74 protein-coding genes, 1 tRNA gene and 2 rRNA genes (1 of these 77 only partly in view) are annotated in these 115343 nt (G+C 71.3%); 42 read left to right on the forward strand and 35 right to left on the reverse strand.

The window, feature by feature from the left end:
* From WMF42_RS12340 to WMF42_RS12350, 3 genes are all read left to right on the forward strand, one after another.
* A 23S ribosomal RNA gene (locus WMF42_RS12340) occupies window positions 1–479 on the forward strand (it extends 2531 nt beyond the left edge of the window).
* 128 nt (window positions 480–607) lie between these two features.
* Window positions 608–724: ribosomal RNA gene (gene rrf, locus WMF42_RS12345) — 5S ribosomal RNA — on the forward strand.
* A 484-nt stretch (window positions 725–1208) separates the two neighbouring features.
* Window positions 1209–3332: a biosynthetic peptidoglycan transglycosylase gene (locus WMF42_RS12350; RefSeq protein ID WP_437691999.1), complete on the forward strand. Its 2124-nt coding sequence runs from the start codon at window positions 1209–1211 to the stop codon at window positions 3330–3332.
* A gap of 139 nt (window positions 3333–3471) precedes the next feature.
* Here WMF42_RS12350 and WMF42_RS12355 read toward each other — a convergent pair whose 3' ends face one another.
* The 3 genes from WMF42_RS12355 to WMF42_RS12365 all read right to left on the reverse strand — a co-directional run bounded on the left by WMF42_RS12355 (window position 3472) and on the right by WMF42_RS12365 (window position 5500).
* On the reverse strand, window positions 3472–3921 hold the full coding sequence (locus WMF42_RS12355; RefSeq protein WP_061612982.1) for a nucleoside deaminase: 450 nt from the start codon (window positions 3919–3921) through the stop codon (window positions 3472–3474).
* Between the two features lie 104 nt (window positions 3922–4025).
* Window positions 4026–4099: transfer RNA gene (locus WMF42_RS12360), tRNA-Arg, on the reverse strand.
* 822 nt (window positions 4100–4921) lie between these two features.
* Window positions 4922–5500, reverse strand: a complete 579-nt coding sequence (locus WMF42_RS12365; protein ID WP_437692001.1) for a hypothetical protein — start codon at window positions 5498–5500, stop codon at window positions 4922–4924.
* A 160-nt stretch (window positions 5501–5660) separates the two neighbouring features.
* Here WMF42_RS12365 and WMF42_RS12370 point away from each other — a divergent pair, with 160 nt between their 5' ends.
* The 5 genes from WMF42_RS12370 to WMF42_RS12390 all read left to right on the forward strand — a co-directional run bounded on the left by WMF42_RS12370 (window position 5661) and on the right by WMF42_RS12390 (window position 13368).
* Entirely contained in the window at window positions 5661–6431 is a 771-nt protein-coding gene (locus WMF42_RS12370) for a redoxin domain-containing protein (protein ID WP_267888160.1), read from the forward strand.
* A gap of 38 nt (window positions 6432–6469) precedes the next feature.
* Window positions 6470–7873 carry a VWA domain-containing protein gene (locus WMF42_RS12375; RefSeq protein WP_061612979.1) on the forward strand — a complete coding sequence of 468 codons (1404 nt, stop codon included), beginning with the start codon at window positions 6470–6472 and terminating at the stop codon, window positions 7871–7873.
* A gap of 16 nt (window positions 7874–7889) precedes the next feature.
* Entirely contained in the window at window positions 7890–9422 is a 1533-nt protein-coding gene (locus tag WMF42_RS12380) for an acyl-CoA carboxylase subunit beta (RefSeq protein WP_437692004.1), read from the forward strand.
* 96 nt (window positions 9423–9518) lie between these two features.
* On the forward strand, window positions 9519–11954 hold the full coding sequence (locus WMF42_RS12385; protein ID WP_437692006.1) for a S8 family serine peptidase: 2436 nt from the start codon (window positions 9519–9521) through the stop codon (window positions 11952–11954).
* A gap of 187 nt (window positions 11955–12141) precedes the next feature.
* Complete coding sequence (locus WMF42_RS12390; RefSeq protein WP_437692007.1) at window positions 12142–13368, forward strand: pyridoxal phosphate-dependent aminotransferase; 1227 nt, start codon at window positions 12142–12144, stop codon at window positions 13366–13368.
* Here WMF42_RS12390 and WMF42_RS12395 read toward each other — a convergent pair.
* From WMF42_RS12395 to WMF42_RS12420, 6 genes are all read right to left on the reverse strand, one after another.
* Complete coding sequence (locus WMF42_RS12395) at window positions 13355–14797, reverse strand: L,D-transpeptidase (protein WP_437692009.1); 1443 nt, start codon at window positions 14795–14797, stop codon at window positions 13355–13357. The genes WMF42_RS12390 and WMF42_RS12395 overlap by 14 nt on opposite strands.
* Before the next feature lie 304 nt (window positions 14798–15101).
* Window positions 15102–15260, reverse strand: coding sequence for a hypothetical protein (locus tag WMF42_RS12400; protein WP_155798983.1), 159 nt, complete (start codon window positions 15258–15260; stop codon window positions 15102–15104).
* Window positions 15261–15305: 45 nt separating this feature from the next.
* The gene (locus WMF42_RS12405; RefSeq protein ID WP_233562506.1) at window positions 15306–15932 is read right to left on the reverse strand and encodes an AgmX/PglI C-terminal domain-containing protein; all 627 of its coding nucleotides are present in this window, start codon (window positions 15930–15932) and stop codon (window positions 15306–15308) included.
* A gap of 195 nt (window positions 15933–16127) precedes the next feature.
* On the reverse strand, window positions 16128–16964 hold the full coding sequence (locus WMF42_RS12410; RefSeq protein WP_199694261.1) for a metallophosphoesterase family protein: 837 nt from the start codon (window positions 16962–16964) through the stop codon (window positions 16128–16130).
* A gap of 291 nt (window positions 16965–17255) precedes the next feature.
* The gene (locus WMF42_RS12415; protein ID WP_437692012.1) at window positions 17256–19412 is read right to left on the reverse strand and encodes a DUF1565 domain-containing protein; all 2157 of its coding nucleotides are present in this window, start codon (window positions 19410–19412) and stop codon (window positions 17256–17258) included.
* Between the two features lie 84 nt (window positions 19413–19496).
* Window positions 19497–21191: a hypothetical protein gene (locus tag WMF42_RS12420; protein ID WP_437692014.1), complete on the reverse strand. Its 1695-nt coding sequence runs from the start codon at window positions 21189–21191 to the stop codon at window positions 19497–19499.
* 253 nt (window positions 21192–21444) lie between these two features.
* On the opposite strand from WMF42_RS12420, the gene WMF42_RS12425 reads away from it, so the two are divergent.
* Window positions 21445–21816, forward strand: a complete 372-nt coding sequence (locus tag WMF42_RS12425; protein WP_233562507.1) for a hypothetical protein — start codon at window positions 21445–21447, stop codon at window positions 21814–21816.
* An 88-nt stretch (window positions 21817–21904) separates the two neighbouring features.
* Here WMF42_RS12425 and WMF42_RS12430 read toward each other — a convergent pair whose 3' ends face one another.
* Both WMF42_RS12430 and WMF42_RS12435 read right to left on the reverse strand, forming a co-directional pair.
* Complete coding sequence (locus WMF42_RS12430; RefSeq protein WP_233562508.1) at window positions 21905–22417, reverse strand: hypothetical protein; 513 nt, start codon at window positions 22415–22417, stop codon at window positions 21905–21907.
* Between the two features lie 155 nt (window positions 22418–22572).
* Entirely contained in the window at window positions 22573–23304 is a 732-nt protein-coding gene (locus WMF42_RS12435; protein ID WP_061612312.1) for a hypothetical protein, read from the reverse strand.
* A gap of 112 nt (window positions 23305–23416) precedes the next feature.
* Between WMF42_RS12435 and WMF42_RS12440 the strand changes: the two genes are divergently transcribed.
* From WMF42_RS12440 to WMF42_RS12450, 3 genes are all read left to right on the forward strand, one after another.
* On the forward strand, window positions 23417–24409 hold the full coding sequence (locus WMF42_RS12440) for a 3-oxoacyl-ACP synthase III family protein (RefSeq protein WP_437692017.1): 993 nt from the start codon (window positions 23417–23419) through the stop codon (window positions 24407–24409).
* Window positions 24410–24586: 177 nt separating this feature from the next.
* Window positions 24587–28804, forward strand: a complete 4218-nt coding sequence (locus tag WMF42_RS12445; protein ID WP_437692019.1) for a TOMM system kinase/cyclase fusion protein — start codon at window positions 24587–24589, stop codon at window positions 28802–28804.
* Between the two features lie 88 nt (window positions 28805–28892).
* Window positions 28893–29366 carry a BMA_0021/BMA_0022 family TOMM bacteriocin gene (locus WMF42_RS12450; RefSeq protein ID WP_061606442.1) on the forward strand — a complete coding sequence of 158 codons (474 nt, stop codon included), beginning with the start codon at window positions 28893–28895 and terminating at the stop codon, window positions 29364–29366.
* 1 nt (window position 29367) lies between these two features.
* Here WMF42_RS12450 and WMF42_RS12455 read toward each other — a convergent pair whose 3' ends face one another.
* Together WMF42_RS12455 and WMF42_RS12460 are read right to left on the reverse strand one after the other, a co-directional pair.
* Entirely contained in the window at window positions 29368–30528 is a 1161-nt protein-coding gene (locus WMF42_RS12455) for an amidohydrolase family protein (protein WP_437692021.1), read from the reverse strand.
* 38 nt (window positions 30529–30566) lie between these two features.
* Entirely contained in the window at window positions 30567–32795 is a 2229-nt protein-coding gene (locus tag WMF42_RS12460) for a TOMM precursor leader peptide-binding protein (RefSeq protein WP_437692023.1), read from the reverse strand.
* 123 nt (window positions 32796–32918) lie between these two features.
* On the opposite strand from WMF42_RS12460, the gene WMF42_RS12465 reads away from it, so the two are divergent.
* The 10 genes from WMF42_RS12465 (at window position 32919) to WMF42_RS12510 (ending at window position 52140) form a co-directional block, all read left to right on the forward strand.
* Window positions 32919–34118 carry a hypothetical protein gene (locus WMF42_RS12465; protein WP_437692025.1) on the forward strand — a complete coding sequence of 400 codons (1200 nt, stop codon included), beginning with the start codon at window positions 32919–32921 and terminating at the stop codon, window positions 34116–34118.
* Window positions 34119–34140: 22 nt separating this feature from the next.
* Window positions 34141–35520 (forward strand): hypothetical protein, encoded by a 1380-nt coding sequence (locus WMF42_RS12470; protein ID WP_437692027.1) that lies wholly within the window; start codon window positions 34141–34143, stop codon window positions 35518–35520.
* Window positions 35517–36899, forward strand: a complete 1383-nt coding sequence (locus WMF42_RS12475; protein WP_437692029.1) for a hypothetical protein — start codon at window positions 35517–35519, stop codon at window positions 36897–36899. Before WMF42_RS12470 ends, WMF42_RS12475 begins: the two co-directional genes overlap by 4 nt.
* Complete coding sequence (locus WMF42_RS12480) at window positions 36896–38620, forward strand: CHAT domain-containing protein (RefSeq protein WP_437692030.1); 1725 nt, start codon at window positions 36896–36898, stop codon at window positions 38618–38620. The genes WMF42_RS12475 and WMF42_RS12480 overlap by 4 nt, the downstream gene beginning before the upstream one ends.
* The gene (locus WMF42_RS12485; RefSeq protein ID WP_437692032.1) at window positions 38617–39795 is read left to right on the forward strand and encodes a hypothetical protein; all 1179 of its coding nucleotides are present in this window, start codon (window positions 38617–38619) and stop codon (window positions 39793–39795) included. Before WMF42_RS12480 ends, WMF42_RS12485 begins: the two co-directional genes overlap by 4 nt.
* A 55-nt stretch (window positions 39796–39850) precedes the next feature.
* A complete protein-coding gene (locus WMF42_RS12490; RefSeq protein ID WP_437692034.1) occupies window positions 39851–43975 on the forward strand; it encodes a TOMM system kinase/cyclase fusion protein in 4125 nt (1374 codons plus the stop codon).
* A gap of 66 nt (window positions 43976–44041) precedes the next feature.
* Complete coding sequence (locus WMF42_RS12495; protein WP_437692036.1) at window positions 44042–46222, forward strand: glycoside hydrolase family 3 N-terminal domain-containing protein; 2181 nt, start codon at window positions 44042–44044, stop codon at window positions 46220–46222.
* Between the two features lie 301 nt (window positions 46223–46523).
* Window positions 46524–50465 carry a DUF2169 domain-containing protein gene (locus WMF42_RS12500; protein WP_437692038.1) on the forward strand — a complete coding sequence of 1314 codons (3942 nt, stop codon included), beginning with the start codon at window positions 46524–46526 and terminating at the stop codon, window positions 50463–50465.
* An 18-nt stretch (window positions 50466–50483) separates the two neighbouring features.
* Window positions 50484–50930, forward strand: a complete 447-nt coding sequence (locus tag WMF42_RS12505; protein WP_437692040.1) for a hypothetical protein — start codon at window positions 50484–50486, stop codon at window positions 50928–50930.
* A gap of 31 nt (window positions 50931–50961) precedes the next feature.
* Complete coding sequence (locus WMF42_RS12510; protein WP_437692042.1) at window positions 50962–52140, forward strand: cytochrome P450; 1179 nt, start codon at window positions 50962–50964, stop codon at window positions 52138–52140.
* Window positions 52141–52181: 41 nt separating this feature from the next.
* Here the strand turns inward: WMF42_RS12510 and WMF42_RS12515 are convergent, their stop codons facing one another.
* Window positions 52182–54482, reverse strand: a complete 2301-nt coding sequence (locus WMF42_RS12515) for a prolyl oligopeptidase family serine peptidase (protein ID WP_437692044.1) — start codon at window positions 54480–54482, stop codon at window positions 52182–52184.
* A gap of 426 nt (window positions 54483–54908) precedes the next feature.
* On the opposite strand from WMF42_RS12515, the gene WMF42_RS12520 reads away from it, so the two are divergent.
* The 4 genes from WMF42_RS12520 to WMF42_RS12535 all read left to right on the forward strand — a co-directional run bounded on the left by WMF42_RS12520 (window position 54909) and on the right by WMF42_RS12535 (window position 58480).
* A complete protein-coding gene (locus WMF42_RS12520; RefSeq protein WP_437692046.1) occupies window positions 54909–56144 on the forward strand; it encodes a hypothetical protein in 1236 nt (411 codons plus the stop codon).
* A complete protein-coding gene (locus WMF42_RS12525; protein WP_437692047.1) occupies window positions 56141–56416 on the forward strand; it encodes a hypothetical protein in 276 nt (91 codons plus the stop codon). The genes WMF42_RS12520 and WMF42_RS12525 overlap by 4 nt, the downstream gene beginning before the upstream one ends.
* Window positions 56417–56690: 274 nt before the next feature.
* Entirely contained in the window at window positions 56691–57449 is a 759-nt protein-coding gene (locus WMF42_RS12530; RefSeq protein ID WP_061606025.1) for an SDR family NAD(P)-dependent oxidoreductase, read from the forward strand.
* Window positions 57450–57484: 35 nt separating this feature from the next.
* The gene (locus tag WMF42_RS12535; protein WP_061606026.1) at window positions 57485–58480 is read left to right on the forward strand and encodes an aldo/keto reductase; all 996 of its coding nucleotides are present in this window, start codon (window positions 57485–57487) and stop codon (window positions 58478–58480) included.
* A 25-nt stretch (window positions 58481–58505) separates the two neighbouring features.
* Here WMF42_RS12535 and WMF42_RS12540 read toward each other — a convergent pair whose 3' ends face one another.
* From WMF42_RS12540 to WMF42_RS12550, 3 genes are read right to left on the reverse strand one after another with little or no spacing between them, the layout of a single operon-like run.
* Window positions 58506–58916 (reverse strand): PAAR-like domain-containing protein, encoded by a 411-nt coding sequence (locus tag WMF42_RS12540; protein ID WP_233561068.1) that lies wholly within the window; start codon window positions 58914–58916, stop codon window positions 58506–58508.
* 28 nt (window positions 58917–58944) lie between these two features.
* Complete coding sequence (locus tag WMF42_RS12545; RefSeq protein ID WP_061606027.1) at window positions 58945–59820, reverse strand: DUF3540 domain-containing protein; 876 nt, start codon at window positions 59818–59820, stop codon at window positions 58945–58947.
* The gene (locus WMF42_RS12550) at window positions 59817–61754 is read right to left on the reverse strand and encodes a pentapeptide repeat-containing protein (RefSeq protein WP_437692050.1); all 1938 of its coding nucleotides are present in this window, start codon (window positions 61752–61754) and stop codon (window positions 59817–59819) included. Before WMF42_RS12550 ends, WMF42_RS12545 begins: the two co-directional genes overlap by 4 nt.
* A gap of 130 nt (window positions 61755–61884) precedes the next feature.
* Here WMF42_RS12550 and WMF42_RS12555 point away from each other — a divergent pair, with 130 nt between their 5' ends.
* Window positions 61885–63597, forward strand: a complete 1713-nt coding sequence (locus WMF42_RS12555) for a hypothetical protein (RefSeq protein ID WP_437692052.1) — start codon at window positions 61885–61887, stop codon at window positions 63595–63597.
* Between the two features lie 126 nt (window positions 63598–63723).
* On the opposite strand, the gene tssI is transcribed toward WMF42_RS12555, so the two are convergent.
* Both tssI and WMF42_RS12565 read right to left on the reverse strand, forming a co-directional pair.
* On the reverse strand, window positions 63724–66690 hold the full coding sequence (gene tssI, locus WMF42_RS12560; protein ID WP_437692054.1) for a type VI secretion system tip protein TssI/VgrG: 2967 nt from the start codon (window positions 66688–66690) through the stop codon (window positions 63724–63726).
* Window positions 66691–66839: 149 nt separating this feature from the next.
* A complete protein-coding gene (locus WMF42_RS12565; protein WP_437692056.1) occupies window positions 66840–67337 on the reverse strand; it encodes a sigma factor-like helix-turn-helix DNA-binding protein in 498 nt (165 codons plus the stop codon).
* A 149-nt stretch (window positions 67338–67486) separates the two neighbouring features.
* Here WMF42_RS12565 and WMF42_RS12570 point away from each other — a divergent pair, with 149 nt between their 5' ends.
* Window positions 67487–69256 carry a hypothetical protein gene (locus tag WMF42_RS12570; RefSeq protein ID WP_437692058.1) on the forward strand — a complete coding sequence of 590 codons (1770 nt, stop codon included), beginning with the start codon at window positions 67487–67489 and terminating at the stop codon, window positions 69254–69256.
* 313 nt (window positions 69257–69569) lie between these two features.
* Window positions 69570–71345: a hypothetical protein gene (locus WMF42_RS12575; protein ID WP_437692060.1), complete on the forward strand. Its 1776-nt coding sequence runs from the start codon at window positions 69570–69572 to the stop codon at window positions 71343–71345.
* A 12-nt stretch (window positions 71346–71357) separates the two neighbouring features.
* Here WMF42_RS12575 and WMF42_RS12580 read toward each other — a convergent pair whose 3' ends face one another.
* The 3 genes from WMF42_RS12580 to WMF42_RS12590 all read right to left on the reverse strand — a co-directional run bounded on the left by WMF42_RS12580 (window position 71358) and on the right by WMF42_RS12590 (window position 77867).
* On the reverse strand, window positions 71358–74294 hold the full coding sequence (locus WMF42_RS12580; RefSeq protein WP_437692061.1) for a type VI secretion system Vgr family protein: 2937 nt from the start codon (window positions 74292–74294) through the stop codon (window positions 71358–71360).
* Window positions 74295–74470: 176 nt separating this feature from the next.
* On the reverse strand, window positions 74471–75838 hold the full coding sequence (locus WMF42_RS12585) for an RNA polymerase sigma factor RpoD/SigA (RefSeq protein ID WP_437692063.1): 1368 nt from the start codon (window positions 75836–75838) through the stop codon (window positions 74471–74473).
* A gap of 367 nt (window positions 75839–76205) precedes the next feature.
* Window positions 76206–77867, reverse strand: a complete 1662-nt coding sequence (locus tag WMF42_RS12590; protein WP_437692065.1) for a ribonuclease J — start codon at window positions 77865–77867, stop codon at window positions 76206–76208.
* A gap of 333 nt (window positions 77868–78200) precedes the next feature.
* On the opposite strand from WMF42_RS12590, the gene WMF42_RS12595 reads away from it, so the two are divergent.
* On the forward strand, window positions 78201–83147 hold the full coding sequence (locus tag WMF42_RS12595) for an AAA family ATPase (RefSeq protein ID WP_437692067.1): 4947 nt from the start codon (window positions 78201–78203) through the stop codon (window positions 83145–83147).
* Between the two features lie 51 nt (window positions 83148–83198).
* Here the strand turns inward: WMF42_RS12595 and WMF42_RS12600 are convergent, their stop codons facing one another.
* The gene (locus WMF42_RS12600; RefSeq protein ID WP_437692069.1) at window positions 83199–86006 is read right to left on the reverse strand and encodes a beta-propeller fold lactonase family protein; all 2808 of its coding nucleotides are present in this window, start codon (window positions 86004–86006) and stop codon (window positions 83199–83201) included.
* 536 nt (window positions 86007–86542) lie between these two features.
* Here WMF42_RS12600 and WMF42_RS12605 point away from each other — a divergent pair.
* On the forward strand, window positions 86543–86920 hold the full coding sequence (locus WMF42_RS12605) for a hypothetical protein (protein ID WP_061610159.1): 378 nt from the start codon (window positions 86543–86545) through the stop codon (window positions 86918–86920).
* Window positions 86921–87557: 637 nt separating this feature from the next.
* On the opposite strand, the gene WMF42_RS12610 is transcribed toward WMF42_RS12605, so the two are convergent.
* Complete coding sequence (locus WMF42_RS12610; RefSeq protein WP_061610158.1) at window positions 87558–87851, reverse strand: hypothetical protein; 294 nt, start codon at window positions 87849–87851, stop codon at window positions 87558–87560.
* A 503-nt stretch (window positions 87852–88354) separates the two neighbouring features.
* On the opposite strand from WMF42_RS12610, the gene WMF42_RS12615 reads away from it, so the two are divergent.
* The 3 genes from WMF42_RS12615 (at window position 88355) to WMF42_RS12625 (ending at window position 91833) form a co-directional block, all read left to right on the forward strand.
* Complete coding sequence (locus tag WMF42_RS12615) at window positions 88355–89956, forward strand: YifB family Mg chelatase-like AAA ATPase (protein ID WP_437692072.1); 1602 nt, start codon at window positions 88355–88357, stop codon at window positions 89954–89956.
* A 168-nt stretch (window positions 89957–90124) separates the two neighbouring features.
* Window positions 90125–91153, forward strand: coding sequence for a recombinase RecA (recA, locus tag WMF42_RS12620; RefSeq protein ID WP_081426354.1), 1029 nt, complete (start codon window positions 90125–90127; stop codon window positions 91151–91153).
* 203 nt (window positions 91154–91356) lie between these two features.
* Window positions 91357–91833, forward strand: a complete 477-nt coding sequence (locus tag WMF42_RS12625; RefSeq protein WP_061607328.1) for a single-stranded DNA-binding protein — start codon at window positions 91357–91359, stop codon at window positions 91831–91833.
* Between the two features lie 223 nt (window positions 91834–92056).
* On the opposite strand, the gene WMF42_RS12630 is transcribed toward WMF42_RS12625, so the two are convergent.
* The 5 genes from WMF42_RS12630 to WMF42_RS12650 all read right to left on the reverse strand — a co-directional run bounded on the left by WMF42_RS12630 (window position 92057) and on the right by WMF42_RS12650 (window position 99918).
* Window positions 92057–93328, reverse strand: a complete 1272-nt coding sequence (locus WMF42_RS12630; protein WP_437694264.1) for a purine-cytosine permease family protein — start codon at window positions 93326–93328, stop codon at window positions 92057–92059.
* 89 nt (window positions 93329–93417) lie between these two features.
* A complete protein-coding gene (locus WMF42_RS12635) occupies window positions 93418–94515 on the reverse strand; it encodes a DUF917 domain-containing protein (protein WP_434047046.1) in 1098 nt (365 codons plus the stop codon).
* 10 nt (window positions 94516–94525) lie between these two features.
* Entirely contained in the window at window positions 94526–96067 is a 1542-nt protein-coding gene (locus tag WMF42_RS12640; RefSeq protein ID WP_437692075.1) for a hydantoinase/oxoprolinase N-terminal domain-containing protein, read from the reverse strand.
* Window positions 96068–96097: 30 nt separating this feature from the next.
* On the reverse strand, window positions 96098–97819 hold the full coding sequence (locus WMF42_RS12645) for a hydantoinase B/oxoprolinase family protein (RefSeq protein ID WP_437692077.1): 1722 nt from the start codon (window positions 97817–97819) through the stop codon (window positions 96098–96100).
* Between the two features lie 35 nt (window positions 97820–97854).
* Window positions 97855–99918, reverse strand: coding sequence for a hydantoinase/oxoprolinase family protein (locus WMF42_RS12650; RefSeq protein WP_437692079.1), 2064 nt, complete (start codon window positions 99916–99918; stop codon window positions 97855–97857).
* Between the two features lie 368 nt (window positions 99919–100286).
* Between WMF42_RS12650 and WMF42_RS12655 the strand changes: the two genes are divergently transcribed.
* From WMF42_RS12655 to WMF42_RS12675, 5 genes are all read left to right on the forward strand, one after another.
* A complete protein-coding gene (locus WMF42_RS12655) occupies window positions 100287–100415 on the forward strand; it encodes a hypothetical protein (RefSeq protein WP_434047050.1) in 129 nt (42 codons plus the stop codon).
* A complete protein-coding gene (locus WMF42_RS12660) occupies window positions 100412–100855 on the forward strand; it encodes a hypothetical protein (protein WP_437692081.1) in 444 nt (147 codons plus the stop codon). The genes WMF42_RS12655 and WMF42_RS12660 overlap by 4 nt, the downstream gene beginning before the upstream one ends.
* A 100-nt stretch (window positions 100856–100955) precedes the next feature.
* Window positions 100956–101171, forward strand: a complete 216-nt coding sequence (locus WMF42_RS12665; protein ID WP_437694266.1) for a hypothetical protein — start codon at window positions 100956–100958, stop codon at window positions 101169–101171.
* 295 nt (window positions 101172–101466) lie between these two features.
* Window positions 101467–101943 carry a single-stranded DNA-binding protein gene (locus WMF42_RS12670; protein ID WP_061607328.1) on the forward strand — a complete coding sequence of 159 codons (477 nt, stop codon included), beginning with the start codon at window positions 101467–101469 and terminating at the stop codon, window positions 101941–101943.
* A 583-nt stretch (window positions 101944–102526) separates the two neighbouring features.
* Window positions 102527–103228 carry a hypothetical protein gene (locus WMF42_RS12675; protein WP_437692083.1) on the forward strand — a complete coding sequence of 234 codons (702 nt, stop codon included), beginning with the start codon at window positions 102527–102529 and terminating at the stop codon, window positions 103226–103228.
* 284 nt (window positions 103229–103512) lie between these two features.
* Here the strand turns inward: WMF42_RS12675 and WMF42_RS12680 are convergent, their stop codons facing one another.
* A complete protein-coding gene (locus tag WMF42_RS12680) occupies window positions 103513–103926 on the reverse strand; it encodes a hypothetical protein (protein WP_437692085.1) in 414 nt (137 codons plus the stop codon).
* Window positions 103927–104429: 503 nt separating this feature from the next.
* Between WMF42_RS12680 and WMF42_RS12685 the strand changes: the two genes are divergently transcribed.
* Window positions 104430–105227 carry a hypothetical protein gene (locus WMF42_RS12685; protein WP_437692087.1) on the forward strand — a complete coding sequence of 266 codons (798 nt, stop codon included), beginning with the start codon at window positions 104430–104432 and terminating at the stop codon, window positions 105225–105227.
* A 99-nt stretch (window positions 105228–105326) separates the two neighbouring features.
* Here the strand turns inward: WMF42_RS12685 and WMF42_RS12690 are convergent, their stop codons facing one another.
* Entirely contained in the window at window positions 105327–106343 is a 1017-nt protein-coding gene (locus tag WMF42_RS12690; RefSeq protein ID WP_437692089.1) for a hypothetical protein, read from the reverse strand.
* A 65-nt stretch (window positions 106344–106408) separates the two neighbouring features.
* Window positions 106409–106852 (reverse strand): PA2169 family four-helix-bundle protein, encoded by a 444-nt coding sequence (locus WMF42_RS12695; protein ID WP_061607331.1) that lies wholly within the window; start codon window positions 106850–106852, stop codon window positions 106409–106411.
* A 293-nt stretch (window positions 106853–107145) separates the two neighbouring features.
* Here WMF42_RS12695 and WMF42_RS12700 point away from each other — a divergent pair, with 293 nt between their 5' ends.
* A complete protein-coding gene (locus tag WMF42_RS12700) occupies window positions 107146–107412 on the forward strand; it encodes a hypothetical protein (RefSeq protein WP_061607332.1) in 267 nt (88 codons plus the stop codon).
* Between the two features lie 192 nt (window positions 107413–107604).
* Here the strand turns inward: WMF42_RS12700 and WMF42_RS12705 are convergent, their stop codons facing one another.
* Entirely contained in the window at window positions 107605–109410 is a 1806-nt protein-coding gene (locus WMF42_RS12705) for a metallophosphoesterase (RefSeq protein ID WP_437692091.1), read from the reverse strand.
* 101 nt (window positions 109411–109511) lie between these two features.
* On the opposite strand from WMF42_RS12705, the gene WMF42_RS12710 reads away from it, so the two are divergent.
* A complete protein-coding gene (locus WMF42_RS12710; RefSeq protein ID WP_061607334.1) occupies window positions 109512–109922 on the forward strand; it encodes a VOC family protein in 411 nt (136 codons plus the stop codon).
* 24 nt (window positions 109923–109946) lie between these two features.
* On the opposite strand, the gene mfd is transcribed toward WMF42_RS12710, so the two are convergent.
* Window positions 109947–113732 (reverse strand): transcription-repair coupling factor, encoded by a 3786-nt coding sequence (gene mfd, locus WMF42_RS12715; protein ID WP_233561312.1) that lies wholly within the window; start codon window positions 113730–113732, stop codon window positions 109947–109949.
* Window positions 113733–114230: 498 nt separating this feature from the next.
* Entirely contained in the window at window positions 114231–115154 is a 924-nt protein-coding gene (locus tag WMF42_RS12720; protein WP_437692094.1) for a transposase, read from the reverse strand.
* Between the last annotated feature and the right edge of the window lie 189 nt (window positions 115155–115343).

Raw genomic sequence — 115343 nt, forward strand, 5'->3', positions numbered from 1 at the left:
CATCGGATAAAAGGTACTCTGGGGATAACAGGCTGATCGCGCCTGAGAGTTCATATCGGCGGCGCGGTTTGGCACCTCGATGTCGGCCCATCGCATCCTGGGGCTGGAGCAGGTCCCAAGGGTTCGGCTGTTCGCCGATTAAAGCGGTACGCGAGCTGGGTTTAAAACGTCGTGAGACAGTTTGGTCCCTATCTGCCGTGGGCGTAGGACACTTGAGAGGAGCTGCCCATAGTACGAGAGGACCTGGGTGGACGTACCTCTGGTGTTCCGGTTGTCCTGCCAAGGGCATAGCCGGGTAGCCATGTACGGAACGGATAACCGCTGAAAGCATCTAAGCGGGAAGCCGGCCTCAAGACCAGGTGTCCCGGACCGCAAGGTCCCTAAAGACCCCTCGTAGACCACGAGGTTGATAGGCCGGGTGTGGAAGCCGAGCAATCGGAGGAGCTAACCGGTACTAATAGGTCGTGCGGCTTGACCATACTTCTAAGGCAAACATCGAAGCGTCGCGCCCGGAGTTCGGGTGACGAGCAGCGTGACACAGCTGGCCCAGCGTAGAGCATCGCGAGAAGCGAGCTCCGCGGGTTCCGATTGGACGCACCCACAAGTTTCCGGTGGTGATATCGAGAAGGCTACACCCGATCCCATACCGAACTCGGAAGTTAAGCTTCTTGGAGCCGATGGTACTGCCAGGGCAACCTGGTGGGAGAGTAGGACGCCGCCGGGATTTTCTTTCGACCTGCGCACAGGCATCGCCGTGCGCAGGTTTTTTTTTGTCTTCTCGCAGCCGTTCCGCGTTCTAGCCGCAGGCCGGGCGCGAACCGCCTACGGCGGTCGCCGGCGGCATGAGGCGCGCTCTGAACCGCACGACTCCGCCGTGAAGAGCGGCCCTCCCCGCGCTGGCCGAGGAATACCCTCCGCGGCGGTCTATCATCTGATTTCTCCCGGCGGCCGAGCGTTGCTACCCTAGGGGAACCTTGGGACCCAAGCGCTGGAAACTCGCCGCGGGCGTCGGTGGTGCCCTCGGCTGCGGGCTCATCGTGGGGTTTGCGCCCTTTGTGCGCTACCGCGCGGAGCAGGCTGCTGGTGGATATGGGGCATCGCTCGCGATCGAGCAGGTTCGGCCCACGTGGAGCGGCGTTTCGCTCAAAGGGGTGGACGTCCGGCTGCGTGGCGCTCCGAGCATTTTGATCCGCCTGGAAGAGGTGGACGTGTCCCTCGGGCTCGCGGAGCGTCGGGTGGCCATGCGCGGGGGAACCATCTCGGCCGTCGGCCCGCGCGACGCGATCCTTCACGAGCTGGAGACGTGGCGCGCTGGGCTGCCCGCGGGTCGCCCCGGTACCGCCTCGACAGGCGGCGGGAGCACCGAGCTGGAGGGGCTAAGGCTCGTCTGGAGCGACCGGGGCGAGGCGCCCACCGAGAGCCTGTCCGCGGCCGGAGTGCGCCTGTCGCGCGCCGAAGGGCGAACGGCCATCTCCGCCCGGGAAGCGATGCTGTCCCTCGGACGTGCGGCGTTCTCGGTCCGCGAGGGCCGGCTGGTGCTCGTCCGGGAGCAGGCGCGGTATCAGGTCAACGAGCTGTCGGCTGCGGCCATCGACGCCGAGGTCGCGCTTCCGGCGATCGAGCCCGAAAAGCAGGTGGCGCCCGAGCGCGGCGGCAGCACCCGGCCGGCACAGGTCACGAGAGCAGCGGACGACGCCGCCGGGGACGACGCGGGCCAGAACCGCGGGGCTGTGATCCGAGAAGCCCTCCTGCGAACGGCCCGCGGGGTCGACCTGGCGCTCGGTGACGAGGCCAAGGTGGACGTGGCAGGGGTGACCGCGCGGCTCAAGCGCGACGTCGACATGCTCAACCTGGGGCCCGGAAGCCTCGCGGTGCGGCGGGAGGCAGGCGCCCTCGTGGTGGAGCTCTCGCCTGGAGAGGCGGCGATCCCGGAGGTCGGCGCTGACGCCCAGCAGGCGCTCACGTTCCGGCTCCGCGTGCCGATCAGCGACGCGAAGGAGGTCCCGCAGGAGATCGTCGCGGACGTGCAGGGAGGACCCATCTGGCTGTCGACCCTCGGCGTCCACGAGGGCGACATGGGGCTGTTCGATGTGACGCGCACCTCGATCGTCAGCCGCGCGCGGGTGGTCCTGTCGGCGGACGGCCAGACGCTGGGCATCGACGGTGAGGGGAGGTTGAAGAACCTCTCCCTGCGGAGCACGGCCCTGGCCGACGAGCCCATCGCCGGCCTGGATCTGGCGTGGCGGGCAAAGGCAAACGGCAAGCTTGATGGGTCGAAGATCACCGCAGAGGACGCCGAGATCGACCTCGGCGCGCTGAGGTTGATCGCGCGGGGCGAGTACGAGCGCGCCGGCGCTTCACATCGGATCCGCGGCAGCTTCGAGGTCCCCCTCACGGCCTGCCAGTCGATGCTGGACTCGGCGCCGAAAGGGGTCGTGGCGAAGCTCCACGGAATGCGGCTCGCCGGCTCGTTCGGGATCGAAGGGAAGCTCCGCTTCGATACCGCCAGCCTGGACAGGACATTCTCGCTCGACTGGGGCATCTCCAACACCTGCCGCGTGACCGAGATGCCGCCGGAGCTGAGCGTCGACCGCTTCAAGCGCGCGTTCAAGCGCTTGGTCTATGGGCCCGGTCGCCAGCGCGTGGAGATCCAGTCCGGGCCGGGGACCGCCGAGTGGGTCCCCTACGAAGATATCTCTCGCTTCATGGAGGTCGCCGTGCTGACCACGGAGGATGGCGGCTTCCATCGACACCACGGGTTCGACGAGGAGGCCATCAAGAACTCGATCCGCGAGAACCTCCGCAAGAAGAGGTTCGTGCGGGGGGCGAGCACGGTCAGCATGCAGCTCGCCAAGAACCTCTACCTCGAGCGGACCAAGAGCGTGGCGCGCAAGCTCCAGGAAACCCTGCTCACGATGTACCTCGAGCAGGAGCTGACCAAGGAGCAGATCATGGAGCTCTACCTGAACGTGGTGGAGTTCGGGCCGCTGGTCTACGGCATCGGCGCTGCCGCGCGGCACTACTTCAACGCGTCGGCCGCGCAGCTCTCGCTCGGACAGGCGCTCTACATTGCGTCCATCCTGCCGAACCCGAACGTGCAGCACTTCGGCGCGAACGGCGAGGTGACGCCTGCGTGGAGCGGGTACCTGCGTAAGCTCATGCAGATAGCGCACAGGCGTCATCGGATCTCCGACGAGGAGCTCGAGAAGGGGCTGCAGGAGACCGTCGTGCGAGGCTCGCCAGCGCCTCACCTGGCGCCGCGGCAGCCCGCCGGGGAAGGCAGCGAGGAGAGGCCGGAAGACGAGCTGGGCGACGCCTGGACAGGGCCATGACCCGCGCCGTGCGCGGAACGGGCCCGGTCGCTCTCCAGGCGTGCGGCGCTCCGTCGTGCCGGGCATGCGACGAGCTACGCCTGGAATCGGCGATGCCCGACCGCCAGCCCTCTGCCTTCGGACCGCGCGGACCTGGCGGTCAGCGCTTGAGCGCAGCGGCCCGGAGCTTCGCGAAGAAGGAGCGAAGCAGGCCGGCGCACTCGTCCGCGAGCACGCCCGACGTGACAGCGAAGCGATGGTTGAGCCGATTGTCACGGCCGATCGTGAAGAGCGTATCCACCGCTCCCGCCTTCGGATCCGGGCAACCGTAGACAAGCCGCGCAATCCTGGCATTCACGAGCGCGCCCGCGCACATGGGGCACGGCTCCAGCGTCGCGTAGACCGTCGCTCCCTCGAGCCGCCACCGGCCAAGCTGCCTGGCCGCTGCCCGGAGCGCGTCCACCTCGGCGTGCCCGGTCGGATCCTGATCGATCTCGCGCCGGTTTCGGCCGCGCGCCAGCACAGCCCCGCTCGCATCGACGATCAGCGCGCCCACCGGGACGTCACCGGACGCTGCCGCAGCCTCGGCCTCCGCGATCGCCTCGCGCATCCGCAGCTCGTCGACGTCGTCCTCCGCTCGTACGGCGGCGGAGAGGAGCACCTCTGCTCCGTCATCCATTGCAGGTCTCGGGAACTGTCACACAACCGATCAGGCGCGCCCAGGAAGATTCGAACTTCCGACCCCCGGCTTCGTAGGCCGATGCTCTATCCAGCTGAGCTATGGGCGCTCTGGTAAAGGCAAGCAACAAGACGTGGCTACGCCACCGCACTCTCGCGTCGCGCTCAGTTGCGCGAAGTGAGTGCCGGCGTTTATACGCCCCCGAGCGCGCTGTCAAAGGAAAAGTGATGGGCCGGAAGCGGGCCCGCTCCGGCGTGCGGCTTCCGGGGACGAACGCGGCCCCGTTTCTCGCTGCTCCCGGCCGCCGGGCACCTCGCCTCCAGGGAGCTGAGGATGAGCCGGGTGGCTGAGAGCTTGCCCGCTGATCCGACCCGGTGAGGCCGGGCGAGCGAGCTGCGCAGTGCTCTGAGCCGCTGCCCATCGAGCCGACCGGCCGGGGCAGCGCTGGACAAAAACATGGCGCGCGGCGATTCCATCGAGGAATGGCCGCGCGCTTTCAAACGCTCTCGAACGGCAAGGCAAAGATCGAGTGAGGCGAGAAGCGGAGCGCAGACCAAGCTGAAGGAACGGAAGCAATCGTAAGCCAAGCAGCAGCCGAGCTATCGACGAGGCGAGATAAGCGCCAGCGAACGACCAAGCACAAGCGAACGAGGCCCTCAGGAGGTGAGGAAGACCGCGCGACGCTGCAGCCCACAGCGAAGAGCGCGGCCAATTCCGCCTTGAGCAGCCTCTGTGCCATTTCGTCGCGTCGTCCGCGGCGCACTTCCCGGCGCGCGACATCCGGCGGAATCATGACGTTTCGCAACGGTTTCTTCAGGGGTTACGAGCTCCAGAGCGGTCCAGGCTCGGGCAACGATGTCGCGTCGGAATCCGTGCTTCGCAATGTTTGCAGACCAAGGCCAGCAATGCCGCTGGCCTGCGACGCGGTGCGCTATCGCGGGCCGCCAAAGAGGTGATCGTGCGGGGCGTCAGCGTGGCAACGCTTGCAGAGCGGTAAGGCGCCGCGGTGCGTGGATGTGCCTTGAGGCGTCAGGATGACGTACTCCCAGTCGCCGCCGTCGGGGTCGTAGCCGGCTGGCCGCTTCACCATGGCCAGGAGCGTCACGGGCTCTGTCGAGCCTGCCGGGTAATGGAGCTCGACCACGGCGGCGCCGGGCAGGAGGACGTGATCCGGGCCAAGCACCGGGTACGGGGAGGCGGCCGCGTTGATCCGCACCTCCCCTTCCAGCTCGCCGGTGAAGTGCTGGGAGCGAGCTCGGTCGGTGGCGCGCTTGAAGCTCGCGAGCTGCGGGGCGAGCTCCCAGGCGGCGGGCTCCGCGGCGGGGGATGCGGCGGGCGCTGCGGCCGGCGCGCGCGGCTCGGCGATGGGGCTGGAGCCGCCCTCGATCCACGCCGTCGTCTCCGCGGCATGGCCTGGCGGGCGAGGCGGCGGCGCACAGCCGAGCGGCAAGGGCGCCCACCCCGAGGGGGACCGCGCCGCGGTCGCGAGCACGGCCGACGTCAGAGACACGGCTGCGAGCGCGCTGCGTGCAGAGAGGCGGGGTCGAGACCGGGACCGCACCGGTCGAGATGCTACACTGCCCAGGATGCACCTGGCCTCTTCCAGGCGAGGCCGCGCGTGGCGCGCCCTCTTCGCTGCAACGCTGGTCGCGCTGTCAGGCGCCGCGCTGATGGGAGGAGCCTCACATGCGGCAGCCGAGGAAGCGTCTCGCCGCGCCTGGCTGGGCGTGGAGCTGGAGCCCGGTCCGGCCGGAGGGGTGGTCGCGAAGCACGTGATCACCAGCTCGCCGGCGGCCAAGGCGGGCATCGTGGACGGGGACCATGTCGTCGCGGCAGATGGCGTCCCGCTCGAGGACCCGAAGCAGCTCGTCGCGCGGGTCGCCCTCGCGGGGCCGGGCAACGTGGTGAACCTCCGGATCCGGCGCGGCGGCCGAGAGCGGGACGTCGTGCCGACGCTCGTGCCGTTCCCCGGGCACGATCAGATCCTGCGCCTCGACAAGATCGGCACCTTCGCGCCGGTGTGGAAGTCGCTCACCACCGTCGCGGGGACCGTCCCGGCCAACGTCGGGGCCCTGCGTGGAAACGTGGTGCTGCTCGATTTCTGGGCGACCTGGTGCGCGCCGTGCCGCCTGATGGCCCCGCAGCTCTCGAAGTGGCACGCGACGTACGCCGCGCAGGGGCTGCGGGTCGTCGGCGTGACGAGCGACAACGTCGGCGTCGCGACGAAGACCGCGCAGGCCCTCTCGATGCGCTACGCGGTGGCGTCGGACGCCTCGGAGTCGACCTCCGCGGCGTACGGCGTCAAGGCGCTCCCCACGATGTTCGTGATCGACAAGAAGGGCGTCATTCGCGAGGTGCTGGTCGGGTACGACCCGTCGCGGCACGCCGAGGTCGAGAAGCTCCTTCAGGCGCTGCTCGCGGAGCCCGCGCCGTCGCCGTGACGGCCGCGGGGTCGCGGCCGTCCTCCGGGTAACCCGCCATGCTGCTCTCCATCGACGAGTTCCTGTGGGCGCTGCGGCGCGACGGATTCGCCGTGTCCACGGCGCAGGCGATCGACGTCGCGCGCGCCTGCGAGCTGGTCGGGTTCGGCAGCCGGGCGGCGCTGCGGGACGCCATCGGCGCGGTGGTCGTCGACCGCGCGGCCGACCTCCGCCGGTATCACGCCTCGTTCGACCGCTTCTTCTCGCCCGAGGGCGCGCACGTCGGGGACCTCTGGGCGCGCCTGCGGGAGCGCGGGTTCTCGGAGGGCGAGCTGTCGGCCCTCCGCGATCTGCTGAACGCCGCGGCGGAGCGCAGCGGCGTCTCCGGCGACGCGATCGGCTTCCAGGCGCTCGCCGGGACCGCGGGGGAGCTCGAGCGCGCGCTCCAGTCGGCCGGGATCGCGCGCGTGCTCGCGCCGATGACGAGCTCGCTCCAGGTCGGGTTCTTCGCGCAGCGGGTGATGGACCAGCTCGGGGTGCCGGCCGTCGCGAGCGCGCTGCGGCGGATCCGGAGCGCGCTCGAGGAGGCGCTCGGCGAAGAGCGGGGAAGGGCGCTCGCAGAGGCGCTCGGCGCGGAGATGGAGCGGATGCGGCACCGCGTGCGCGAGCACGTGACGCTGGCGCTGCGGCGCTTCGACGGCGACGAGCGCGCGACCCCGGGCCGCATGGATGTGCCGTTCGCCTCGCTCGGCGAAGGCGAGATGGAGGAGGTGCGCCGCGCCGTCCGGGCGCTGTCCGAGCGGCTCCGCGGCGCCGAGCGGGTCAGGCGGCGCCGCGCGCGGCGGGGCAGGATCGATCCCCACCGGACCCTGCGGCGCAGCCTCCAGACGGGCGGGGTGCCGTTCCACCCGGCGCGGCGGGCGCGCCGGCGCGACAAGCCGCGCCTCATGGTCCTGTGCGACGTGTCGGACTCGGTCCGCGTCGCCGCGCGGTTCATGCTCGAGTTCGTCTGCGCGGCGCAGGAGCTCTTCGATAGGACACGGTCGTTCGTCTTCGTGAGTGAGCTCGCGGAGACGACCGAGCTCTTCGCCGCGCTGCCGACGAGCTCGGCGCTCGAGCGGATCCAGCGCGGCGAGGTGGTGAGCCGCGCGCACAATTCGAACTACGGGCGCGTCCTCAGCGCCTTCGAGGAGCGCCACGGACGTGAGGTCGACAGGCGGGTGACCCTGGTGATTTTGGGCGACGGCCGCACGAACTACTTCGCGGACCAGGCGGAGGTCGTCAGGAGGCTCCGCGACCGGGCGCGGGCGCTGCTCTGGCTCTGCCCCGAGGGGCCCGGCGCCTGGGGTACGGGGGACAGCGCGATGCTGCGCTACGCCGCGGCGTCGACCAAGGTGCTGGTGGCCCGGACCGCGCGGGAGCTCGAAACGGCGGCGCGGGAGGTGGTCGCCCGGCGCGCTTAGGGCTATGGGTCGCGCCATGTCGCTCGATCAGAAGCTGCGGGAGCTCACGGCGCGCATCGAGAAGGGGGGCGCGCAGAAGTACCACGACAAGAACGCGGAGCAGGGCAAGCTGTTCGCGCGGCAGCGCGTCGCGCTGCTCCTCGACGAAGGGAGCTTCATCGAGGACGCGGCGCTCGCCAACGCGATGGATCCCGAGCTGCCGGCCGACGGCGTCATCACGGGCACCGGGACGATGGGCGGGCGCCCCGTGTGCGTGATGGCGAACGACTCGACCGTGAAGGCCGGCTCGTGGGGGCGCCGCACCGTCGAGAAGATCCTGCGCGTGCAGGAGACCGCGCGGCGCCTCCGGTGCCCGCTGCTCTACCTCGTCGACTCGGCGGGCGCGCGGATCACCGACCAGATCGAGATGTTCCCCGGGCGGCGCGGCGCGGGCCGGATCTTCTACAACCAGGTCGAGCTGAGCGGCCTGGTGCCGCAGATATGCCTGCTGTTCGGCCCGTCGGCCGCAGGCGGCGCGTACATCCCGGCGTTCTGCGACGTCGTGTGCATGGTCGAGAGCAACGCGAGCATGTACCTGGGCTCGCCGCGCATGGCGGAGATGGTGATCGGCGAGAAGGTCACGCTCGAGGAGCTCGGCGGCGCGCGCATGCACTGCTCGGTCTCGGGGTGCGGGGACGTGCTCGTGAAGACCGAGGAGGAGGCGATCGCGTTCGCGAAGCGCTACCTCGCGCTCATGCCCCAGAGCTCCGCGGAGGCTCCATGGCGCGTCGAGCCGCGGCCGGAGAAGGCGGGGCAGCGGCCGCTCGAGGACGTCATCCCCGCCGACGAGAACAAGCCGTTCGACATCATGGCCGTCATCGACGCCATCATCGACGAGGGCAGCTTCGTCGAGATCAAGAAGCTCTACGCGAGGGAGATCATCACGGGGCTCGCGCGCATCGAGGGGCGCGCGGTCGGGATCGTCGCGAACCAGCCGAAATACAAGGGCGGCGTGCTGTTCGTGGACTCGGCCGACAAGGCGGCGCGGTTCATCTGGCTCTGCGACGCCTTCAACATCCCGCTCCTGTACCTCGCGGACGTGCCCGGCTTCATGATCGGGACCGTCGTGGAGCGGCAAGGGATCATCCGGGCCGGCGCGAAGATGATCGCCGCGGTGAGCGAGGCGAGCGTGCCGAAGCTGTCCGTCATCGTGCGCAAGGCGTACGGCGCCGGCCTCTACGCGATGTGCGGGCCGGCGTTCGCGCCGGACGAGTGCATCGCGCTGCCGTCGGCGTCCATCGCCGTCATGGGGCCGAGCGCCGCGGTGAACGCCGTTTACTACAACAAGATCCAGGCGATCCCGGCGGGGCCAGAGCGTGAGGCGCTCGTCCAGAACCTGCGCGACGAGTACCGGGCCGACGTCGACCTGGAGAAGCTCGCGAGCGAGCTCGTGATCGACGCGGTCATCCCGACGGCAAGCCTCCGCCGCGAGGTGGCGCGCCGCTTCGAGCGGTACGCCGGCAAGGTCGAGGAGCGGCCGCGCAAGAAGCACCTCGTGCCGCCTGTGTGAGCGGCGCGCAGCGCGTGGGCGGGCGGCGTTGCGCGCGCGGCAAGGACGGCGTGCTCGGCGGCGCGGCCGCGCGTGAAGGTGATGTAGACTCGCCCCGTGCTCGCCCGCAGACTTCCGCTCTCCCTCGCGCTGCTCGGCCTCGCTCTCGCGGCGGGTGAAGCGCGCGCCGACGCCCCGGCCCCGGCGATGGCGCGCCTGCTGCGACCGCGCGCGGGGCGGCATCCGCTCGCCGATCCGCGCGGGCGCATCCCCGTGCTGGTGCCGCTGCCTGCGGGCGCCGACGCGCGGTCGCTCGGGCTGCTCCCGGTCGCGCCGGGCTTCGGGACCGTCCGGCTCGCGCCCGGCAACGTCGGCGCCTTCTCCGCCGCGCATCCGGAGCTCGCATTGCTCACGGGGCCGCCGCGGCGACCGCTCCTGGATCGGTCCAAGGTGTGGATCCGGGTCGAGCAGTACCGGCGGGCCACCGGCGCCGATGGCAAGGGGGTGGTCGTCGGCGTCGTCGACACCGGTATCGACGTGACCCACCCGGATTTCCGGGACGAGAACGGCAAGACGCGGATCCGATGGATGCTGCAGGCCGGAAGCCCCAGAGGGCTGCACGCGTCGCTCGAGCAGACCTACGGGTGCGATGACCCGGACCAGTCGCCGTGCGCGATCGTCTCCGACGTGGACATCGACGCCCTGCTCACGAAGGGCGAGCCGGGGCTCCTCCGCGACATCACGGGGCACGGCACGCACGTCGCCTCCATCGCGGCGGGCAACGGCGGGCCGATGGTGGCGGAGCGGCCGCGGTACGTCGGGGTAGCGCCAGCGGCCACGCTGATCGTCGCGGCGCCGTCGCGACCGGGCGAGGGCTTCGACGATCCGGACATCCTCAAGGCGGTGCAGTTCATCTTCGACCGCGCCGATGAGCTGAACATGCCGGCGGTCGTCAACCTGAGCGTGGGGAGCGACTTCGGGCCCCACGACGGGACGAGCCCGCTCGAGGCCGGGCTCGCCGCGATGGTCGGCAGCGCGCACCCCGGGCGGGCGATCGTTGTCGCGGCCGGCAACAGCGGCGCGCTGTACGAGGTCGACGGCGCAGGACCGATGGGGATCCACACGGAGGCGCACGTCTCGCCGCACGCGGAGACGCGGGTGCCCATCCGAACGCCGAGCGCGTCGAGCGGGCAAGGATACGTGTGGATCACCTTCCGGCCTGGCGACGAGGTGTCGGTCGGCCTCGAGGGACCGGGCGGCGAGGCGTGGATCGGCCTGGTCGATCCCGGGCATGACGCGGGTTACACGGGCGACGACGGCGAGACGACCGGCGCCGTGATCAACCGGCTCGCGAACGGGAAGTCGCCCATCACCGCGGACACGAACAGCGCGGTCGTGGCGTTCAGCGGGGCGTGGAAGGCCGGCGAGTTCGCCATCCGTCTGAAGGGCCGCGGGGACGCGCAGCTCTGGGTGACGGGGCTCGGCGACGTCTCGCCGTCGCACGACCTCGGGCTCCTGTTCACGCGCGGCATCAAGCAGGGCACGATCAACGTGCCCGCGAGCCACCCTGGCCTGCTCGCCGTGGGGTGCACCATCAACCGCGTCCGCTGGAAGCCGCAGGGGACCAGCGACAGCGTGCTCCTCATGAACCTCGACGGCGAGGCGATCCACGAGGACAGCGCCTGCTATTTCAGCGCGGCCGGCCCCACGCCGTTCGGCGTGGCCAAGCCCGAGATCAGCGCGCCAGGCGGCCTCGTCGCGGCGGCCATGGGGAGCGGGGTGGACCCGCGCGAAGGGCACGGAGGGCTGTTCGACATGCCCGGGTGCCCCGACGACGTGCCCTGCTTCGTCGTCGACGACTTCCACGCGATCGCCTCGGGCTCATCGATGTCCGCGCCGCAGGTCGCGGGCGCGATCGCGCTCCTCTTCCAGATCGACCCGAACCTGAGCCAGGCCGAGGTCACGGAGGTGCTCCAGGCGGGCGCGCGGTATCCGAAGGGCGACGTGCCGCTCGACGCGCAGCTCGGTCCTGGCGTGCTCGATCTCGAGGGCGCGCGCCTGGCGCTGCAGGAGGCCGGGGCGAGGGGCAACGAGCCGGCGTTCGACCGGAGCTGGTACGTGCTGTCGAGCGCTTACGCCAGACCCGACCCGTCATGGCCGGTCTGGGGGACGATCGAGATGCGGCGCCCGGACGGCTCGCCGCTGGGGGGCGGCGACGGGAAGCTCACTGTCTCGCTCCGCGGCGGGGTGATGCACACGCCGCTGCGGCAGGTGCGCCGCGGGCTGTGGCAGTTCGCTGTCGCCGCGCCCCGCGGCTCGGGCGGATCCACGCTGACGGTCGACGTGCTCTACGACGGCGTCTCGCTCGGCGCGCGCGAGCTCCCGGTCGGGAGCGACGTGTGGATGGCCAACGGGGAGCTCGGGGCGGCGAGCGGCGCGTGCTCCTGCGCCGCGGCCGGCTCGGATCGCGGGCTCCCGTCGAGCCGGGTGGCGTGCGGCCTCGCGGGCGCCCTCGCCGCGGCCATCGCCGCGCGCCGGCGCGGCCGCGGCTGAGCGCCGCCGCGGCCGAGCCGCGCCGGTGCCCGGCGACCGAGGTCGTCGTCGCGGCTTCACGTCCGGCTGCCATGCGGCGCCGTCCGTGTCACCGTGGCCGGGCGGCGGGGCGGGGTAGACCACGACGGCGATGCAACAGGACGCGATGGAGAAACGGGTAAGCTCAGATCGACCTCCCACGGCAGAGATGGACGCGGGGCGCGCGAGCGCGCCGAGGCCGCTCCGGTTCGCGGCGCGCACCGGCTGGGATCTCTCGGAGAACCGGCTCGCGTCCGTGCTCGCCGAGGCCCGCCGTGCAGGGCGCGCGCTCGTCGACTTCACCGAGTCGAACCCGACGCGCTGCGGGATCGCCGAGACAGCTCCGCTCATCGCGCTCCTGGGCGAGCCGCGCGGCGCGAGGTACGCGCCGCTGCCGCTCGGCGATCCCGCCGCGCGCGCCGCGGTGTCGCGCTACTACAAGGAACGGGGCCTCGACGTGGAGCCGGCCAGCGTCGTGCTGACCGCCAGCACGAGCGAGGCGTACGGCTGGCTGCTCAAGCTGCTCGCCGAGCGCGGTGACGACGTGCTCGTTCCCGTGCCGTCCTACCCTTTGCTCGAGTACCTCGCCTGCCTCGAGGACGTCGCCCTCACGCCGTACCCGCTCGTCAGGGAAGAAGGGTGGCGCATCGACCTCGGCGCGCTGGAGCGCGCCGCCGGCGAACGGACGCGCGCGGTGGTGCTCGTCCACCCGAACAACCCCACCGGCACGTTCGTGCGCCGCGACGACGCCGCGGCGCTCGAGGCGATCTCCAGCGAGCGCGGCCTCGCGCTGATCGTCGACGAGGTCTTCGGCGACTACGCGCACGGAGAGCCCGCCCCGGACCGCCTGCCGAGCTTCGCAGGCCGGCGGCAGGCGCTGACGTTCGTCCTGAGCGGGCTCTCCAAGGTGATGGCGCTGCCGCAGCTCAAGCTCGGCTGGATCGCTGTCTCGGGGCCGCCGGAGCTCGCCGCGGCGGCGGTGGAGCGGATCGAGATGATCGCCGACACGTACCTCTCGGTCGGCACGCCGGTGCAGCTCGCCCTGCCGGAGATCCTCGCCGCGCGCGCGCCCGTGCAGCGCGCGATCCTGTCGCGCGTGCAGGCGAACCTCGCGGCGCTCGACGCCGCGATCGCAGCGCGCGCAGGGGGCGCGGTCCGGCGGCTCCCGATCGACGGCGGCTGGTACGCGACGCTGGAGGTCCCGCGCGTCCACGACGAGGACGGCTGGGTCGAGCTCCTCGTGCGCGACGAGGGGATCATCGTCCACCCCGGCTACTTCTTCGACATGCCGCGCGACGGCTTCCTCGTGGCCAGCCTGCTGATCGAGCCGGCCGCGTTCGCGGAAGCCGCGCTGCGGCTCGTGGACCGGATCGCGCGCGCGATCAGCGGTGGATGAGGACCACCGTGGAGCGGCCGGCGTCGCGGGAGGCCCGCAGGCCGTGCCAGCCGTCGGGCACCGGCGGGTCGGTCCAGGCGAACATCTGCTTCGCGTCGATCGGGGAGAGGTTCACGCAGCCGCCGCTCTTCAGCTCGCCCCAGGCGTCGTGCCAGTACGCGCCGTGCAGCGCGTGGGGGCCGTGGAAGTTCTGCACGAACTGCACCTCGGAGTGGACGATGTTGTCGTTCGAGCTCGACACCATCATCGCCGTCACGAACTTCCCGTCGATGCGGAAGCGCCCCGTCGGCGTCGCCGCGGTCTCGATGGCGGGGATGCCCTTCCTCGGGACGCCGCCGCGCCCAGGCGAGATCAGCGTCGCGAAGACCGGGGTGAGCTCCTCGTAGGCGACGAACCAGCCGCCGAGCACGCTCACATCGATCCACTTGCGCGGCGCCGCGGAAGGATCGTTCTCGCCATCGAGCGGCGAGCGCTTCGCCGCCTCGATCACCACGGCGTCGTCCTCGAGCACGTAGATGCCGGGCTCCTGCGTCTCGAGGTACCGCTCGCCGTCCTCGACCTCGGCGCGACCGGTGAGCCCGACCGAGGCGAGACGCGCGAAGGACGCGCCGGTCGGCTCGAAGCGGTCGCCGGCGCCCCGCTGGTACTTCGGTCGATCGGCCTTGCGGAAGAACGCGAGCGGGAGCGAGCGCCCGTCCTTCAGCCATACTCCCTGGAAGCTCGAGCGCGGGTAGGGCTTCAGCCGATCCTTCGGCATGTATGCCTGATCCGAGGTCACCACCCAGGTCCGATCCTGCGCGTCGAACACCTGGGTGAACGCCACCGTCGAGCCGTTCACGATCCGGTCGCGCCCCTCGCGCACGAGGTCGCCGAACGGAAAGAGCGCGGGGGGCGCGACGCCCGCCGGCTTCAGATCGACCCCCACGAGGGCCTCGTCGATCTCCCGGATGGCGTCATCGCTCGAGCCCTCGGCCGCGCGCACCTTCGCGATGTTCGCGAGGTGCTCCGCGAGGTCCCACTCGGCGCGCCGCTGCTCCTTCGCGCTCGGGAGGGCGCGGTACCGTGGGGCGCCGGTCGACTCGGCGTAGCTGTACGGCCACGGGGAGTCGGTCCGCGGTGCGTGCGGCCGCAGCGCGGCCACGACCGGATCGTTCGGATCGATCGTCGCGGCGGCGCCCGCGCAGACGTAGCCCCGCGGCTCGACGGCGTACCACGCGTCGCACCCCTCGCCGGGCGTCCGCGCGGCCTCGACGCTGCCGCCGCGCAGCGCGACGGAGCCGCCGAGCCCGAGGTAGCCGCTCCAGCCCCGCGTCGGGTACGGTCCGGGGTTGATCCAGGCAAACCGCGCCTTCGAGTAGATGCGCGCGCCCTCCTGCGCGACAGCAGACGGCGCCGCCGCGGCCTCCGAGGGGGCCTTGTCGACGTGCACGGCGGGCTCGACCCCCTCGGCGCGGGCAGCGTCCGCTTCGGATGGGGCGCGTGGCGCCTCTGCTTCCGAAGGCGCGCGCGGAGCGCTCGACTCGGCGGGCTGCTGGGGGGCCTCGAGCGGCTGCGGTGAGCCCGCGGCGGGGCTCTCTTCGGAGCAAGCGGCGGCGCTCGCCGATGCGATCGCGCACGCCAGGGTCGCGAGGAGCAAGGAGGACGGTGAGCTACCCATGCAAGCAGGGAAGACTACTTGCCGGGACCCACGGCGGACAAGCGAACGACGCCGGAGCGGACGCCCGGCTCGCGCCTTACAGCCTGCCGAGCACGGCCACCACGAGCAGGATGACCCCGACGAGCGCTGCGGTGATCATCAGGAACCTCGTCAGCCGCGGCCTCAGCCACCTCCACAGGACGAGGCGAGCCACCTTCCACAAGAGCACCAGGATCTGCCGGAGTACCTTGCCCACGTCGAGAGCGTAGCGCAGTCCCGCGACGCGCGCCCCCGGCGCGCGTCAGTCGATGTCCACGCTCACCTTCGAGGCGTAGCTGCCAGGGGAGGGGAAGGTGACCTCGCGAAGCGCGCCGGCGACACACTCGGCGGCCTCCTCGCCGCGTTCGTCGGCGCTGGAGACGCCCACGCTGAGCGGCTTGCCGTCGGTGTCGATGTAGAGCGTGGCCTTGAGCTGGCTCGCGCCCGCCTGGCTGCGGCAGGACTCGAGCGCCGGCCGCGCCTTCTTGTATGGCGTCCCGAGCTGGTCGGGCGTCCACGGCACGGGCGGGCGCTCGTCGCTGCTCGGCTCGAAGGTGAAGCTGTTCTCCGCGAGGCCCTCCCCGCCGACCGGCCTCGGCCACCGCGTCGCCTTCAGGACCTTGAGCATGCACGCCTCGGTCTCACGGTCGCCCAGCGTCGAGTCCTTCACGAACGCCCAGCGCGCGGCGCCGTCCTCGGTCACGCGGACCTTGAAGCGGATCTCGCCGCCGAGATAGGGGATGCGCTGGACGCCCTTCTCGTAGCAGCGCGAGAGCCGAGGCGAGACGCGCTGGAACGCCGCCTGCACCTTCTCCTCGTTCATCCCGCCGATCTCGGACCGCGAGTTCATCGACGGGCGCGACTCGGTGACAGGCTCGGCGTCCAGCATCTCCGGCGTCGCGGGGGCGGGCTCGGCGCCGCCACAGCCGAGAACGGACGCGAGCGACGAAACAGCAAGGAGGGTGGGGGATCCCCTGAGAAGGCGAGTGAATTTCATGATCCGACGGCGACTCTATACGAGCCTCGTCTCCGGCGAAAAGAGGGCGCTGCGGGGCGCGCGCCTGTCCAGTGCCTGTGAGAGATTCTACGCCATCGCCATCGCCGACGCGCCGCTCCAGACGCTGGTCCGCTCTGAAAGCAGGCGCCCGTGGCGCGCTCGGTAGAGGCGCAGCGGGGAGGGGCCGTCCACGAGCGCCTGAGCGCAGAAGATGCGAGGGGGCGCGCCGGAGCGCACGGGCACGTCACTTTCACGGTGTGTATGGCCGTGGATCACGTGGAGGTGATCGTGCTCGCGGAGGAGCGCCATGAGCTCCGCGCCGTTGATGAGCCCATCCAGCCATTGCATCGCGCCGATGGGATGGCGGAGCGGCGGGTGGTGCTGGGCGAGCACGAGCGCGCTGCCCGAGCGCCGCGTCTCGGCGGCCAGCGAGGCGACCTGCGAGAGCTCGTGCGCCGCGATCGCGCCCGCCGAGCGGGTCACCGGCTGCGTCATGGCCGTCGACACCGCGGCGACGACGGCCCCCGGGAGGGCGACGGTCGTCCCTGGCCCGCTCGTCGCCGCGAAGGGACGGAGACAGCCGAGCAGGGCGCGCCCCCAGGCGTCGTCTCCCGTATATGCGTCGTGATTGCCGGGCACCAGCGTGACGCGCGACGGGTCCCAGCCGCTCTCCGCCAGCGCCGCGGCGAGCACCTCGAACTGCGCGGCAGTCCCGTCTTCCGTGAGATCGCCGGTGAGCACCAGGTGGTCGGCCCCGCTCCGCCGCGCCTCGACAAGCGCGGTCAGCGCGCGACGGCGGCGTTGCGCGGCGTCGATCGGGCGGCCGAAGCTCAGGTAGCGAAGCCGCCACCGCTCGGCGCCCCGGCGCCGATCGTGATCCGCCTCGAGGAGATGAAAGTCCGTGAGGTGCGCGATCGTTGTCATCCACATCATCGTGACATGCGAGCCACGTCGTTCCCGCGACATCGACGCAAGCTCTCGGCGACGCGATCCGCCCCTCCGAGAGGCGCCTCGAGCCGCGACGTCTCCCCGAAGATCGCGGCCGGACACCCGTCCTCCCTGCGCGGCGAGGAGACGCGCCATGACGCCCCGAGGCCACGCGCGCGACGCGCTCGTGACAGGGCAACTGGCGCCCTCCCGACTGCGCCCTGCGCGGCCCTCCGGGACTGACGTCCATCACGTGACGCGCCGGGCCTCTCCGGTGGCGTGGGCTCGCTACGGCGCGGGCGAAGCGCTCCCGGGGACGGGGAGATCGCCCGCGTCGACGTGGTCGCTCTCCTCGTTGTCTTCGAAGGTGTTGTCCTGAGCCACCGTCGGCGCGCGCGCGCCCTGCACGACCAGGCCGAACCGGTTGCCGGTGGAGCGGGAGCTCGCGAGCGCGCCGTCGCTGTCGTCGAAGAGCAGCCCGGCGCGCGCGCAGCCCTCCACCTGCACCGAGCTCACCTGCGCCGTCGAGCGCAGGACCAGGAGGCCGTCCCCCATGTCCGGCACCGACTCCAGCTGACCCTCGTCCAGGGTGGAGAGCGTTCCGCCCTCGACGCCCCGGACGAGCGTCTCCTCCACCCGGGCCGGCGAGGACAGCAGCAGAACGCCCGACGCGCGGCTCTCCAGCACCGCCGATCGCTGGATGACGATGCCCGCCGCCCCGCCGCTCAGCAGGCCGACGCCGCCCGTGCCGTCGCGCTCCTCCGGCCGCGTGCGCTCGATGAGGCTTCCCTCGAGCTCGAGATCGGCGCCGTGGGAGGCCGCCACGCCGGCGACGTGGGCCCCCAGGACATAGGTCGACGCCAGCGTGGCGCGCGCGCCCTGCACGAGCACGCCGGCGGCGCGATCCCGATGGATCGGGCTCGCGCGCGTGCCCTCGACCACCACGCCCGAGGCCGAGAGCTCCCCGCCCGAGACGAGCACGCCGACGTCGCCGGCGCCGCGCACGAGGCTCGAGGACAGCGAGAGCGCTCCGCCCCGCTGCTCGACAGCGATCCCGAGGCGGTCGTGCTCCGCGGCCGCGCCCTGGAAGAGGCTGCTGGACGCGTCGACCTTCGTGCCCGCGTCGGTGATGAGGAGCTGCGCGTCGCACGCGCCCGACAGCACGCTGGCGGCGAGCGACGCGAGGGCGCCCTGCTCCACGACAACGGCGCCGGACCCCGGGACCCCCGCGGCGGGGGCCGCGATGAGGCTGCGCGAGGCCACGAGCGACGCGCCGGCGCCCGTCACCAGCAGGCCGGTGCGGTGATCGACCAGGGCGCTCGCCTCGAGCGTGAGCAGACCCGCCTCGAGGAGCACGCCGACACCGTCGCTCGTCCCCGCCTGCGGGGCCGCGGCCTCCAGCAGGTTGCCGTCCGCGACCACCTCCTGCGCCTCGGAGCCGATCCGCAGGTTGACCGTGCCGCCGATCAGCGCGTTGTCGGCGAGCTGCGCCCGCGCCCCCGAGAGGACGAGCACGTTCGTCCAGGGGTCGCCGTCGACCCCGCCCGTCCGCGCGACCAGGCTGCGGGACATGTCGAGGCTCGCGCCCGGCTGCGCGACAACGACGCCGCTGCCGCTCGCGCCCGTGACGCGCACGTCGCGCACCGCCACCGTCGCCGCCTGGACGAGCAGCCCGATCGAGGGGCTGACAACGCTCACGCCGCGGACGCCGGCGCCCGTGACGTCGTGGAACCAGACCGCGCTGACGTTGCCGCTCGCGTCGCTCTGCTCGCCCCGGAGGGAGACCCTGGAGGCGCACCGCCCGACGATCTCGATCGGCTCCGTGACCTCGACCGGCTCATCATAGTCGCCCTCGGCCAGGATGATGCGCCCGCCCGCCTCCACCGCCGCCAGCGCGTCGGCGATCGTCGCGAACGGCCGCTCCCGCGACCCGGCGCCGTCCCCACCGCCGTACCCGGGATCGACATGGATATCGCCGGGCACCTCGATGACTTGGCCCCACGGCCCCTCGCCGCAGCCGTCCGGCCCGTCGATGGAAACACACCCCTCCTGCGGGAGCGCGAACGTCCCTTCCGGGCACCGGGCCATCGTCGGATGACAGCCCCCGTCCTCCACGAACTCCGCCGCACAGCCGGGGATCCCGACCTCGATGCAGCCCTGATTGTGCTGCGGGATTGTCCCGGGCGAGCAGCGCTCGGGCGCGGGACGACAGAGGCCGTCGTCCGCGATGAAGTCGCTGACACAGCCCTGAATTCCCACCGTGATACAGGCGCTCGGGCCGACGAGCTCCCCCGGCAGACACGTGAGCTCGCCCTCGTCCGGAAGCTCGCTGTACGGCGGGAGCTCGGTGCTCTCGCAGCCGGGGAGCGAGGCGGCGAACAGGCAGGCTGGGAGAGAAGAGGAGAGACGCCGGAGCGTCGAGAGTCCAAGCTTCGCGCGCGACACCTGGAGAACGTAGCAGATCGCTCCTCGCGCATGCCGGCAACGCGCGCTTTTCCTCGTCGTTCATCGCCGCTCGAGGCCGGACATTCAGAGGCGTGACCCGGACAGCCGCACGTCGGCGCGCGCCCAGGCGCGCTCGAAGCGCGCGTGTGCGGCGTCTGCCTCCTCTTCCCTGCCCTGTGCGCGCAGGCTCTGCTCGAGCCCGCAGAGCGACCAGCCGTTGTCCGGGTTCCGCCGCAGGTCCTCCCGGTAGACCGCCTCGGCGTCGCGCGGGCGACCGGCCTTGAGGAGCGCCGCGCCGAGCGTGTGCCGGACCGGCTCGGGCCAGTCCGGCGGCTCGAAATAGCGCAGTGTGTCCTCGACGCGCGCGGCCGCCTCCAGCATGCCGATGGCGGCGCCTGTCTCGCCGCGCTCCGACGCGATCTGGCTCTCCAGCACGAGCGCGGCGATCTCGAGCAGGTCCTTCGCGCTGTTCATGCCGATCGTCACGTCGCCGGCGCCCTCGGACGACATCGCCCGGAGCGCCGCCGCCTCGCGCGCGGCGTCGTCGGGGCGCCCCCTGGACGCGAGCGCCCGGCCGCGCGCGTAGCGCCAGATCCCCGTCGTGTAACGCTGCTCGGGCGGCGGCGCCGGCTCCGCGAGGATCTCGTCCCACCGGCCGAACCGGACGAGCGCGAACAGCGGCGCGGGCCGGAACATCTCGAGCGTCGGCATGTGCTGCACATGCTGGTCGGGCACCTCGGCGACGAGCTCGCGGGCGGCGCGCAGCGCGACGGCGCCGCGCCCCTCCATGCCCGCGGAGACCGAGAGGAAGTGGAGGTTGTGAGGGAAGTACATCATCGGATAGACGCCCTCCGGGCGCCGCGCGCGGATGTACCGGCGATCGACCGCGGCGGCGCGCTCGTTCGCGTCGGAGGCGTCCGCGTAGCGACCGACGCGAAAGAAGATGTGCGACGGCATGTGCACGAGGTGCCCGGCGCCCGGGGCGAGGCCGGCGAGCCGCTCGGCGCTCGGCAGCGCCCGCTCCGGCGCGGGCGACGCCTCGAGCGCGTGGATGAGATAGTGATTCGCGCCCGTGTGCTCGGGATCGCGCTGGAGCACGCGCTCGAGCGTGAGGACGATCTCCTCGGTCCCGGGCTGCGGCCGGCCGTCGAGCGTCCAGAGATCCCACGGGCGCAGGTCCATGAGCGCCTCGGCGAAGAGGACGCTGGCGTCGAGGTCGTCGGGGTAGCGGCGGGCGAGCTCGCGCATCGCGCCCGCATACGCGCGATCGAGGGCGCCGCGGTCGCCGCCCGGCGCGGCGGCGTGGCGCGTCGCCAGCGCCTCGATGTACGCGCGCTCGCGCTCGCTCACGGACGCGGCGAGCGCGCGCGCCTCCTCGATGGCCTCGAAGGCGGCCCGCTCCCGCGCGGGAGCGGCCGGCAGGTTGATGTTGGGGCCGAGCGTGAGCGCGACGCCCCAGCGGGCCATCGCGAGGCCGGGATCGAGGCGCGCGGCCTCCTGAAACGCCCTCTTCGCCTCGTCGTGGTTGAACGCGTAGACGAGCCTCAGCCCCTGATCGAAGTAGCGTTGCGCGATCTGCGATGAGGTCGTCACGGGGTGACGCAGAGAGCCGATGTCCCCGAACAGGGGGAGGGCCTCGGCGTCGGGCGCCCCCGGGGTCTCAAGGCCGGGAGGCGGCTCCGCTCCGGGCGAGGAGGGGCGCGGCTCCGCGCCGCACGCGGCGAGGGCGGCGCAGGCCCAGAGAAGGGGCAGGGTCATGAGCGCGGGTCGAGCTGTCATGGGCACCTCGCTGGAGCTCGGAACCGCGAGCTCCGACGGTCCAACATCCCCTCGCGGGGTCGCTTTGCCTCGGGCACCAGCCTCCGGCGTGAGCGCGGAGGTCGAGCCGAGCGAGGGCCATGCACGCGCGGTTCCCGCCGAGCGGGAAGACAGCGCACAGAAGGCGCGGGGTGCGCCCAGGCTGCTCGTAGCGCAGGCGCCGCCGGCGCGTTGCTCGATGGACGGACGGCGTGATTTGCGGCAACCTCGAAGCATGACGACGTGCAGGGATGAAGCTCGCCGCTGGGTTCACCGCTACGCGATCGGCGGGGCCGCGTTCGCCGCGCTTCCGCTCCCGATCTCCACCTCCGCCGGGCTCGTCGCGATCGAGACCCACATGATGTCGATGGTCGGCCAGATCTACGGCGAGACCGTGGGATCCGTGGCGACGACCGCCGCCGGCGGGAGCTTCGCGATCCTCGGGAAGGGACTCAAATTCCTCGCCACGCGGGCGGTCGGCTTCGTCCCCGTGATCGGGCCGGCCATCAAGATGACGATCGCCGGGCTCACCATCGAGGCGATCGGCCACGGCATCGTGGGGCACTTCGAGCGGAAGTACCCGGGCAAGACCTTCCAGAAGCCGTGAGCCTCCAGCGCGCGGACGAGGCGCGCTGGCGCGTCGTCGCGGCGCGCGCCGCCAGGCCGACGGCGCGCGCTCTCGAGGGGCGTCGGCGCTAGCAGCCGCTGCAGGCGACGGGGCAGGTCCCGTTCACCGGATCCTGACAGCTCACGCTCGGCGCGTCCGCGCTGGTGCCGTAGTCGCAGCAGATCGTGCTGCCGATGCAGCACGCCCCCTCGCCGCAGCAGATGCCCTCTTCGCAGCCGAACCCCTCGGAGCACGGGTCCTTGCACTCGCCCTGGATGCAGGTCCGGTCCGGAGCGCAGGTCGTGCCGCACTCGCCGCAGTTGTGCGGATCGTTGGCCAGGTTCACGCAGGTCGGGCCACAGCACGAGAGCCCGGCCTCGCACGTGCACGCCACGCCGCCAGCGCCCCCCTCGCCGCTGGAGCTGGTGGTCGTGACGACGCTGGTGGTCGTCCCGGGCTCCCCGCCCGCGCCCCCGCCGGCAGCGCTCGTCGTGGTGACGTAGGTCGGCAGAAGGTCCACGGTGCCCGGATCCGCTTCACACCCAGCGACGGCGAACCATGCAGCCAGCGACACCAACGCGATCACCCGATGACAGGGCATGAGCACCTCCAAACCAAGCATGACACTACCACGGAGGGTCACGGCCACACGAGGGGCATGGAGCGCGACGCGTCGCGTGCAGCGGGCGTCATCGCAGAGCCCGCTGCGCGCAGCGCGACGGCCCGCGCCAGCAGGGGCGCGCGGCGCATGCCACATCAGGGTGTGATGAGCTTGCAGTCGGACAAGACCCCCGTGTACCAGTCATCCGCCCTGTCGAGCCATGCGCCCTCGCTGGACCAGCGGATGCCCGGCCTCTTCATCTTGCCTTCGACGGTGTAGGTGCACTTCACCGCGAACCGCGCGGACGGCAGCTTGCCAGTGAGGGCGGGCTCGCTCCAGAGGCCGGCGCCGAGGAACTGCACGCGATCGGTCGTGGTGTAAGGGCGGAGCAGCTTCTTGTCGTCCGCATCGCCCTTCGACCAGCCCTTGGTCGGCGACTCGAACGCGCAGTGGCGCCCGCTGATCTCCTCGGAGGACCAGCAGGCGAGATCCTTGATGTCCGAGGACACGAGGGTGACCTCGACCTGGGCCTTGTCCCCGGGCTTCCACTTGGGCCCGGCGGTACCCGGCGCGGGCTCGCGCCCGAAATAGGCGAACGCCGCGGCCAGGCCGCCAATGATGATCAGGAACAGGATCATGCTCTTGCCGAGCGACCCGCCCTGCGGCTGCGCGGCCGCGCGGGGCCGCGCGCCGGCCTTCTTGCCCGCCGGGCGCCTGGCGGCTCCGGCCTGCTTCGCCGGCCGCGAAGCCTTGGCGGGCGCCGCTGCGTCCTCACGGGAAGCGGCCCGGCTCCCGCCGTCCTCCTCCGTCGGGGTGTCCTGCGCGCCAGCCTCGTCGGCCGGCGCGTCGTCGTCGAGGCGGTCCTTGTCTTCGGAGCTCGTAGCCATCGCGGCGCTTTATGTACCGGAGCGCGCCCCCGACTCAAGCATTCCGTGGACCGAACGGCGGCAGGCGATCGCCCGTCTCAACGCGCAGCCCTTGTTGTAGGCTGCGCTCCCAATGACGTCCGATGCCAGAAATCCCCGCGCGTGCCTCCTCGGGACAGGCCGCGCCCTGCCCGCCGCCCAGGAGAATGCAGCGCCGAGCGACGCGCCGCCGGCGGACGGCGCCCCGAGCGAGGCGAGCGCGGGCCGCGGGCGGCGCCGCGCCGCGGCCGGCGAGACGACGAGCGACCTGGCGGCGAGGGCGGCGAGGGCGGCCCTCGACGCGGCCGGCCTCGGGCCGCGCGACCTCGGGATGATCATCCTCGCCACATCGAGCGGCGACGCGCCGATGCCCGCGACGGCCGTGTACGTGCAGCAGAAGCTCGGCGCGGAGCTCATCCCGTCGTTCGACCTCTCCGCCTCGCTGACGGGCTTCCTCTACGGGCTCTCGGTGGCGAACCAGTTCGTCACGGCGGGGACCCTGCGGCACGTCCTCGTGATCGGCGCGGACCTGCTCTCGCGCCGCGTGGATCCGCGCGACCGCGCCGCGGCCGCGCTCTTCGGCGACGGCGCCGGCGCAGTCGTTGTCGGGCCGGCGGCCGGCGACGGGCGCGGGATCCTGAGCGTCAGCCTCCGCGCCGACGGGAAGAAGGCCGACGTGCTCCAGGTGCCCGGCGGCGGCTCGGCGGAGCCGCTCACCCAGGAGCGGCTCGCCGACAGGCGGCACGCGCTGCGCGTGAACCACGCCGAGCTGCGGCGCGCCGTCGAGGAGCGCCTCGGCGTGCAGGCGCTCGCGGCGATCGAGGCCGCGGGGCTCACGCCGGCGGATCTCGACTGGGTGATCCCGCACCACGCCGACGCCCACCTCGCCGGGCTCCTCGCCGAGCGCCTCGGGTGCCCGACGCAGCGCGTGTTCGGCGCGCTCGACGCGGCCGGCGCCAGCGCCGGGTCGGTCGCCATGGCGCTCGACGAGGGGCTCCGCGACGGCCGCATCCAGCCCGGGCACCGCGTGCTGCTGTGCGCGCTCGGCGGCGGCCTCACGTGGGGCGGCGCGGTCGTCCGCGTGTAAGCCGGCGACGCGTCGCCAGCTCATCACGAGCGCGCGGCGACATTACAAAGCGACGATGAGCCGTGCGCTTCGCCGCGGGCGCGTCGGGTCGGCCCTGGAGCCCGGATCGAGCTCCTCGGCGAGGCGACCGGCCGCCCGGAGGCGCCGCGGGTCGCGCCGCCGACGCTGGGGGGCACGATGAGCGCCGAGGCCGTCGCTCCAGAGAGCGTGCTCCAGGGTCGCTACGAGATCCTCTCCCTGCTGTGCAAGGAAGACCTCGCCGCGATCTACGAGGGACGGCAGCTCGCCACCGGGCAGCCGGTCGCCATCAAGGTCCTGCGCCTGGGCCGGGACGGCGGCTCTGCGGGCGCGGCGCGGCGGCGCGGCGCGCGGTTCCGGCGGGAGATGCGCTTCTGCGCGCAGCTCCACCACCCCAACATCGTGCCGCTCATCGACTCGGGGCAGACGGACGCGGGGCAGCTCTACGCCGTCTTCGAGCTCGTGGCAGGGCAGCGCCTGGCCGAGCTGCTGGCGGCCGAGGGCGCGCTGGAGCCGCGCGAGGCGCGGCACCTCATGCTGCAGGTCCTCGACGCGCTGAGCTGCGCGCACGGCCGGGGCGTGGTGCACGGGGATCTGCGGCCGGGCGCCGTCATGATCGTCCCCACGGGGGCGCAGCGGAGCGCGCTGGTGCTCGACTTCGGCATCGGCGCGGCCGCCGCGGGCGCGCGGGAGGGCGGGGACGAGCCGCCCGCCGGGGTCGAGGCGCTCTACGCGGCGCCAGAGCAGCGCCGCGGGTTCCCGCCGACGGCGCGATCGGATCTGTATGCCTGGGGGCTCGTGTTCCTCGAGTGCCTCACCGGCAGGCCCGCGGCGACGGGCGCTGCGGCGCCGGTCGGGGCGCTGCGGCCGGCGCACCCCCCGCCGGTACGGATCCCGCCGGCGCTCCTCGGGCACCCGCTCGGGGGGCTCCTGCGGCGGACGATCCTCGAAGACCTCGGGGCGCGCTCGGTGACGGCCGAGAGCCTGCTGCGCGAGCTCGAGGCCTGCAGCGCCGACGAGCTGCGCCGCGAGGACCTGATCCGGCCCGCCGCGCCGCTCCGCCCGGACGACGCAGGAGCAGCGACGGAGCCCGCTCGGAGCGAGATCGAGGCGACAGCGGAGGTGCCGTGGTCGTCGTGGGCCGCGGCGCCGCGGGTGCCCGGATCGTCGCTCGCTGGCGCGACGGGCGAGGACGCGGCGTGGCCCGGGACGCTCGTGCCGCCGGCGGAGCTCGACGCGACGGCGGCGCGCCCGAAGGAGGCCGAGCGGCGGCCGCTCACGGCTGTGTGCTGCGTCGTGAGCGCCACGGGGCCGGGGATCGCGGCGATGGATGTCGAGGAGGTCGACGAGCTCTTCGGCGAGATGCAGGAGCTCTGCGCCGATGTCGCGCGCCGGCACCGCGGGCGCCTCGCGGGCGCGCTCGGCGACCAGGTGCTGCTGCACTTCGGCCTGCCGGTGGCCCAGGAGGACGACGCCCGGCGCGCCGCGCGCGCGGCGCTGGAGATCGCGGCGAGGATGCGCGTGCGGAGCGCCCGCCTGGACGCGGGGCGCGGGGTGGCGCTCGACGTCCGCGCGGGCATCCACACAGGCGTCGTGGTCGCGCGCGAGGGGCCGCAGCGCATCCAGCACCTCGGGACGACGCTGCAGACAGCGGCGCGGCTCGGCGCGCTCGCGGCCCCGGGCGCCGTCGTGGCCAGCGGCGATACGCACCAGCTCCTCCGCGGCGCCTTCGCGCTCGAGGAGACCGAGCTGCGGGTGAGCCTCGGGAGCGCGCGCCCGGTCCCTGTCTACCGGGTGCGCGAGGAGCTCCCCCGCGAGGCGCCGGAGCGGCCCGGCCCTGGCGAAGCGGCGGCGCCGATGTTCGGCAGGGAGCAGGAGCTCGACCTCCTGATCCAGCGCTGGGGGCAGATCCGCAAGGGCGCGGGGCAGAGCGTGCTCGTGACGGGCGGGCCGGGGATCGGCAAGTCGCGGCTCGCGCTGGAGCTCTTCCGCAGGCTGAGCCCGGAGCCGCGCGACTGGCTGGAGTGTCGCTGCGTGAACGACCGCCGGCACAGCGCGCTCCACCCGATCGTCGATCTGCTCGAGCGGCACCTGGAGCCGGACGTCGGCGACACCTCGCGGAGCAGGCTGGATCGGCTCGAGGGGCTCCTCTCGAGGTATCCGTTCGATCTGGCGGACGCGGTGCCGGTGCTCGCGGCGCTGTTATCCATCCCGCTCGGGGAGCGCTACGCCCCGCTCACGGACCCGCCTCCGCGACAGAAGGAGCGGACATTTGCGACGTTGCTGTCCCTGCTGTTCGAGAAGGCGGAGAAGCGTCCCGTGCTGCTCGTGGTGGAGGATCTGCACTGGGCCGATCCCGCGACGATCGAGTGGCTTGGCGCGCTCGTCTCGGAGATCTCGTCGGCCCGGGTGCTGGCGCTGATGACGGCGCGGCCGGAGTTCGTGCCGCCCTGGCCGACGTCGGGGACGCTCCAGATCCAGCTCGGCCGCCTGGAGCGCGCGCACGTGGAGGCGATGGCCGCGGGGATCGGGGGCGGGAGGGCGCTGCCCGGCGCGGTGGTGGAGCAGATCGTGCGCCGGGCCGACGGCGTGCCGCTCTTCGTCGAGGAGCTGACGCGGATGGTGCTGGAGTCGGGGGCGCTGCGGGGGGAGGGCGATCGCTACGTCGCGGCAGAGGCGCTGTCGGAGATCGCCATTCCCACGACGTTGCGAGGGCTGCTCATGGCCCGCCTCGACCGGCTGGGGCGGGCCAAGGAGACAGCGCAGGTCGCGGCGGTGCTCGGCCGGGAGTTCAGCGAGGAGGTGCTCGGCGCGGTGAGCCCGCTCGGGGAGGAGGCGGTGAGGGAGGATGTCGAGAAGCTGATCGCGGCGGATCTGCTTCACACAAGGCACAGGGCGCGGAGCGTGGCGTACATGTTCAGGCACGCGCTGCTCCGGGACGCGGCGTACGAGTCGCTGCCGCGGCGCACGCGGAAGCAGGCGCACGCGCGGAGCGCGAGGGCGATCGAGGAGCGCTTTCCGGAGATCGCCGAGGCGCGTCCGGAGCTCCTGGCGTGGCACCACGCGTCCGCGGGGCAGATGCGGCAGGCGATCGCGTATGCGGAGCGCGCGGCCGAGCGCGCGCTCCAGCGGCCGGCCGGGCGCGCCGACGAGACGGAGGCCGTCACGCATGTCCACAGCGCGCTGGGCTGGCTGTCGGCGCTCCCGGACGACAGGGAGCGGGCCATGACCGAGCTGCGGCTCAACAACCTGCTCATCCTGGCGCTGCTGGACCGACGAGGATACATGGCCCCGGAGCTCGTCGCGGCAGTGAGGCGCTGCGAGGAGCTGAACGAGTCGCTGGGAGAGAGCCCGCTGACGACGGCGACGCTGGGGGCGATGTTCGTTTACCACCACGTGCGCAGCCCCCGCCGCGAGGCGCGGGCCGTGGCGGAGCGGCTCGTCGTGACGGCAGAGCGATCCGGGGATACAGGTCAGCTCGTCTGGTCGCTGCCTTTGCTTGGACAATGCCTGTGGATCGAGGGAAAGCTCCCGGAAGCTCGTGCGCACCTCGAGCGCGTCCTCGCGCTGTATAACCCCGAGGCGCACGGCGGACAGGTGTTCGTCTACGGATTGGATGCAAGGGTCTACGCCGAGATCACGCTCTCGGTCGTGCTCTGCCTGATGGGCTACCCGAGAGAGGCGCTCGCGTGCGGGGAGGCTGCTGCGGCGTGGGCTCATCGACTGCAGCACTTCACCAGCGTCGGGATGGCGCAGCTCTACAGGCTCATGGTTTACCACGGTTGCCGGATGCGCGCGGATCTCGCCGAGGAAAGCCGTGAGCTCGCGGCGCTCGTGGACCGGGAGAGGCTCTGGTTCAAGGACTATTGCTGGACTTTTTGCTGCTGGGCGGAGAGAGATATGGAGCGGCTGACGGAGCACGTGGACGCGCTCCGCAGCACCGGCCTCCTTCTGGGCATGACGTACTACCCGTCCCTAGAGGCGGAGCTGATGGCCGAGCGCGCGGAGCACGGTGCGGCCATCGAACGGCTCGATGACTGTTTGCGTACCGCCGAGCGGATGGGGGAGGTGTACTACGTTCCTGAGCTCTACCGCCTCAAGGCCGCCTCCGTGCTGGCCTGCGACCGGCGCGCGCCAGAAGGCGAGGCGTGCCTGCGCCAGGCGATCGTGCACGCCCGCGCGCAGGGGGCACGGCTGCCCGAGCTCCGCTCGGCGCTCGCGCTCTGCCGCACGCTGCTGGAGCAACGCAGGGACGACGAGGCGCTCGTGCTGCTGAGCGAGCTCGATCGCTGGCCAGCCGAGTACGCCGGGATGCCCGAGCTCGCGGAGGCCCGGGGGCTGCTTCGAGCGCACGCCGGTGATCCCCGCCGCGCGTGATGCGGCGAGACCGAGCCTTACGGCGCCGCGACCGCAGCTCCATGGAGTACGGGTGGGCGCCATGGCGACGCCCGAGAAGAGAGGCGTCATGTTCAAGGACGAATTTGCGGCGCGCGAGCTCCATGCGCCGGAATGTGAAGGTACCTACGAAGAGCCTCGTCGCACCTCCCTCCTCGACCCCGGGGAGCGCGCGCCTGCGCGCGAGGGGGCATCGCTGGCGGACAGGCTGCAAGCGTTCGAGTCTGCCTGCCTGCGCGCTATCGCTCTGGCGTGGGAAGACCGGGCGAAGCTCGAACTGCTGAGGAGCGATCCAAGGCGGTTCTTCAGGGCGTTCTGTGACTATGAGCTTCCGCAGAACCTCGATCTGAACATCCGCGAGTCGCCGCAAGCGCCCCCGGCGGAGGGCGGCGGCGCCTGGGGCTGGGACAGCCGGCACGGAAGATGGAACCTGCCAAAGGCTGAGATCACGCTCTACCTTCCACCACCGCCGGATCTGGCCGAGCGGGCTGTCGCGCTGGCCGAGCTCGGTGATCCTGACAAGCTGCCGCCAATCTGCTGCTGACTCAGCCGTCGATCCCGTAAAATCGAGCAGGGTTGTCCCAGAGCAGCTTGCGAACGACCTCGCCCGGCAGCCTGCCGCGGAGCGCGAGCGCCTGCCCCACCATGCCGGCGTCGTGGTCCAGGTGCGGGTAGTCGGTGCCGAAGAGCAGGTTGTCCTCTCCGATGCGCGGGACGACCTCGGCCAGGTACGGCTCGTCGGGCTCGAGACCGACGAAGCACTGACGGCGGAAGTACGCGGACGGCGCTCGCCGTACGTGCGGCTCGACCTCGCCGGCCAGGTGGCGGTACTCGACCTCGTCGAGGCGCCAGAGCCAGTAGGGCAGCCAGCCGCAGCCGGCCTCCAGAAAGGCGACCCGCAGGCCCGGGTGGCGCTCGAGCACGCCGCCCTCGATCAAGGCGAGCAGCGCCATCATCTGCTCCATCGGGTGCGAGCACGCGTGCAGGGCGAAGCGGGTGTGGAAGCGATCCGCGCCGGCCGCCGGCAGGTAGGCGTGCGTGCCCTCGTGTACCGCCACAGCGATGGAGCGCCGCTCGCACTCCGACCAGAAGGGCTCGTAGGCGGGATCGCCCAGCGTCCGGCCGCCGACCGGGTTGGGCCGGATCACGACAGCCCCGAAGCCGAGCGCCGCCGCCCGCGCGAGCTCGATCACCATCGCGCCTGGATCATGAAGGCTCATCAGGCCGACGCCCCGGAGCCGGGCGGGATCGTGAGCGCAGAAGTCCCGCAACCACCCATTGTAAGCCCGCGCGAACGCCGTCCCGAGCGGAGGATCCAGCGGGGACAGGCCCACCAGGTAGAGCCCGACCGTGGGATACAGAAAGGCCACGTCGATGCCCTCCCGGTCCATGTCCTCGATCTGCGCCTCGGGCCGCTCGATCGGGCTGCCCTGGCGGTGCCGCCGGCTGGCCGCCTGGGCGAGCTCGCGAGAGGCCCGCGCGCTCAGCCGGCGAAAGAGAGGGCGCCCGTCCACCACCGGCTGCGGCGGGAGCGGCAGCCATCCGCCCGGGCCTGCACACGCCACGCGATCCGCCAGATCGCCCTCGCCGACGTACGCGTAGCGCGGCGCGTGAGCGCGATGCTCGGGATCCATGTAGGTGCGCCAGAGATCGAGCGGCTCGATCACATGGCGATCCGCGTCGAGAATGCGGTGCCCGTCGCGCATGCGCGCTCCTTTCTCTCTCGTCTCCTCGTGCCCCGCCGTCACAGGACGAGGGGCACCGGGTTGAGATCCTCCTCCCGCGTCGGCCGGGGCAGCCAGCCCAGGCGGACCGGGACGTCGTACAGGCGCCCTGGGCCGAAGCGAGGCCAGATGTGCCGCAGCCCGGGGACAACCACCTTCACCGCCGAGAGCCCTGTGTCAGGGCGCGTCTGGTCGAGCACCACCGTCTCCAGCCCGGCGCAGGCGGCGCGCTCGACGCACGCGCGGACATCGTCGCGGAGATCGTCGCTCGGCGCGCTCTCGTAATCGACGCGCCGCCGCGGCGAGGCCCCCTCGGCCGGCTGCACGTACGACACGTCGCCGGAGACGACCTCCTGCCACGCGGCGCGCGCGCGATCGCGCGGATCGAAGAGCTGGTTCAGCTCCGTCAGCGCCCGCTGCACCCCGAGCCGGGCCTCGAGGTGGCAGCCGAAGCCCAGCGTGAGCCGGCCCGTGTCCGCCGCCCGCGCCACAGCGATGAACGCCGGGATGCGCAGGTCGGTCGTGGCGTCCAGCACCCAGAGGCGCCGGCCGAGCGAGCGATAGTGCGCCGCCAGCGCCTCGAAATAGGGCTCCTCGAAGCTGCGCAGATCGACCGCGGGCCGCGCCGCGCGGTTGTACCACCAGAGCGCGACCGCATCCCGCTCCACGAGCTCCAGGAAGCCTTGCAGGATCGCCTCCTCGAGGCAGTTGCCCGCCGCGTAGCCGCTCGGGCTCAGCGAGGCGAACCGCTCTTCCGGGGGCACCGGGACGTGGAGATAACAGGAGGCGGCCGGCAGGAAGCGCCGCTCGTCGCGCGTCAGCGACCACGCCGGCGCCCAGTCGATCGCCGCGTCCTCGTCGAAGGGGAGCGGGACGGCCCGGCGCGGGTCCTCCGCGGCGGCGCTCGCGGCCCGCCGGCCGCGGTACTGCGCCTCGCTGAAGTTCTGCAGATCGTGCGGATGGATCGCGGCGGCCCCGAGCTCGGCGCGCCGCGCGCGGATCAGCGGCTCGTCGCCCTGGAAGACGGCGCTGTGACGCTCGACCGCCTCGCCCAGCGCGGCGGCGCGCGCCTGCGCGGGCGTCCTGCCCTTGCCGCCGCTCGCGCGGTGGAAGTCGTCGAACGAGGGCGAGCCCGCCGCGGGACAGACGCGGTACGTGGCCCCGTACACCGGCCGGAGCGGGTGATCGCGCCCTTCCACGGGCCCGAGGCTGGCGACGATGCCGCTGATCGGGCTGACCAGGTGCAGGGCGCGCGCCAGGGTCTCTTCAGGAGAGGCGATCCGGTGCCCGCCGTCGTCCGTGAACCGCTTCGGACGCCGCTCGAGCCGCACAGGCGCGGCCGCGCGCGCCCGCGCGCCCTCCGGATCGCCGCAGGCGGGGCACTGGGGGCGCCGCGCCACGACGTGCTCCGCGGTCCGCGCGGCGGCGAGGTCGAGCGAGATCAGCCGGTCGTCGAGAAGGCCGGCCCCGCCGGCGGCGATCCACCGGGCCACGAGGACGGCCGTCAGGTCGAGCGCCGCGGCGCGGCCGGCGGGCAGGCCCACGAGGGGCGGTAGCAGCGGCCCGGCGAGGCCGAGGCGCCGCTCCAGGTAGGCCTCGACAGGGCGGTTGTGCCGCAGGCGGTGCGCCAGGCACGCCCAGCAAGGCCCCGCGCCGGGCCGGAACACGGGCCCGATCCAGGGCTCCACCCCGCCGGGCTTGACAGGCACCCAGCGCACCGCCTCGCGGAGCGCGCGCCGGTTCCACGCGTCGAGCTCGGCGGCCAGGTAGTCGCCGGTCAGCACGACGACCAGCGCGGGCTCGTCCCCCACCGCGACGCCCGCCGCCGAGAGCGCGCCGCAGAGCGCGTCGCGGAGCGGGCCGGCGAGCGCGCCGGGCGCGCGCGGATCGTCTCCCCCGACCGCGATCACCGAGACAGGCGCCGCGGCCAGCCGCTCGGCCGCGCGCCCGGCGCGCTCGCCGAGCGCCTGCCAGAACCCCGCGCGCTCCGGCGCGGGCGCGGGCTCGTCGAGGTAGCCGCGTTCCTCCAGCCGGCCCAGCGCATAGCGGACCTCGGCGGCGGACGCCGCGCCGGAGAGCGCCGCGACGAGCTCGGCCTCGGTCCGGCGCCCGTCGAGCAGCGGCCCGAGGAGGCGGTAGACCCGACCGCGGAGCATGAACCGCTCCCGCTCGCCGACGAGGAAGACGGTCTCGTCGTCGGCGGGCTCGACGCGCAGGTGGTGCTTTATCGCGAGGCACCTGTCCCCCATGAACGACCCCCCTGCGCGGGAGCTCTAGCACGCGGACCCCAGGCCCGCGCCGCGGCTGCCCCGGATCGGCGCGCCCGCCCGGCGCGCGCTCGCGGCCGCGCGCCCGCGCTACAGCCCGACGAGGTGACGTGGTCCGGCGTCGCGCCGATCGCGGGGCGCGGCACGCCGTCCGAGGTGCGCTCATCCAACCACCTCATGGCGGCACCAGGGCCAGCAAAGCCGTTCAGAGGAGCCATCCGGACCTCGGTGTCGACGTCGACGGACGGGCTCGTCGCCGGGCAGGAATTCTCCGTCTTCGTCACGGTGCAGAACCCGTTCGAGGCGCCGCTCGCGCTGCGCCGCGTGAGCACCGCGCTGCCCGCCGAGCTCGTCGACGTCGACAGGCGATGGACGGAGCAGCGGATCCGCCAGCTCGAGGACCGGCTCGCCGACCTCGAGGGCGCCGCGCATGCGTTCGCGCCGGGCCGCGACTCCCTCGGCGCGCGCCTGCGCCGCGCCGTCGGGCGGCTGCTGCGACGTCGCGCGCCCGGGCCCGCCGCCGCGCCGGGCGCGCCCGCGATCGCGCGCGATCTCCGGGGCGCGGGGGGCGCGGCGGCCCTCGCGGCGCTCGAGAGGCCCGCCGACAGCGGCGCCGGCTTCCGCGGCCACGCGCGGGCGGCCCGCGCGTGGGACGGCGACGACGACGAGGTGGATCCGAGCGCCGCGACCCCGGGGCCCTTCGGCGACGACGCCGGCGCCTTCCGCAGCGCCCTCCGGTCGCTGCGGTCGCCGGACCCCCCTGCGGTGCTCCAGGCCGGGAACTCGACGGCGCGGAGCTTCACCGTGCGATCGCGGCGCGCGCTGTGGTTCCGCGCCGCCTCGTACCGGCTGCTCATCGAGGTCGAGTACGAGATCGACGGCGCGAGCAACCTCGACACGATCGAGCACGTCCTCAAGGTGAGCGCGTCGCTCGGGAGCATGATCTGCGGCGCCGTCGCCGGCGGCGTCGGGGGCTGGTTCGCCGCGCGGGGCGGCGGCGCGCCGCTCGACGCGGAGGCCGGCGTCAGCCTGGCCGTGTCGCTCGTCCTTGTCGCCATGGCGGTCGTCCTGCTCGCGCGGAAGAAGGACGTGCAGCCCGTCCTCGCGATCGAGGACTTCTGGGGCGGCGTCGCCGTCGGGTTCCTGATCGCCTACGCGGGCCCCTCGCTCTTCGCGGGCCTCTTCGGCCTGCCCGGGCGGGCGCCGCCCGCGCCGAGCGCGCTCATCCTCGCGGCGCTGCCGCCAAGCTCGTGCGCGATCGGGAGCGCGGCGGCGCAGGCTTTACATCGAGCCCCGCGCCGTTAAGCAGATCGGGAGGGGAGGGGCCGTGTCCACGCTGCGTGCAAGGGCGACCGCCGAGCTCCAGCGCCGCATCGACGTACTCCCGCGCGACGTCGAGCGGTTCGAGGCGGCCGCCGCGGAGAACGCGCGCGGCTTCGGGATCCACGCGAGCCAGGTGCTCGCGCTGAAGATCCTCATGGACGAGCTGATCCAGCGCCAGCGCTGGATCATCGAGCAGCTCGGCGCAGATCTGTCCGACGCCGATTACGCGGACGGCTTCGGCAAGCTCCTCGTCGAGATCGCGGGCGCGCACGGGGTGTGGGGCGTCTTCTCGCAGACGCTCGCGCAGCGGGAGCAGCCGGCGCTCGCCCCCTCGCTCGACGCGGCCGATCTCGTGGCCGCCGACTGTTACCAGACGTGCATGAACCGGGCGCGCAACTGGGGGCTCATCCCGCGCGAGGGGATGCGCGAGCCGCCGCTGGTCTGCCTGGAGGCGCACTACGGGCCCGTCGCCGTGAGCCGCCAGAACCCGCTGCGCGTCCTCCGCAGCTCGCTCCGGAGCTACCGCGATCTCCGGCTGCCCATCCCGATCGTCCTCCTGCCGGCCGATCAGACCGAGTGCGCGTGGCTCCTGTCCGCGCTCTGCCACGAGGTAGGCCACAACGTCGATCAGGATCTCGCGCTCTCGAGCGAGCTGGCGCGGGCGCTGCTCCTCGACACGGACGGGAAGATCCCGTCGGAGCGACAGGCGATCTGGTTCGGCTGGACCCGGGAGATCCTCGCCGACGCGATCGGCGTCCTGCTCGGCAACGCGGGCCTGGCGCTGGCGCTCGCGTCGTTCCTCCTCGTCGTCGCGCCCGGGAGCCAGCAAGGGGAGCTCGACAGGCTCGATCCTCACCCGCACCCGATGGTCCGCGTCCCGCTGCTCGCCGCGCTCCTGCGGCGGCTCGGGGTCGCGCCGCTCGACGAGGCGGCCGACAGGCTGGATCGGGAGTGGCGGGCGCTGCGCGCGCCGGCGTGGGTCGCGCCGTTCCTCGACGACCTCGGCGCGATCGCGGGGACGTTCCTGGAGAAGAAGCTCGACGCGCTCGGCGGCCGCGCGCTCGTCGAGCTCCACCCGGACGCCGCGGCCGACGTGCGGCGCGCGGCCCCGCTCGCGCGCTTCCTCGCGAGCGGGGCGCTCCGCCCGGCCCCGGACAAGCCGTCCTATTTCCCCTACCGCCTCGTGCCGGTCGCGGCGCAGCTCGCTGTCGCCTCGGAGCCGCCGCCGGCCGATCTCTGCGCCGTCCAGCGGCGGGCGATGGAGTTCTTCGCGGCGATCCCGCGGCCGCCGATGCTGGCGGGCGCGGCGTCGCTGTCCCCGCAGCGCGCGTCGAGCTACGCGCGGCTCGCGCGATCGGTCGACTTCACCGGAGACGGCGCATGACCCCGGGATCGACCGCGCCGCCCTCTCGGTACCACGAGATCCTCGTCCGCGTCGCGCCGCTCTGCCCCGCGGGGAGGCCCCCGCCGCGGGCGACCGGCGGCCGCGTGTGCCGGCGCTACCACGCGTGGATCTACACGAAGCTCGCGCTCGCCTCCCTGGAGCTCGGCGACCCCGGCGCGGCCGATCCGGGCGGCGCGCCGCCGCCGCCCGAGGTGGCGGGGCTGCCGCTCATCGGCCACGAGGAGATCGCCGTCCACTGGCTGAGCTACGCCGAGTACCTGAGCAGCTTCTACGGCGGCGAGGAGGCCCTGCTCGAGCTGCGGCGCCGCGTCGCCGGGTCGATCTCCCGCGGCCTCCGGGGCATCTTGCGGCTCCGGCCGCGCGCGCCCCAGCGGCTGCGCATCTGGTGGTCGCCCGGGTCGCCCGAGCTCGAGGACCTGCCCTGGGAGATCCTCTTCCTCGGCGAGCGCCGCCCGCCCTGCCTCTCGCTCGTGCGGGGCGATCCGGGGAGGGTCGTGCCGCCGCTCCCGCTGCGGCCAGACCAGCCGCTGCGCGTCGCCGTCGTCGACCCGACAGGCGGCGCGCCCGCCGCGCTCGCCGACGCGCTGGAGGACCTCGGCCCCGGGATCGAGGTCGCCTGGATCGAGGAGGACGACGCGCGCAAGGCGCTCGCCGCGGCGATCCGCGCGGGCTTCGAGGTGCTCCACGTGGTGGCCGACGGCGCGGCGCCGCTCGGCCTCGAGGGCCTCCTCGAGTTCTCGGGGGACGAGGAGGACACGCTCTCGCCCCTGGAGCTCTCCGCCATGCTGCGCGGGTCGAACGTCACGATCCTCTCGCTCACCCCGCCGGAGATCCCCCGCGTCGGCCACGGCGGCATGCCCACCGTGCACCACGCCTTCGCGCGCTTCTGCCACGACAGCGGCGGCTGCCCGACGATCGCCGCGCAGCTCGGCCCCATGCACCCCCGCGTGTCCCGCGAGTTCTGGCGCGCTTTCTACCAGCGGCTCGCGGCGGCGCTCGACGTGGAGGACGCGATGATGAGCGCGTCGCAGCGCCCCCTGATGACGCCCGTCGTCCTGTTCCTCCGGCACCGCTTCGGCCGGCAGTTCACCCGGTACGACGACGACTCGCGGCGCTCCCCCGCGTGGCCGACGTCCGGCGCGGGGCAGACCCCCGCCGGGGACGTGCCGCTCACGCCAGCGCAGGTGACCGCCGATCTCTCGTGCTCCCGCGATCTGCTCGACGCGGCCAGGACGCTGGAGGCGCGCTACGCGTCGCTCGGGTTCGAGTTCCCCGGCAAGGAGCTCATCGAGCGCGAGAGCCAGCGGCAGGCAGGCCTCGACGAGGCGCTCGAGCAATCGCTGTCCGAGGAGACATGAGGAGCCCTGAGTTCGTGGTGGACATCGAGCCGGGCGGGGGCTCGCGCCTGCGGCTGTGCGTCCACGCGCGCAACCTCGCGCCGGTCGAGGACGAGCTGGATCGACCCTTTCCGAGCCTCCCGCCCGCGGAGCTCGACGAGCTGCGGAGCGGCTACGGGTCGGAGCAGATGACCGAGTCCATGGCCGATCTGGTCACCGGCTGGCTCCTCCAGAACGACCTCCGCGGCCACCTGGGCACGGCGGTGAACGCGGCGACCCAGCCCTTCCGGATCGTCTTCCGGACGCACCCGGCGGTGCTCCCGCACCTGAGCGACGTCCCCTTCGAGCTGCTCAAGCTCGGCGCCGACCCGCTCGCGCTGCACCCCTGGGTGCGGGGGATCGTCCACACGCAGAAGCGCCACCGCGCGGCGGCCACGCCGCGGACGATGCGCTGGGGGTGGCCCTTCCGCGTGCTGATCGTCCGCACGAACCCGAAGGACCTCGGCGGGTGCGTGCCGCCCGCGCTGCCCCTGCGCGATCGCGTCCTCGCGATCGCGGGCGCGTGCGGGCTCGCCGACGTGGTGGAGGTCGCCGTGCTGACCAGCGAGGACGGCGCGGGCGGGCCCGTCACCTACGACGCCCTCCGCGCCGAGCTGCGCAACGCGAGCTATAACCTCCTCGTTTACCTCGGCCACGGCGACCTGCAGGACGTCGCGTTCGAGGGGTTCCCCCCGATCGGCGTCCTCCTGTTCGAGCTCGACGGCAGCGAGTTCGCCAACCCGATCCGCGCCGACCAGATCCGGAGCGAGTTCATGAACCGCCCGGTGCCGGTCGTTGTGCTCGCGGGCTGCCTGACGGCGGGGAGCGACGTGGTGCGCGAGCGGCTCCCGCAGTGGATGCGCGGCAGCCAGAGCGTGGCGCACGCGCTCATCCACGGCGAGTCCGGCGTCCAGTGCGCGATCGGGATGCGCCACCGGCTGGAGACGACGGACGCCGAGCGCTTCCTCCAGGCGTTCGTCCTCAGTCTGCTCAAGCAGAGCCCGGGCGACGTCGAGCGGGCCGTGCGGGCGGGGCGCGAGGAGATGTTCGCGCAGAAGCCCTATCCGCCGAGCTGGTCGGCGCCCGTCCTCTTCCGCGCGCCCGGCGTCGAGCCGCTGTTCGACTTCCTGTGCACCGCGCCGACCGCCTACGATCCGCTCGACGAGCACGATCAGGAGCTGCGCGAGAAGGTCTGGAAGAAGCTGAGCGAGCTGCCCGCCTCGCTGCCCCCGGAGACCCGGCAGTTCTCGAGCTTCCTGCTCGACACAGTGGAGTCGGCGTTCCTCGACCGCCGGCGGCAGCGGGGCGCCTCCCTGGTGTGGCCCACGCGGGTCGAGGCGAAGCCCGGCGACACCGTCCAGGTGTCCGTGCAGCACATGGGCTCGCTCACCGTGTCGCGCCTGGAAGGCCGCCTGTCGTTCGCCGAGGCGATCGTGCCGCGCGCCGCCCGGCCGGGGGCGGCGCTCAAGGCCGCCGGGCTGCGCGCGTACTTCGCGCTCGATCAGCCGGGCGAGGTGCGGTTCTTCGCGTCCTGCCCCGCCGGAGAGCCGGTGACGCTCGGCGCCGGCCCGCTGTTCGAGGCCGATCTGACGCTGCCCGGCGTGTTCCCCGCCGTCTACGAGCTACGGGTTGACGCCCTCGCGTCCGACCCGAGACTGTTCTTGTGTGGATGGAATAATACAGTTGTGGTGTCTTTGCCATGAGGCCGCGCTGCGCAGAGGTCGACAGGGGAGCGACAGGGCCGGAGGGCCCTCGGCCACCGCTGCTCGAGGCGCACCCGGAGCTGCTGGCGCTCGTCGACCGGTCCGCGACCTTCCGCCGCGTCGAGGAGCGCTATCGCATCGAGCTCGACGGCCGGACGCACTACCTGGTGCGGGGAGACACGCTCGGCTCGCGCGAGGATCTGCTCGTCGACGCGCTCGCCCGCGGCGCCGCGCCCGAGGGCGCCGACCCGCTGAGCCGCGCGCTCTTCCTTGAATTGCCCGGGCACCTCCAGGAGGTGATCCGCGGCGCGACGCGGTCCGATCCTGAACAACCACCCAGGGGCCACGGCGCCTCTGGCCGAGGAGACATCGCCATGGCCATCACCGATCCGGTCACCGCACAGAAGGTCGAGGAGCTCAAGACGAGGCTCCCGACGTTCGAGCTCGATGGGAAGCCCATGTATGTCGCGGAGGGCGACCTCCTGCTGGACGAGGGGCAGCTCGCCGACTACGTGCCCCGCGCCGCCAACGTCGAGCCGCCGAACGTGCCCGCCGGCCCCGAGGGAGAGGGGCTGATCGGCATCCTGCAAGACGGCAAGCTGGTGCGCTGGCCTCCCGGGTTCGTGATCACGTATTGCGTGCTCAGGTCGACCTTCCGGGACGAGCGCGAGTACGCGACGGCGCGCGCCAACATGCTGGCGGCCACGCGCGACTGGGAAGCGACGTGCGGCGTCTCGTTCCGCCATGTCGCCGAGCTCGACGGGAGCGGCGGCCGCCCCGCAGAGGTCGTGTTCCCGGTGCGGCTCTTCAACGCGGGCGGGCGGTTCATCGCCGCTGCCTTCTTCCCGCACGAGCCGGCCCCGAGGCGGCAGGTCCTCATCGATCCTTCGTATTTCTCTCCCTCGCTCGGGTTCGACCCCGTCGGCGTGCTCCGGCACGAGCTGGGCCACGTCCTCGGCTTCCGCCACGAGCACATCCGGAGCGGCGCCCCGCCCGTCTGCCCGAGGGAGGACGCGTCGCAGACGATCGATCTCACGGCCTACGATCCCCGGTCGGTGATGCACTACTACTGCGGCGAGGTGGGGAGCCGCGATCTCGCGATCACCGAGCTCGACGTGCAGGGGTCGCAGCGGGTGTACGGCATGCCGCTCTCGAGCTTCCGGATGGTCGCCTGAAGGCCGAGGCGCGCGCCGGCGCAGCGTCGCCAGCTCCAGCCACCCGGAGTGCGCCATGAGCAGCCGCGGTGAGGACAAGTTGATCCGAGACGCCCGCCTCCAGGGGGACTACGAGGTCCTGTCCAGGATCGGCGCCGGGGGGTTCGGCGCCGTGTTCCAGGCGCGCCAGGTCGCGACGGGCCAGCTGGTCGCGGTCAAGGTCCTGAAGCCCTGCGGCCGCGAGGGGGCGGCCCCGAAGCGCGCCGCGCGCTTCCAGCGGGAGATGCGGCTGTGCGCGCGCCTGCACCACACGAACATCGTCCGCCTCATCGACTCCGGGCGCACGGACGATGGGCAGATCTACCTGGTGTTCGAGTTCGTCCCGGGAAAGAACCTCAAGGACGTCCTGCGCGAGGAGGGGGCGCTCGATCCGCGGGAGGCGCGCCACCTCATGCTGCAGGTGCTCGACGCGCTCTCGGCCGCGCACGCCCAGGGGATCACGCACCGGGACCTGAAGCCGTCCAACATCATGATCATGCCCACCGGGGCGCGGCGGAACGCGCTCGTGCTCGACTTCGGGATCGGCGCGATCGCCGAGGACGTCGAGGCCGCGGGCGAGCTCACCCTGACGGGCGACGACGAGCTGCTGGGGACCCCGGCGTACGCGGCGCCCGAGCAGCTCCAGGGGCGCGTCGCGACGCCGCGCGCCGACCTCTTCGCGTGGGGGCTCGTCTTCCTGGAGTGCATCACGGGACAGCCGCTCTTCTCCGGGCGGCGGGTGGCCGAGGTGGTGTCCATGCAGCTCGATCCCGAGCCGATCCCCGTGCCCGCCGCGCTGCTCCGCCACCCCGTCGGCAGGCTCCTGTCGCGCGCGCTCACCAAGGAGGTCGAGGCGCGCCAGGTGACCGCCGAGGGCCTGCTGAGGGAGCTCGAGGCGTGCGACCTGAGCGACCTCCCGCGGGGGCTGCGCGCCGGGCCGGAGCCCGGGCCAGGCGACGCGGCCCGCCCGGGGCCGGCGGCGGCGGCGGCCGCGCACGGGGACCGCCGCGCGCCGCCCTCGCCGCCGCACCTCCAGGGCGAGGGATCGGGGCAGCGCCGGCTGCTCACGGCGGTGTGCTGCTCGCTGCAGGTGTCGGCGCCCGAGCGGGGCCGCTGCGACGTCGAGGAGCGGGACGAGCTGCTCCGCGCGCAGCAGGAGATATGCTTCGAGGTCGCCCGGCGCTTCCAGGGGACCGTCGCCGGCGCGCTCGGCGAGCGGGTGCTCCTCTGCTTCGGCCACCCGGTCGCGGGCGAGGACGACGCCGAGCGCGCGGCGCGCGCGGCGCTGGAGATCGCGGCGAGGATCGGCGAGCTGGGCCACCTCCTCGAGGCCGGGCGGCGGCTCGGCCCGCGGGTCAGGATCGGCGCGCACACGGGGCTCGTGATCGTCCCCGAGGGCGGCGACGCGAGCGCCGGCGGCTCGGGGGCCTGCGTGGGGACGACGGCGAGCGTCGCCGCGCACCTGAGCGGGCTCGCGCAGCCGGGGGCGGTCCTCCTCAGCGGGGACACGCGCCGCCTGCTCCGCGACCGGTTCGTGACGGAGCCGCTGGGGGCCTGCCAGCTCGACGGCGGCGCCGGGCAGGTCGAGGTCCACCGCGTCGCGGCCGAGCGCCCGTCGATCGAGCCGCGCGTCGCGGCGCTGCCGATGGTCGGGCGGACGCACGAGCTCGCGCTGCTCTCGCAGCGCTGGCGCCGCGCCAGGGAGGGCCTCGGGCAGAGCGTGCTCATCACCGGGCCGCCGGGGATCGGCAAGTCGCGCCTGGCGGCGGAGCTCTACCGCGAGATCCGCGGGGAGCCGCACTTCTGGATCGAGTGCCGCTGCGCGGCCGAGAACCGCAGCAGCGCGCTCCGGCCGGTGATCGAGGCGCTCGAGCAGCTCGCCGACATCGACGAGCGCCAGACGCCCGAGGAGAAGGCCGGCAAGCTGCGGGCGCTGCTCGCGGCGTACGGCTTCCGGCTGGGCGACGCGATGCCGCTGCTCGCGTCGCTGCTCTCGACCCCGGCGGGGGACGACCCCGCGCCGCTCGACCTGGCCCCGCAGCGCCGGAAGAAGCTGACGCTGGGCGCGCTCGTCTCGCTGCTGATCGAGATGGGGGAGCGGCGGCCGGTGCTGTTCCTGATCGAGGATCTCCAGTGGGCGGACCCGACGACGCTCGAGCTCCTGACGCGGCTCCTGCCCGAGGTGGCGGCGGCCCGCGTCTGCGTGCTGCTCACGGCGCGGCCCGAGCTCTCACCGCCGTGGCCGCTGGCGGGTACGCTGCAGATCCAGCTCTGCGCCCTGGAGAGCGGCCAGGTCGCGGCGATGATCGCCGGCATCGCCGCGGGGAAGGAGCTGCCGCCCCGGGTCGTCGAGCGGGTGATCGAGCAGGCCGAGGGCGTGCCGCTCTTCGTCGAGGAGCTCGCGCGCGCGGCGATCGAGTCGGGCGCCCCGGTGGACGAGCGCGCGGCGCGGGGGCCGCTGCTGCCCGAGCGCCCGCCGTGCGCGCTGGCCATCCCGACGCCGCTCCGGGCGTCGCTCACGGCGCGCCTGGACCGGCTGGGGCGCGCGCGGGAGACGGCGCAGCTCGCCTCGGCGCTGGGGCGCGAGTTCAGCGCGAAGGTGCTGGTCGAGATCAGCGCGCTCGACGAGGCCGCTGTCCAGGAGGATCTCGACAGGCTCGTCGCCGCGGACATCCTGTTCCTGAGGCGTCGGGCGCGGCAGTCGACCTACGTCTTCCGGCACGTCCTGCTCCGGGACGCGGCGTACGAGTCGCTGCCGAGGCGGGCGCGCCAGCGCGCGCACGCGCGCATCGCGCGGGCGCTGGAGGCGCGCTTCCCCGAGATCGCCGCGGAGCGGCCGGGGCTCCTCGCGATGCACCACGCGATGGCGGAGCAGAAGCGGGAGGCGATCGCCTACGGCCGGGCGGCGGCGCGCGCCGCGCTCCGCCGGTCGATGAACGCGGAGGCGATCGCGGCGGCGCTCGAGGCGATCTCCTGGCTGGACGCCCTCGAGGAGCCGCGCGAGCGCGCTGATGCGGAGCTCGATCTCCACCAGATCACGATCGCCGCCGTGGCGTCGATCCGGAGCTTCGCCGCGGAGGAGGTCGACTCGGCGGTGCGGCGCTCGCAGCAGCTCATCGAGCGCGTCGGCGACGGGTCGCGCGCCCTCGCGATGCTGTGGGCGTGGGTCAACCACCGCTGGAAGCGGGGCGACGCCGAGCAGGCGTACGCGCTGGCGCAGCAGTACGTGGCCCTCAGCGAGCGCGCCGGCGACGCGCAGCACGCGATGGCGGCGCACCTGGTGCTGGGGCGGTCGCTCCTGATCGCCGCGCGGCTCGACGAGGCGCAGGCCGCCCTGGAGCGGGCCCTCGCGCTGCACGACCCGGAGCAGCACCGCGGGTCGGCGCTCGTGTTCGGCGTCGATCTCGCGGTCGGCGCCCAGGTCGCGCTCGGGGCGGTCCTCTGGTCGAAGGGGTACCTGGAGCGCTCGGCGGCGTGCCTGAGGAGCGCCGACGAGGCCGCCCTGGCGCTGCAGGACGCGGGCACGATCTGCCAGCAGCTCGTCCACGCGGCCATGGTGCATCACTGCCGGCGCGACAGCGGCGCGATCGCGAGCGCGGCGCAGCGGCTCCTCGGGCTCGCGGAGCCCCTCGGGCTGACGCAGTGGCTGACGTTCGGCGGGCTCTTGCGGGCGTGGCTCGAGCGGGACGTGGAGGGCGCGGATCGGCTGCTCGCGGACATGAGCGCGGCCGGCATGGGGCAGCCCTACCCGCGCTGGAGCTCGCTCGCCGCGGAGTCGGAGATGGATCTCGGCCGCTTCGACGCGGCGCTGGCGCGGCTCGACCGGTGCCTCCTCGCGGCGGGGGTGGTCCAGGAGCGCCGCTACGTCGCGGAGCTCCACCGCCTGAAGGGCGACTGCCTGCGCTGCCTGGGGGACCAGCGCGCGTCCGAGCGCAGCTACCGCGAGGCGGTCGAGCTCGCGCGGGGCCAGGGCGCGCGGTCGCTCGAGCTGCGCGCGTCGCTCCACCTCGCGCGGCTGCTCGAGGGCGAGGGGCGGTACGGCGAGGTCCACGACGCGCTGGCGCGCGCGCTCCGCGGGTTCCCCGAGGGGCGCGGGTGGAGCGAGCTCGCCGCGGCCGAGGCGATGATGCGCGAGGCGGCGATCAAGCTCGCGGCCGCGTGAGGGGGAGTCGAGCGCGCGTGGCGCGGACCTGTTATCGTGCGCGCCCCACCCCGCTCAGGAGAACTCATGAACGACGCTCCCCTCTACAGAGATGCCAAGCAGCCCGTGGACAGGCGGGTGGAAGACCTCCTGAGTCGGATGACCCTGGACGAGAAGGTGGGGCAGCTCATGCAGCTCGACGCCCAGGGAGATCTCGAGGACGCGATCGGGCGCATGAAGGTCGGCAGTCTGCTGCACTGCAACGGCAAGGACGCGGACGCGGCGATACGGCGCGCGCTGGGCACGCGGCTCGGCATTCCGGTGCTGATGGCCGACGACGGGATTCACGGCCATTCCTTCTGGGCGGGCGCCACGATCTTCCCCACGCAGCTCGGCATGGCGTGCAGCTGGGATCCGGGGCTGCTGGAGCGGGTCGCGCGGGTGACCGCGATCGAGATGCGGGCGACCGGGCTCAAGTGGACGTTCTCTCCTGTCCTGTGCCTCACGCGCGATCTTCGCTGGGGCAGGGTGGGGGAGACCTTCGGCGAGGATCCCTACGTGATCGGCGAGCTCGCCTGCGCGATGGTCAAGGGCTATCAGGGCAAGGGCCTCGACGATCCGGACGCGGTGCTGGCCACGGCCAAGCATTACGCGGGGTATTCGGAGACGCTGGGTGGCCGCGACGCCTCGGAGGCGAACATCTCGCGCCGTTACCTGCGCTCGTATTTCTTGCCGCCCTTCGAGCGGGCCGCGCAGAGCGGCTGCATGGCGTTCATGACGGGATATCAGTCGATGGACGGGATCCCGGCCACCGCGAACCGCTGGCTCCTCACCGAGGTGCTCAAGGAGGAGTGGGGCTTCAAGGGCATCGTCGTGACCGACTGGAACAACGTGGCCAACCTGGTGCTCGATCAGAAGGTCTGCAAGGACATGGCCGAGGCGGCCGCGGTGGCGGTCCGCAGCGGCAACGATCTGATGATGGCGACCCCGCAGTTCCACGAGGGGGCCCAGGAGGCGGTGCGCCGCGGGCTCCTGGCCGAGCCGGAGATCGACGCGGTGGTGCGGCGCGTCCTCTCGCTCAAGTTCTCGCTGGGGCTCTTCGAGGACCCCGGGTACAGCAGCGAGCAGCGGATCAGGGAGGTCATCGGGTGCGCGGCCCACCGGGATCTCAACCTGGAGGTGGCGCGGGCGTCGCTGGTGCTGCTCAAGAACGACGGCCTCTTGCCGCTCGTGGCCGGCGCGGCGCCGCTCCGGCGGATCGCGGTGATCGGCCCCAACGCGGACGACCCGATCGCCCAGCTCGGGGACTGGTCGCTCGGGTCGGGCCAGATGAGCGGCGGCAACGGTCCTCAGCACCCGCGCTCGAGCATCGTCACGATCGTGGACGGGATACGGGAGCTCGCGCCCGCGGGGTGCGAGGTGGTCCACGCCGCGGGCTGCTCGGTGGTCAGCGAGGACGAGTCGGGCATCGCGGCGGCGGTCGAGCTGGCGCGGGGCGCGGACGTGGTGGTCCTCGTCGTCGGCGATCGGATCGAGTTCATCGGCGAGACGAAGAGCACGGCGACGCTCGAGCTGATGGGCGGGCAGCGGGCCCTGGCGGACGCGATAGCCCGGACGGGGGTGCCCACGGTCGTCGTCCTCGTCAACAGCAAGCCGCTGGTCCTGCCGCGCTCGGTGCTCGGCGCGGCGGCCCTCTTCGAGGCGTTCAACCCGGGGATGATGGGCGGGCGGGCGGTGGCCGAGGCGATCTTCGGGCAGCTCAACCCTTCTGGCAAGCTGACGATCTCGTTTCCCTATCACGTGGGCCAGCAGCCTGTGTTCTACAACCAGGCCCGCGGCCAGCACGGGAGCCGCTACGCCGACCTCACGCAGGAGCCGGCGTTCGCCTTCGGCTTCGGCCTGAGCTACACGCGCTTTGCGTACGCCGACCTGAAGGTCCTGACGCCCAGCGTGGCGCGGGACGGCACGGCCTCCTTCGAGGTGACGGTCACCAACACTGGCGGACGCGAGGGCGTCGAGATCGTCCAGCTCTACATCGAGGATCTCGTGACCTCGTCCACGTGGGCGCTGAAGGAGCTCAAGGCGTTCCGCCGCCTGACCCTCGCCGCCGGCGAGGCGCGCACGGTGCGCTTCGACGTCCCCGCCTCGGAGCTCTCGCTGCTCGACGCCGAGGGGCGCCGCGTGGTGGAGCCGGGGGATTTCCGCGTCCACATCGGCGCGTCGTCCCGGCCCGAGGACCTGGTGAGCGCCGGCTTCGCGGTGGCGTGAAGGCGAGGGACCTCGCACCGGGTCGCCCGGGTTCTTCTCTCGATCATGAGAGAATGAACCACAGAGGCACAGAGGGCACAGAGGAAGAGAAGAGCGAAAGAATAGACCACAGAGGTACAGAGGAAGAGAAGAGAGAATAAGCCACAGAGGCACAGAGGGCACAGAGGGAGAGAAGAGAGGGATATGTAGATCCTTCTCTGTCTCTCTTTCTCTTCTCTCTCCCTCTGTGCCCTCTGTGCCTCTGTGGTTCAAATTCTTCTCCCATCACGGAACCAGCCTCGGCTAGGGTGGCGCGCCGCCCATGCAGCTCATCTCCCTGTGCCCCCTCGCAGCGTCGACGTTGCTCTGGCGAACGGCGAACGGCCCGTGTGTCACCGTCGCGGTGAAGGCGACCTTCCAGCTCGCGCCCGACGACGTCGCCGCGCTGGCCGCGCCGCTGCCGCTCTTTCACGACGTCTTCCACGAGCAGAACGCGGGCCGGAGCCTCTATGTCGCCTCGGACGCCGTGCCGCACAAACCGCGCGCCGACGTCCTGCTCACCGGCAGCGCGTACGCCCCGCTGGGCCAGCACGTGAGCCACCGGTGGGTGCGCCTCGCGGTCTTCGACGCGCAAGGGCAGGTGCCCACGGTCGACAAGCGGCTCCAGGTCGTGGGCGAGCGGCAGCGCGATCCGGCGACCGGCCAGGCGCCGGCGCCGGCCCCGTTCTCCCGGCTGCCCGTGCGCTACGAGCTCGCCTTCGGCGGCGCCCGCTGCCCTGAGAACCCCGTCGGCAGGGGGACCGACCCCGCCGACCTCCGGCTGCCGAGCCTCCTGAACCCCGCCGCGCCGGACACCCCCGAGGGCTTCGGGCCCCTCTCGAGCGCCTGGCCGCAGCGGCGGCGCGCGCTCGGCGCGTGGGATCCAGCGAAGCTCCTGCTGCCCGTGCCAGAGCTCCCGACCGCCATGGACTGGGGCTACTTCAACGCGGCCCCGCGCGACCAGCAGATACCCTACCTCCGAGGGGACGAGTGGATCCTGCTCGAAGGCCTCCACCCCACGGCCGCTCAGGTGCGCTCTCGCCTGCCCGGGCTGAGGGCCCGCGTGCTCCTCCGCGCGCCGCGCCTCGTCGACCCCGCCGGCGTCGAGCTCACCGTCCGCTGCGACACGCTCTGGATCGACGCCGACGCGCTCCGGTGCACCCTGACGTGGCGCGCGTCCCTGGCCGTCGCCGAGCGCGCCCTGGAGATCGTCGAGCGCGGCACCCTCCTGGTGACGCTCGCGCCCCCCGGCGAGCGCGTGGCGTGGCCCGCGCCCGAGCCTGCCGCCGCGGCGGCGCCGCCGGTGGGCGCGACGACGGCGCCGCTGCCGGAGGGCGTGAGGCCGCCCGCCGCCGCGCGGCCGTCGCTCCCGATCCCCGAGCCGGATCCGTCGGCCGCCCGCGGCATGAGCGCCGAGGAGTGGGCCGCGCGCGGCGCGGGCGCGGAGCCGGGTCCCCCGTCGCTCGACCTGACGCAGACGCGCCCCCTCGATCCCGCGGCGTTCGCCGAGGCGCTCCAGGCGTTCGACCCGGCGCCGCCCGGCGCCGCCGCCCTGGAGGCCGCCGGGGCGCGACCCGGCCCGACGGAGGCACCGGGAGGCGCGGGCGCGCCCTCCAGAGCGACGCCCGGCGCCGCGGAGGCGGCCGGCGCCCCGGCGTCGCGGGCGCCCGGGCAGCCTGCGGTGCTCGTCGACACGCGCGAGTTCAACCTGCAGGACGTGCTGCGCGGCGCTCGCCAGGAGGACGCGCCGTTCCCGCTCGCGCCGCCGGGGACCGCGGCGCAGGCCGAGGGCGCGCGGGCCCCGGCCGAGGTCTCGCTCGAGGCCCTCCGGCAGGCCTTCCCCGCGATGGCCGCGCACATCGCGGCGCACGGCGGCGCCCCGCTGCCCACGGCCACGCTCCCGCTGCCGGAGCCGGAGCCGTCGAAGCCGACCAGCGAGGATCTCGCCGGCTCGCCCGACCTGCCGCCGCCCGCGAGGACCACCGAGCACGTCCCGATCCTGAACCTCACCCCGTTCGCCGCGTTCACCGTCCCGTGGCAAGCCCGGCCGCCGAGGGACTCGCTCACCGTCGTCGTCAAGGGCACCTTCGACCTCGTGCCAGGCGCGCCGGCGGCGATCGCGGCCGACCAGGAGCTCCCCGGAGGCGACGTCCACGTCGACGACGACCCCGAGAAGAGCCTCCGCTACCCGTCCGATTTCGCGATCTTCAAGCCGAAGGCCGACGTCCTCCTGGTCGGGCACGCGCACAGCGCCGGCGACGCCGCGGCGCTCGTCCGGCTGCGCCTCGGCGACGCGCTCGATCGCTCCGTCGCGGCCATCGGCCCGCGCCGCTGGGACGCGCTCGGCGCGCCCACCGCGCCCGAGCCGTGGGACCGCATCCCGCTCCGCTTCGAGAGCGCCTTCGGCGGCGCCGGGTACGGCGCGAACCCCGTGGGGACCGGGCACGGCGCGCGGGCAGGCGGCGCGCTGCCGTCGCTCGAGCAGCCGGACAGGTTGATCCGCTCGTCGGGCGACAGGCCGTCTCCCGCGTGCTTCGCGCCGATCGCGGCGACATGGAGCGATCGACTCAGGAAGATCGGCTCCTACGGCGAACGCTGGAGGAAGACGCGCTGGCCGTTCTTTCCCGACGACTTCGACTGGACGTTCTTCAACGCCGCCCCCGCCGAGCAGCAGATCGCCTATCCGCGGGGAGACGAGGCCTTCGAGCTCTGGTCCGTGCGCCCGGAGGGGGAGGTCGTCCGCGGGCGGCTGCCCGAGCTGCGCGTGCGCGTGTTCAAGCAGGCCACGGAGAAGGCCGGCGGCGGGTTCTCCGAGGTGCCGATGCGGCTCGACACCGTGTGGTTCGACGCCGACGCGCTCCGGCTCGTGCTTGTCTGGCGGGGCCTGCTCGACGTCGCCGACGAGGACGCCTCCGAGATCGCGTCGCTGTTCGTCCTGAGCGAGCCGATCGCGAAGGGCGGCGCGAAGGGCGAGCCGACGGCGAAGGGCGACGCGCGGGCGCGCTTCTTCGCGGAGCTGGCGGCGCGCGAGGCGGCCGAGGCGCCGGCGGCGGGCGAGGAGGGGGCGGCGAACGACACGACGGCCGAGGAGGGCGACTCGGCCCTCGACGCGCGCATCGCCGAGGCGCTCGCCCAGGCGCGCGCGCGGCGGCGCGCCGCTGTCGCGGGCGGCGCGGCCGCGACAGCGGCGGTCGCCGGGGCCGCCGCGGCGGAGGCCGCCGCGGAGCCGGCGGCGACGGCAGCGCAGGGGGAAGGCGACGCCCCGCCGGGCGAGGCAGCGCCCGGCGCTCCGGTGGAGGCGCCGCCGCCTGCCGGACGCGACGCGATCCTCGAGCTCCTCCGCCTGGGCGAGCCGCTCGCCGGCGTCGACCTGACCGGCGTCGACCTGTCCGGCGCGGACCTCGCCGGCGCCGACCTTGGCGGCGTCCTCCTGAAGCGGGCGAACCTCCGGGGCGCCCGCCTGGACGGCGCGCGGCTCGTCGAGGCCGTCCTCGCCGAGGCCGACGGCGAGGGCGCCAGCTTCGAGGGCGCCGACCTCACCCGGGCCGACCTCACCGGCGCCAACCTCAAGGCCGCGCGCCTCGCCGGCGCCGTCCTCGAGCTCGCCGCGGCAGGGGCGGCGCGCTGCGAGGGCGCCGCGTTCGAGGGGGTCCGGGCGCCCGGCGCCAGCTTCGCCGGGGCCACGCTCACGGGGGCCTGCTTCGACCGCGCGGACCTCACCGGCGCCGAGATGATGCAGGCCGCCCTCGACGGGGCGAGCTTCCGCGACGCGACGCTGGACGACGTGAAAATTTACGGTGCGACGGGAACGCGCGTCACCTTCGACGGGGCCTCGATCGCCGACCTCCGCGCCGACGACGTGGTGCTCCGGAGCGGCTCGTTCCGCCGCGCGAGCGGCCCGGGCTCCGTGTGGGAGGGCGCCGACCTCACCGGGGCCGTCTTCTCGGGCGCGGCGCTCCGGGAGGCGAGCTTCACCCGGGCGACGGTCGACGAGGCCACCTTCGACGGCGCCGACCTTGTCGACGGCCGCTTCCGCAAGGCGCGGCTCCGCGGCGCGCGCCTGCGGCAGGCCAACCTGATGCGCGCCGCCTTCGACGGCGCCGACCTCGAGGGGGCCGACCTGCGCGGCGCCAACCTGTACCAGGCCGAGACATGGAAGGCGCGCACCGCCGGGTCGCGCCTCGCGGAAGCCTTCCTGGCGGGGACCAAGCTGGAGGAGCGATGAGCGGCGCCGACATGCTGAATGTCCTTCTCCGCCTCTCCCCGCTCCGCCCCTCCGTCCGCGTCGAGGTCCTCCGGCGGAGCGACTTCACCGACCCGCCCGTTCGGGTTCGTCGCGATCACCGAGGCGCTCGCGCACTACCGGATCTTCGACCCGGGGCGCCGGGGCGCGGAGGAGGACGAGGCGGTGCGCGCGGCGTTCCTCCAGCTCGCCAGCGAGAGCGACTTCCGCGTCGACGAGGAGACGGGCCTCTTCTTCGTCAACATCTTCATGACCGAGGACACGCTGCGCCGCTATACGCCGCGCTACTTCGACCGTCCGGCCGCGAAGCGCTACGCCGCTGTCAACCCCGGCTTCCGCACGAACGGCTGTTACGCCGGCTTCTGGTTCCGCTTCACGCGCGGCAACCTCCTCGCCATGACCCGCGCGATCGTGACGAGGCAATTCCGCGCGGCCGCCGCCCGTTGATCCGCCGCCAACGCCTCGATAGCGTCTCGCGATGGACGACAGCGAGCCTCTCTCCATCCTCGACTTCTCCGTGACTCAGCCGCATGCGCAGTGGGCGAGGGCCAGGGCGGAGGTCCCGGTCCAGCGCTTCGACGCCTCGTCGATCAACCCCGCGCCCACGTTCCTCGTCTCCCGGTACGAGGACGCCGAGCGGGTGCTGCGCGACGCCGAGACGTTCTCGAGCGCGATCAACAACGAGGTCGTCGGCAAGTACATGGGCGAGTTCATGCTGGGCATGGACGGCAAGGAGCACCGCCAGTACCGCAACCTGGTGGCGCACGCGTTCCGCGCCTCCGTTCTCGAGCGGTGGGACGACGCGCTGGTGCGGCCCACCCTTCACGCGCTCCTCGACGGCATCGCGCCCGCCGGGCGCGCCGAGCTCATGCGCGATGTCGTCCTCAAGTACCCTGTTCAGGTCATCTGCGGCATCGTCGGCGTGCCGCTCCGGGATCAGGAGCAGTTCGCGCGCTGGTCCGAGGACGTCGTCCAGGGCCCGCTGAACCCGCCGCGGGGACTCGCCTCGTCGCAGGCGATGCGGCGCTACCTCGCCCGCATCATCGAGGCCCGACGGCGCGAGCCCGCGGGCGATCTCATCAGCGAGCTCCTGTCCGCCGAGATCGACGGCCAGCGCCTCACCGAGGAGAAGATCTACGGCCTGCTCCTCCTGCTGCTGCCCGCCGGCGCGGAGACGACGTTCCGGGCGCTGGGCAACGCGCTCGCCGCGCTGCTCGCCCGCCCGGCCCTGATGGCGCAGGTGGTCGCCGATCGGTCGCTGGTCCCCGCCGTCGTCGAGGAGACGCTGCGCTGGGAGACGAGCGTCACCCTTGTCTCCCGCGTGGCCACGCGAGACGCCGAGATCGCGGGGTGCCCGATCCCCGGCGGCGCGGTCCTCCACGTCGTCACGGGCTCGGCCGGCCGCGACGAGGCCCGCTACGAGGCGGCCGACGCCTTCCGCCTCGACAGGCCGCCGCAGCCGCACCTCGCGTTCGGCACCGGCCCGCACCAGTGCCTCGGACTGCACCTCGCGCGCCTCGAGATGCGCGTCGGGCTCAACGCGATCTTCGATCGGCTCCCGGACCTGCGCCTCGACCCGGACGCGCCGGCGCCGGAGATCGCGGGGTTCGCGTTCCGCGGCCCCGCGGCGCTCCACGTCCTGTTCGGCCCTTCCTGACGCCTCGAGCGCCACGCTCGAGGCGTCAGGAGGGCGCTTCGCTACTGGCTCTCGAAGACGCGGTAGAGGTACGTCGTGTCCAGCGCCTGGAGGAACGAATAGGTCTCGGGATCGGCCGAGCCTGCGTGTCCGCCCTTCTCACCCTCGTAGAAATAGAAGGGGATGTTCATCTCCTTCAGGCGCGCGGCCATCTTGCGCGCGTGCGCGGGGTGGACCCGATCGTCGGTGGTGGTCGTCGTGAACAGGATCGGCGGGTACGCCACGCCGGCCTCGATGTTGTGGTACGGCGAGTAGGCCCGGATGATCTCGGCCATCTCGGGATCTTCGGGGTCGCCGTACTCGCCCATCCAGCTCGCCCCTGCGCCGATCTCGTGATAGCGCAGCATGTCGAGCAGCGGGACCTGGCACGAGACGGCGCCGAAGAGATCGGGCCGCTGCATCGCGACGGCGCCGACAAGGAGGCCGCCGTTGCTCCCGCCCTGGATCGCCAGGTGCGCGGGGGAGGTGACGCCCTTCTCGATGAGGTCCTCGGCGATGGCGATGAAGTCGTCGTACGACCGCTGCTTGTTCTCGAGGAGCGCGGCCTGGTGCCACGCCGGCCCGAACTCCCCGCCGCCCCGGATGTTGGCGACCACGTAGACGCCGCCCTTCTCGAGCCAGTGCTTGCCCGTGAGCCCCAGGTAGAAGGGCGACAGCGCGTACTCGAACCCGCCATAGCCGTAGAGCAGCGTGGGGTTCTTGCCGTCGGCCGCCGCCGCCCTGGGCTTGACGATGAAATACGGCACCTTGGTGCCGTCCTTGCTCGTCGCTGTGTCCTGCGAGACCTCGAACGGCGACGCGTCGAACAGCGCGGGCGACGCGCTGAGCTCCGTCACGTCGTACGAGTCGCCCTCGGGCCTCACCTGGTACACCGTGGTGGGCTGAAGGAAGCTCCGGAACGTGACATACGCGTCATCCATGCGCGGATCCGCGGTGACCTCGGCGGTCCCGAGCGGCGGGATCGGGATCGGCTTCGAGGTCCACGCGCCCTCCGCGTACGTGAACGAGAGGATCTCGGAGGCGACGTCGTGGAGCTGGGTGACGAGGATGCCTTCCCTCGATTTCGCGAGCCCGACGAACGCGCTCCGCTCGTCGGGCGCGTACACGAGCTCCGCTGTCGCCTCGGCGTCGTCCGGCGCGACGGACGCCAGCGAGCCGGACTTCAGCGTCGTGCCGGGGACGGTCCAGTCCGAGGCGAGCCGGATCAGCAGCTTGCCCTGGAAGAGATCCCAGAGCGTGGCGTCCTGGGGCACCTCGATCTTCACCGGCACATCGTCGCTCCCCAGCACGTAGTTGTCCGCGTGATAGAAGTCGACGTAGCTCGTGATGATCATGAGGCTCGACCCGTCCACGTCGTGGACGCTCCCGCCGGCGGAGAGGACTGTCTCCTTCCCCGACTCGAAGACGAGCTTCGCCTCGGAGAGCGGGGTGCCCCGGCGCCAGATCTTCACCCGCCGCGGGTAGCCCGAGGTCGTGAGCGAGTCCTCGTCGGCGCCGTGCGCGATGAGCAGGGTATCCTCGTCGCTCCACGCGACATAGGACTTCGCCTCGGGGAGGCTGAAGCCGCCCGCGACGAACGCCTTCGTTGTCTTGTCGAACTCGCGGATCACGGTGGCGTCCTTGCCGCCCCGTGAGAGCGAGATCAGGCACATGTCGGTGTCGTTGTAATAGCAGTCCGCTCCCGCGTAGACCCAGTCCTCGTCCTCCGCGGCCGCGACATGGTCGACGTCGAGCAGCACGTCCCACGCGGGCTCGCCGGCCAGGCAGGCCTTCGACGGCGTCCGGCGCCACACCCCGCGCGGGTTCGTCGCGTCCTGCTTGAACTGGTAGACGAAGCCGTCCGGCTCGGGGATGCACCGGAGCGGCGGCTCCTTGGTCCGCTCGCGGTAGTGATCGTCATAGAGCGAGGTGAACGGCTCACCCTCGGCGAGGGCGTCGAGCGTCGCCTGGTTTGTCTCCCTCACCCACTCGAGCGACTCCTCGGAGGTGGCGTCCTCCAGCCACGTATACGGATCTTCCCCGCCTGTCCCCGTGGCGCCCCCCGACCCCGTGGCGCCCCCCGCGCCCCCGGTGCCGCTCGCGTCCCCGCCGCCGCCGTCTCCGCCGCCGCCGCCGTCCCCGCCGCCGCCGCCGTCACCGCCGCCGCCGCCGTCTCCGCCGCCGCCGCCGTCTCCGCCGGTCCCTGTGGTCGCCGAGCCCGATGCCTGCTCGCCGTCGTCGCCGCACGCGATGAGCGCGCTGCCCGCGATCGCTGATACGATGATCCAGGCAGCGAACCCTGCTCTGGGTATCTGGTAATACATAGATGGATAATCTCCCTGTCGAGAAGGTGACATCCTGCCATGGGCGAACATGCAACGTCTGCGAGAGCAGCTTCCTGACGTCGAGTGACGAGGAGGAGACTCGCAGTTCTGTCCTGAAAGCTCTGTCTGGACCGGGCGACGTGGTGAATCCATGGGCCCTGTGATCGGCCCTGAAGCGGGCGAAGCGCGAGATCTCTGGAGAGCACCCCGCCTCACGGCCTCTCTGTCAGGCGCCACGCCGAGGAGGAGCACCCGGATAGGGGATCTCTTGGTCCACGCCCGTGAGGGGCGCGAGCGATGTCCACCGCTGCCGCCGGCGTGGCCATGTCCGGGATGGGCGATCCGGCGAGAGAATCCCCGGGGCTTCCTCCGAAACGCCACATCTCGCGCGCGGCCTGGCCACGGCGCCGCGCCACGTTCCCTCCCATGACCTGCCTCTCTTCCCCCGGCGCCGCGCTCCGCCCTCGGTCCGCTCGGCGCCTTCGCCGGCTCGGCGACGTCGCGCTGTCGCTGCTGATCGCCGCGGCCGTCTGGCTTCCCTGCCTCCACCTCTTCTTCCGGCGCGAGCCCGCCGAGCACCGCCCTTCCGGCGCGCTCTCGCCGCGCGGCCGGGCGCTGCTCGCGCATCAGCTCTCCCTGTGGGAGGACGCGGCCGCGAAGGAAGCGACGCTCGCGCGGATGCGGGCCACGAACGCCGAGTGGGACTTCATGGGCCGGACCTTCCTCGTCCTCGGGCTCGCCAACGCCGCGCTGCGGGATCCGGCGGCCGAGGCGCGCCACCTCGCCGTGATGGACAGGGTCATCGACGAGACCCTCGCGCTCGAGCGCGAGCGCGGGATGCTGCACTTCATGATGCCCTATGCCGCGGGGAGGCCGTTCGTGCAGCAGCCTGCCCGCAGCCTCTTCGTGGACGGCGAGATCGCGCTCATGCTGGGCGCCCGCGCGCTTGTCGCTCGCCGCGCCGATCACGAGGCCGAGCTCGACGCCCGCGTCGCCGAGATGCGGGCCCGCATGGAGCGGAGCCCTGCGCTGTCGGCCGAGAGCTACCCCGACGAGTGCTGGACCTTCTGCAACACGCTCGCCCTCGGCGCCATGCGCATGTCCGACGCGCTGCGCGGCGAGCGTCGCGGGCTGGAGCTCGGCCGCCGCTGGCTCGCCGTCGCGCGCGCCAGGCTGGTGGACCCGAAGACCGGGCTGCTCGTGTCGAGCTACACGCACGGCGGCAGGATCCTGGACGGCCCGGAGGGGTCGTCCCTCTGGCTCGTCGCGCACGCGCTGCTCCTGATCGACCCTGATTTCGCGCGCGATCAGTACGCGCGGGCGCGCCGCGAGCTCGGCGCGGATCTCGTCGGCTTCGGCTGGGCGCGCGAGTGGCCGCGCTCCTGGTCCGGTCCGCAAGACGTTGACTCGGGCCCGATCGTGCCCGTCGTGGGCGCGAGCGCCGGCTCGAGCGGCCTCGCGCTCATCGGCGCCGCGGCCTTCGGCGACGCGCCGTACCTCGGGGCGCTGCTCACCTCGCTCGACCTCGCCGCGTTTCCGATCCGCGAGGGCGACCGGCTGCGCCACGCCGCGAGCAACCAGGTAGGCGACGCGGCGCTGCTCCACGCGCTGAGCTCCGGCCCGCTCTGGCAGCGGATCGCCGCGGCGGGAGGTGCCCCGTGACCCGCCTGCTCGCCCTGGGCGCCGCGCTGCTCGCGTCGACCTTCCTCGCCTGTCACCTGCTCGGCCTGCGCGAGCACGTCTCGGTGCTGAGCGGCACGGCCCCGCCCGGCGGCGGGGGCGACCCCTCGCTCGGCGTCGCCTACGCGATCGCGTGGTTCGGCGCCGTGATCGCCGCGCCGATCCTCGCGATCGCGGCGGGCGTGCTCGCGGCCATCGACAGGCTCCGCTCGAGGCGACCCGCGCCGCCTCCGCCCGCGGATCCGGCCTCGTGACGCGCTCGAGCGCGCGGACTGTCTCGCCCGCAGCACAGCGCCAGCAGGTTGCTGCCAGCGCAACATGCGAGCCGCCGGCGCGCGCCATCTCACGCACCACGCAGGCTGAGAGCGGGATGGAACGGAACGTGCCGTAGGATGGAACGGAACGTGCTGTAGCGGAACGTGCTGCAGACGGAACGCGCTGCAGAACGTGCTGCAGAGAAGAGAGCCTCCGCCGCGCCTCGGCGCAAGAAGCGCAGGCCTCGTGTCTGCTGATGGAAGGGAGCCTCTCTTGGACCTCGAGCTCACTGGAAAGCGTGCCATCGTCACCGGCGGCAGCCGCGGCATCGGCAAGGCCATCGCGCGGGAGCTGGCGCGCGAGGGCGCCGACGTCGTGATCGCCGCGCGCGGCAAGGACAAGCTCGAGGCGACAGCCGCCGAGCTCTCGGCCGAGACCGGCCGACGCGTGGTCCCGCTGGTTGTCGACACGGGCAACGAGACCTCGGTCAACGCGCTGGTCGAGCGCGCCGTCGCCGCGCTGGGGGGCGTGGACATCCTGGTCAACAACGCCGCCTTGCCGGGCGGGATCTCGCCGGCCACCCGCCTCGACCAGATCGTCGACGAGCAGGTGATCGAGGACATCAACATCAAGGTCGTTGGCTATCTGAGGACCGCGCGCGCCGTCGCGCCGCACCTCGTCGCGAACGGCTGGGGCCGCATCATCAACATCGGGGGGCTCGCCGTGCGCAAGACAGGCCGCCCGGTCGCCACCCTGCGCAACGTCGGCGTCGCGGCGATCACGAAGAACCTCGCCGACGAGCTCGGCCCGAAGGGCATCAACGTCACGGTCGTGCACCCCGGCGCGACGCGCACCGAGCGCGTCCGCGCCGAGTCCGAGAAGGACCTGGCCGCCTCGGTGAGCATCGGCCGCATCGTGGACGCCCGGGAGGTCGCCTGGGTGGTCACGTTCCTGGCGTCGCCGCGGAGCGTCGCGATCAACGGCGATTCCGTCGTCGCGGGCGGTGGCAGCGTCGGCCCGATCTACTATTGATCCATCGCATCTCGCGCCGAACCCAAGAGAAGACCATGACCCTCCCGACCACCCGACTCGGCCGTACCGGCCTCACCGTTTCCCGCCTGTGCCTCGGCACGATGACGTTCGGCTTCCAGACGGACGAGGAGACGTCCCGCGTCATCCTCGACAAGGCCGCGGACGCCGGCGTCAACTTCCTCGACACCGCCGATGTGTACCCGCTGGGCGGCGGCCTGCAGACGGCCGGCCGCACCGAGGAGATCGTCGGCCGCTGGCTCAAGGGCAAGCGCGACCGGTTCATCGTGGCGACGAAGTGCGTCGGCCGCGTCGGCCCGAACGACTGGGACCAGGGCGCCTCGCGCAAGCACATCCTGGACGCCATCGACGCCTCGCTGCGCCGGCTCGGCACCGACTACGTGGACCTGTACCAGCTCCACGCCGACGATCGCGACACGCCGATCGACGAGACGCTGGAGGCGCTCGACGCCGTGGTTCGCTCCGGCAAGGCCCGGTACATCGGCGTCTCCAACTACCTGGCCTATCGCCTGGCGCGCGCGCTCGGCCGCGCCGACGTGCGCGGGCTCGCGCGGTTCGTCTCCGTGCAGCCGCGCTATGCGCTGCTGTTCCGCGAGATCGAGCGCGAGCTGCTCCCGCTCGCGCAGGAGGAGGGCCTCGGCGTGATCCCGTACAACCCGCTCGCCGGCGGCCTCCTCACCGGCAAGCACCGCCGCGGCGAGCCCACGCCGGGCACGCGCTTCACGCTCGGCGCGGCGGCAACGAACTACCAGCAGCGCTACTGGCACGAGCGCGAGTTCGCGACCGTCGAGAAGCTGCAGGGCATCGTCGCCGAAGCGGGCCTGTCGCTCACGACGGTCGCCGTCGCGTGGGTGCTCGCCAACCCGGCGATCACGTCGGCGATCCTCGGCGCCAGCCGGCCCGAGCAGCTCGACGCCACGCTCGCCGCGGGCAACCTCGCGCTCGATCCGCAGCTCAAGGCCCGGCTCGACGAGGCGACCGCCGAGTACCGCCGCGGCGACGCGACGCGCTGAGCCAGCCCTCACATCGAGCCAGCGCTCACATCGCCACGAACACCTTCACCTGCGACGGCGCGACGTGGGCGCCGGCGGGCATGTTCGCGTTCGACCCGTTATGGGCCGACATGGCTGTGTGATAGACGATCTTCTTCCCCTTGGCGTAGACCTTCGAGCTCGCGCGCTTGAAGGTCACCTGCCCGCGGTTCACGTTCGAGACCATCCCGCCGAGCGTGCCGGCCTCGTCGCCCTTGCTGCTCGGCATCTTCGACGCCTCGGTCACTGTCTCCTTCTTCTGGACGAGCACCTTGGAGACTGTCGACTCGCAGCCGTTCAGCGTCCCGATGTTCGGGAACGGCGTCGGCACGGGGGGCGCCGGCGGCGCTGGCACCTTGCACACGTCGGGCATCGCGAAGCACATGCCGCCGGCCTTCGTCGCTGCGGGCATCTTCATCTCAGGGACCCTCCACGGACACGCTGGCTCATCCGAGCAGGACGCGCTCGCCGTCGATCGATGTCTCCTTCTTCGAGACCATCGATGTCCGCTCGCTGACGAGCTGATACGCCTCGCGGATGAGCGAGCGCGCGCGCCTCGCCCGGATCTGGAGGAGCCCGTCGACGTCGCGGTACGCGTCCTTGGCCCGCTCGATCAGCCGCTCGGCCTGGATCTCCATCCGGCCGGCGGTGGCGGCGATGTGCGCGGCGGTCGTCGCGATCCGCTCGGCGAGCACGGTCGCCTCGGTCGCGTGGAGCGACGCCCGCTCCGAGGTGACGTCGACAGCCGCCGCGGCCACGCGCACGGCCGCCCGCTCGACGACGAGCCCCGGCTCGCCGCCCTCGCCGGCCTCGCTCGCCACGCGCCGCCCCGCCCGGTGCCGGACATCGCGCCTGGCGCGGAGCTCGACGTCGGTGGCCGCCTCCACGACGACCTTCCCCCGCGGCGCCGCCAGCGTCAGGTCCCCCGCGGGGGCGGCGACGCGCGCCGCGCCCGTCGCGGCGTCGTAGGTGACGGCGATGGCCCCCGACGCATCCCGGATCGCGATCGTGCTCCCCTCGGCCGACGCCGTGGCCCCCTCGGCCGTCTGGAGGACGGGCCCCCGGGCGGCGAGGAGGACGCCTACGATGTAAAAATCTGATGTGGTTGCGTGTTTCGAGACGAGCACCCTGTCGCCTGGGGTGGGCTGGTAGCCGGGGAGGGCGAGGCGCGCGCGGGCGGTGGCGCCCTCGACGCCGGGGGCGCCGGGCCTGACGACGCGCACGACGGCGCGCGCGGCGTCGTCCATGTCGACGAGGGTGGCCTCGAGCACGCCTCCCGGGGAGGGCTCGTGTTCCATGGCGACAGCGTCGTTCGCGTTCATGGGGTCTCCGTCCGGAAGTCTTCCGCGCGGGCGCGGTCAGGGTCGGTGTTCTTCGCGTTGCGGGTGCGCGCCCCGACGAGCTCGGCGTCATCGAGCTTCGCGCGGTGCAGGTCGGCGCCCTCGAGGTTGGCGTTCATGAGGTGGGCGCGCTCGAGGCGCGCGTGCGAGAGATCGGCCAGCGAGAGATCGGCGTTCGCCATCACCGCATCGCGCAGGTCCGCGCCCGGGAGCCTGGCCGCGCTGAGCCTGGTTTCGCGCAGGTGGGCGCGGCGCAGCAGGGCCTCGTCGAGCGCGGCGTCCGAGAGGTCGGCGCGGGAGAGGTCGGCGCCGTCGAGGATCGCTCTCTTGAGGTTCGCGGAGGGGGCCTGTAGGCCTGTGAGCTTCGCGCCCTTCATATCGGCGCCCTCGAGGTTGACCTGAGCGGCCTCGACCGAGGTGAGGTTGGCGCCGCGGAGGTTCGCGCCCGACAGCGTGGCGTTCGTCAGGACGCAGCCGCGGAGATCGACGCCCTCGCCGTTCGCGTCGCAGAGGAGCGATTGCTCGATCACGGCGCCTGAGAGCTGCATGGTGCGGAGATCGGCGCCGGAGAGATCCGCCGCGAAGAGGCGTGTCCGGCGGATGTCTGCTCCGGTGATCGAGGCGGTGGACAGGGAGGCTTCGGAGAGATCGGCGTCGGAGAGGTCGGCGTCGGTGAGGTCGACGTCGGCGAGCTGCGCCCCGCGGAAGGCGGCGCCGCGGAGCTTCGCGCCGGCGAGGCAGGCGCCGGAGAGGTCGGCGTCGGAGAGGTCGGCGCCCGCGAGCACGGCGCCGCGCAGGTCGGCCTCGGCGAGGTCGGCGCCGGTCAGGTTCACGCCGGCCCACGAGAGGCCGGTGAGCGCGGCCTTGCCGAGGGAAACGCCCGCGAGGTCGAGGCCGCGCAGGTCGACGCCCGCGAGGCGGACGCCCTCGAGGGAGCAGCCCTCGAGCTTCGCGCCGGCGAGGGAGGCCTCGTCGAGGGTGGCGCCGGCGAGGTTGGCGTTGCGGAGATCGGCGCCGTCGAGGGAGGCGCCGGTGAGGTCCGCCGCGGCGAGGGAGGCGCCGCGGGCTCGCCAGCGCTGGAGCTGGGCGCCGCGGAGCGAGGAGCCGTCGAGGACGAGCCCGTCGCAGGTAGCGCCGGAGAGGTCGGCCTGGGCGAGGTCGCACCCGATGAGGCGGGCGCCCTCGAGGGCGGTGCGGCGGAGGTCGGCCGCGGTGAGGCGGGAGGCTTCGAGAGAGGCGCCGGCGAGGGAGGCCGGGGGGCCCGAGGCGGAGAAGTCGAGTCCGGTGGCGGTGGCGCGGAGGAGATCGGCGCCGCCGAGGAGGAGGCCAGTCGTCGTGGCGGCGCGGAGGTCGATGTCGCGGAGCGAGGCGCCGGTGAGGTCGGCGGAGGAGAGGTCGGCGCCGTCGACGGCGGCGCGGTCGAGGCGGGCGCCCTGGGCGTCGCAGCCCTGGAGGCGCGCGCCGGAGAGCACGGCGTCGAGGAGCTCGGCCTTGTGGAGGCGGGCGGCGCGGAGATCGGCTCTCTCGAGGAGCGCGCCGGAGAGCTTGGCGCCGGTGAGGTCGACCTGGTGGAGCGAGGTGTTGGTGAGGACGGCGTCGCGGAGATCGGCGCCTGCGAGGCGGCAGGCCTCGCAGGGAGGGCCGCCGAGGAGGGCGTCGGTGAGGTCGGCGTCGGTGAGGTCGGCGCCCTCGAGGTTCACGTTGCGGAAGATGACGCCGGAGAGGGTGGCGCCGGTGAGGTTGGCGCCGCGGAGATCGACGTCGCGCCAGAGGGCCTTGGAGAGATCGGCGCCGCGGAGATCGATGCCCGGGGCGACGGCGCCCGAGATGTGGCTGCCGGCGAGCTCGTCGCGCTCGCTCTTCTGCAAGAGCTCGGCAGGGCTCATGCGCGATCCATCGTTGCTCTCGGCGGGCATGATCGCGGCGAGGCTAGGCTATCGCGCGGCGGGTGTCACTGAGGTAGCGTGCGACCTGGCATGCTTTCGTCGGCGCTGCCGGGGAGGCGCTGTGGCCGAGGGCGGGATGGCGGGGGAGGGGAGGACAGGGATGATCAGCGTTGCGGTCAAGGTCGAGACGGAGTGCGGCACCTGCCGGATGCCGATGCCGGTCAACACGCTGGCGCGCGAGGTGGGTTGCCCGAGCTGCGGCAGGCCGACGCCGGTGGATGGGGATGTCTGGCAGGCGCTGCTGCGCGATCCGGTCTACGAGGGGCCGAGGATGCTCCGGAACGAGGGGAGGCGGAGCTCGGCGGGCAAGATCTCGGCGGACTACACGCGGCGGGGGCCGAGCTGCCATGGCTGCGAGAAGGAGATATCCGTCGCGAGCATTCAGGAGGTGCGGGATCAGGCCATGCTCCGGTGCGAGCGGTGCGCCAAGCAGACCTGGGTGCGCAGGGTGCCTGCGGAGCTCGCGGAGGTGCTGCCGAACATCACGCACCTGGTCGGCGAGGACCCGGACCCGCTCGCCGGGGCGCCCGCGGCGGGGGCCCAGGCGGCGACGTTCCCGTGCCCGCAGTGTGGCTCGCCGGTGGCCTTCGACGGCGTGAACCGGGCGTGCACCTGCCGGTTCTGCAGCGCGAGCGTGCATGTGCCGGACGAGTTCGTGTACCGGGGGCGAAGGAAGGTGGCGGCGAGCTGGTTTCTCTGTTTCGAACCGTCGATCGCCGATAACGCCCCCGCCCCGCAGGCGGTCTCGGCGGGGCTGTTCGACTGGGACGAGCCGCCTCTGGCGACCGTCGACGCGGAGGGCAACCTTTATTGCGCAGCGAGGCAGCTGTACTGGGTGCCCGTCGAGGGTGATTTACCGAAACAAAAGGGCGACAACGTCCTTTGGTCCATCGATCCGTCGCTGAACATCCGCTGGCTTCACCGCGGCCGGTCGAGGGCCGCCCACCTAGCGCTCTCCCCGAGCGGTATGCTCCTCGTTACAGACCTGGGTAGGTCGTCCCGGCCCTGGCTCTCCTCCAGGACCGGTTTGCCTGTCGAGGGAGCCGACGGGACGGTGAAGGAGATCCATTGCGATCTTCTCAGACGCGACGTGCTGGCCTGCGATCGCGATGGAACGCTGCTGATCTTGCAAGGAGGCGTCCTTCGGCGCATCTCTCCGAGCGGCGCGGACGTGCCCGCAGGGCCTGGCGGCGATGCAGGGGGCGCGCTCCGCGCCGAGAATCTGGCGGGGCTCACTAACATCTATTGTGGTCCGGACGGCTCGACCTACCTTATGTACCGAGACGAGCTCGTCCGTCTGGACCCCGATGGGGAGAAGAAATACAAGGTGACGCTCTCCGCCGAGGCTTCAGACGTTCAGTTTAGCACACTCGGTGCCGATCTCGGCGTAAACGCCTACGTCCTCCGGAGCGGGCAGATCCTGCGGATCAGCGCGACGGGCGAACAGCGCGTCATCTTGAGCTCGGGGCGAGACAGGCTTCCTTGGCGTCAGATGAGTATCGCTGTGTGTCCGGAGGGGGCGCTCTGGCTGTTCGGCAAAAACGGGGCTGCCTGGAAGTTTGATGGAAACGGCGTTATGGTCTTCGCGAGCGAGAAGGAGGCCAGGCCAAAAAAGTTAACATCCAACGATGTTTACGAACGGCAGCAGGCTGACGTCAAGGCGAAGATTCTCGCCGAGCATGAGAAGGAGCGTGTAAGGCTCTTCAACGAACATGCGCACGTGCTGCATAGGCAGCAGCGACCTGGACGGATCGCTGCTTTGATATTTCTTGCGTTCGTCGTGCTGGTTGTGATCGCTGTATTCCGATTGTAGCTCGGTGCCGATGTGGGCGGAGCATCCGAGGAAGAGAGGAGTTCAGAGTCTGTGTCGCGGTAAGGCGCACGGGAGCGTGACGCCTGCGAAAGGTGACCGAGGGTCTCGGGTCACATTCGTCTAATTCTAACCCAAATCGATTCGGCTGCCGTTTACCGTGACCTTCGAAGAGGAGCATTGGACATTAGATGATCCCTTCGATAACTTCGCGGCGCCGCCGGTGAGGGTGCACCTCGACGCTCCCTTCTTGATCTCGACTGTGCCGCCGGTGACTTGGAGGCCATCTCCGTCCGAACCGACGGAAACATTGCCAGACTGGGCGCTCATTCCCCATCCGCTGCCCTTGACTTCGACTGAAGTTCTTCCGTTGATTTTGGCTTGAGCGCTTGCGATAACTTCAATGTTGCTCGCCGACTGTTGAAGATCTGCTGACGTCTTTATGGTAGTGTTACCGCTTGCTTGGATCTGGATCTTGCCATTGGCTCTGATCTTGCCGTTGCCTTTCGCGGTGGCGGCGAACGACGAGGCTGTTGTGAGGCTCATGAAGCCCCCACTAGAAATGTTGGTCGGTCCGCTGCTTCTCGACTTGTAACCGGTCGAGCGGAGCTTGATGGCGCCTTCCGAGAGGAGGTCAATGACGCCTTTGGCTGTGATGAGCGCAGCGGCGCCGGCACCGATAGATACGATACCCGGTGATTTTACGTGTGCCGTCGCACCACCAGCAACGACAGCGGTCGTCGCGGAGGATAGCGCTGCGGATGTTGCTCCACCGACGAAAGCGTTGACCTTGCCCATCAGGACGGCCGAGGTATCCCCACCACCTAGAAAATACGGTGGGGCGATGGGTGGTATCACGGCAGGAACACGAGCGACCGCGGCGAATCCGTTGGCTGCGCCTATCATGCCCGTTGCAATGCCAACCTGTGCGGCGCTCATCGCTTTGGCTGCTTTCTTGGTTGCGCTGCTCAAGAGCTCGGTTGCTGCCTTGTAACCCTCGTAGAGTCCTTTTGCGCCGCTGCTTAGGCCGGTGGCCATGTCGAGCCCGGCTGCGGCATATTTTCGAGTTTGCTCTTCTTCGGCGATCTTCTTTGTTAGATCCTCGGACTTCTTCTTTGCAGCGTTGTATGCCTCGGTGGCTTTGTTTGCCTCTGCGTATTCGGGCTGTTGTGCCTCCCACTCTTGTTTGGTCATCGCCCTGGGGACGCCGTAACGGTCAAACAGCATGGGAGGGTCGAGTTCCGAGTAGGGGGCTTTGGCCTGCGCCGCAGCGAGCACTCTCTTCATGTGCTCCTCCGCAACGACGACATCCTGGTTCGCTTCCGTCTGTTGTGCGGCATCCCACTTCTTTGGGATATCAAGCGCGCTCTTTGCGATTCCTAGGACATCATCGACGAGCTTTTGGCCTGTCTTGAAGCTTAGTGCCTTCGAGAACGATTCTGCGGCGCTGGCATATTGCACGATACTTGATGACGCCACGACCGACGCGATGTCGGTGAGTGTCGTGGCTACTGATGTGAGCGTGCTCACGCCCGCGTTCGCCACCGTCGTATAGGCCTCCGTGGTCGTGATCGCGGCGCCCGCCTCCGGGGTGTTCGGTGACCCAAGCTGGAACGTCGCTCCGCCGAACGGCGTCGACAGCTTGATCCGCTCTTCGCCGTCGTTGTCGTCGATGTTGATCTCGTTCCCGCCCCCCGTTCGGATCACGTTCCGCCGCGCGTTCTTCGCGTCGACGGTGCTCGGCGTCTGCGGGTTCGGCACCGCGCCGGCGATGATCGGCCGGTCCGGGTCGCCGTCGATGAAGGTCAGGATCACCTCGACCCCGCTGCGCAGCGGGAAGTGGAACCCGTACCCCGCACCCGCGTGGGGCTGGGCCATGCGGATCAGCCGTGAGGCCTTGCCGTCCTTGGCGCTGCTCGTGTCGAACAGGAAGCGCACGCGGTAGCGGCCGCTCTCGTCGACCTCGGCGTACTGGCCCTTCTCCGCGGCGTCGATCACGCCCGTGATGACGCCGTGCACCTTCGGCTTCGGCGTGACCCGCGGCGGCCGGTAGGTGGTCGCATACGGTATCGCCCTGAACTCGTTCTGGTAAGCGCGCTCCTCGCCCGTCCCGGCGTTGAGCGTCGCCTGCTGCAGCCGGTGGCGCACCTCGACGAGGAGCAGCTCGATGTCGCCGCGCGGGTGCCCCTCGAGCGTGAGCTTCGCCCCGGCGCCGAGCACCTGCACGTCGCTCGCCCCCTCGAACACCCTGCGGCCGGCGCGCAGCTCCTCGGCGCGGATCACCGCGATGCGCTCGCCCTCGTCGGGCGTCTTGAAGTGCGCGCCGTACTCGACGATATCGCCGCCGGACGCCTCCGAGACCGTGGCCGCGGCCATCAGGGGCACGTGCGGCGTGCGGTAGTTGTAGTCCTTCACCACATAACGGTTGGGTACCGTACGCGTCGTGCCCTCCAGCCGGTAAACGCCGATCCGATCGCCGCGCGGATAGAAATGCGCACGCCCGTCCCCGGCGACCGGCTGAAAGCCGCTGTTCGCGTCGGAGAAGACGACGACATCGCGGCCGTCGCGGTGCTCGAAGAAGAACGAGATGCCGAGGTGCTCGGCGAGGCGCGAGACGAAGTGGAGATCCGTCTCCTTGTACTGGACCACGTACTCGCGCGGCGGATAGGTCGACACCAGGCGGAGCTCGAAGTCGTCGCCCTCGTGAAGCCCAGCGCGCTCGAGCTTCTTCTTGATGACCTCCGGGACCGAGAGATCCATGAAGATCTCCGACGTCTCCGTGAGCGTCAGCCGGAACGCGCGCGGCACGAACGTGAGCGTATAGGCCATGTGCAACGTCTCGGTGTGGAGCGCGTCGCGCACCACGGAGATGACGCCGCAGATGCGCCGCTCCTCGCGGTCGCCCCTCAAGAACACCAGCGCAGCGGGCTCGGCGAGGAGGGCCTCCTCGTCGAGCCCTTCAGGGGTCTTGCACACCACGTGGAGCTGGAACTCGAACGGCTGCGAGATGACCTCGCGGCCGGTGAGGTCGTGGAGCTCGACCGCGTCGGCCGAGAAAGCACGTGATTCCAGGCGAGCAGAGAGGATGTCCTTCATGAGCGTCCTTCCGGTGAAGAAGCGCTACGATCGCCCGCCCGCGAGGACTTGTTCAAGCAGTTCGTGCAGCGGAGCGCGGCGGCGCTCGACGCTCCGTACCGCTCGCAGCGCCTCGCGCCGCCGCGCTCGACGCCGAGCGCGGCCGTCCCTCAGCCCTCCAGCGGCACCTCGAGCGCGTGCCGCCGCGGCAGCGTCCGGATCTCGCTCAGCGCGTTCTCCTCGATCTGCCGGACCCGCTCTCGGCTCACCGAGAACATCCCCCCGATCTCGGCGGGCGTGTGCGTCTGCTCGCCGTCGAGCCCGAAGCGCAGGCGGAGCACCTCGCGCTCGCGCGGCGTCAGCGACTCGAACAGCGAGCGAACCTGCGATGGGGGGATGCGCCGGTGAGTACGCTGCGCAGGTCGGCGCCTGCGAGGCGGCAGGCCTCGCCGGAAGAGCCGCCGAGGAGGGGGGCTGCGGAGGTAACGCCGGAGAGGGGGGCGCCGGCGAGGTTCGTGCGCGCATATCGACGGCGCGCTGGAGGGCCTGGGAGAGATCGGCGCCGCGGAGATCGATGCCGGGGGCGATGGCGCCCGAGATGTGGCTGCCGGCGAGCTCGCCGCGCTGGGTCCTCTGCCAGAGCGCGGTGCGGGTCGGGGCTGATCCATGGTTGCGCTCCGCGGGCATGGTTCGGTCGTGGCTGGGCTATCGCGCCGCGGACGTCACCAAGGTAGCGTGCCTCCAGGCGCGCCTCCGCGGGAGCTGCCGGGGAGGGGCCTGGGTTGAGAGCGAGAAAGCCTGAGGTTAGAGGGAAGATATGCTCAGCGTCGCGGTGAAGATTGAGACGGCGTGCGGCACCTGCCGGATGCCGATCCCGGTCAACACGCTGGCCGGCCGGGTGAGCTGCCCGACCTGCGGTAGGCCGACGTCGATCGCCAACGACCTCTGGCAGGCGCTGCTTCGTGAGCCGCTCTACAACGGGCCGCGCTTGCTCCCGAAGGAGGTGCGACGCAGCTCTGCTGGCAAGCTCTCTGTCGCGCACATCCGGCGGGCGCCCTCCTGTCAGGGCTGCGAAAAGGAGCTCCCGGCCGCCAGCATAGGAGAGGTGCTGGACCAGGCGATGCTCCGCTGCGATCGCTGCGCGGTGCAGACATGGGTCCGGGCGGTCCCCACTGAGCTGGCAGGAGCGCTCCCGAACATCACGCACCTCGTCGGCGAGGCGCCGACCCGGCTTGCTGGCGCTCCTGCGCCGCAGGCCGAGCCGGCGACGTTTCCGTGCCCGCAGTGTGGCTCGCCCATCGCATTCGACGGTGTGAGTCGAGCGTGCACGTGCCGCTTCTGCGGTGCGAGCGTGCACATCCCAGACGAGTTCGTCTACCGGGGACAGCGAAAGGTGGTGGCGCACTGGTACCTTTGCTTTCATCCGTCCGTCACCGTGCGCGCTCCCGCCGCCGAGGCTGTGGCCGCAGGCCTGTTCGACTGGGAAGAGCTGCCGGAGGCCGCCGTCGACGCAGCGGGGAACCTCTACTGCGCAGCCACGCAGTCGCGCTGGTTCTTTGATGAAAACGGACGACTGCAGCAAAAGATCGACCATGTTCTGTGGTCGTTGGACCCGTCGCTGAGCATCCGATGGCTCCAGCGCGATCGACCCGAGCCGGTGCGCTTCCTGGGCTGCGTGAAGGACATGCTCGTCGTGCTTGGCGCCGGAAGCTCGCTGCCGCTCCGGCTCTCTTCGACGACGGGCAATCCCGTCGAGGACGCAAGCTTTGCGGCGCCGAGCATCGAGCTCGCCGAGATCGAACATCGCCTCCTGGCCTGCTCTCCCGATGGCTCGCTGTTGTTCCAGAAGGATGGAAAGCTCCGGCGGGTGGCGCCGAGTGGAGCGGAGATGCCCGTATGGCCAAACAGCGCTCCGCGGAACGAGGCCGACGATGAACCCCCGTGGAGTCTGAAATCAATCGCTGATTGTCCGGTGGCCGTGCCCTCCTCGCTCACTGGAATGCACTTCGGTCCAGATGGCTCGCTCTATTTGCAGGAGGCGGATATGGTCGCCCGCTTCGATGCGATCGGGCGCAAGGTTTACTGTGTGGAGCTGGGTAATAATTCCGCGGATCGAAGATCTCTCTCGGTCGGCGCCGATCTCGACGGCCGTGTTTATGTCATTCGCAGCGATCGACTCGTGCGGGTTGGGGCGGCGGGCGGGCAGAACGTCCTCCTGCTCGTGGAGCGCGACGCGCTTCCTCGCGCGAAGATGACCATTGCGGCATGCCCAGATGGGTCGTTCTGGCTATTCGGTGAGAAGGGGCTCGCCTGGAAGTTCGCGCCCGGAGGCAGGCTGCTCTTCGCAAGCGAAGAGGAGCCCAGGCCGAAGAACCCAACCGTGGACGAGGTCGTCCAGCAGCACGTGGAGAGCACTATGGAGATGCTCAAGGTGCGGGGCCAGGCGGAAGTCGAGAATATGCAGAGAGTCTACCGCGAGGTATCGCGGCGGGAAAATGTCCGGGAGAGCCGAATCGGTGCAGTGTCCTGGATTCTCGGGCTCGTGTTCATTGTTGCGTTGGTGATAGCAATGGAATTGCGGTGTTGAGTAAAGTCATTATCCGAGCTCGATTCGGCGTCCCCTCAGCTTCACGGCCCCCCGCGGAGGTCGATGCCGGGCGCGACCGCGCCGAGAGGTGGCTGCCGGCGAGCTCGCCGCGCTCGCTCCTCTGCAAAAGCTTCTGCAGGAGCTCGGCAGCACTCGGGGCTGATCCATCGCTACGGTCCGCGGCCATGGTTCGGGTGAGGCTAGGCTATCGCGCTGCGGGGTCATTGAGGTGGCGTGCGCGCAGGCATGCTTTCGCCAGGGTGTCGGGAGATGCCGCGGTGATGGCGTGGGAGCGGGAGAGGTGAGGAGAGCGATGATCAGCATTGCGGTGAGGGTCGAGACGGAGTGCGGCGCGTGCCGGATGCCGATGCCGGTCAACACGCTGGCCGGCGAGGTGGGGTGCCCGAGCTGCGGTAGGCCGACGGCGATTGGCGTCGATGTCTGGCAGGCGCTGTTCCGCGATCCGGTTTATGAGGGGCCGAGAATGCTCCGGAACGAGGGGCGGCGAGGCGGGGCCGGCAGGCCGTGGATCACCTACACACGGCTGGGTCCCGCCTGTCATGGGTGCGAGAAGGAGATCTCTGTCGCGCGGATCCGAGAGGTGCGAGACCAGGCCATGCTCCGCTGCGACCGCTGCGCCGAGCAGACCTGGGTGCGAGAGGTTCCCGCGGAGCTCGCAGGAGTACTCCCGAACATTGTGCACCTCGTAGGCGAAGATCCCGACCCTCTGACCGCGGCGCCCGTTGCTGCCGAAGCGGCGACGTTCCCATGCCCGCAGTGCGGCTCGCCTGTGCCGTTCGACGGCGTGACGCGAACGTATGTGTGCCGATTCTGCAGCGCAAGCGTGCATGTGCCGGACGACTTCATCTACCGGGGGACAAGAAAGCTGGCGGTGAACTGGTTCCTGTGTTTTCATCCGTCGGTCGTAGACCAAGCGCCGGTTGCGCAGGCCGTCTCTGCGGGCCTTTTTGACTGGGACAGTCCGCCCGACGCTGCCGTCGATGCCGACGGCAACCTCTACTGCGCGGCCAGGCAGTCGCACTGGGTTCCCGATCATCATGGATCAAGGCAGCGGTTCGACGACGTCGTGTGGTCCATCGATCCTTCACTGAGCGTCCGCTGGCTACAGCGCGGCGGCTCCAGGGCTGTGCGCCTTGTGCTCTCCCCGAAGGACGTACTCCTCGTGACACAACGGGGCAGAGCAAACCGGCACTGGCTCTCCTCCGCGACCGGCAGGCCCGTCGAGGGACTGGGCGGTACCGTACAGCAGAACGACGGCGAACTCCTGGACTGCGATGATCTGACCTGCGACCGCGATGGCTCCCTGCTGGTCCTGAAGGACAGCACGCTGCGCCGGATCGCACCGAACGGAGTTGAACTGGACGTGTGGTTCGATGGCCCGCCTGGCACCAATGTCGACGACGCCAGGTCGTGTCCCGGCGAGCCCCTCGGTGTCGCGGTGGACATGTCCGCCGTGGGCATGCGCGTTCATCGTGGGCCGGACGGGTCGATCTTCTTCATGGGTTCACGTGAGATAGCCCGCTTTGACGCCAGCGGGCGAGAGATCTATGGCGTGGCGCTCATCTGCAGCGAGATGAATAGCCTGTATCGCAATCTCGGCGCCGACCTTCACGGCAATGCCTATGTCCTATGCACCGATCGTCTCTTGCGAATCAGTCCGGAGGGCGCGCAGAGCGTTGTCCTGACGAAGACGCGCGATAAGTTGCCACGCTCGGAGATGAGCCTCGCCGTCTGTCCGGATGGGTCGTTCTGGCTGTTCGGCACGAAGGGCGCTGCCTGGAAGCTCGGCGCTGACGGCGCGCTGCTGTTCGCCAGCGACAATGAGCCACGACCCAGGAAGTGGACGATGGCGGAAGTGTCTCGGTGGGCCTCCCAACAACGGTTCCAGCAGTCCATGGCAGAGTCAATCACCCGGATGCAAGAATCTGGTCTGGTGCAGGAGGACCGAGAGGCGGCGGAGCGCAGGAAGAAGGGTATTGTCGTGCTCATCATCCTGGGCATCGGACTGGGTGTCCTGTTCGGTCTGGCGGAGCTCCTGTCCGCTGTGAGGCGCGTGCCGTCGCCATAAGCATGTCCAGGATCAGCCCAGGTCGATTCGAGACCCCTTGAGCTTTACTGCGCCAGAGCGAAAGGCGACCTCTGCTCCGCCACCCTTGAGTCGGATGCCGCCGCTTGTTACCGTACACGTCGAGTCGCCTGCTTTGAGAATCGCGTTGCCCGCTGAGACCTCCAGGCCGTCTCCTTTGTTTCCAACCAATACTTCGCTGGACTTTGCTGTCATGCCCCAGCCGCTGCTGGTTACCGCCACCTCCTTGCCCGTCATCGCGGCGCTCCCGGACGCGGTCAGGGTCATGTCGCCAGCTGATTTCGTCGTCATGGCACCGCGGCTCTGAATGTTGAGGGTGCCTCCGGAATCGATGTCCAGTTTTGGGCCTGCTTTGACGAGGAGCTTGCTCTTGCTGACCGCCGTGAGCCTCGTATCCGACAACAGGTTCATCTGTCCGCCGCTCTTGAGGTTGGTGGTGCCGGTGCTCTTCAGCTTCAGCTTTGCATTGGAGAGCAGATCCACGAGCCCGTTGGACGTCACGAGGGTCCGCGCCATGCCAGCGATCTCGACAGAATTCGGCGACTTGAGCAGTGCTGCGTCATATCCGGCAACGATGGCCTTTCCACCAGATGATACAGTTGCAACTGTCGTTCCACCGACGAAGGCGTCCCTCATCCCAACAATGGATGCGGTCGTGGCTGCCGCATTCACGTTCATCGGGCCACCCGGCGGAAGGACAAGGCCCGGGATGCGGCCGATCCCGGCGACGCCGCCTGCGACGGCAGCCATCGACTTTGCAGCGGCGATGGTACTGGATTCTACGCTTTTCTGAAATGTCTTTACTGTCGTAGTGATGAGATCTCGAAGGCCTTTGGCTCCAGTGGTGCCAGTCTTTGCGAGCTCGACTCGGTTGAGCCACTTGCGTCGAGAGAGTGCATCCTCGCCCTCGGTGATCTGCTTCTTGTGTCCTTCTGCCGCCGCTTCCGCTTGTTTTGCCTCTATATCTGCTTTCTCGGCCTTCTTGACCTCTTCAGGATGTTGTTGAGCATGCCATTCTTGTTGTGTTATCGGTCGATACGTTCCGTCGGGATTCTCGACTTTGGAGAGCCCTCGCAGGCTCTCTTCGTACCATCGCTTCGCCATCGACTGCTCGATCTCGGTGGCACGCAATCGAGCGTTGCTTGCTTCTTCGTTCAGTTCTGCCTGCATGTGGTTCTCGAACTTGGCCGGAAAATCGAGGGCGCTCTTGGCGGCGCCGAGGATGCTGTCGGCCAACTTCGGCAATTTGTCTCCTTTGAGCATGTCCACGATGTTCGACGCTCCGGCGAAGATGATCGAATTGCCGGAGCTCATGAGCGCGGAGAGATCAGAGAAGACCGTGTTTACAGATGTGAGCGTGTTGACGCCAGCGGCGCCGATCGCCGTGAACGCCTCATCGGTCGTGATCGCGGCTCCTGCTGCTGGCGTGTTGGGAGAGCCGAGCTGGAAGGTGCTGCCGCCGTACGGCGTCGACAGCTTGATCCGCTCTTCGCCTTCGTTGTCGTCGATGTTGATCTCGTTGCCGCCGCCGGTCCGGATGACGTTCCTCCGGGCGTTCTTCGTGTCGACGGTGCTTGGCGTCTGCGGGTTTGGCACCGCCCCTGCGATGATCGGCCGGTCCGGGTCGCCGTCGATGAAGGTCAGGATCACCTCGACCCCGCTGCGCAGCGGGAAGTGGAACCCATACCCCGCGCCCGCGTGGGGCTGGGCCATGCGGATCAGCCGTGAGGCCTTGCCGTCCTCGGCGCTGCTCGTGTCGAAGAGGAAGCGCACGCGGTAGCGGCCGCTCTCGTCGACCTCGGCGTACTGGCCCTTCTCCGCGGCGTCGATCACGCCCGTGATGACGCCGTGCACCTTCGGCTTCGGCGTGACCCGCGGCGGCCGGTACGTCGTCGCGTACGGTATCGCCCTGAACTCGTTCTGGTAAGCGCGCTCCTCGCCCGTCCCGGCGTTGAGCGTCGCCTGCTGCAGTCGATGGCGCACCTCGACGAGGAGCAGCTCGATGTCGCCGCGCGGGTGCCCCTCGAGCGTGAGCTTCGCCCCGGCGCCGAGCACCTGCACGTCGCTCGCCCCCTCGAACACCCTGCGGCCGGCGCGCAGCTCCTCGGCGCGGATCACCGCGATGCGCTCGCCCTCGTCGGGCGTCTTGAAGTGCGCGCCGTACTCGACGATATCGCCGCCGGACGCCTCCGAGACCGTGGCCGCGGCCATCAGGGGCACGTGCGGCGTGCGGTAGTTGTAGTCCTTCACCACATAACGGTTGGGTACCGTACGCGTCGTGCCCTCCAGCCGGTAAACGCCGATCCGATCGCCGCGCGGATAGAAGTGCGCACGCCCGTCCCCGGCGACCGGCTGAAAGCTGCTGTTCGCGTCGGAGAAGACCACGACATCGCGGCCGTCTCGGTGCTCGAAGAAGAACGAGATGCCGAGGTGCTCGGCGAGGCGCGAGACGAACTGGAGATCCGTCTCCTTGTACTGCACCACGTACTCGCGCGGCGGATAGGTCGACACCAGGCGGAGCTCGAAGTCGTCGCCCTCGTGAAGCCCAGCGCGCTCGAGCTTCTTCTTGATGACCTCCGGGACCGAGAGATCCATGAAGATCTCCGACGTCTCCGTGAGCGTCAGCCGGAACGCGCGCGGCACGAACGTGAGCGTGTAGGCCATGTGCAACGTCTCCGTGTGGAGCGCGTCGCGCACCACGGAGATGACGCCGAAGATGCGCCGCTCCTCGCGGTCGCCCCTCAAGAACACCAGCGCAGCGGGCTCGGCGAGGAGGGCCTCCTCGTCGAGCCCTTCAGGGGTCTTGCACACGACGTGGAGCTGGAACTCGAACGGCTGCGAGATGACCTCGCGCCCGGTGAGGTCGTGGAGCTCGACCGCATCGGCCGAGAAAGCACGTGATTCCAGGCGAGCAGAGAGGATGTCCTTCATGAGCGTCCTTCGGGTGAAGAAGCGCTACCATCGCCCGCCGACGAGGACTTGTTCAAGCTGTTCGAGCAGCGGAGCACCGCTACGGCGCGCCGCGCTCCATGCCGCTCGCAGGGCCTCGCGCCGCCGCGCGAGCAGCGCCTCACGCCGCCGCGCTCGCCGCCGCTCTCTGCCGTCCCTCAGCCCTCCAGCGGCACCTCGAGCGCGTGTCGCCGCGACAGCGTCCGGAGCTTGCTCAGGGCGTTCTCCTCGATCTGCCGGACCCGCTCTCGGCTCACCGAGAACATCCCCCCGATCTCGGCCAGCGTGTGCGTCTGCTCGCCGTCGAGCCCGAAGCGCAGGCGGAGCACCTCGCGTTCGCGCGGCGTCAGCGACTCGAGCAGCGAGCGGACCTGCGTGTGCAGCCGGCGATGGACCAGCAGCTCGTCCGGCGCCGCCGCCTCGCTCGCGAAGAAGTCGCCCTGGCGCGCGCCGTCGTCGTCCCCGATCGGCGCGTCCAGGTACACCGGCGGGAGCGCCACCTCCCGCAGCGTCTGGATCTTCTCCATCGAGAGGCCGCTCCGCTCCGCGACCTCCTCGGGCGCCGCCTCGCGCGCGTTCTCCTGCTCCAGCTCCCGGCGGGCCTGCAGCGCGCGGCGCCGCGTCTCGGCGAGGTGGACCGGCATCTTGATGACCTGGCCCTGGTACAGCACCGCGCGCGCCAGCGCCTGCTTGATCCACCACGTGGCGTACGTGCTGAACCGGTAACCGCGCCGGTAATCGAACTTCTCCGCCGCGCGCATCAGCCCGAGGTTACCCTCCTGGATCAGATCGAGCAGCGGCACGCCGCGGTGCTTCAGCGGTCGGGCCGCCGACGCCACGAGCCGCAGGTTCGCCTTCACCATGTCGGCCCGCGCCTCCGCCGCCGCGCCGCGCGCGCCGCGCATCGCCGAGAGCGTCGCCTCGATCGCCCGCCGCTCCGGACCGCTGGCCTCGGCCACGGCCTCGCCCAGCGCCCGCTCGATCCGCTGCTCGACAACGGGCCCGAGGCGCACGTCGGTCAGCCCGGCCGACAGGTCGGTCCGGGCGCGCCGCGCGCGCGCATCGGTCTGCCCCGCAGCCGACAGCATCGACCGCGCGAGCCCGAGCAGCCCCGCGAGCCGGACGGACACCGCGTCGCGCGCCGTGTCGTCCGCGTCCGCGTTCAGCAGCAGATCGCCGGCGGAGACCCGACCGGCCTCCAGATCGTCCGCGATCGCCCCGAGCTCCCGCAGCGCGACAGGCGACGCCGCCCATGTGTCGATCGCCGCGCGCTCCGCCGCCTCGATCCGCCGGCCGATCTCCACCTCGAGGTCGCGGCTCAGCGGCGCGCTGCGCGAGATCTCCTGAAGGTAGACCTCGGTCACGTCCTCGCTCGGCCGCGCTGAAGGCGCAGCTCGGCCGCCGGCGGCCGTCTCCAGCCGCGGCAGCGCGACGTGGCCGAGATCGGCGCCGAGACGCACCTCGGCGCGGGCGTCCTCCACATCCATGGGTGTTCTGTCAGCCTCGCCCGCCAGGAGCGAGCTCATGGGCCTCTCCTTCATCTCGCTTACTCCACCAGGGTGCCGCGTCGCGGTTGATCCGCTCGGGTGCTCGCCGGAGCACGCGCCGTGGAGGGAAGCCCCGAGCAGGGACCACCATCCACGTCGGCCACACGCCACGGCAGAGCAAAGGGGCTCCGCCGGTGCGTCTATGCACCGTAATCACTCCCCGCGCTCAGGAAAGGGGCGTACGCGAGGACGTTTCCCGCTGGAGCCCCGAGCGCTTGCTCGTGCATCAGAGCGGCTGCTCGTCTTTCAGAGCGGCCGCTCGTCTTTCAGAGCGGCTGCTCGTCTTTCAGAGCGGCCGCTCGTCTTTCAGGGCAGCCGCTCGTCGTTCAGCCCTCGCGCTCGGCCGTCAGAGCAGCACCGCCAAGGGGAGCACGGTGGGGCGGCGCGAGGCCTCGCGGTGGAACACCCGCCGCACGCCGCGGCTGAGCGCGTCCTCGAGCGCCGGGCCCAGCGTGCGCGCGCCCGGCGACATCGCCGCGAGCGCGCTTCGAGCGCTCCCGAGCGCGGCCTCGAACAGCGGGCCGCCCTCCTCGAAATGCGCCACGCCGCGCCCGAGGAGCTCGGGGCCGCGCAGGATCTCCCCCGTCTTGCGGTCGGCCACCACGAGCACCATCACGAGGCCCTGATCCGAGATCTGCTCGCGCTCGCGCAGCACCATCTCCGAGACGTCGAGCCCGCCGCGCGCGTCGAGCCACACCCGCCCGCTCTTCACCGGGGCGCCGAGGCGCATCTGGCCGTTCTCGATGATCAGCGAGTCGCCGTCCTCGATCACGAACACCCCCGCCGCCGGCACGCCCATCCGGAGCGCCGTGCGCGCGTGGGCGAGCAGCATCCGGTACTCGCCGTGGATCGGGACGAAGTGCTCCGGCCGCACAGCGTCGAGCAGGACCTTCTGCTCCTCGGCCTGCGCGTGGCCGCTCGCGTGGATCGGATCGAGGCCGCGATCGAGCACGATGGCGCCGCGCTTCGCCAGGCGGTTCGCGAGCTGGCTGACCGCGATCTCGTTGCCGGGGATCGCGCGCGAGGAGAAGATCACCGTGTCGCCCGGGTCGACCCGCAGCCGGTGGTGATCGCCTACCGCCATGCGCGCGAGCGCGCTGTTCGGCTCGCCCTGCGCGCCCGAGGCGAGCACGATGAGGCGACCGGGCGGGAGCGTGGCGGCCGTGGCGTCGTCGATGATCACGCCGCGCGGGATGGTCAGGATGCCGATCTCCTCGGCGATCCGCGTGTTGGTCGTCAGGCTGCGCCCCGCGAGCACCACCTTGCGGCCGATCTGCGCGGCGATGTTGAGCACGCTCTGGACCCGGTGGACGTTGGAAGCGAAGAGCGCGACGAGGATGCGCCCCTTCGCCTCGCGGAACGGCCGGAGGAACCCGTCGGCCACCGCCGTCTCGCTCACCGACCAGCCGTCGCGCTCGGAGTTCGTGGAGTCCGACAGGAGCGCCGCCACGCCGGCGCGGCCGTACTCGGCGAAGCGGCCGAGGTCGAGCCGCTCGCCGCCCACCGGGGTGAGGTCGATCTTGTAGTCGCCGGTGTGGATGACGATGCCCTCGCCCGTCTCGATCGCGAAGCCGACCGCATCCGGGATGGAGTGGGTCACGCGCAGCGGCTCGGCGCGGAACGGGCCCGCCGTGAAGTGCTGCTGCGGCACGACCTCGCGCAGCGGCACGTCGATGCGGTGCTCGGCGAGGCGCTCGCGCACGAGCCGGAGGGTGAAGCGCGTCCCGTACACGGGGACGGGGAACTCGCGCAGGAACGACGGCAGCCCGCCGATGTGGTCCTCGTGGCCGTGCGTCACGATCACCGCGTCGACCCCGCCCGCCTCGCGCACATAGCTGAGGTCGGGGATGGCGACCTCGACGCCGAGCACCTGGTCGTTGGGGAACATGACGCCGCAGTCCACGAGCACGCGGCGGCCATCCTCCTCGATCAGCATCGCGTTCATGCCGACCTCACCGAGGCCGCCGAGAGGAATGATCCGGACTCCCATGCGCGCGCAGCCTAGCATCCTCGATCGCGCGCACAGACCCTTGCCTCGCGGGGCGGCCACGATCCCCGGGGCGACGCGGACCGACGACCGCATCGCGCTCCACGGACGGGCCCGTCTGGCGGCCGGTCACACCACGCGGAGATGCGAAGTCACCGGAACACCGCACTGGCCACGTTCCGCGCCGCCCGGCGGCGTCGTCGTGTCGCCGCTCTCAGGGCCCCACCACGGCGCACATGAACCAGGGCGCCGATGCGCCTCGAGGGCTTGCTCTGGGGATTCGCCCTATGCAACCATCGACGAACCATGCGCAAGACCAGGATCGGAGATCTCCCTTTCACACTGGTTGAGCTGATGTACGAAACCGCGGACACCCTCCTCTATCGCGCACACCGCGACAGCGATGGTGCTTCGGTGACGATCAAGGTGTTGAAGGGGGAGCGGCTCGATCAGCGGCACGTCGCGCAGCTCCGGCACGAGCTCGAGACAACACGCCACCTCCAGCTCGACGGCGTGATCCGGGCCTACGGGATGGAGAAGATCCCGGGCGGCGCTGCGCTCGTGATGGAAGATTTCGGTGGCATCACGCTCGACGCGCTCGCCCGCACGGCGCGGCTCGACCTGAAGGCGAAGCTGCGGTTCGCCTCGTCGCTCGCCGGGACGCTGGCGGCGGTGCACGGAAAGCACGTCATCCACAAGGACGTCAAACCGCAGAACATCCTCGTCAACCCGGAGACGAGGCAGGTCAAGCTGACGGACTTCGGGAGCTCGACCCGGCTCTCCGAGGAGACCCTCGCGGCGGAGAGCCCGGATCGCCTGGAGGGGACGCTCGCCTACATGTCCCCGGAGCAGACCGGCCGAATGAACCGCGTCATCGACTACCGGACCGATCTCTACTCGCTGGGCGTCACGCTGTACGAGCTCTTCTCCGGGGTGCTCCCGTTCCAGGCGACCGACCCGCTTGACCTGATGCACAGCCACATCGCGCGGGTCGCGACGCCGCTCTGCGAGCGCTCGCCGGAGATCCCGAGGGTGGTGTCCGACATCGTGCAAAAGCTGATGTCGAAGGTCGCCGAGGACCGGTACCAGAGCGGGACCGGGCTCAAGGCCGATCTGGATGCGTGCCTGTCGGCGCTCGAGGCGACCGGCCGGATCGCGCCGTTCGCGCTGGGCGCGCACGACGTCCCGAGCGAGCTCAGGATCCCGCAGAAGCTGTATGGACGCGACGCGCAGATGGCAGAGCTGCTCGCGGCCTTCGACCGGGCGCGCGCGGGCAAGTGCGAGCTGTTCCTCATCGCCGGCGGCGCGGGGATCGGGAAATCGGCGCTCGTGAGCGAGATCCACAAGGAGGTCACGCAGCGGCGCGGGCACTTCATCGAGGGGAAATTCGATCAGCTCAGCCGGAACATGCCGCACGCCCCCGTGGCGAGCGCGCTGCGCCAGCGCGTCCGGCAGCTCCTCACCGAGCCCGTGGAGTCGCTCGAGCAGTGGAAGGACAAGCTGCTCCGGGCCGCGGGGAAGAACGCGCAGATCCTCGTGGACCTGATCCCGGAGATCGAGCTCATCATCGGGCCGCAGCCGGCGCTTCCGGAGCTCGGTCCGAGCGAGTCGCAGAACCGGTTCAACCTGGTGTTCCAGGACTTCCTGCGCGTCATCACGACGGCCGAGCACCCGGTTGTGCTCTTCCTCGACGACCTCCAGTGGGCCGACCCTGCCTCGCTGAAGCTGCTGCAGCTCGTGCTGACCGACCCGAGCGGGGCGTACCTCCTCATCATCGGCGCGTACCGGGACCAGGAGGCGATCGCCGGGCAGCCGCTCATGACCTGGCTCGGGGAGCTGCGCGCGGCGGGCGTCGAGCGGCGCGAGATCCTGCTCCCGCCGCTGTCGATGGAGGACGTGCGCCAGCTCATCGCGGACGCGGTGGGCGCGCGCGGAGAGCAGGTGCAGCCGCTCGCCGAGGTGCTCTACGCGACGAGCCAGGGCAACCCCTTCTTCCTGAGCCAGCTCCTCAAGGAGCTCCACGCGGCGGGGCTCGTCGTCTTCAGCCCGGAGGCGGGGCGGTGGACGTGGGACCTCGCGCAGATCCGGCAGCGGTGGGGCGCCGTGAACGTCCACGATCTGCTCGTGGACAAGATGCAGCGCCTCTCGCCGGCGGCGCAGCACGTGCTGCAGCTCGCCGCGTGCATCGGCCACCAGTTCGACCTGAAGACGCTGTCGACCGTGCGCGAGAAGCCGCCCGCGGACATCGCCGCGGATCTCTGGGAGGCGCTGCGCGAGGGCATCGTGCTGCCGCTCGACGCCGACTACCGGCTCCTCCACACGTCCGGCGGCGTGACGGCGGAGCAGCCCCTCGAGGTGAGGTACCGGTTCTTGCACGACCGGGGGCAGCAGGCGGCGTACAGCCTCATCGAGGACGCGAAGCGGCAGGAGGTGCACCTCCGGATCGGCAGGCTCATGCGGGCGCAGCTCAACGGCGAGCCGCGCGACGAGGACCTGTTCAAGGTCGTGAGCCACAGCAACATCGGCATGGCGCTGATCGAGGAGCGCGCCGAGCAGCTCGATCTCGCGCGGCTCAACCTGAGCGTCGGGAAGCGGGCCAAGGCCTCGATGGCCCACGGGACGGCGGCCGAGCACTTCAAGGTGGGGATGTCGCTGCTCGGGCCGGGGGGGTGGGAGGAGGACTACGCCCTCTGCTTCGCGCTCCACCGGGAGCGGGCCGAGTGCGAGTGGCTGAGCGGCAACGAGGCGCAGGCAGAGGCCTCGATCCGCGAGCTCCTCGAGCACGCGCGATCGCGGCTGGAGCGCGCCGAGGTGTACAACCTGCGGATCCTGGTGCACACGATGCGCGGGGAGTTCGCGGACGTGCTGCGCGTCGGCCGCGAGGGCGTGGCGCACTTCGGGATCGTGCTGCCGGAGGGGCAGGAGGCGATCGGCGCGGCGTTCGGGGCCGCGCTCGCGGAGGTGCCGGTCCACCTCGCCGGCCGGCAGATCGATCAGCTCGCGGACGCGCCGTGGGCCGGCGACGCCGAGCAGCTCGCCGCCCTGCGGCTCCTCGCGGCGATGATCCCGGGCGCGTACACGCTCGATCCGACGCTGCTCGCGCTCGTCGCCGTCACCCAGGTGAACCTCTCGCTGAGGTACGGCAACTCGCCCGCGGCGGCGTGCGCCTACGGCATCTACTGCCTGCTGCTCGCGGGCGGGATGGGCAGGTACGAGGAGGCGCGGCAGTTCCAGAAGGTCTCGCTGGAGCTCTGCGAGCGGCCTGACGGCGTGGAGCTCCAGTGCAAGGCGTACGTCGTGTGCGGCGCGCCGTCGCACTTCTTCGAGCCGACCCGCGCCTCGGTCGCGTGCCTCGCCAGGGCGTACCAGGCCGGGCTCAGCTCGGGGGACTTCAGCTTCGGGGCGTACGCCAGCCTGAACATCGCGACGATCATGCTCTCGTCGGGCCACGAGCTCGGCCTGGTCCGGGAAGAGCTCACCACCTTCCTGCGGTTCCTGCAGCGGACGAAGGACCCGCTCGGCCTGCCGGTGATCGCCGTCGCGCAGCAGATGGTCGCGTGCCTGGAGGGCAGGACGAAGGGGCGCCAGAGCCTGAGCGACGCGGCGTTCGACGAGGGCGCGTTCCTCGCCGGGCTCGTGCCGGCGCAGGAGCTGCCGAGGTGCTGGTACTTCGTGTGCAGGCTCGTGCTCGCGGTGCTGTACGGCGATCACGCGGACGCGCTGCTGATGGCGGCGCGGGCGGAGCGGCACAGCGCGAGCGCGCTCGGCCTGTTCCTCCTGAACGACATCCCGTTCTACGTGAGCCTCGCGCTGCTCGCGCTGTGCGCGACCGCGACCGAGGAGGAGCGCGAGCGGCACCTCGCGGCCGCGGCGGAGCACCGGGCGAAGATCGCGAGCTGGGCGCAGCACGCCCCGGAGAACTACGCGCACAAGGAGCGGCTCATCGGGGCGGAGATGGCGCGCGTCCTCGGCAAGGAGGCGGAGGCGGCCGATCTCTACGACCAGGCGATCGAGCTGGCGCGGGAGGGCCAGTTCACGCACCACGAGGCGCTCGCGAACGAGCTGTGCGCGCGGTTCTACCTGAAGCGCGGGCGGGAGCGGATCGCGCGGTGGCACCTGGCCGATGCGTACAGGGCGTACGTGCGGTGGGGGGCGACGGCCAAGGCAGAGCACCTCGCGCAGGAGCACGAGCGGCTGCTCGACGCGCTCTCCATCGGCGAGACGCAGCAGACGAGGGTCCTCGGCACGACGGTCACGCGCCGCGGGAGCACCGAGTCGTTCGACGCCGCGACGGTCGTCCGCGCCATGCAGGCGGTCGCGAGCGAGAACGTGCTCGACCGGCTCCTCGATCGCCTGATGCGCAGCGTGGTGACGAACGCGGGGGCGCAGCGGGGCTCGCTGATCCTGGAGCGCGACGGGAGGCTCGTGATCGTGGCCTCCATGCGCGTCGATCCCGACGTTGTGGAGACGGGGCTGTCGGTCCCGGCGCTCGAGAGCGACGACCTCGCGACGAGCGTCATCCAGCTCGTCGCGCGGACGCGGGAGCCGGTGGTGCTGAACGACGCGCGGCAGGACAGCCGCTTCGCGAGCGACCCGTACGTCGTCGAGCACCGGCCGCGCTCGATCCTGTGCCTCGCCATGACCCACCAGGGGCGCTCGTCGGGCATCCTGTACCTCGAGAACAACGTGGCGCCGCGGGCGTTCACGCCGGGGCGGGTCGAGGTGTGCGGGCTGCTCGCCTCGCAGGCGGCCATCGCGCTGGAGAACGCGCTGCTCATCGCGAGCATCCGCGGCGGCACCGAGGCGCTGCAGCGCTCGAACGAGCAGCTCCAGCGGGAGCTCGAGCTGCGCGTGGCGTCCGAGGCGGAGCGGGAGCTGCTCCAGGCCGAGATGCTGCGCCGGCAGACGCCGCTCATCCCGATCACCGATGACGTGCTGGTCATGCCGATCGTCGGGCAGATGGACGGGGCGCGGGCGCAGCAGGTGCTCGAGACAGCGCTGGCCGGCTCCCAGGCGCGGCAGGCCAAGGTGGTGATCCTGGACATCACCGGCGTGGCGCAGGTCGACAGCGCGGTGGCGGAGGCGCTGATCAAGACGGCGAAGGCGCTGCAGCTCCTCGGGGCCAAGGCGGTGCTCTCCGGGATGCGGCCGGAGGTGGCGCGCGCGCTCGTGGAGCAGAACGTCTATCTGGGATCCATCGTGACGATGGGGACGCTGCAGAGCAGCATCGCCTATGCGCTCGGGCCGGGCGGCCTCTCGGGGGCGTTCGGCCGGCGGGCGAGCCCGGCGCGGCAGGCGTGAAGCGCGCCGCGCTGCTGCGCGGCGAGCGCAGCAGCGCGGGCGCGGCCCGGGTCAGGGCGTGCTGTTCGGATCGGCGGGATCGCTGCCGGCGTCCCGCTCATCCCCGTCGAGGAAGCCGTCGGTGTCGCGATCGATGCCGACGCGCACGCCCGAGCCGGGCGGCGTGCACGTGTAGGTCAGATCGTGGTGCGTCTGGGTGGCGAGGAGACGGAGCACGAAGTCGCTGATGGGCGGGACGGCCTGCCGGTCGGTGAGGAACTGGCCGCCTCCCACGTAGAGGAACCCGATCTCGTGCAGGAACCCCTGGGTCTTCGCCACGAGATCGCACTCCCCGAGGTCGGCGCGATCCATGAGCAGGTCGATGCGCGGCCCCGCGACAGTACCGTTCGAGTGGTTGAGCGTTATCTGCTGGCCCACGATGGGCGCCATGTTGCTCTCGATGGCGAGCACGTAAGACTCGAGCTGCCGGCGAATCACGTCGCCCGCCGGCGTGAAGGGGATGGCGTCGGGGTTGTTCGGGAACTGGTCGGAGAACCCGATCGCGGAGAAGAACCTGTACATCGTGTCGACGGTGCCGTTGTTCAGGATGCCGAACCCGCGGATCTGGTCGCCCATGTGCTGGTTGTCGCGCGACAGGAAGACGAACGGGATGTCCGCGAGGCCGAAGGCGCCGACCTTGGTGTACACGTTGCGGAGCTGCGGTATCTTGAAGAGCTGCGTCTGGAAGTCGAAGACGGAGCTGCCGTCGGTCCCGAAGAAGCCGGGGAAGTCGTCGCCCGGGTTGGCGTCCGGGTCGACCACGTGGCACCCGCCGCAGCTCGCGATCGAGTTGACGATGTCGCCGTTGAAGAAGTCCTTCCCTGCCTGCTGATCGGGCGTGAGCGAGTTGTCCAGGTTCCTGATCGGGTTGGGCGGGTAGGTGACCTGGAGCATGAAATCGGCGAACGCCTCCATGTCCTGGGCGGGGATGGGCTGGTCGCGTCCGAGCAGGCCGGGGAACGCCACCTGGAACTGCCGGAAGGCCTCCCGCTCGTCGAACGATCCGTCGTCCGGCTGGGCGCTCGGCTCGAGGTTGCCGCCGGTGCGGTCGCCGCGCCAGTGCATCGGCCCGTGGTTGGCGAGCCCGCGAAGGCTCTGCGTCATCATCGGGCCCTTCATCGGGTGGAAGATCGGGTCGGTGATGGGCTGGTTGAAGATGACGTCGTACAGGCCGAACGGGAAGGGGCCCGGGTCCGTCACGACGGAGCCGTCGGGGTTGCCGAGGTTCCAGGCGAGGTCGTCCTGATCGCCGTAGACGTGGCAGCTCGCGCAGGCCGAGTCGCCGTGGCTCGACGTGAGCGACGCGTCATAGAGGAAGCGGCGGCCGTTCACGATGCTGTCCGGCTCGGGGTTGTACATCGGGACGTGTCCCACCTCGGCCTTCGTCGTTGTGTTGATGATCGAGATGGAGTTGTCGAAGCGCGTCAGCACGTAGAGGCGATTCCGGCTCTCGTCGAGCACGAGCCCGGTAGGCCCGCCGCCGCTCACCGGGATCTGGTTCGTGGTGCTCGGCACGAAGGTGTCGTTCTCGAGCGCGGCGGTGCTGAAGACGCCGATCTTGCTCGACCCGAGCGCGGCGACGTACAGCGTCGCGCCGTTGCTGGTCACGGCCATCTCCTGCGGGAAGGCGAGGCTCTTCGCGTTCTCCGCGTTGGGGACCGGGGCGCAGCAGGTGCTGTAGTCGATGTGCTTGTTGAGGTGCCGCGGCGCGACGCTCCCCGGGCTGAGGACGGTGATCCGGCTCTCGTGCAGGTGGCCGCGCGTTGTCTCGCCGCCGGAGAAGATGCCGGGCCCCTCGAAGCTCTGCTGGCTGAAGGCCTCGGTGTTGGCCACGTAGACCTTCCCGTTCACCGGGTTGACGGCCATGTTGAAGAGGATCGTCCCGACGCCTGAGAAGAAGCCCTGCTCGCCGCTGATCCAGGCGGGGGGGTTCGCGGTGGCGTCGATGACGAAGACGTCCTTGTCGGGCAGCGAGAACCTCATCTGGTTGTCCCAGAGATTGCCCAGCTCGTCATACCAGTGTCCGCCGTCGTACTTCACGATGATGGCCGTCTCGGGCGCCGGCACGCCCTCGAAGTTGGTGCTGGGGCCTGGCACGCCGGGCACGCCGTTCGCCCCGAAGCCGTCGGGGACCAGCGCCTCGTTGACGGTGGCGGTGCGGTTGCCGGAGTGGAACGCCGCCGCGTACACGCGGTTGCCGTCCGGGGTCACGGCCAGGGCGCGCGGCGTATCGCTGAAGAGGGTGATGATGTTGAGCGGATTACCTCCGAGCGACTGGCCGAGCTGGTTCGCGTTGAAGACCCACACGTCGGCGCGGCCGACGCCCGGCGTCGTGAGTTGCGGATCGATGGGGCTGTTCTGGCCGCGGTGGGCGGTCGTGATGAAGGCGCGCCCCCGCCCCGGGCCGGCGAACACGATATCGCGCGGCTCGTCGCCGACGAGGAGCGTGCGCACGACGCGCCCGGTGTGACCGCCGAGGCCGAGCTGGACGACGCTCACGCTGTCCGACAGGTGGTTGACGACCCAGATCTCGTTGTTGCTGCGCGCGGCGACGGCGACGGGCTCCAGGCCGACCGATATCGACGTGCGGTGCTCCAGGCCACCGCTCCAGATGCGGAACACCTCGAGGCGGTTGTCGGGCGTGTTGACGGCGAAGAGGAGCTTCCCGTCCGGTGACATGGCCAGCGGGCGGACCTGCCCGCTCTCGAAGGCGGTGAACGACGGCGCCGCCTGCGCCGGAGCGCCGGAGAGCGATATTGCAGTCAGGGATGCGACGAGCGCGCCGAGCGTCGCCCACCGTGAACAGGGCAATCGAATCATGGATGCCTCCGTGGTGCCGTGTAGCTCCGGGCCACACAACGCACAACGCAACATTGTAAGGCCAGACGAAATGATTGTTCAAGCATGCAATGCGGGGCGATGTGATTTTTCGTAAAGGTACGATTCCACATCTGCGACACGGATGTAGGCTGAGCAGCGATGGCGCTCGGTACGACGCGTCATCGCATCTGGCGAGCACGCGCATCGCCGCGCGTCGCGTGGTTCACGAGGCGCGACCGGCGCCCATGAAGGAGGAGAGGGCGCCGGGGGGGCGTCCAATGGTAGTCTGGTGGGCCGCCCCACGCTGGGGCCGCCCGCCGCGCGTCCGACAGTGACGGGGTGAGAGCGGCCCTCCGTGAGTCCGCTCACTGCTCACCCACACGAGCGCCGTGCCGGCGATGATCGCGGTGCAGGAAGGGATTGGATCCGGCCCGAGGAGCCCGTAGTCTGGAGGGCTGGTATCGACCACCGGACCCGCAGCGCGGGGTGGGCGAACGGGTGATCATCGTGCGTTCTGGTCGAGAGATGGAGGAGAGATGAGCAGCTTGAGCGTGGATCCCGTGGTCGCGGACGGCCTCCGGATCGAGCCTGCCCTGAGCGATGACACCCTCACCGTCAGGCTCACCGGGGCGGGCGACATGGCGGCGGCCGCGCCGCTCAAGCAGTATGTCAAGGCGCTGGAAGGCGAGGTGACGCGGCTCACGATCGGCGCCGTCGAGTTCGACGTGCGCGGCATGCGGTTCATCAGCTCGAGCTGCATCAAGGCGTTCGTCGGCTTCATCTGCGGCGTCGCCGGCAACGGGCTGAAGTGCCGGATACGGTTCGTCACGGACGCGCGGCTGACGTGGCAACGGCGGAGCCTGAAGCCCCTCGATCGCATGTGCCCGGAGCTGGTCTCGATCGACGACGCCTGACGCGCGAGGGGGCCTGGCGCGCGGCGAGCGCGCGACGCTCCTGCTGATCGGTACGAGCGCGGCGGGCGCGTCACGCTCGCCGGCGCGCAGCGCGCACGACGACGGCGTCGTCTGCTCGGCGCGCGCGGCTGGCTGACGGTTTCAGCGCCGGTGGATGGTGCTCGGACATCGGCGTCGGACAGGATCGCTCGGCCAGGCCTCTTTGCGTCGGTCATGGCCGGCACGGCCCTGACGTCGTGTCCGGTCGTATCGGCGGTCCCCCTCGCTCATCCTTGCTTCGCTTCCCTAATCGCCTTGCGTGGCCAACACGGGGCGGCGCGCGATCTGGGCATCACAGCGAGTGGTATCCTCAGAGAGGTCTCGAAGTCCACCGTAAAATTTCTGTGTGGACGGAAGTGTGCTGTGGTGTGACGGCTGGAAGTGCCGAGTTCTCGCCTGTCAGCGCGATGCGCGATCGGATCCAGGGAGCGCTCCGGGGAGGACGAGCCCGGGCGACGACATCACGATCCTCGTGGCGCGGTATCGCGCGCTCGGTCAGCGCTCCCGAGGCGCCGCGCCGGGCTCACCCGGCGTCATGACCCGGCGCGGCGTCACGGTCATCTCCGCGCCTGTCACGCGCGCTGCGCTGGGCGCCCGATCAATCGACGACCGTGTGACATCCGAGCTCGTTCCTGGCGCGCTGATGGCAGGACGGGAAGTCCGGCGGCGCTTGGCCGCCGACGCGCACCCGCTGGCAGATGCCCGGGTGCCGCGTCGGGAACACCTGTCCCCATTCCCTGCCCGTCAGGGAGAAGCCAGACGACATGGTGCACTGGAGCCCTGCTTGCCTGGAGGCGTCGGGGCTCTCCGCCGACGCGGACGCGGTCACGAGAGCAAACGCTGTCACGAGGGCGAGCCCGATCCCTGCCTGGATTGTGCGAAGAGCGTCCATGGGTACCTGCCTTTGCGATGGATACGATGGAGGCCTCGGGCGCCGCACCCTGCGGCGCTCGAAACCTCGTGCGGCTCCATTGCAACGGGGGTGCCCGGGGCGTGCGTCACCGTCACGTACGGCGCGTGAGAGCGCGTCCAGAACGCCGATCACGTCGGCGTCGCGCGAAAAACGGCTCATGGGAAGAGGACCGCAAGGACGCGAGGGACGCAAGGGACGCAAGGGAAGAGAAGAGGGGAAGAGGAGAACAGAGCTTCATCTGTGCTCCCTTGCGTCCCTCGGGCCGATGGGGCTCGTGGGCTCGTCGCGGGCCGCCCTTCGACGCCGGCGAGCGGCGACGCTGGCGCGCCGAGACGCCACGCCGGCTCGCCGGGCGCGCGCCTCGCCCCCGGAGCCCTGGCGGCCGCCACCCCCTCGGCGCGTCCGCCACCCCCTGCCGCGTCGTAAGTCCATGAAATCACAGCCGCACCCGCCTGGCACGCCGTTCGCGAAAGGGGTCCGGCATGCAGGCCACGGCGCTCACCTTCTCTCTGCTCGGGCTCGACGCGCACCCCATCCGCGTGGAGGTCGACTCCGGCCGCGGCCCGTCGTTCTTCCAGATGGTCGGCCTCGCCGAGGCGAGCGTCCGCGAGAGCCGCGTGCGCGTCCGCGCCGCGCTCCAGCAGCTCGGCGTCGAGCTCGACGAGTACGTGATCACCGTGAACCTCGCCCCGGCAGATCTCAAGAAGAGCGGCGGCGCCTACGACCTCGCCATCGCGCTCGCTGCGCTCGCGGCGCTCGGCAAGATCCCCTCCGAGGGGCTCGACCGGATCGGCCTGCTCGGCGAGCTCTCGTTGAGCGGCGCGGTGCGCCCCGTCCGCGGCGTCCTGCCGGCGCTGCGCGGCGCGGCGGAGCAGGGGATCGGGCGCGCGATCGTGCCCCACGGCAACGCGCGCGAGGCGGCGAGCGTGGCCGGCGTCGATGTCCTCATCGCCGAGCACCTCAGCCAGGTCGTCGCCCACCTCCGCGGCCACAAGGCCCTCCCCGGCGCCGGCTCGATCGCCTCGCTCGCCGCCGAGCCGGGCGCCGCGTCGGTGGACCTCGCCGAGGTCCGCGGCCAGCACGGGGCGCGCCGCGCCCTCGAGATCGCGTCCGCCGGGGGACACAACCTCATCATGATGGGCCCTCCGGGCAGCGGAAAGACCATGCTCGCCCGCCGGCTGCCCACGATCTTGCCGCCCCTGGCCCATGAAGAGGCGCTCGACATCACCGCGATCCACTCGGTCGCGGGCCTGCTCTCGCCGGACAGGGGCCTCGTCGCGACGCGCCCCTTCCGCGCCCCGCACCACACGGTCAGCGCCGCGGGGCTCGTGGGCGGCGGCGATCCGATCCGCCCCGGCGAGGTCTCGCTGGCCCACCATGGCTGCCTGTTCCTCGACGAGCTCCTCGAGTTCCGCCGCGGCGTCCTCGAGGCCCTCCGCGAGCCGCTCGAAGAGGGCACTGTCGCCCTCTGCCGCGCCCGCGCCCGCGTCGTCTTCCCGGCTCGCCCGATCCTCGTCGCCGCGATCAACCCCTGTCCGTGCGGCTTCCACGGCGACCGCGGGAATCGCTGCGTCTGCTCCATCGACCGCGTCCGCGCCTACCGCGCGCGGCTGAGCGGGCCGCTGCTCGATCGTATCGACCTGCACATCGCCTTGCCCCCGGTCGACGTCGCGCACCTGTGCGCGCCGCTCCGCGCGGGAGAGGGCGTCGGCCGCGCGTCGCTCCACGCGCCCGAGAGCTCCGCGGCGGTGCGGGCGCGCGTCGTGGAGGCCCGGGCCGCGCAGCGCGCGCGGTTCGAGGCGGGGGAGGTCGTCGCGACGCACAACGCCGATCTCGGCCCGCGCGACCTCGCGCGCGTCGCCATGCCGGACGCCTCGGGCGCGCGCGTGCTCGCGTCGGCCGTGGAGCGGCTCGGCCTCTCGGCGCGGGCGTACACCAAGGTGCTGCGCGTCGCCCGGACGCTCGCCGACATGGACGGGAGCCCTGCCGTGCGCGCCGCGCACGTGGCCGAGGCGATCGGCGCGCGGCTCTTCGACCGCGAGGCCGCCGCCGGGCCGCCGCCCGCCGCCGCCGCGGGCGCCTGAGCCCGCCGCCGCCGCGGCGGGCGCGCGTGCCCGCCGCGCCACCTGGGACCATTGCGCCCGCAGCGACGCGGGCGCGATCGCGGCCGCCCCGACGGCCGCGCTGCATCGGCTGTTCGCGCGCTCGGGGGCGCGCAGGCAACAAGCACGTTCGACAAGGGAGAATCCAACATGATGATCGAGATCGCCGAGAAGCTCCGCACCGTGAAGACCGTTGTTGGCACCATCGAGAAGCAGTTCGGGAAAGGGGCGATCATGGCCTTGAACGACGAGAGTGAGACGAGGGACATCGGCCTGATCCGGAGCGGCTCGCTGTCGCTCGACGCGGCGCTCGGGATCGGCGGCTATCCGCGCGGGCGCATCGTGGAGATCTACGGCCCGGAGTCGTCGGGGAAGACGACCCTGACGCTCCACGCGATGCGGGAGGCGCAGCGGTCCGGCGGCGTCGCCGCGTTCATCGACGCCGAGCACGCGTTCGACGTCACGTACGCGCGCTCGGTCGGCGTCGACATCGACAGGCTGCTCGTCTCGCAGCCCGACAACGGCGAGCAGGCGCTCGAGATCGTCGAGATGCTCGCGCGCTCGAGCGCCGTCGACGTGATCGTCGTCGACTCGGTGGCTGCGCTCACGCCGAAGGCCGAGATCGAGGGGGACATGGGCGATTCCCACATGGGCCTCCAGGCGCGGCTGATGAGCCAGGCGCTCCGGAAGCTCACGGGGATATGCCACCGCACGGACACGACGCTCATCTTCATCAACCAGCTCCGGCAGAAGATCGGCGTCGTCTTCGGCAACCCCGAGGTGACCACCGGCGGCAACGCGCTCAAGTTCTACGCGAGCGTGCGCCTCGACGTGCGCCGCGTGGGGCCGGTGAAGGTGAGCGACGAGGCCATCGGGTCGAGGACGCGCGTCAAGGTCGTGAAGAACAAGCTGGCGCCCCCGTTCCGTGAGGCCGAGTTCGACATCCGCTGGGGTTCCGGCATCGACAGCGCCGCGGATCTCATCGACTTCGCCTGCCAGCTCGGCGTGGTGGAGAAGAGCGGCGCGCACCTGTCGTTCGGCGGCGAGCACATAGGGCAGGGGAGGGAGCGCGCCCGGGAGGCGCTGATCGGCAAGCCGACGCTCGCGACGTCGCTCCGCGCCGCCGTCGACGCGGCGGCGCCGGCGCGGCCCGGAGGCAGCGCGGCGATGGACGCCTGAGCGATGCCCGCAGAGGGCGAGTCCGGCGACGGGGCGCCGCCGGACCCGCTCCTCGCGTTTCACGACGACATGGCGCCTCACGAGGAGCGACGCACAACGGCAGGAAGATAAAGAGAAGAACACGGACGACTGCAGACGGTACAGGCGACAGAGACGACATCAAACGACGTCAGAAGACGACACGCAATCCAAGGGAGCACATCATGAACGAAGGACTGAACAAGGTGATTCTCATGGGCAATCTCGGGTCCGATCCGGAGCTGCGCTACACCGGCAACGGTACGCCGGTGCTCCAGCTCCGCATGGCGACGAACGAGTCGTTCGTCGACAAGAACAAGGAGCCCAAGGAGCGCACCGAGTGGCACAATATCGTGTTCTGGGGGCCGCGCGCCGAGGCGCTCGCGAAGGTGCTGACCAAGGGGGACGGCGTGCTGATCGAGGGCGGGCTGCGCACGTCGAGCTACGAGAAGGATGGAATCCGTCGCTACCGCACGGAGGTGATCGCCCGGGACCTCCGCTTCACGGGGCGCCGCGCCCTCGGGCAGCCGCCGCCGGGGCTGGAGGACGACGGCGAGGCGACGCAGCCCGGGGCGGGGGTGCCGACCACCGCGCGGCTCGGGAAGAACGGCGCGCGCGGGCGGCCCCCGGAGGTGCCTGCGCTGGATGAGCTGCCGTACTGAGGGAGGAGGAGAGACGAGCGAGGCGGACGCCTGAAGGCGCCTCGCATCGCTCCGTGGTGCCGTCATCTGAAGTTGAAGGCGGGGAGGCGGGAAGGAATCTGCAGAACTCTTCCCACCTTCCCGCCTTCATGTGACATCTCTCTGGCCCAGTGCCGCGGCCCACCCGCTGGCGACGCAGAAGGGGGCCTGTCAACCCCGAGCCGTTCTGCGTGCGCGGTGCTCCTCATGAGGCCGACGTTCTCCGGTTCAGCGCGATGTAGACGAGAAAGCCGCACAGGAGCGCGTTGATGGCCGGAATGCCGGCGCGAATGAGGTATCCCGCCGCCATCCCGCCCGCCCAGGCGAGGAGCGCGCGAAGGCTCATGGACTCCACCGTCGGGGGCAGCGAGCCGGTAGACCGGGTGCGCTCGAGCACGGCGCGATGCCGGCGCACAACATAGTATTCGGCGATCATGATGCCGGCGATGGGCGGGAAAGCGACCCCGAGCAGCGTGAGAAATCCGACGAGGTGCTCCAGGATCCCGGCGATCGAGAGCGCCGTCCCCGCCGCACCCACCGCGAGCGTCATCGCGCTCCGCGAGACGTGTCGACCCGTCGTCTGATGGACCGTGTTCACCAGGCCGAGGGAAGCCGAGTACAGATTCCAGTCGTTGATCTTCAACGTGGCCGTCACGAGGATCGCCGCCCCGGCGACCCCGACCTCCGTCGTCACGATGTGGATGACATCCGCGCTCTGGACGGCGTGGGCCAGGAGCACGCCGGTGAGGCCGATCGTGTACTCGCCGAGGGTCACCCCGACGAGCGTCTGCTTGACCACGTCGGCCCCCGAACGGTTGTACCGGGTCATGTCCGGGGTGAGGACCGCACCCACGATGAACCCGCCGGCCACGAGGGTTGCGCCCGCCGCGACGCTCATGGGCTCTCCTGGCGGAGGCATCGATACGAGATCGGCCACCTCGTGCCGGACGAGGGCGTTCCGGACCGCCCAGGCGCTCAGGGCCAGGAAGAGCGGAACCGTGATGTACGAGGTCCAGGCCATCGAGCTGAACCCGTAGATCACGATCAGCGTGACGGCGGCTCCGGTGACGATGCAATAGACCCACAGCGGCACCTCCGTGCCGGCGAGCGCCGCGAGGCCCTTGGCGAAGATGGCGTTCTGGACACCGAACCATCCGACCAGGCTCACCGCGGTCAGCAGGCCGAACAGCGAGGCGCCGTGACGTCCCAGGCCGGTCCACTGGGCGAGGACATACGTGGACAGGCCCTCTCGCTGGCCGGCGACCCCGATGAGCACCGCGACGATCTCCAGGAGGACCACGCCCAGGGTCAGCGCCCAGAAGGCGCCCCAGAAGGTCATGTGGAAGCCGAGCGTGGCGCCGAGGAGGAGCTGAGACAGCGCGGAGAGCTCGCCGAACCGCTGGACGGCGACGCTCCACCACGGGTAGCGCTCGGCCTCGGGCACGCGGGCCAGGGGGAAGTCGTCGCGCCCGATCATGCCCCAGCGCCGCGCCTTCGCTGTGGTCCCGCGGCCGTGGTGCTGGCCCGCGCGCGGCGTCTCGCGTGTCTCGCGTCCTTCGCGCGCGCTCACGGCTCGCTCTCCTCGAGGGGGACGAAATCGAGATCGATGCCGAAGGCGCGGGGCCCGAAGACCTCCAGCGCCTCGGGTGTGCGCAGGAGCGGCGGCGCCGCCACGCCGATGACATTCACCTGCTGCCCGTAGCGCAGCGCCTCCGTGGTGATCGGCTCTGCGGTCTCGCGATCCAGGATGCATACGAGATCAGGCACGCTGCACAGGACGCGCGTCCCGACGCGGGCGACCAGATTCTCGTTCTGGATCAGCACCTCCAGCGTCTCCCCGGAGCCCTCGGTGTCCCGGATATGCACCCAGCCCCTGGCGAAGCCCTCCGTGGTGCGGCGGTAGACCTCGATCACCTTGCCAGTCCAGAGGACGCGGCCGTGACGGTAGGGCGTCTCTCGAAGGGCACCGACGAGGCGATCGAACGGATCTCTGTGCTGCTCGTTCGCCTCCCGGATCGCCTTCCCGAGCGCCAAGCAGACGCCCAGGGTGCCGCCGATGGCCGCTCGCCGCACCGTCGGCCCATTCATGGGGTACTCGGCGGTGTGCGCGCAGCCTCCCATGCGGATCGTGATGCCGCGGGAGATCCACTCCAACTTGAAGTTGTCGCAGGCCGTGAGGATCACCGTGTCGCCGTGCTCGTCCGTGATGGCCATCGGCGTTCCGGGGACGCCGTGGACATGAAATGTCACCTGGTACATGTTGGGAAAGGCGCGGCCCATTCCGTCGGCGTCCACGACCGGCAGCCCGAGCTGCGCTCCCACGATGAGCGGCACGGTCGAGTTCATCCCGCCCGCCTCGGAGGGCATGGTGCATGTCGCCCGGACGCCGAGGAATGCCTCCAGCCGGCGCAGCGAGAGCGCGTTCTCGTCGCCGCGCGGTATCTTCTCGATGAGGCAGGTCGGAGCCCCCATCATCGCCGTAGGGATCACGTAATCTCCGTCTCCCACCTCCGCGAGGTGGACGATCTCCACGCGGCGCCCTTCCTCCATCACGCGCTCGAGCATCAGCCGGCCGATATAGGTATCTCCGCCGCCGCCCGTGCCCAGGAAGGCGGCGCCGAGGGACAGGTCGGGCAGGTCCTTGCGCTCCAGCACGAATCCCATCCCAGCCTCCTCACCCGTTCCGCAGATCGCCTATCGCCTTGACCCGGATCCGGGTCGCGTTGGACGGCAGGTAGGCGAGCGGCACCTCCTCGATGTCGAGGAGGTGGATGCTGGCCGGGTCAGCGCCTGCGGCCGAGGCCTTCGCGATCGCCTCCGCCTGCGCCTCTGCCAGCGCGTCGTCCCGGGATCGGCTCTCCAGGTTGACGACCCGGTCCACCTCGCCGGACACCTGCGCGATGGCGGCGCCGACTGCGTTGGCGACGTCGGCGTGCCGAGGCCTGACGATCTCGGAGGTCCCCTGGAGCGGCCTGCAAATCAGTAAGGAGCCCCCGCCCACCAGGACGACCGGAATGTCCGCCGCCGCGGGCTTGCCCCGATCGATGGCGGCCTCGACCATCTCGTGGATCCGCAGCGCCGCGCGCGCGACGAGCTCGTCTGGGAGGTGCGCGACTTTCGCGCGGTCGCCAATGACAGCGCTCCCTGCGGCCACGGCGATGTCCGTGGCGGTCAGCGTGTCGCCCCCGAACACCAGCGCTCGCTGTGTCAGCTCGTGGCCGGTGCTTCGCGGCCCGATCCGGAGAGGTCCGTCGAGCACATGGCTTCCGCCGCCGAGCCCGATGGACAGGACGTCGGGCATGCGGAAGTTGCAGCGCACGCCAGCCACCCGCAACGTCATCGACGCTTCGCGCGGCAGCCCGCGGCGCAGCGCGCCCACGTCGGTCGTGGTGCCGCCGATATCGACCACCATCGCGTCCGTGAGGCCCGTGAGGAAAGCGGCGCCGCGCATCGAGTTCGTGGGGCCCGAGCACAAGGTGAAGGCCGGATAGCGCTCCGCCCGGTCGGAGCTCATCAGGGTGCCGTCGTTCTGGGTGAGATAGAGCGGCGCCAAGACGCCGGCCTGCGCCAAGGCGTCGTGGAACGCTCGGATCGTCGTCGTCGAAACGTCCTTGAGGCAGGCGTTCAAGATGGCGGCGTTCTCCCGCTCGAGGAGCCCCATCCGGCCGATCTCGTGCGACAGGCTGAGGGAGGCGTCCGGCAGCACCTCCCGCAGGATCGCCGCGGCCTCGAGCTCGGCCTCGGGGTTGACGGGTGAAAAGACGCTGGCGATCGCGACGGAGCGGAGGCCTCTCCGGCCGATCTCCCGGGCGATGCGGCGCAGCTCGCCGGCCTCGACGGGCGACAGCCGGCGACCGTCGAACTCGTGACCTCCATGGGCCAGAAACCCGTGGTCGCCAAGCGCCCTGCGCAGATCGCAAGGCCAGTCCACCATCGGCGGCAGCGCCGCGGTCGCCGGTAGCCCGAGCCGCACCGCCGCGACCTCCTGCAGCCGGCGGCGCTCCACGAGCGCATTCGTGAAATGGGTGGTGCCGAGCATGACGCCGCGGATCTGGCCGACCGGCACCCGCGCTCGTTCCAAGAGGCGGCTCACAGCCTCGAGGACACCGCCGCTCACGTCGGCCGTGGTCGGCACCTTGACCTTCGCCACGACCTCCGCGCCGTCCACCATGACGGCGTCGGTGTTGGTCCCGCCGACGTCGATCCCCATGCGCATGAGCAGTCACCTCCACCTGAAGCCGCGGGTTCATGCCTTGTCGGCGCGGAGGGGCGAAGGCGCCGGCTCCTCCGCGTCGCGCAAGCCGTAATCGCGCCTGGCCTGCTGCTCGGTGATGTAGCCGCAGCGCAGATCGTCGAGCACGCGCGCGCGGCTCCGCCGCGCCGGATCGCCGTACCCGCCGCCCGTGCCCGTGTGCAGCCGGCAGAGCTCACCCCGCTTGAGGAGGTGACGGGCGCACTTGCCCATCGCTGTCCGGCCGCCGTCCTCGTGCACGAACTCCAGGTAATTGGGCGAGCCCTGCTGGCCGCCGTTCAGCCCCCACGGCGGGAATCGATGCCGACCGAAGGTCGCTGTGACCGTCGCCCACGCCGACGTGATGCGGTAATCGCGCACGAGGCCACGCCCGCCGCGGCGCTCGCCCGCCCCGCCGTCGACGATATCCAGCGCGTACTGCTCGACGCGGAGCCCATAACGCGTCTCGCAGATCTCGACGGGGATCATGTAGGTCTCGCCGTCGCCGGCGCACACGAGGCCGCTCTCGCCGTCCTTGTCCGCGCCCGCCCCCCAGCCGCCCGCCTGCGGCTCGACGAGGAGGTAGGGAGTCCCATCGTCGGGGTGGATGCCATGGACGATGGTGCCGCAGACCGAGAGGAAGTGTCCGGCGGTCAGGCGACGCGGCGCGAGGTGCGCCAGGGCCTTCCAGACGAGGTCCGTCGCGTACTGCATGGTCTCCCAGTAGGTGGAGACGGGGGCCGGCCTGTCCGCCGTGAAGATCGTCCCGGGAGGGCAGACGACCTGTACCGGTCGGAACACGCCCTCATTGGTCGGGAGCAGGGGATCGGTGATCGCCTTCCAGGCCTGGCGTACCGCCGAATGCAGGCTGGTGCGGCCGCAGTTGATGGGCCCGGGCACCTGCGCGCTCGTCCCTGTGAAGTCGCAGAGGAAGCTGTCGTCGATCGTCACCTTCACCCGCACCTCGAACGGGCCGTTCCCGATGCCGTCGTCGTCGATGAAGTCGGTCGCCTCGTAGGTCCCCCGGGGGAGCCTCTGCAGCTCCAGGCGAGCCCTGCGCTCGCCCTCGCCGAGGAGCTCCTTCATGGCGCAGAGGACGGTGCCCTTGCCGAACTTGCGAAGGATGCCGTGCAGCGCACGCTCGCCCACGCGCAGCGCGCCCACGCAGGCGTACAGGTCGCCGAGCGTCGCGTCGGGCGTGCGCACGTTGGCCCGGATGAGCTCGAGGAGCCCCTCGTCGGGCTTGCCGGCCTCGAAGAGCTTGATGCCGGGGAACTGGAGCCCTTCCTGGAACACGTCGGTCGCGTCGGTGGTCCAGGAGCCCGGATCCTTGCCGCCGACCTCGGTCCAGTGCGCCTTGTCCACGGCGAACGCGACGAGCTCGCCGTCGTGGAAGATCGGCATGATCAACGCGACGTCGGAGAGGTGCGTGCCGCCGCCCGCGTAGGGATCGTTCAGGATGACGATATCGCCGCTCGCCAGGCGCTCTCTCCCGAACCTATCGAGGACGTGGGCGACGGCGAAGCTCAGCGCGCCGATGAAGTCGGCGACCCCGTTGCCCTGCGTGAGGAGGTCTCCGCGCGCGTCCGTGAGCCCGGCGGCATAGTCGAGGACCTCGTAGATGATGGGGCTCATCGCGGTCCGCTGCAGCGCGTAGAACATCTCGTCGCCCGCGGCGATGAGCTCGTTCTTGATGATCTCGAGCGTGAAGGGATCGATCGTGGTTCCTGTGCTCATGGCGGATCCGTCGGCTCAAGCGGTCAGGGGGCGCTTCACCTGCCGGTGGGAGTGTCGATGTCGATGAGGAGGCTGCCCTGCTCGTGCACCGTGAGGCGATCTCCTGGAAACAGCACCGTCGAGGCGGCCGGCTCCTCGACGATGGCCGGTCCCTCGACGCGCATGCCGGGCCGGAGGAGAGCGCGCTCGTAAAGGGGGCTCTGGAGGATCCCGAGATCGTCGAAATCGACGACCCGAGAGCCTTTGCGCGCGGGCGCGGGATCCGGCGGTGAGCGCTCCAGCCGCGCTGGATGCGGCCTGTCCACGGCGCCGAGGGCTGCGACGTGGAGGCTCACGATCTCCACGGCGGTCTCCAGGCGGAACGTGTACCGCTGCTCGTGGAGCGCGTGGAAGCGCTGGAGAGCTTGCTCCAGCGCAGCGCTGTCCGGCGGGCCGGCGGGGAGGGGGACCTTGACGGTGTGCTCCTGGCCGACATAACGCAGCTCCGCGAAGCGACGCGTGGAGACGCGGCCGGGGTCGAGCCCTCCCCGGCAGACGCGGGCGATGATCTCGGGCTCGATGTCCCGGAGGAGCGCGGCGAGCGTCGATGTCTGCGACGGCTCGGCCCGCACCATGGCGGTCCGGACGAGGTCGGCCCGCAGATCGGCCATGAGCATGCCCCAGGCCGAGAAATGCGCCGGCGCGACAGGGACGATGACCCGCCGGATCTGGAGGCTGCGCGCCAGGGCCGAGGCGTGCATCGAGCCGCCGCCGCCGAAGGCGATGAGCGCGAACTCCCGCGGATCGTACCCGCGGCGGAGGGTCACGCGCCTGAGCAGGTTCTCCATGGTCGCGTTCGCGAGGCGGAGGATGCCGCGGGCGGCCTCGGCCTCGGTGACGCGGCACGGCGCGGCGATCCGACGGATCGCCCTGCCGGCGGCCTGCACGTCGAGCGGGATGCTGCCGCCGAGGAAGTACGCGGGGTTGATGCGGCCGCACAGGAGGTTCGCGTCGGTGGCGGTCGGCTCCTCTCCTCCTCGGCCGTAGCAGGCCGGCCCGGGCACAGCGCCTGCCGACCGCGGGCCGACCTCCAGCCGTCCGGCTTCGTCGATGCGGGCGATCGAGCCGCCGCCGGCGCCGATCTCTGCGATGTCGACCACCGGGATCATGAGGGGGTATCCCGGGGACGTCGGCGTCCACTCCACCTTGTACTCGGTGGTGATGCGCGCCTCTCCGCCCTGGAGGGCGGCGCACTTCGCCGTCGTGCCCCCGATATCGAGGGAGATGATGTCGCGCTCCCCGAGGAGCTGCCCGAGGGCGACGGCGCCGAGCACGCTGCCCGCCGGCCCGGACTCGACGAGGCGGATGGGCGCGGCGCGCGCCTCGGGGAACGTGGTGATGCCGCCGCTCGACTGCATGACATGCAGCGCTGGGCTCGCAGCCCCGCGCCCGGTCAGGCGGCTCTCCAGGCTGCTCAGGTACGAGGCGGCGAGCGGCTGGACGTATGCGTTCAGCACCGCGGTGCTCGTGCGCTCGTACTCGCGCCACTCCCGCGTGATCTCGGAGGACACGCTCACCGGCGTGGCGGGGGCCTCTGCGCGGGCGATCTCGGCGGCGCGGCGCTCGTGGGCCGGGTTCCCGTAGGCGTGCAGGAAGCAGATGGCGATGGCGCGGGCGCCCCGGTCGAGGAGCGCGCGGACGCCGCGCCGCGCGCCGTCCTCGTCGAGCGGCGTGAGCACCTCGCCCTTGTGGTTCATCCGCTCCGTGACCTCGAGGCGCAGATCCCGCGGGACGAAGGGCTCGGGTTTGCGGAAGGAGAAGTTGTAGATGTCCGGCCGGTTGGCTCGGCCGATCTCCAGCACATCGCGAAAGCCCCGCGTCGTGAGCAGCCCGGTGCGCGCGCCGTTGCGCTCGGTGAGGGCGTTGATGATCAGGGTCGTGCCGTGGATGAAACACCCTATCCGGGCGGCCGCCATCCGCGCTCGATCGAGGGTCTCCAGGACACCTCGCGTGAGATCGTCCGGTGTGGTGGGGACCTTGGCCAGCGAGAGCTCTCCTGTCTCCTCATCGAAGGCGACGAGGTCGGTGAACGTTCCGCCGATGTCACTGGCAACACGCATGAACACGTCTTCCTGGACAGGCCGGGCGGCCAGAGGCCGGGCGGCCAGAGGCCGGGCGGCCAGGGGCAGCGCCGGCTCGTCGGATCGCCTCGGCTGGGGCGCCGGCGACGCAGTTGTTCCGGCTCCGAGCGATCCCTGTGCTCCCGCGCGCCCATGTCAATGGTGGTGGTCGCGCGAGCCCGCCAGGCGCGACGGGGGAAGCTCCAGGCAGAGGTTTTCTCCGATGGGTCAACCGTGCAGAGCGTGGGAGGGTTCCGAGCGCATCGGGTCCTGTCCCTGACTGCATCGGGCCCTGTCCCTGACCGTTGGTTCCCGAGCGCACCCGCACCGGCGCCGACTCACGGTCGCTCTCGGTAGTGACGCTTGTCATGGTGATGCGATCGATGCACTGGGTGCTCGGCGCGACCAGGCCGGCTCGCGGCGCGGGTGGTGCGGTCGACCCGGTGGACCACAGCGCGCTGGCGGCCCGGGACAAGCGAAGCGGGGCGGTGCTGTGATCCAGCTCGCGGCGGTGGCGGCCGAGGGAGCCGAGGTGCGGCTCTATCGCTGCGACGCCGCGACCGGCGCGGCGCAAGGGTGGTCGCCGCTCGGGTCGGGCTGTCCGGCGCCGCCGACCGCGGCGTCTTGCGGCGCCTCGTCGCTCGGCATGGACCTCTGGTCGGCGAAGCTGCCAGCGATCGTGGGCGTGGACGGCCAGGCCATCGCCTGGGCCAGCCCGGCGGAGCTCGTGGCCGAGCGCGCCGAGCCGCCGTTCGATCGCCTGTGGCGCTGGCCGCTGCCGGCGCCGTGCCGTGCGTTCCGGCCGAGGACCGTCGACCGCCGCCTGAACGCGGCGGCGATCTCGGTCGGTGAAGGGCGGATCTACCTGCGCGACGGGGCCCGGCTCTGGGCAGTCGGCGCGCCGGACGAGGCCGGTCCTGGGTTCGCCGCTCCGTAGGCAGAGCGCGCGCGCGGAGCCGTGCGCAACCGTCGTCCCGCGGGTGTCCAGCGGCACGGAGGCGGGCCAACGTTGCCTGTGTGGCGGGCCAACGTTGCCTGTGTGGCGGGCCGGTCAACAAACCGTCGGTCCGCACAAGCTGGCGCCCCCGTTCCGTGAGGCCGAGTTCGACATCCGCTGGGGTTCCGGCATCGACAGCGCCGCGGATCTCATCGACTTCGCCTGCCAGCTCGGCGTGGTGGAGAAGAGCGGCGCGCACCTGTCGTTCGGCGGCGAGCACATAGGGCAGGGGAGGGAGCGCGCCCGGAGGCGCTGATCGGCAAGCCGACGCTCGCGACGTCGCTCCGCGCCGCCGTCGACGCGGCGGCGCCGGCGCGGCCCGGGGGCAGCGCGGCGATGGAATCCTGAGCGGTGCCCGCAGAGGGCGAGTCCGGCGACGGGGCGCCGCCGGACCCGCTCCTCGCCTTCCAGGACGACATGGCGCCTCACGAGGAGCGACGCACAACGGCAGGAAGATAAAGAGAAGAACGCGGACGACAGCAGACGGTACAGGCGACAGAGACGACATCAAACGACATCAGAAGACGACACGCAATCCAAGGGAGCACATCATGAACGAAGGACTGAACAAGGTGATTCTCATGGGCAATCTCGGGTCCGATCCGGAGCTGCGCTACACCGGCAACGGTACGCCGGTGCTCCAGCTCCGCATGGCGACGAACGAGTCGTTCGTCGACAAGAACAAGGAGCCCAAGGAGCGCACCGAGTGGCACAACATCGTGTTCTGGGGGCCGCGCGCCGAGGCGCTCGCGAAGGTGCTGACCAAGGGGGACGGCGTGCTGATCGAGGGCGGGCTGCGCACGTCGAGCTACGAGAAGGATGGAATCCGTCGCTACCGCACGGAGGTGATCGCGCGGGACCTCCGCTTCACCGGGCGCCGCGCCCTCGGGCAGCCGCCGCCGGGGCTGGAGGACGACGGCGAGGCGACGCAGCCCGGGGCGGGGGTGCCGACCACCGCGCGGCTCGGGAAGAACGGCGCGCGCGGGCGGCCCCCGGAGGTGCCTGCGCTGGATGAGCTGCCGTACTGAGGCCATCCGGCGGGGGGGAGCTGGCGCGGGGCGGCAGCCTGGTGCCGCCTCGCGGCGCTCCGCGTCCCCGCGGGCCACGGGCTGACCCGGGGCGCGTGCCTCTCTCCCGGCGTGCCGCTCGCGAGCGTGCGCTCCCCCGGCGCTCCCTCGCCACGCGCGCCCTGTCCCGGTCCTGCCGTCGCAGCGCGATTGCAGCGAGGGTATTAAAATTTAACGAAGACGGTTGGAATCCAGCAGAACCATTCTTCAGTGCCGAGCTTCCTCCGAGGGCGCGTCTCGCAAAGGCGTTCGCGCGAGGCGCTGCCGCATGGACGCCCGAGTCAATGGAGTGTGGCGTTCATGCACCGGTCGACACGATGCGGCAATGCGACCGGGAGCTGCTATGTACTACATGAACCTAGAAAAACGATGCCTGAGCTGACTGTCGAGGTGGAAGCAGGTTGACGGTGGCCCGGTATAGGCAGTAGATGCTGGATGCTAGGCTCGACCCGACCAGGTGCCACTTGCTGGCTGTGACTCCTCCTAGACCGAATCTGTTCGACCTGCGGAACGGCAACGTTGTAACCGTCAACCGAGGTAACTCATGCTCAGCAATGCCGCTCGTTTTCTGATGGTCTCTGCTGCTGCTTCTCTCGTGGTGCTCGGCTCCGCTCCGGCCGAGGCGTGCAGCGATGTCGCGGAGGCGGCGCTCGATCTCATCGAGGCTGAAACACCGGTCTCCAACGGCGCTCCGTTCTTCACGCGCGCCATGAGGGATCAGTCGGGCTACACGGGCACCGACATCGCCGTGCTCTGGGGCTCGACCAGCCCGAACTCTCATATCTACTACGACAACATCGTCGCAGAAAACTATTTCGAGCGTGTCACCAACGTCGCCGATATCGCGGCGGGCGACCTCCTGGCCATCGACCAGGTGGTCAACTCGTCGGGCACCGTCACGTACAGCGGCCACGCCGCCATCATCACGGGTCCGGCGACGCAGCTCCCGACGGCCTTGAGCCCGATCTATGCCAGCACGAAGCAATATGTCCTGCCGATCGCCGACGCGACCTCCTCGGTCCACGGCTGCAACGTCAGCTACCCGGACAGCCGCTGGTCGGGTGCGTGCACCGGAGGCACGTTCACAACGGGGCCGGGTACGGCTTCCATGCGCCTCTACACGGATCTCTCAGGAAACCTGCTGGGCTACACGTGGAGCGTCACCTCGGGCGCTGCCTACTATTCGCCCTCCACGCGTCCCTACGCCATTGGCAAGCTGACGTCCTGCTTGCCGTTCTCGGAGTGATCCCCTCTCCATCACCACGCCGGCGCGCGGTCCCCTGCGCGTCGGCGCGTGTCTCACGGCGCGTCGGCGCATGCCCGCCCACCCCGGGGCGCGCCCGGTAGCTCACACATCCGAGACAGCGGCCGCTGCCCGGGCCGGACGGCGATGTCGAGTCGACGCGGCCCGGAGCCGAGGGCCAGCCGCCATCATGTGAGATCGCTCCAGGCCAGCGACAGCGCCGCGCCGCGCCGCGCTCGGCGTCCGTCCCCACGTCCCGCCCAGGCGCGCCCGTCCCCCGCTGCCGCTCACCCCGAGCGCGCCGAGGATCGGGAGCGCGTGCCGCGCTTCGACGTGCTCTTTGTGGCCGCGCGCTTCCGGGGCGTGCTCTTTGTGGCTGCGCGCTTCCTGGGCGTGCTCTTGGTAGCCACGCTCTTCGTGCGCGTCGTCGCGCTGCCCGCCCGCCTCGCCGTCCTCCGTCCCTCGGCGCGTACCTCGGGTGAGCCGCTCTTCTTCTTGACCGCGGCGCGCTCCTCCGGACTCCGGGCCGCCTGCTCGGCCTTGCGCCGGGCCTCCTCTCGGTCGACTTCGACCCCTCCGTTCCTGCTCGCGGGCTTCTTGCGGCAGCTCCCCTGCTCGTTGGGTCGCTTGCCAGGGACCGGCTCGTAGCCGGGCCAGCAGCGCGAATCCTTCTCATAAGGACTGCTCGGTCGCTTCGTCATCGTGGGCCTCCGGGCGATCGTTCCGTCACCTGGAGCCCCGCGCGCCAACGTCAACCGGCACCGGTCGCCTGTCGCGTCCTGGTCGCAACGGCCATCGCCGCGCAACGCGGCTCCGGCCGTAGGCGTCGAGTGCTGCTGGATTCCAGCAGAACCAATCTCCGGGATCGCCCGATTGATGAGCAGCTCCCTCTCAGAGATGTTGGCGCACGGCGTCAGCCGCGTGATGGTCGAGCCGATGAGTCGTGGCCTCCATCAAGACGGTGGACACTGTCCGACGGTGCCATCCGAAGAGCTCTTGTGTCCCACATGAGCCTATCAAAATGAGTCTTTTGCTCGAGTGATGCTCGAAGTGTATTGACGGAAGCCGTGTATGGGAAGTAAACGTTGGAGGCTAGGCTCGACCCGACCAGGTGCGATTCTCTGGCTGTACACGATCGACCTCCTCAACCGAATCTGCTCGGCCTGCGGAACTGCAACGTGGTAACCGTTAACCGAGGTAATTCATGCTCAGCAATGTGTCTCGCTTTCTGATGGTGTCTGCTGCTGCTTCTCTCGTCGCGTTCGGCTCCGCCCGCGCAGAGGCCGACGAGGTGTGCGGTGAGGAAGACCCCGCTTTCGATGTCCCTTCCGCCATCCATGCGGGCGCGCTCACCGCCGTCGCTAACCCCCCCGTGGTGGGGACCGGCGCCGCGTTGTTCTCGCTGATCCAGGCGAACGAGTTCTGGGAGCACGGGGACCCGATGCTGGAAGAGGAGTTCGACGAGGACGATCTCTTCAACCTCTGGGGTTCACAGAGCCCGAGCTCGGAACAGTACTATGCCAAGCTCGTCGCGCAGCAGTCGAAGGCTGGCCTGGATATCGCGGTGATCTCGAACGTCACCTCCATCGCTGCGGGTGACGTGCTCGTCCTCAACAAGACGATGACATACTCGGGGCACACCGCGATCGTCAACGGTGCGGCGGTGGAGCTCACGACGCAGCTCAATCCGAAGTTCCTGAGCACGAGGCAGTGGGCGTTGCCCATCATCGACTCCACCTCCTCGAAGCATGGATGCAACACGACCTATCCCGATAGCCGGTGGACGGGGGGCAGCAGCTGCTCCGCCGGCACGTTCACCACGGGGCCGGGGACGGCGTACATGCGTCTCTACAGTGATCTGAGTGGGAATCTGCTGGGCCACACCTGGAGCGTCACCTCGTCTTCGACCGGCTATTACTCGCAGACGGAGCGGCCCTACGTGGTCGCAAGGCTGACGTCGACGCAGTGCGCTCTGGACCATGCGGATCACGGGGAGCCGTGACCCTGAGCCGCGCCCGCGCCCGCTTTCGCGGCGCCGCGGTCGCCGGGCGGTCCTGAGGGCGCGAGCGCGCTCGGGACCGCCCTCTCTCACCCCCGCTGCCTACCGCATCCCCTGCTTCTGATCCGACGCCGGCACGCGACAGAGCTGGGCGATGCCCTTTCCGCTCAGCTTCTCGCGCGTCAGCTCGAACTGCGGCACGTACATGCAGAAGCGCCCGCTCTTCTCGGTCGCGATGCTCGCGCGGCGCGAGATCATCTCCTCGAGCTCCGAGCGGGATACCGCGGTGTCCGTCTTCAGCGTGTCCGTGACCCGCAGCTCCGGCGCGTTCGGGCAGCTCATCGAGGCGGACACCGTGAGGTTGGGCTTCACCTTCTCCTGATCGCTGGCCCCTGACCCGGCCTGGCTGCCGCCCTGCGCCGCGCCGGCCTGGGCCTGGCGCTCGCCCTGAGCGCCGCCGCCCTGCGTCCTGCCGGCCTGATCCTGGCTGCCTCCCTGCGCCCTGCCGGCTTGCGCCTGGCTGCCGGCCTGAGCCCTTCCGGCTTGCGCCTGACTGTCGGCCTGAGATCCCCCGGCCGGAGCCTGGACGCCACCGGTGTCCTGGCCGCGGCCCTGCGCGCCGCCGGCGTGGGCGTGGGCGCCGCTGCCGGGCGCCTGCGCCGCGCCGCCCGTCTGGCCCTGCGCGCCCGTGCCGCCCCGTCCCTGGCTGCCGCCGCCGGGCTGGATGCCCGAGGGCTGCTGCGACTTGCCCGCCGCGGTCTGCTCGATCCGGCCGTTCACGGAGGCCGTGTACGTGCACCCGTCCTCGACCTGAAACGAGATCTGCTCCTGGAGCTTCATGGGCTTCATGGCCTGCTTCTTCTGGCCTTGCCCCTGTTGCTGCGCGCGCTGGCCGCCGCTCGCGCCGGCCTGGTCGCCGTGCTGCGCGCTGCCTCCCTGCTGCGCGCTGCCTCCCTGCTGTGCGCCGCCGTGCTGCGCGCCGCCCTGCGGCGCCCCCGGGGTGCCCGACTCACGCTGGTGCGGCTGGCCCGTGCTGCCCGTCTGAGCGGCCGCCAGCGCCGGCGCGGCCGCGAGCGCGCCCACGGTGAGCGCGACATGGATGTACCGATTCGATTTCATATTACCCCCACCATGCAACTTGCTCAAGTTCGTGTTCGCCACCGCCGCGGGCCGAGCGCGCCCGCCTACGCGGCCTGATCCCAGACTTTCCTCGTCAGCGCGTCCTTGATCCACGCGAGGTGCCGCTTCTCATCGTCGTAGTTGCGCTCGACGATGGCCCGCGCCTCGGTCGTGAGACCCTCGTTCAGCGCCGCCTCGTACTGCCGGTTCGAGAGCTCCTCGTTGCCGCGCATCGCGAGGAGCGCGCTCTGGTCTCCCATGCTCGTGATCGCCGTGAACCCCTCGATGATCTTGCCCTTGAGGTCGCGGGTCTGCGCCGGGGCGCCGCCGAGCGACGACACGTGCGCGCTCAGATCCACCACGTGGCGCGCGTGATCGTCCCGGAACCTCCCGAGCATCTCCCTGATCCGAGCGTGCTCGCACGCCTCGATGGCCTGGTCGTACGAGGCGACCGCGTCGCGATCGAGCTGGATGAGGTCGTTCAGGACCTCGATGACGTCTCTCGCCATATCGACACTCCTTCCGGGGTCGCGCTGGGCACAGACCCCCCGCCCACCACCTTGGGCCTTTGCGCAGGGACGCAAGCCATGCGCGACGCATCAGGCCACGCCCGCGGCCGCCGTCGCCGCGCTCGGCTCGATCGCCTCGCAGGGCCGAGCCCGGCGGCCGCCACGGGCGGACCGGCAGCCGAACGGACCGACGACCTCGACCTGGCACGGACCGTGAACAGTCGTCGGGAAACCCCGACAGCTTCCGTGCACCGGCGCGAGCGCCGGCGCCACGGTGGAGATGGGATGTGCCCATGAAACGATGTCTTCGCTCCCCGATCCGCGCCGCCCTCGCGCTGCTCCTCGTCGCTGCCGCCACGGGGTGCGCCGAGGGGCTCGCGAACGCGCCCAGCATCAACCGCGAGTGGACCCCGGAGGACCGCGAGCAGGACGCCATCGCCAACGGTCCGGGCTCGTGCCCGCGCGAAGGTCAGGATCCGCTGGCGCCCCCCGGCGAGCAGCGCGCCATCTGCCCGCGCCCGCCAGCGCCGACGATGCCCAGCTTCGCCGCCTCGCCCTGACAGCGCGGCTCCCGGGGCGACGTGACACGCGCGCAACAGAGGGTCCACGAGCGCCTCGCGAGCAGGCCAGTCGCGCCGCCGTCCGCGGCGGCGTCCGCGCGTTCTCGCATGCGCCCGGCGCGAGGAAGGCAGAATGTCCCTGCATGAGGCGATCTGCCTCATGCAGGGGAGCTCGCCCGGCGATCCCGGCCGCTACGGATCGGGGGCGCCGGCGTCCGCGGTCGCGCCTGCCGCCGAGGGGCGGCTCCGCGGCTCGCGCGGCTCGCTCAGCTCCTCGGGCTCGCGCGGCGCGCTGGCCGAGCGCTCGCACGCGCCGGCGACCGCCGCGTCGGTCGTGGGCTGGCCGCGCCGGCGGTGCTGCGGCGCGATCGGGATCGTGATCGGCTCCTCGATGAGCTCCGGCTCGAGCGCGCCGCAGGCGGGGACGAACCACGGTGCGCCCGGCTTGCGATCTTCGTCCACCTTCCACGCGCGCGGCACCTTTCTCAGCCCGACGGGATAAACGGTGAGCCCCCCGGGGTGGACGTGGATGCGCAGGAAGTTCTTGTAGTCCTCGATCCGGAGCGCCGAGAACGCCTCGTTGCCGTGCCGCCGCGCGATGTTGAGCGAGATCAGGAGATAGACGCCCATGAGCGTCGACCCGACCACGGCGCCGGTCACGCCGACGAAGAGCGTCACGCCGAGGAGGCTCCACAGCGACGCGTGGTGCCGGACGTCGACGTCGAGCAGCGCGCCGCCGAGGTAGGTGAGCCCCAGCGCGGCCCCGAGGTGCGCGAAGGCGTGGAGCGAGCCGGCGAGGCGGCGATACCAGGCCCGGCTCGTGTCGGTGAAGAAGATGAACAGGAGCAGGACGACGAGCACCCACGCCACCGCGCCCGATCCGGGCTTCGGCAACGTCAGGGAAGAGAGCATGTAAACGAAGGCGGCCACTGGCCAGAAGCCGAGGTTGTACCGGGCGAACAGGAGGTTGCGCCAGGCGAGCCGGCGCGAATCCGACGCTGACGGGAACGACGCCTTCAGGGCATAGCGACGCTGGTCCGCGCCCGCGCCGGAGCGGACCTCCTCGACCAGCTCGCCGTGGGTCGGGTGCAGGAACGCGCCCCCGCCGCCCGCGGTGATGTTCTGCCGGCCGTCCGCGGACTCGTGGCGGCGGTAGTGGTGCAGATCGCCGGCGACGCGCGCGACGACCTCGACCCCGGGCCGCGCGTCCGCGAGCTGCTTCTCGAAGAACGCGAGGTTGCTCTGGAGATCGGGGTTGTAGAGGGCGCCCTTCACCCAGTCCGGCTCGGCGGTGCAGAGCACCACGCGATCGCCGTCGCGCATCTCCTGCCTCGCCAGCCGGCAGAAATACTCGATCTGCGGCTGGTCGATGTCGGCCTCGAGGTGGATGTCCACGCCGAGCAGCCAGAAGCCGTGGGGGAGCTTGAGCGCGAAGTAGCTCCGCGACTGGAGCGTCTTCCACGCGCCGAGCGTGCGCTTCTGGCCGAACAGGCGCATGAAGCTCGTCAGCCCGTCGTACCAGTCGTGGTTGCCCGGGATCGCGAACAGGTACGGCGCCTCCTTCAGCTCGGCCTTCGGGAGCGCGGCCGCGTAGGGCTCGACGAGGCGCGTCCAGTACGCCTGCCGCGTGGCCGAGGGGTACACCTGGTCGCCGCCCATGATCAGCACCTCTCCGCGCCGCGTCTCCCGCCCGCCGAGCGAGAGCGCCGGCCGGGCGAGCACGCTCGCGATCGCGTACGTCGGGTTGAAGCCGTCGCCGGTGTCCGCCACGTAGTCGAGCCAGAGCTCGTCGCGCGCGGCGCCGCCGCGGACGGCGAAGTCGAACGGCGCCTGGGGCCCCGCGATCGCCTCGAGGAGCCGGAAGTCGCCGCGCGCGCCCATCAGGCGGGAGACGGTCATGTCGAGCGCGGAGCGGGCGAGCTGGAACGGGCTGTACCAGCACGTCATGACGGTCCGCTGGAGCGCCTCGAGCCGCTCGCGAGCCGGGCGATCGGTCATCCATCCCCTCCCGTCACGAGAGGGTATCACCGTCGGGGCGTCGCGTCGCCTCGGCCCCGCGGACTTCCACGCTGCAGGGCGCCGTAGTAGGCATTCTCGCCATGCAATTTCACCTGGGCAGGTTGATCGACCATGTTCATCTCCGCGTCGCCGACCTGGAGCGGAGCAAGCGCTTCTACAGCGCGGTGCTGCAGGTGCTCGGGCGCGACCCGGTGCAGGACGGGCCGGGCTATTTCTCCGCGGACGAGCTGTTCGTCTCGCCGAGCGACGGCGGGCCGGTGTCGCGCGTGCACCTCGCCTTCCAGACGGCGGACCGGGAGCAGGTGCACCGCTTCCACGAGGCGGCGCTCGCCGCCGGGGGCCGCGACAACGGCGCTCCCGGGGAGCGGCAGTACCACCCAGGGTATTACGGTGCCTTCGTGCTCGATCCCGACGGGAACAACATCGAGGCCGTCCACCACGGGCCGTCGCAGCGGTCGGCGCCATCGGTCGTGATCACGGCCGGTTCCTGAGGGAGCCGCGCTCCGGCGCGCGGCTCAGGCGCCGTCCTTGAGGCAGCCGGCGAGCTCGCTGAGGAGCTTGTCGGTCGCCTCCAGCCCGCTCGTGAAGACCTCGCCGTCCCTGGCGCGGCGGGAGAGCCGCATGTCGGGCGAGAGCCGGTACGGCGAGCCCTTCGGCTGCACCAGCCGGAGCACCTTGGCGTGGTCGAGCGGGGTGTCCTCGCGCAGGTGCAGCGTGACCCCCTTGGCGCTCGCCTCGCACGCGAGCGCCTTCAGCCGGCGCAGCTCGGTCTTGAGCCGCATCAGGTGCACGAACCGGCGCGCCTCGATCGGCGGCGGGCCGAAGCGGTCCTCCATCTCGACGGCGAGGTCCTGGACGTCCTCGGCCCCGCCGGCGCTGGCGAGCCGCTTGTAGAGGGAGAGGCGTACGCCGACGTCGGAAATGTACTCCTCTGGCAGAAGCGCGTCGGTGTCGAACGAGAGCTCGGGATCGACGTCGTGGACCACGGGCTCGCCGCGGAGCTCGTGGACGGCCTCGTCGAGCATCTGGCAGAAGAGCTCGAAGCCGACCTGGGCGACGGTGCCGCTCTGCTCGGCGCCGAGGAGGTCGCCGGAGCCGCGCAGCTCCAGGTCGAGCGAGGCGATCTGGAAGCCGGAGCCGAGCTCTGTGTGCCGCTCGAGGGCCTCGATGCGGGCGCGGGCCTCGTCGGTCATGGCGTTCGGGGGCGGGACGATGAGGTAGCAGTAGGCGCGCTCCTTGGAGCGGCCGACGCGGCCGCGGAGCTGGTAGAGCTGCGAGAGGCCGAACATGTCGGCGCGGTCGATGAGGATCGTGTTGGCGCGGGGGATGTCGAGGCCGCTCTCGATGATGGCGGTGGCGCAGAGGACGTCGTAGCGCCCCTCGACGAAGTCGAGCATGGCCTGCTCGAGGTTCTGCTCGCTCATCTGGCCGTGGGCGACGCAGATGCGGGCGCTCGGGACGAGCTCGGCGAGGCGGGCGGCGCGCTCGTAGAGGCCCTCGACGCGGTTGTAGACGTAGAAGACCTGGCCGCCGCGGCCGACCTCGCGGAGGACGGCCTCGCGGAGGACGGCCTCGTCGTGGCGCGTCACGACGGTGCGGATGGCGCGGCGGTCGATCGGGGGGGTGCTGATGATCGACATGTCGCGCAGGCCGGAGACCGCCATCTGGAGGGTGCGGGGGATGGGGGTGGCCGAGAGCGTGAGGACGTCGACGTTGGTCTTGAGGGCCTTGATGCGCTCCTTGTGGGTGACGCCGAAGCGCTGCTCCTCGTCGACGACGAGGAGGCCGAGGCGCTTGAAGTGGATGTCCTTGGAGAGGAGGCGGTGGGTGCCGATGACGACGTCGACGCTGCCGTCCCGGAGGCCGCGGGAGACCTCGTCCTGCTCCTGCTTGGTCTGGAAGCGGGACAGGGCGCGGACCTCGATGGGGTAGGAGGCCATGCGGGTCTTGAAGCTGAGGTAGTGCTGCTGCGCGAGCACCGTGGTTGGGCAGAGGACGGCGACCTGCCGGCCGGCGTTGGCGGCGCGGAAGGCGGCACGGATGGCAACCTCGGTCTTTCCGAACCCGACGTCGCCGCAGACGAGGCGGTCCATGGGGCGACCGGACTCGAGGTCGGCCGCGACCTCGGCGATGGCCCGGGCCTGGTCGGGCGTCTCGTCGAAGGGGAAGGTGGCCTCGAAGGCGCGGTAGTCGTCGTCCGGCGGATCGACGGGCTCGGCGGTGGCGGCGCGCCGCTCGGCGTAGAGGCGCAGGAGCTCGTCGGCCATCTTGCGGACGCTCTTCTCGACCCGCGCCTTCGTCTTGGCGAACGTCTGCCCGCCGAGCCGGTCGAGCCTGGGGGCGCCCTCGCCGCCGCTGAATTTTTGAATCTGGTTGAGGCGGTAGACGGGGAGGTAGAGCTTGTCGCCGCCGGCGTACTCGACGGCGATGAGATCGACCGTGGTTGACCCGACCTGCTTGTGGACGAGGCCGAGGTAGCGGCCGATGCCGTGGTCGACGTGGACGACGTAGTCGCCGACACCGAGGTTGCGGAGGTCCTCGAGGAACGCTTGCGAGGGCTTCGCGGAGGAGGCTGCGGCGCGGGCGGCGCGGCGGTGGGCGCGGGCGCCGAAGATCTCCTCCTCGGTGACGAGCGCGAGCCCCTCGGCCGGGGCGATGACGCCGCGCGCCAGCGAGCCGGTGACGACGAGCGCGGTGTCGCGCGGGGCGGCCGGGCTCGTGCCGTCGAGGAAGGCAGGGTCGAACGGGCCGAGGTGGGCCTTCACCCGCACGTCGCGGTGGCGGAGCAGGGTGACGAGGCGCTCAACCTGGGTCTGTGCGCGCGCGGCGATGAGCACGCGCAGGCCCGCTTCTTGCCAAGCGACGACGCGGCGCACCAGCGGGTCGAGGGCGCCGTGCTTGCCCCGCGAGGAACGGGCGGCCTTGATGGCGCGCTCGAGGTCCGACTGGTCGCGTGTGGCCAGGGAGGGAGCGCCCTCCGGGGCGACCTCGAAGCGCTCCAGCGAGTCCTGGTTTTCCACGGCGCCCTCAACCCCGGTGCGATGCAGCGCAACCACGGTGCGGGCCCCGAGCCACGAGGCGACGCGCGCTTCCTCGTCGTAGAAGGCGTCGAGCGGGAAGTGCGGCTCGCGGTCCTTGTGGTTCCGGTCGGCGGCGGCGCGGCCGAGCTCGTCGCGCAGGGCGGCGGTGAGGGAGGCCGGGTCCTCGAGGAGGACGAGCGCGTCGTCGGGCAGGTACGCCGCGAAGGAGGCGAGGTCGACGTAGGCCGGCAGGTAGCCCTCGGCCCCGAAGAAGGCGCGGCCGCTGGCGACGTCGTCGACCAGGGCGCGCGCCTTGGACGAGGGGAAGTCGATGGCGTCGCAGACGGCGCGGACGCGCTGGCGGGCGCGCTCGACGTTGTCAGGGGTGAGGATCGCCTCGCGCGCCGGTGGGAGCCAGACCTCCTTGACGTCGGCGACCGTGCGCTGGTCGTCGGGGTTGAAGGTCTTGATCGACGCGATGATGTCCCCGTAGAAGTCGATGCGCACCGGCAGCTCGGCGGAGGGCGCCCAGACGTCGAGGAGGGCGCCGCGAACGGCGAACGACCCGGGATCCTCGACGAGGGGGCTGCGGACGTAGCCGGAGGCGCCGAGACGGGCGGAGAGCGCGTCGCGGTCCATCTCCTGCTCGGCGATGACGAGCTCGGCGTGCTCGGTGACCTCGTCCCTGGGCACGACCTTGCGGGCGAGCGCGGCGATGGGGCAGACGAGGACCGACCACGGCAGGTCCATGCCGAGGTGGAAGAGCGTGGCGAGGCGGGTCTGGGCGCCGCGGCGGTCCGGGTTGACGTCGGCGTACGGGCTGGCCTCGTTCGGCACGTAGAGCAGGACGCGGCCGGAGGCGGTGGCGCCGGCGGCCTCGGCGTCGTCGGCGTCCCGGTCGGCGAGCAGGAACGAGGCGTCGGCTGCGAGGGCGCGGGCGCTGTCGACGTCGGCGGTGACGGCGACGACGGGACGGCCGGGGGCGGCGGCCATGAGGCGCCGGACGACGAGGGCGCCGGCCGAGCCGGCGGCGCCCGTCACGTGGAGCGCGCCAGGCGGCGCGGCCGCGAGCTCCGCGGCGATGTCGCGGGGCGTGACGACGCGGCGGTCCGTGGGGAGGTCGAACGACGGGAGCGGCTCGTGGTCGGCCGGTGCGGACGCAGGTGCGCCGCTCGCGTCGGTGTCGCTCGAGGCGAGCTCGTCGAGGTTGCGGGCGAGCTCGCCCATGGTGGCGGTCAGCGGGGAGATCGAGGCGGCGAGGAGGGGGCGCTCGGGGGGCATCGGCGCAGCGCGGTCTAGCATGGGGCGGGTGAGCCGTGAGGCGTGAGCCGAACGTGCTGGGCGGGGACGTAGGCGCGCCCTCGAACCGAACCGACAACCGAACCGAAACCGAACCGACCGTGGTTGACCCAACCGAACTGACCGAGGTTGACCCGGCCACCCGCGGCCACCCGACCCGACCGTGGTTGCGGCCTGGCCGCTGGCCGCCGACCCAACCGCCGGCCGGCCACCCGACCGTGGTTGCGTCGAATCCGAATCGGCGTCGAATCGTGGTTGCCGATCCGACCGCGGTTGCGACCGGCCCTCAAGTGGCCACCTGGTCCCCCGAGAGCCTGCCGTGGTTGCAACCCGGCCCGTGCCGAACTGACCGAGGTTGCGGCGAAGCGACCGTGGTTGCAACCCGGCCCGTGCGCGGGCCGCAGAGGTGCCCGACCGTGGTTGCGTCGACACCCAACAGCGTCGACAGCGATCTCAGGGCAACGGGCGCTCGCGAGGCGCCTACGCTGCGGCGAGCTCCCCGTCGTTGACAGCAACTCCGTGAAACACACGCATCCACCATGTTCCCACAGGGAAAACTGTAGTGCGTACGCCTGCTCGCCAATGCTCCAGCGAACGGCGATAGGCGACGCGAAACGCCCGCATCGCAGCAATGGCGGCCTTTCGTTCATGCTTACGCCCTCGGCCCACCGCAAACGTCGGATTGAGCTCTCGAAGCGGCTCCAGGCTCGTAGCGCGCTCGTAGGGTGAAACCTCGCACGCGCGCGCGGCGCCGAGGAAGTCAAGCTCCTTCTGTTTTACGGTTGCACGAGCCTGCTTCTCATGCTGCTCTAGCCTGTGTGTGATCTCGCGGCGAAACTGGTCAGCATCGCTAGCTTGTACGGATGGCGGAAGCGTGATCGGAAGTGCGGCTTCTTCGGGCCACTGTGGGTTCTTCGGGTTAAAATAAGTCTCGGGGCGTTTCGCGTGAAGTGTACCGCTCCCGATCTCACCTACGAGCACCTTCGCCCCTGGCCATTCGTATGCGTGCTGCACGAGACCAGCGGTTACTGGATTCGCGAGGGTATAAGCTATCTTATCCACAAGCGCATCCCGTGTTGCCAGGTGTACCACGCTCGTCGCCCCATGGTCCCACACCGGGCCCTCCCACGCGCGCAGGACCTTGGTTCCGAGCGCGGCAAGGCGATGGAACTGCTGAAGAAAGCGTGGGAGCTCGCCACGGGTGTCGGTAACAACAAGATGAAGGTGTGTGGACATCACGCAAAGCGCGTGTACGAGAACACCATAGCGGCGAGCCGTTACGGTCAGGGTGTAAATTATGAGCTGAGTGATGGCTGAATCGGGACGCAAGAGGAAGTGTCTTCGTAGGACACGGCGCGTGAGGAGATAGGTCGCGCCGGGGACGATTGCGCGGGGCTGGCTCATGGTCGGAGGGGGAATGTCAAGCTCCGTGCCAGACTAAAAAAGCGGCTGATTTCCAGGGATGCTGACGTCCGCACAGCGTCCGCCCGGGTGGCGGACGCCACCCTCTCCGCCACTTTCGCCAGCCAAGGCGGGTCGCTCAGGTCGGGGGTGTCATCGGGCGGCCGCTATCGCCCGTTCGTTGTCGGATGT

This window comes from Sorangium sp. So ce176 (genome assembly GCF_051519835.1).
Taxonomy (GTDB): Bacteria; Myxococcota_A; Polyangia; order Polyangiales; family Polyangiaceae; genus Sorangium; species Sorangium cellulosum_G.

Bases quoted from the DNA above. Each gene is read 5' to 3' on its own strand.
- WMF42_RS12640 (WP_437692075.1), bottom strand. From the start codon at position 96,067: ATGCGCATGGGGATCGACGTCGGCGGGACCAACACCGACGCCGTCATG.
- WMF42_RS12610 (WP_061610158.1), bottom strand. From the start codon at position 87,851: ATGGACGCTCTTCGCACAATCCAGGCAGGGATCGGGCTCGCCCTCGTG.
- WMF42_RS12410 (WP_199694261.1), bottom strand. From the start codon at position 16,964: ATGACAACGATCGCGCACCTCACGGACTTTCATCTCCTCGAGGCGGAT.
- WMF42_RS12650 (WP_437692079.1), bottom strand. From the start codon at position 99,918: ATGCGTGTTGCCAGTGACATCGGCGGAACGTTCACCGACCTCGTCGCC.
- WMF42_RS12430 (WP_233562508.1), bottom strand. From the start codon at position 22,417: ATGCCCTGTCATCGGGTGATCGCGTTGGTGTCGCTGGCTGCATGGTTC.
- WMF42_RS12450 (WP_061606442.1), top strand. From the start codon at position 28,893: ATGTTCAAGGACGAATTTGCGGCGCGCGAGCTCCATGCGCCGGAATGT.
- WMF42_RS12375 (WP_061612979.1), top strand. From the start codon at position 6,470: ATGCTGCTCTCCATCGACGAGTTCCTGTGGGCGCTGCGGCGCGACGGA.
- WMF42_RS12480 (WP_437692030.1), top strand. From the start codon at position 36,896: ATGAGGAGCCCTGAGTTCGTGGTGGACATCGAGCCGGGCGGGGGCTCG.
- WMF42_RS12695 (WP_061607331.1), bottom strand. From the start codon at position 106,852: ATGGCGAGAGACGTCATCGAGGTCCTGAACGACCTCATCCAGCTCGAT.
- WMF42_RS12705 (WP_437692091.1), bottom strand. From the start codon at position 109,410: ATGACCGATCGCCCGGCTCGCGAGCGGCTCGAGGCGCTCCAGCGGACC.
- WMF42_RS12535 (WP_061606026.1), top strand. From the start codon at position 57,485: ATGACCCTCCCGACCACCCGACTCGGCCGTACCGGCCTCACCGTTTCC.
- WMF42_RS12540 (WP_233561068.1), bottom strand. From the start codon at position 58,916: ATGAAGATGCCCGCAGCGACGAAGGCCGGCGGCATGTGCTTCGCGATG.
- WMF42_RS12615 (WP_437692072.1), top strand. From the start codon at position 88,355: ATGCAGGCCACGGCGCTCACCTTCTCTCTGCTCGGGCTCGACGCGCAC.
- WMF42_RS12680 (WP_437692085.1), bottom strand. From the start codon at position 103,926: ATGACGAAGCGACCGAGCAGTCCTTATGAGAAGGATTCGCGCTGCTGG.
- WMF42_RS12550 (WP_437692050.1), bottom strand. From the start codon at position 61,754: ATGCCCGCCGAGAGCAACGATGGATCGCGCATGAGCCCTGCCGAGCTC.
- WMF42_RS12575 (WP_437692060.1), top strand. From the start codon at position 69,570: ATGATCAGCATTGCGGTGAGGGTCGAGACGGAGTGCGGCGCGTGCCGG.
- WMF42_RS12505 (WP_437692040.1), top strand. From the start codon at position 50,484: ATGTCCTTCTCCGCCTCTCCCCGCTCCGCCCCTCCGTCCGCGTCGAGG.
- WMF42_RS12655 (WP_434047050.1), top strand. From the start codon at position 100,287: ATGGTGATGCGATCGATGCACTGGGTGCTCGGCGCGACCAGGCCGGCT.
- WMF42_RS12455 (WP_437692021.1), bottom strand. From the start codon at position 30,528: ATGCGCGACGGGCACCGCATTCTCGACGCGGATCGCCATGTGATCGAG.
- tssI (WP_437692054.1), bottom strand. From the start codon at position 66,690: ATGAAGGACATCCTCTCTGCTCGCCTGGAATCACGTGCTTTCTCGGCC.
- WMF42_RS12420 (WP_437692014.1), bottom strand. From the start codon at position 21,191: ATGACAGCTCGACCCGCGCTCATGACCCTGCCCCTTCTCTGGGCCTGC.
- WMF42_RS12600 (WP_437692069.1), bottom strand. From the start codon at position 86,006: ATGATTCGATTGCCCTGTTCACGGTGGGCGACGCTCGGCGCGCTCGTC.
- WMF42_RS12460 (WP_437692023.1), bottom strand. From the start codon at position 32,795: ATGGGGGACAGGTGCCTCGCGATAAAGCACCACCTGCGCGTCGAGCCC.
- mfd (WP_233561312.1), bottom strand. From the start codon at position 113,732: ATGCCCCCCGAGCGCCCCCTCCTCGCCGCCTCGATCTCCCCGCTGACC.
- WMF42_RS12565 (WP_437692056.1), bottom strand. From the start codon at position 67,337: ATGGATCAGCCCCGACCCGCACCGCGCTCTGGCAGAGGACCCAGCGCG.
- WMF42_RS12380 (WP_437692004.1), top strand. From the start codon at position 7,890: ATGTCGCTCGATCAGAAGCTGCGGGAGCTCACGGCGCGCATCGAGAAG.
- WMF42_RS12405 (WP_233562506.1), bottom strand. From the start codon at position 15,932: ATGCTGGACGCCGAGCCTGTCACCGAGTCGCGCCCGTCGATGAACTCG.
- WMF42_RS12580 (WP_437692061.1), bottom strand. From the start codon at position 74,294: ATGAAGGACATCCTCTCTGCTCGCCTGGAATCACGTGCTTTCTCGGCC.
- WMF42_RS12595 (WP_437692067.1), top strand. From the start codon at position 78,201: ATGTACGAAACCGCGGACACCCTCCTCTATCGCGCACACCGCGACAGC.
- WMF42_RS12490 (WP_437692034.1), top strand. From the start codon at position 39,851: ATGAGCAGCCGCGGTGAGGACAAGTTGATCCGAGACGCCCGCCTCCAG.
- WMF42_RS12720 (WP_437692094.1), bottom strand. From the start codon at position 115,154: ATGAGCCAGCCCCGCGCAATCGTCCCCGGCGCGACCTATCTCCTCACG.
- WMF42_RS12515 (WP_437692044.1), bottom strand. From the start codon at position 54,482: ATGTATTACCAGATACCCAGAGCAGGGTTCGCTGCCTGGATCATCGTA.
- WMF42_RS12545 (WP_061606027.1), bottom strand. From the start codon at position 59,820: ATGAACGCGAACGACGCTGTCGCCATGGAACACGAGCCCTCCCCGGGA.
- WMF42_RS12605 (WP_061610159.1), top strand. From the start codon at position 86,543: ATGAGCAGCTTGAGCGTGGATCCCGTGGTCGCGGACGGCCTCCGGATC.
- WMF42_RS12440 (WP_437692017.1), top strand. From the start codon at position 23,417: ATGACGTCCGATGCCAGAAATCCCCGCGCGTGCCTCCTCGGGACAGGC.
- WMF42_RS12635 (WP_434047046.1), bottom strand. From the start codon at position 94,515: ATGGGATTCGTGCTGGAGCGCAAGGACCTGCCCGACCTGTCCCTCGGC.
- WMF42_RS12445 (WP_437692019.1), top strand. From the start codon at position 24,587: ATGAGCGCCGAGGCCGTCGCTCCAGAGAGCGTGCTCCAGGGTCGCTAC.
- WMF42_RS12670 (WP_061607328.1), top strand. From the start codon at position 101,467: ATGAACGAAGGACTGAACAAGGTGATTCTCATGGGCAATCTCGGGTCC.
- WMF42_RS12645 (WP_437692077.1), bottom strand. From the start codon at position 97,819: ATGAGCACAGGAACCACGATCGATCCCTTCACGCTCGAGATCATCAAG.
- WMF42_RS12625 (WP_061607328.1), top strand. From the start codon at position 91,357: ATGAACGAAGGACTGAACAAGGTGATTCTCATGGGCAATCTCGGGTCC.
- WMF42_RS12630 (WP_437694264.1), bottom strand. From the start codon at position 93,328: ATGATCGGGCGCGACGACTTCCCCCTGGCCCGCGTGCCCGAGGCCGAG.
- WMF42_RS12585 (WP_437692063.1), bottom strand. From the start codon at position 75,838: ATGAGCTCGCTCCTGGCGGGCGAGGCTGACAGAACACCCATGGATGTG.
- WMF42_RS12520 (WP_437692046.1), top strand. From the start codon at position 54,909: ATGACCTGCCTCTCTTCCCCCGGCGCCGCGCTCCGCCCTCGGTCCGCT.
- WMF42_RS12570 (WP_437692058.1), top strand. From the start codon at position 67,487: ATGCTCAGCGTCGCGGTGAAGATTGAGACGGCGTGCGGCACCTGCCGG.
- WMF42_RS12590 (WP_437692065.1), bottom strand. From the start codon at position 77,867: ATGCTAGGCTGCGCGCGCATGGGAGTCCGGATCATTCCTCTCGGCGGC.
- WMF42_RS12690 (WP_437692089.1), bottom strand. From the start codon at position 106,343: ATGAAATCGAATCGGTACATCCATGTCGCGCTCACCGTGGGCGCGCTC.
- WMF42_RS12710 (WP_061607334.1), top strand. From the start codon at position 109,512: ATGCAATTTCACCTGGGCAGGTTGATCGACCATGTTCATCTCCGCGTC.
- WMF42_RS12390 (WP_437692007.1), top strand. From the start codon at position 12,142: ATGGACGCGGGGCGCGCGAGCGCGCCGAGGCCGCTCCGGTTCGCGGCG.
- WMF42_RS12355 (WP_061612982.1), bottom strand. From the start codon at position 3,921: ATGCGCGAGGCGATCGCGGAGGCCGAGGCTGCGGCAGCGTCCGGTGAC.
- WMF42_RS12370 (WP_267888160.1), top strand. From the start codon at position 5,661: ATGGGAGGAGCCTCACATGCGGCAGCCGAGGAAGCGTCTCGCCGCGCC.
- WMF42_RS12555 (WP_437692052.1), top strand. From the start codon at position 61,885: ATGATCAGCGTTGCGGTCAAGGTCGAGACGGAGTGCGGCACCTGCCGG.
- WMF42_RS12675 (WP_437692083.1), top strand. From the start codon at position 102,527: ATGCTCAGCAATGCCGCTCGTTTTCTGATGGTCTCTGCTGCTGCTTCT.
- WMF42_RS12435 (WP_061612312.1), bottom strand. From the start codon at position 23,304: ATGGCTACGAGCTCCGAAGACAAGGACCGCCTCGACGACGACGCGCCG.
- WMF42_RS12475 (WP_437692029.1), top strand. From the start codon at position 35,517: ATGACCCCGGGATCGACCGCGCCGCCCTCTCGGTACCACGAGATCCTC.
- WMF42_RS12500 (WP_437692038.1), top strand. From the start codon at position 46,524: ATGCAGCTCATCTCCCTGTGCCCCCTCGCAGCGTCGACGTTGCTCTGG.
- WMF42_RS12485 (WP_437692032.1), top strand. From the start codon at position 38,617: ATGAGGCCGCGCTGCGCAGAGGTCGACAGGGGAGCGACAGGGCCGGAG.
- WMF42_RS12495 (WP_437692036.1), top strand. From the start codon at position 44,042: ATGAACGACGCTCCCCTCTACAGAGATGCCAAGCAGCCCGTGGACAGG.
- WMF42_RS12685 (WP_437692087.1), top strand. From the start codon at position 104,430: ATGCTCAGCAATGTGTCTCGCTTTCTGATGGTGTCTGCTGCTGCTTCT.
- WMF42_RS12510 (WP_437692042.1), top strand. From the start codon at position 50,962: ATGGACGACAGCGAGCCTCTCTCCATCCTCGACTTCTCCGTGACTCAG.
- WMF42_RS12425 (WP_233562507.1), top strand. From the start codon at position 21,445: ATGACGACGTGCAGGGATGAAGCTCGCCGCTGGGTTCACCGCTACGCG.
- WMF42_RS12700 (WP_061607332.1), top strand. From the start codon at position 107,146: ATGAAACGATGTCTTCGCTCCCCGATCCGCGCCGCCCTCGCGCTGCTC.
- recA (WP_081426354.1), top strand. From the start codon at position 90,125: ATGATGATCGAGATCGCCGAGAAGCTCCGCACCGTGAAGACCGTTGTT.